102 protein-coding genes and 1 tRNA gene (2 of these 103 cut by a window edge) are annotated in these 115,343 nt (G+C 63.4%); 64 read left to right on the top strand and 39 right to left on the bottom strand.

Annotated elements, in window-relative coordinates; all coding sequences use genetic code 11:
• A protein-coding gene (gene ileS, locus CJEIK_RS04030; RefSeq protein ID WP_034965173.1) for an isoleucine--tRNA ligase crosses the window boundary here: on the top strand, nt 1-1,661 show its 3' portion. 1,600 nt of this gene lie to the left of the window's left edge; only the last 1,661 of its 3,261 coding nucleotides appear in the window; its start codon lies beyond the left edge, outside the window; the stop codon is at nt 1,659-1,661.
• Nucleotides 1,662-1,682: 21 nt separating this feature from the next.
• A complete protein-coding gene (locus CJEIK_RS04035) occupies nt 1,683-3,029 on the top strand; it encodes a DNA polymerase IV (RefSeq protein ID WP_005295919.1) in 1,347 nt (448 codons plus the stop codon).
• A gap of 14 nt (nt 3,030-3,043) precedes the next feature.
• Here the strand turns inward: CJEIK_RS04035 and CJEIK_RS04040 are convergent, their stop codons facing one another.
• Nucleotides 3,044-4,033 carry an asparaginase gene (locus CJEIK_RS04040; RefSeq protein WP_034965171.1) on the bottom strand — a complete coding sequence of 330 codons (990 nt, stop codon included), beginning with the start codon at nt 4,031-4,033 and terminating at the stop codon, nt 3,044-3,046.
• A gap of 132 nt (nt 4,034-4,165) precedes the next feature.
• On the opposite strand from CJEIK_RS04040, the gene CJEIK_RS11350 reads away from it, so the two are divergent.
• The 3 genes from CJEIK_RS11350 to CJEIK_RS04055 all read left to right on the top strand — a co-directional run bounded on the left by CJEIK_RS11350 (nt 4,166) and on the right by CJEIK_RS04055 (nt 6,438).
• The gene (locus CJEIK_RS11350; protein WP_005295914.1) at nt 4,166-4,492 is read left to right on the top strand and encodes an ArsR/SmtB family transcription factor; all 327 of its coding nucleotides are present in this window, start codon (nt 4,166-4,168) and stop codon (nt 4,490-4,492) included.
• Nucleotides 4,492-5,625: an MFS transporter gene (locus CJEIK_RS04050; protein ID WP_231913433.1), complete on the top strand. Its 1,134-nt coding sequence runs from the start codon at nt 4,492-4,494 to the stop codon at nt 5,623-5,625. Before CJEIK_RS11350 ends, CJEIK_RS04050 begins: the two co-directional genes overlap by 1 nt.
• Before the next feature lie 264 nt (nt 5,626-5,889).
• Entirely contained in the window at nt 5,890-6,438 is a 549-nt protein-coding gene (locus tag CJEIK_RS04055; protein WP_005295909.1) for a WKL family lipoprotein, read from the top strand.
• A 66-nt stretch (nt 6,439-6,504) separates the two neighbouring features.
• Here CJEIK_RS04055 and CJEIK_RS04060 read toward each other — a convergent pair whose 3' ends face one another.
• Nucleotides 6,505-7,482, bottom strand: coding sequence for a DUF6263 family protein (locus tag CJEIK_RS04060; protein WP_231913293.1), 978 nt, complete (start codon nt 7,480-7,482; stop codon nt 6,505-6,507).
• A gap of 40 nt (nt 7,483-7,522) precedes the next feature.
• Here CJEIK_RS04060 and lspA point away from each other — a divergent pair, with 40 nt between their 5' ends.
• Genes lspA through rarD form a run of 4 tightly spaced genes read left to right on the top strand, consistent with a single transcriptional unit; the run spans nt 7,523 to nt 10,565 of the window.
• Nucleotides 7,523-8,080 (top strand): signal peptidase II, encoded by a 558-nt coding sequence (gene lspA / locus CJEIK_RS04065; protein ID WP_005295903.1) that lies wholly within the window; start codon nt 7,523-7,525, stop codon nt 8,078-8,080.
• The gene (locus CJEIK_RS04070; protein WP_005295900.1) at nt 8,077-9,048 is read left to right on the top strand and encodes an RluA family pseudouridine synthase; all 972 of its coding nucleotides are present in this window, start codon (nt 8,077-8,079) and stop codon (nt 9,046-9,048) included. The genes lspA and CJEIK_RS04070 overlap by 4 nt, the downstream gene beginning before the upstream one ends.
• A complete protein-coding gene (locus CJEIK_RS04075; RefSeq protein WP_034965168.1) occupies nt 9,045-9,689 on the top strand; it encodes a hypothetical protein in 645 nt (214 codons plus the stop codon). The genes CJEIK_RS04070 and CJEIK_RS04075 overlap by 4 nt, the downstream gene beginning before the upstream one ends.
• Nucleotides 9,690-10,565 carry an EamA family transporter RarD gene (gene rarD / locus CJEIK_RS04080; protein ID WP_005295896.1) on the top strand — a complete coding sequence of 292 codons (876 nt, stop codon included), beginning with the start codon at nt 9,690-9,692 and terminating at the stop codon, nt 10,563-10,565.
• Here rarD and CJEIK_RS04085 read toward each other — a convergent pair.
• Entirely contained in the window at nt 10,562-11,914 is a 1,353-nt protein-coding gene (locus CJEIK_RS04085; RefSeq protein WP_005295894.1) for a D-arabinono-1,4-lactone oxidase, read from the bottom strand. The two genes, rarD and CJEIK_RS04085, sit on opposite strands and share 4 nt — an antisense overlap.
• Nucleotides 11,914-13,092, bottom strand: a complete 1,179-nt coding sequence (locus CJEIK_RS04090; RefSeq protein ID WP_005295891.1) for an amino acid deaminase/aldolase — start codon at nt 13,090-13,092, stop codon at nt 11,914-11,916. The genes CJEIK_RS04085 and CJEIK_RS04090 overlap by 1 nt, the downstream gene beginning before the upstream one ends.
• 77 nt (nt 13,093-13,169) lie before the next feature.
• On the opposite strand from CJEIK_RS04090, the gene dnaE reads away from it, so the two are divergent.
• Both dnaE and CJEIK_RS04100 read left to right on the top strand, forming a co-directional pair.
• A complete protein-coding gene (dnaE, locus tag CJEIK_RS04095; protein ID WP_005295890.1) occupies nt 13,170-16,739 on the top strand; it encodes a DNA polymerase III subunit alpha in 3,570 nt (1,189 codons plus the stop codon).
• Nucleotides 16,740-16,872: 133 nt separating this feature from the next.
• Complete coding sequence (locus CJEIK_RS04100; RefSeq protein WP_005295888.1) at nt 16,873-18,723, top strand: pyruvate kinase; 1,851 nt, start codon at nt 16,873-16,875, stop codon at nt 18,721-18,723.
• A 30-nt stretch (nt 18,724-18,753) separates the two neighbouring features.
• Here CJEIK_RS04100 and treZ read toward each other — a convergent pair whose 3' ends face one another.
• The gene (treZ, locus tag CJEIK_RS04105; RefSeq protein ID WP_005295886.1) at nt 18,754-20,457 is read right to left on the bottom strand and encodes a malto-oligosyltrehalose trehalohydrolase; all 1,704 of its coding nucleotides are present in this window, start codon (nt 20,455-20,457) and stop codon (nt 18,754-18,756) included.
• Between the two features lie 30 nt (nt 20,458-20,487).
• Here treZ and CJEIK_RS04110 point away from each other — a divergent pair, with 30 nt between their 5' ends.
• Genes CJEIK_RS04110 through CJEIK_RS04120 form a run of 3 tightly spaced genes read left to right on the top strand, consistent with a single transcriptional unit; the run spans nt 20,488 to nt 21,866 of the window.
• The gene (locus tag CJEIK_RS04110) at nt 20,488-21,171 is read left to right on the top strand and encodes an IMPACT family protein (RefSeq protein WP_005295883.1); all 684 of its coding nucleotides are present in this window, start codon (nt 20,488-20,490) and stop codon (nt 21,169-21,171) included.
• 38 nt (nt 21,172-21,209) lie between these two features.
• A complete protein-coding gene (locus tag CJEIK_RS04115; protein WP_005295880.1) occupies nt 21,210-21,461 on the top strand; it encodes a hypothetical protein in 252 nt (83 codons plus the stop codon).
• Nucleotides 21,462-21,470: 9 nt separating this feature from the next.
• Nucleotides 21,471-21,866: an RNA-binding S4 domain-containing protein gene (locus CJEIK_RS04120; RefSeq protein ID WP_050760837.1), complete on the top strand. Its 396-nt coding sequence runs from the start codon at nt 21,471-21,473 to the stop codon at nt 21,864-21,866.
• Between the two features lie 18 nt (nt 21,867-21,884).
• Here the strand turns inward: CJEIK_RS04120 and CJEIK_RS04125 are convergent, their stop codons facing one another.
• The 5 genes from CJEIK_RS04125 to CJEIK_RS04145 are packed head-to-tail and all read right to left on the bottom strand — an operon-like array spanning nt 21,885 to nt 28,778.
• Nucleotides 21,885-22,868, bottom strand: coding sequence for a GTP pyrophosphokinase (locus CJEIK_RS04125; protein ID WP_005295877.1), 984 nt, complete (start codon nt 22,866-22,868; stop codon nt 21,885-21,887).
• 3 nt (nt 22,869-22,871) lie between these two features.
• Complete coding sequence (gene treY / locus CJEIK_RS04130; protein WP_005295875.1) at nt 22,872-25,220, bottom strand: malto-oligosyltrehalose synthase; 2,349 nt, start codon at nt 25,218-25,220, stop codon at nt 22,872-22,874.
• A gap of 18 nt (nt 25,221-25,238) precedes the next feature.
• A complete protein-coding gene (locus CJEIK_RS04135; protein WP_005295873.1) occupies nt 25,239-26,021 on the bottom strand; it encodes a BRCT domain-containing protein in 783 nt (260 codons plus the stop codon).
• 2 nt (nt 26,022-26,023) lie between these two features.
• On the bottom strand, nt 26,024-28,228 hold the full coding sequence (glgX, locus tag CJEIK_RS04140; RefSeq protein WP_050760836.1) for a glycogen debranching protein GlgX: 2,205 nt from the start codon (nt 28,226-28,228) through the stop codon (nt 26,024-26,026).
• 10 nt (nt 28,229-28,238) lie between these two features.
• Nucleotides 28,239-28,778, bottom strand: a complete 540-nt coding sequence (locus tag CJEIK_RS04145; RefSeq protein WP_231913292.1) for a TetR/AcrR family transcriptional regulator — start codon at nt 28,776-28,778, stop codon at nt 28,239-28,241.
• Nucleotides 28,779-28,845: 67 nt separating this feature from the next.
• Here CJEIK_RS04145 and CJEIK_RS04150 point away from each other — a divergent pair, with 67 nt between their 5' ends.
• From CJEIK_RS04150 to nadC, 4 genes are read left to right on the top strand one after another with little or no spacing between them, the layout of a single operon-like run.
• Nucleotides 28,846-29,394, top strand: coding sequence for a hypothetical protein (locus CJEIK_RS04150; RefSeq protein ID WP_005295866.1), 549 nt, complete (start codon nt 28,846-28,848; stop codon nt 29,392-29,394).
• A 10-nt stretch (nt 29,395-29,404) separates the two neighbouring features.
• Complete coding sequence (locus tag CJEIK_RS04155) at nt 29,405-29,914, top strand: hypothetical protein (protein ID WP_231913291.1); 510 nt, start codon at nt 29,405-29,407, stop codon at nt 29,912-29,914.
• A gap of 58 nt (nt 29,915-29,972) precedes the next feature.
• The gene (nadA, locus tag CJEIK_RS04160; RefSeq protein WP_005295862.1) at nt 29,973-31,001 is read left to right on the top strand and encodes a quinolinate synthase NadA; all 1,029 of its coding nucleotides are present in this window, start codon (nt 29,973-29,975) and stop codon (nt 30,999-31,001) included.
• 2 nt (nt 31,002-31,003) lie between these two features.
• Complete coding sequence (nadC, locus tag CJEIK_RS04165) at nt 31,004-31,924, top strand: carboxylating nicotinate-nucleotide diphosphorylase (RefSeq protein WP_005295859.1); 921 nt, start codon at nt 31,004-31,006, stop codon at nt 31,922-31,924.
• Between the two features lie 12 nt (nt 31,925-31,936).
• Here the strand turns inward: nadC and CJEIK_RS04170 are convergent, their stop codons facing one another.
• On the bottom strand, nt 31,937-33,184 hold the full coding sequence (locus tag CJEIK_RS04170; protein ID WP_248623868.1) for a hypothetical protein: 1,248 nt from the start codon (nt 33,182-33,184) through the stop codon (nt 31,937-31,939).
• A 73-nt stretch (nt 33,185-33,257) separates the two neighbouring features.
• Here CJEIK_RS04170 and hisD point away from each other — a divergent pair, with 73 nt between their 5' ends.
• From hisD to pyk, 16 genes are all read left to right on the top strand, one after another.
• Nucleotides 33,258-34,610, top strand: a complete 1,353-nt coding sequence (gene hisD, locus CJEIK_RS04175) for a histidinol dehydrogenase (protein WP_005295855.1) — start codon at nt 33,258-33,260, stop codon at nt 34,608-34,610.
• Nucleotides 34,611-34,613: 3 nt separating this feature from the next.
• Complete coding sequence (locus CJEIK_RS04180; RefSeq protein WP_005295852.1) at nt 34,614-35,735, top strand: histidinol-phosphate transaminase; 1,122 nt, start codon at nt 34,614-34,616, stop codon at nt 35,733-35,735.
• 65 nt (nt 35,736-35,800) lie between these two features.
• Nucleotides 35,801-36,415, top strand: a complete 615-nt coding sequence (gene hisB / locus CJEIK_RS04185) for an imidazoleglycerol-phosphate dehydratase HisB (RefSeq protein ID WP_005295849.1) — start codon at nt 35,801-35,803, stop codon at nt 36,413-36,415.
• Nucleotides 36,415-37,764 (top strand): MFS transporter, encoded by a 1,350-nt coding sequence (locus CJEIK_RS04190; protein WP_005295846.1) that lies wholly within the window; start codon nt 36,415-36,417, stop codon nt 37,762-37,764. The genes hisB and CJEIK_RS04190 overlap by 1 nt, the downstream gene beginning before the upstream one ends.
• Before the next feature lie 11 nt (nt 37,765-37,775).
• On the top strand, nt 37,776-38,504 hold the full coding sequence (hisH, locus tag CJEIK_RS04195; protein WP_011273395.1) for an imidazole glycerol phosphate synthase subunit HisH: 729 nt from the start codon (nt 37,776-37,778) through the stop codon (nt 38,502-38,504).
• Nucleotides 38,505-38,572: 68 nt separating this feature from the next.
• Nucleotides 38,573-39,349, top strand: coding sequence for a bifunctional 1-(5-phosphoribosyl)-5-((5-phosphoribosylamino)methylideneamino)imidazole-4-carboxamide isomerase/phosphoribosylanthranilate isomerase PriA (gene priA, locus CJEIK_RS04200; protein ID WP_005295838.1), 777 nt, complete (start codon nt 38,573-38,575; stop codon nt 39,347-39,349).
• Nucleotides 39,349-40,326 (top strand): inositol monophosphatase family protein, encoded by a 978-nt coding sequence (locus CJEIK_RS04205; protein ID WP_005295836.1) that lies wholly within the window; start codon nt 39,349-39,351, stop codon nt 40,324-40,326. The genes priA and CJEIK_RS04205 overlap by 1 nt, the downstream gene beginning before the upstream one ends.
• Nucleotides 40,323-41,105 carry an imidazole glycerol phosphate synthase subunit HisF gene (gene hisF, locus CJEIK_RS04210; protein ID WP_005295834.1) on the top strand — a complete coding sequence of 261 codons (783 nt, stop codon included), beginning with the start codon at nt 40,323-40,325 and terminating at the stop codon, nt 41,103-41,105. Before CJEIK_RS04205 ends, hisF begins: the two co-directional genes overlap by 4 nt.
• On the top strand, nt 41,102-41,461 hold the full coding sequence (gene hisI, locus CJEIK_RS04215; RefSeq protein ID WP_005295832.1) for a phosphoribosyl-AMP cyclohydrolase: 360 nt from the start codon (nt 41,102-41,104) through the stop codon (nt 41,459-41,461). Before hisF ends, hisI begins: the two co-directional genes overlap by 4 nt.
• 1 nt (nt 41,462) lies before the next feature.
• On the top strand, nt 41,463-43,034 hold the full coding sequence (locus CJEIK_RS04220) for an anthranilate synthase component I (protein WP_005295828.1): 1,572 nt from the start codon (nt 41,463-41,465) through the stop codon (nt 43,032-43,034).
• Nucleotides 43,031-43,720 (top strand): TIGR02234 family membrane protein, encoded by a 690-nt coding sequence (locus CJEIK_RS04225; RefSeq protein ID WP_005295826.1) that lies wholly within the window; start codon nt 43,031-43,033, stop codon nt 43,718-43,720. The genes CJEIK_RS04220 and CJEIK_RS04225 overlap by 4 nt, the downstream gene beginning before the upstream one ends.
• A 19-nt stretch (nt 43,721-43,739) precedes the next feature.
• The gene (gene trpC / locus CJEIK_RS04230) at nt 43,740-44,549 is read left to right on the top strand and encodes an indole-3-glycerol phosphate synthase TrpC (protein WP_005295824.1); all 810 of its coding nucleotides are present in this window, start codon (nt 43,740-43,742) and stop codon (nt 44,547-44,549) included.
• Between the two features lie 18 nt (nt 44,550-44,567).
• Entirely contained in the window at nt 44,568-45,857 is a 1,290-nt protein-coding gene (gene trpB / locus CJEIK_RS04235) for a tryptophan synthase subunit beta (protein WP_005295821.1), read from the top strand.
• 3 nt (nt 45,858-45,860) lie between these two features.
• Nucleotides 45,861-46,631: a tryptophan synthase subunit alpha gene (trpA, locus tag CJEIK_RS04240; protein WP_005295819.1), complete on the top strand. Its 771-nt coding sequence runs from the start codon at nt 45,861-45,863 to the stop codon at nt 46,629-46,631.
• Nucleotides 46,628-47,491: a prolipoprotein diacylglyceryl transferase gene (gene lgt, locus CJEIK_RS04245; protein ID WP_005295817.1), complete on the top strand. Its 864-nt coding sequence runs from the start codon at nt 46,628-46,630 to the stop codon at nt 47,489-47,491. Before trpA ends, lgt begins: the two co-directional genes overlap by 4 nt.
• Nucleotides 47,492-47,524: 33 nt before the next feature.
• Nucleotides 47,525-48,943, top strand: coding sequence for a pyruvate kinase (pyk, locus tag CJEIK_RS04250; RefSeq protein WP_050760835.1), 1,419 nt, complete (start codon nt 47,525-47,527; stop codon nt 48,941-48,943).
• Here the strand turns inward: pyk and CJEIK_RS04255 are convergent.
• Both CJEIK_RS04255 and CJEIK_RS04260 read right to left on the bottom strand, forming a co-directional pair.
• Complete coding sequence (locus CJEIK_RS04255) at nt 48,925-50,157, bottom strand: amidohydrolase (protein ID WP_005295812.1); 1,233 nt, start codon at nt 50,155-50,157, stop codon at nt 48,925-48,927. The genes pyk and CJEIK_RS04255 overlap by 19 nt on opposite strands.
• A 25-nt stretch (nt 50,158-50,182) precedes the next feature.
• Nucleotides 50,183-51,550 (bottom strand): DUF4921 family protein, encoded by a 1,368-nt coding sequence (locus tag CJEIK_RS04260; protein WP_005295810.1) that lies wholly within the window; start codon nt 51,548-51,550, stop codon nt 50,183-50,185.
• 98 nt (nt 51,551-51,648) lie between these two features.
• Here CJEIK_RS04260 and CJEIK_RS04265 point away from each other — a divergent pair, with 98 nt between their 5' ends.
• Nucleotides 51,649-52,038, top strand: a complete 390-nt coding sequence (locus tag CJEIK_RS04265) for a hypothetical protein (protein ID WP_005295808.1) — start codon at nt 51,649-51,651, stop codon at nt 52,036-52,038.
• On the opposite strand, the gene CJEIK_RS04270 is transcribed toward CJEIK_RS04265, so the two are convergent.
• From CJEIK_RS04270 to CJEIK_RS04300, 7 genes are all read right to left on the bottom strand, one after another.
• Nucleotides 52,019-53,140, bottom strand: coding sequence for an HNH endonuclease signature motif containing protein (locus CJEIK_RS04270; RefSeq protein ID WP_005295805.1), 1,122 nt, complete (start codon nt 53,138-53,140; stop codon nt 52,019-52,021). The genes CJEIK_RS04265 and CJEIK_RS04270 overlap by 20 nt on opposite strands.
• A 92-nt stretch (nt 53,141-53,232) precedes the next feature.
• Nucleotides 53,233-54,006 carry an amino acid ABC transporter ATP-binding protein gene (locus CJEIK_RS04275; RefSeq protein ID WP_034965153.1) on the bottom strand — a complete coding sequence of 258 codons (774 nt, stop codon included), beginning with the start codon at nt 54,004-54,006 and terminating at the stop codon, nt 53,233-53,235.
• A gap of 8 nt (nt 54,007-54,014) precedes the next feature.
• Entirely contained in the window at nt 54,015-54,962 is a 948-nt protein-coding gene (locus CJEIK_RS04280) for an amino acid ABC transporter permease (RefSeq protein ID WP_005295800.1), read from the bottom strand.
• On the bottom strand, nt 54,959-55,915 hold the full coding sequence (locus tag CJEIK_RS04285; RefSeq protein WP_005295798.1) for an ABC transporter substrate-binding protein: 957 nt from the start codon (nt 55,913-55,915) through the stop codon (nt 54,959-54,961). Before CJEIK_RS04285 ends, CJEIK_RS04280 begins: the two co-directional genes overlap by 4 nt.
• 33 nt (nt 55,916-55,948) lie before the next feature.
• Nucleotides 55,949-57,373 carry a PepSY-associated TM helix domain-containing protein gene (locus tag CJEIK_RS04290; protein WP_005295795.1) on the bottom strand — a complete coding sequence of 475 codons (1,425 nt, stop codon included), beginning with the start codon at nt 57,371-57,373 and terminating at the stop codon, nt 55,949-55,951.
• Between the two features lie 68 nt (nt 57,374-57,441).
• Entirely contained in the window at nt 57,442-58,053 is a 612-nt protein-coding gene (locus CJEIK_RS04295; RefSeq protein ID WP_005295792.1) for a TetR/AcrR family transcriptional regulator, read from the bottom strand.
• A gap of 128 nt (nt 58,054-58,181) precedes the next feature.
• A complete protein-coding gene (locus tag CJEIK_RS04300) occupies nt 58,182-59,057 on the bottom strand; it encodes an ECF transporter S component (RefSeq protein ID WP_005295790.1) in 876 nt (291 codons plus the stop codon).
• A gap of 231 nt (nt 59,058-59,288) precedes the next feature.
• Here CJEIK_RS04300 and CJEIK_RS04305 point away from each other — a divergent pair, with 231 nt between their 5' ends.
• The gene (locus CJEIK_RS04305; protein ID WP_005295787.1) at nt 59,289-60,314 is read left to right on the top strand and encodes a DUF349 domain-containing protein; all 1,026 of its coding nucleotides are present in this window, start codon (nt 59,289-59,291) and stop codon (nt 60,312-60,314) included.
• A 749-nt stretch (nt 60,315-61,063) separates the two neighbouring features.
• Here CJEIK_RS04305 and CJEIK_RS04310 read toward each other — a convergent pair.
• The 3 genes from CJEIK_RS04310 to CJEIK_RS04320 form a co-directional block, all read right to left on the bottom strand.
• Entirely contained in the window at nt 61,064-61,546 is a 483-nt protein-coding gene (locus CJEIK_RS04310; protein ID WP_034965149.1) for a hypothetical protein, read from the bottom strand.
• A 31-nt stretch (nt 61,547-61,577) separates the two neighbouring features.
• Nucleotides 61,578-61,847 (bottom strand): hypothetical protein, encoded by a 270-nt coding sequence (locus CJEIK_RS04315; RefSeq protein WP_005295780.1) that lies wholly within the window; start codon nt 61,845-61,847, stop codon nt 61,578-61,580.
• 343 nt (nt 61,848-62,190) lie between these two features.
• A tRNA-Leu gene (locus CJEIK_RS04320) sits at nt 62,191-62,264 on the bottom strand.
• A 75-nt stretch (nt 62,265-62,339) separates the two neighbouring features.
• Here CJEIK_RS04320 and polA point away from each other — a divergent pair.
• Nucleotides 62,340-64,919, top strand: coding sequence for a DNA polymerase I (gene polA / locus CJEIK_RS04325; protein ID WP_005295776.1), 2,580 nt, complete (start codon nt 62,340-62,342; stop codon nt 64,917-64,919).
• A gap of 18 nt (nt 64,920-64,937) precedes the next feature.
• On the opposite strand, the gene CJEIK_RS04330 is transcribed toward polA, so the two are convergent.
• On the bottom strand, nt 64,938-65,834 hold the full coding sequence (locus CJEIK_RS04330; RefSeq protein WP_005295774.1) for a DUF368 domain-containing protein: 897 nt from the start codon (nt 65,832-65,834) through the stop codon (nt 64,938-64,940).
• Nucleotides 65,835-66,096: 262 nt separating this feature from the next.
• Here CJEIK_RS04330 and rpsA point away from each other — a divergent pair, with 262 nt between their 5' ends.
• Nucleotides 66,097-67,563: a 30S ribosomal protein S1 gene (gene rpsA, locus CJEIK_RS04335; protein ID WP_005295768.1), complete on the top strand. Its 1,467-nt coding sequence runs from the start codon at nt 66,097-66,099 to the stop codon at nt 67,561-67,563.
• A gap of 172 nt (nt 67,564-67,735) precedes the next feature.
• On the opposite strand, the gene CJEIK_RS04340 is transcribed toward rpsA, so the two are convergent.
• Complete coding sequence (locus tag CJEIK_RS04340; protein WP_005295766.1) at nt 67,736-68,665, bottom strand: MaoC family dehydratase; 930 nt, start codon at nt 68,663-68,665, stop codon at nt 67,736-67,738.
• Between the two features lie 43 nt (nt 68,666-68,708).
• Entirely contained in the window at nt 68,709-70,055 is a 1,347-nt protein-coding gene (locus tag CJEIK_RS04345) for a 3-oxoacyl-ACP reductase (RefSeq protein ID WP_005295764.1), read from the bottom strand.
• A gap of 200 nt (nt 70,056-70,255) precedes the next feature.
• Here CJEIK_RS04345 and CJEIK_RS04350 point away from each other — a divergent pair, with 200 nt between their 5' ends.
• Nucleotides 70,256-71,572 (top strand): acetyl-CoA C-acetyltransferase, encoded by a 1,317-nt coding sequence (locus tag CJEIK_RS04350; protein WP_005295762.1) that lies wholly within the window; start codon nt 70,256-70,258, stop codon nt 71,570-71,572.
• Nucleotides 71,573-71,642: 70 nt separating this feature from the next.
• Here the strand turns inward: CJEIK_RS04350 and CJEIK_RS04355 are convergent, their stop codons facing one another.
• The gene (locus CJEIK_RS04355) at nt 71,643-72,899 is read right to left on the bottom strand and encodes a DUF4185 domain-containing protein (RefSeq protein WP_005295760.1); all 1,257 of its coding nucleotides are present in this window, start codon (nt 72,897-72,899) and stop codon (nt 71,643-71,645) included.
• A 61-nt stretch (nt 72,900-72,960) separates the two neighbouring features.
• Between CJEIK_RS04355 and CJEIK_RS04360 the strand changes: the two genes are divergently transcribed.
• Both CJEIK_RS04360 and coaE read left to right on the top strand, forming a co-directional pair.
• A complete protein-coding gene (locus tag CJEIK_RS04360; protein ID WP_034965145.1) occupies nt 72,961-73,317 on the top strand; it encodes a hypothetical protein in 357 nt (118 codons plus the stop codon).
• Nucleotides 73,318-73,333: 16 nt separating this feature from the next.
• Entirely contained in the window at nt 73,334-73,918 is a 585-nt protein-coding gene (gene coaE / locus CJEIK_RS04365; RefSeq protein WP_005295758.1) for a dephospho-CoA kinase, read from the top strand.
• Nucleotides 73,919-73,922: 4 nt separating this feature from the next.
• Here the strand turns inward: coaE and CJEIK_RS04370 are convergent, their stop codons facing one another.
• Nucleotides 73,923-74,867 (bottom strand): YdcF family protein, encoded by a 945-nt coding sequence (locus CJEIK_RS04370; protein ID WP_005295756.1) that lies wholly within the window; start codon nt 74,865-74,867, stop codon nt 73,923-73,925.
• A gap of 85 nt (nt 74,868-74,952) precedes the next feature.
• Here CJEIK_RS04370 and uvrB point away from each other — a divergent pair, with 85 nt between their 5' ends.
• Both uvrB and CJEIK_RS04380 read left to right on the top strand, forming a co-directional pair.
• Nucleotides 74,953-77,100, top strand: coding sequence for an excinuclease ABC subunit UvrB (uvrB, locus tag CJEIK_RS04375; protein ID WP_035009035.1), 2,148 nt, complete (start codon nt 74,953-74,955; stop codon nt 77,098-77,100).
• A 10-nt stretch (nt 77,101-77,110) separates the two neighbouring features.
• Complete coding sequence (locus CJEIK_RS04380) at nt 77,111-77,545, top strand: universal stress protein (RefSeq protein ID WP_005295751.1); 435 nt, start codon at nt 77,111-77,113, stop codon at nt 77,543-77,545.
• A gap of 26 nt (nt 77,546-77,571) precedes the next feature.
• Here CJEIK_RS04380 and CJEIK_RS04385 read toward each other — a convergent pair whose 3' ends face one another.
• The 3 genes from CJEIK_RS04385 to CJEIK_RS04395 form a co-directional block, all read right to left on the bottom strand.
• Nucleotides 77,572-79,887 (bottom strand): HelD family protein, encoded by a 2,316-nt coding sequence (locus tag CJEIK_RS04385; protein WP_005295750.1) that lies wholly within the window; start codon nt 79,885-79,887, stop codon nt 77,572-77,574.
• A gap of 163 nt (nt 79,888-80,050) precedes the next feature.
• Nucleotides 80,051-80,902 carry a DoxX family protein gene (locus CJEIK_RS04390; RefSeq protein WP_005295748.1) on the bottom strand — a complete coding sequence of 284 codons (852 nt, stop codon included), beginning with the start codon at nt 80,900-80,902 and terminating at the stop codon, nt 80,051-80,053.
• Between the two features lie 118 nt (nt 80,903-81,020).
• On the bottom strand, nt 81,021-81,707 hold the full coding sequence (locus tag CJEIK_RS04395) for an MBL fold metallo-hydrolase (RefSeq protein ID WP_005295746.1): 687 nt from the start codon (nt 81,705-81,707) through the stop codon (nt 81,021-81,023).
• Nucleotides 81,708-81,781: 74 nt separating this feature from the next.
• Here CJEIK_RS04395 and uvrA point away from each other — a divergent pair, with 74 nt between their 5' ends.
• Complete coding sequence (uvrA, locus tag CJEIK_RS04400) at nt 81,782-84,628, top strand: excinuclease ABC subunit UvrA (protein ID WP_005295743.1); 2,847 nt, start codon at nt 81,782-81,784, stop codon at nt 84,626-84,628.
• Here uvrA and CJEIK_RS04405 read toward each other — a convergent pair.
• Entirely contained in the window at nt 84,607-86,910 is a 2,304-nt protein-coding gene (locus CJEIK_RS04405) for a membrane protein (RefSeq protein ID WP_034965140.1), read from the bottom strand. The genes uvrA and CJEIK_RS04405 overlap by 22 nt on opposite strands.
• A 377-nt stretch (nt 86,911-87,287) precedes the next feature.
• Between CJEIK_RS04405 and infC the strand changes: the two genes are divergently transcribed.
• From infC to argH, 15 genes are all read left to right on the top strand, one after another.
• The gene (gene infC / locus CJEIK_RS04410; RefSeq protein WP_077536299.1) at nt 87,288-87,809 is read left to right on the top strand and encodes a translation initiation factor IF-3; all 522 of its coding nucleotides are present in this window, start codon (nt 87,288-87,290) and stop codon (nt 87,807-87,809) included.
• Between the two features lie 32 nt (nt 87,810-87,841).
• Nucleotides 87,842-88,036 (top strand): 50S ribosomal protein L35, encoded by a 195-nt coding sequence (gene rpmI / locus CJEIK_RS04415; RefSeq protein WP_005295736.1) that lies wholly within the window; start codon nt 87,842-87,844, stop codon nt 88,034-88,036.
• A 112-nt stretch (nt 88,037-88,148) separates the two neighbouring features.
• Nucleotides 88,149-88,532, top strand: a complete 384-nt coding sequence (rplT, locus tag CJEIK_RS04420; RefSeq protein WP_011273437.1) for a 50S ribosomal protein L20 — start codon at nt 88,149-88,151, stop codon at nt 88,530-88,532.
• Between the two features lie 232 nt (nt 88,533-88,764).
• The gene (locus CJEIK_RS04425; RefSeq protein ID WP_005295731.1) at nt 88,765-89,466 is read left to right on the top strand and encodes a hypothetical protein; all 702 of its coding nucleotides are present in this window, start codon (nt 88,765-88,767) and stop codon (nt 89,464-89,466) included.
• A gap of 7 nt (nt 89,467-89,473) precedes the next feature.
• Complete coding sequence (locus CJEIK_RS04430; protein WP_005295729.1) at nt 89,474-90,331, top strand: TrmH family RNA methyltransferase; 858 nt, start codon at nt 89,474-89,476, stop codon at nt 90,329-90,331.
• Between the two features lie 84 nt (nt 90,332-90,415).
• A complete protein-coding gene (gene pheS, locus CJEIK_RS04435) occupies nt 90,416-91,471 on the top strand; it encodes a phenylalanine--tRNA ligase subunit alpha (protein ID WP_005295726.1) in 1,056 nt (351 codons plus the stop codon).
• Nucleotides 91,472-91,549: 78 nt separating this feature from the next.
• Nucleotides 91,550-94,108: a phenylalanine--tRNA ligase subunit beta gene (pheT, locus tag CJEIK_RS04440; RefSeq protein WP_005295724.1), complete on the top strand. Its 2,559-nt coding sequence runs from the start codon at nt 91,550-91,552 to the stop codon at nt 94,106-94,108.
• A gap of 63 nt (nt 94,109-94,171) precedes the next feature.
• Nucleotides 94,172-95,197: an N-acetyl-gamma-glutamyl-phosphate reductase gene (gene argC, locus CJEIK_RS04445; protein WP_005295721.1), complete on the top strand. Its 1,026-nt coding sequence runs from the start codon at nt 94,172-94,174 to the stop codon at nt 95,195-95,197.
• A 9-nt stretch (nt 95,198-95,206) separates the two neighbouring features.
• A complete protein-coding gene (argJ, locus tag CJEIK_RS04450) occupies nt 95,207-96,424 on the top strand; it encodes a bifunctional glutamate N-acetyltransferase/amino-acid acetyltransferase ArgJ (protein WP_005295719.1) in 1,218 nt (405 codons plus the stop codon).
• A 64-nt stretch (nt 96,425-96,488) separates the two neighbouring features.
• Nucleotides 96,489-97,442, top strand: coding sequence for an acetylglutamate kinase (gene argB / locus CJEIK_RS04455; RefSeq protein ID WP_005295718.1), 954 nt, complete (start codon nt 96,489-96,491; stop codon nt 97,440-97,442).
• The gene (locus CJEIK_RS04460; protein ID WP_005295715.1) at nt 97,439-98,653 is read left to right on the top strand and encodes an acetylornithine transaminase; all 1,215 of its coding nucleotides are present in this window, start codon (nt 97,439-97,441) and stop codon (nt 98,651-98,653) included. Before argB ends, CJEIK_RS04460 begins: the two co-directional genes overlap by 4 nt.
• Nucleotides 98,654-98,678: 25 nt before the next feature.
• Nucleotides 98,679-99,620 (top strand): ornithine carbamoyltransferase, encoded by a 942-nt coding sequence (gene argF / locus CJEIK_RS04465; protein ID WP_005295714.1) that lies wholly within the window; start codon nt 98,679-98,681, stop codon nt 99,618-99,620.
• Entirely contained in the window at nt 99,605-100,069 is a 465-nt protein-coding gene (gene argR / locus CJEIK_RS04470; protein ID WP_034965132.1) for an arginine repressor, read from the top strand. Before argF ends, argR begins: the two co-directional genes overlap by 16 nt.
• A gap of 61 nt (nt 100,070-100,130) precedes the next feature.
• Nucleotides 100,131-101,327, top strand: coding sequence for an argininosuccinate synthase (locus CJEIK_RS04475; protein WP_005295710.1), 1,197 nt, complete (start codon nt 100,131-100,133; stop codon nt 101,325-101,327).
• 156 nt (nt 101,328-101,483) lie between these two features.
• Entirely contained in the window at nt 101,484-102,917 is a 1,434-nt protein-coding gene (gene argH, locus CJEIK_RS04480) for an argininosuccinate lyase (RefSeq protein WP_211205008.1), read from the top strand.
• An 18-nt stretch (nt 102,918-102,935) separates the two neighbouring features.
• Here argH and CJEIK_RS04485 read toward each other — a convergent pair whose 3' ends face one another.
• The 7 genes from CJEIK_RS04485 to thiC all read right to left on the bottom strand — a co-directional run bounded on the left by CJEIK_RS04485 (nt 102,936) and on the right by thiC (nt 110,502).
• The gene (locus CJEIK_RS04485; protein WP_005295706.1) at nt 102,936-104,213 is read right to left on the bottom strand and encodes a ThiF family adenylyltransferase; all 1,278 of its coding nucleotides are present in this window, start codon (nt 104,211-104,213) and stop codon (nt 102,936-102,938) included.
• 2 nt (nt 104,214-104,215) lie between these two features.
• Entirely contained in the window at nt 104,216-105,052 is an 837-nt protein-coding gene (locus tag CJEIK_RS04490; protein ID WP_011273448.1) for a thiazole synthase, read from the bottom strand.
• A gap of 89 nt (nt 105,053-105,141) precedes the next feature.
• Nucleotides 105,142-105,348 (bottom strand): sulfur carrier protein ThiS, encoded by a 207-nt coding sequence (thiS, locus tag CJEIK_RS04495; RefSeq protein ID WP_011273449.1) that lies wholly within the window; start codon nt 105,346-105,348, stop codon nt 105,142-105,144.
• Nucleotides 105,349-105,421: 73 nt separating this feature from the next.
• Complete coding sequence (thiO, locus tag CJEIK_RS04500; RefSeq protein WP_005295700.1) at nt 105,422-106,642, bottom strand: glycine oxidase ThiO; 1,221 nt, start codon at nt 106,640-106,642, stop codon at nt 105,422-105,424.
• 112 nt (nt 106,643-106,754) lie between these two features.
• Nucleotides 106,755-107,921: an MFS transporter gene (locus tag CJEIK_RS04505; RefSeq protein ID WP_005295696.1), complete on the bottom strand. Its 1,167-nt coding sequence runs from the start codon at nt 107,919-107,921 to the stop codon at nt 106,755-106,757.
• A 9-nt stretch (nt 107,922-107,930) separates the two neighbouring features.
• Nucleotides 107,931-108,587, bottom strand: coding sequence for a thiamine phosphate synthase (locus CJEIK_RS04510; RefSeq protein ID WP_005295694.1), 657 nt, complete (start codon nt 108,585-108,587; stop codon nt 107,931-107,933).
• A complete protein-coding gene (gene thiC, locus CJEIK_RS04515; protein WP_005295691.1) occupies nt 108,577-110,502 on the bottom strand; it encodes a phosphomethylpyrimidine synthase ThiC in 1,926 nt (641 codons plus the stop codon). The genes CJEIK_RS04510 and thiC overlap by 11 nt, the downstream gene beginning before the upstream one ends.
• A 214-nt stretch (nt 110,503-110,716) precedes the next feature.
• Here thiC and CJEIK_RS04520 point away from each other — a divergent pair, with 214 nt between their 5' ends.
• The 5 genes in view from CJEIK_RS04520 to tyrS are tightly spaced (at most 60 nt apart) and all read left to right on the top strand, a layout consistent with a single transcriptional unit that may run on beyond the window.
• Complete coding sequence (locus CJEIK_RS04520) at nt 110,717-112,372, top strand: vWA domain-containing protein (RefSeq protein WP_005295688.1); 1,656 nt, start codon at nt 110,717-110,719, stop codon at nt 112,370-112,372.
• Nucleotides 112,373-112,420: 48 nt separating this feature from the next.
• Nucleotides 112,421-113,086: a hypothetical protein gene (locus CJEIK_RS04525; RefSeq protein ID WP_005295687.1), complete on the top strand. Its 666-nt coding sequence runs from the start codon at nt 112,421-112,423 to the stop codon at nt 113,084-113,086.
• 60 nt (nt 113,087-113,146) lie between these two features.
• Nucleotides 113,147-114,724: a VWA domain-containing protein gene (locus CJEIK_RS04530; RefSeq protein ID WP_005295684.1), complete on the top strand. Its 1,578-nt coding sequence runs from the start codon at nt 113,147-113,149 to the stop codon at nt 114,722-114,724.
• A gap of 48 nt (nt 114,725-114,772) precedes the next feature.
• The gene (locus tag CJEIK_RS04535; protein WP_005295682.1) at nt 114,773-114,940 is read left to right on the top strand and encodes a Trm112 family protein; all 168 of its coding nucleotides are present in this window, start codon (nt 114,773-114,775) and stop codon (nt 114,938-114,940) included.
• A gap of 46 nt (nt 114,941-114,986) precedes the next feature.
• Nucleotides 114,987-115,343: the beginning of a tyrosine--tRNA ligase gene (gene tyrS / locus CJEIK_RS04540; RefSeq protein ID WP_005295680.1), read on the top strand. It continues 930 nt past the right edge of the window; the window shows 357 of its 1,287 coding nt (coding positions 1-357); it begins with the start codon at nt 114,987-114,989; its stop codon lies off the right edge, out of view.

The following is a 115,343-nucleotide window of genomic DNA, read 5'->3' on the forward strand; positions in this document are numbered from 1 at the left end:
ACGGCTCCCTGGAGGAGCTGGAGCGCGACTTCGGCCGCAAGCCGGCTTCCCTGCACCGTCCGGACATTGATGAGCTGACCCGCCCGAACCCGGATGACCCGACGGGCAAGTCCACCATGCGCCGTGTGCCGGAGGTGCTGGACTGCTGGTTCGAGTCTGGCTCTATGCCTTTTGCGCAGAAGCACTACCCGTTCGAGAACAAGGAGTGGTTCGATACCCACTCTCCGGCGGACTTCATCGTGGAGTACTCGGGACAGACCCGTGGCTGGTTCTACACCATGCACGTTCTGTCCACCGCGCTGTTCGACCGCCCAGCCTTTAAGAAGGTCGTGGCTCACGGCATCGTGCTGGGCGATGACGGGCTGAAGATGAGTAAGTCCAAGGGCAACTACCCGAACGTCAACGAGGTCTTCGACCGCGACGGTTCCGACGCCATGCGGTGGTTCCTGATGAGCTCGCCGATCCTGCGCGGCGGCAACCTGATCGTCACCGAGCAGGGCATCCGCGAGGGCGTGCGTCAGGCGATGTTGCCCATGTGGAATGCGTACTCCTTCCTGCGCCTCTACGCTTCCCAGCCGGCGCAGTACGATACGTCCTCCACTAACGTGCTGGACCGCTACATCCTGGCCAAGCTGCGCGACACTGTGCAGGGTGTCTCCGACGCGCTGGACAACACAGACATCGCCACCGCCTGCGACGAGGTTCGCTGGTTCTGCGACGCGCTGACCAACTGGTACGTCCGCCGGTCCCGCGACCGCTTCTGGGCGGGCGACGCCGTCCACCCCGAGGCCTTCAACACCCTGTACACCGTGCTGGAGACCCTATGCCGTGCGGCAGCTCCGCTGCTGCCGATGACCACCGAGGTGATCTGGCGCGGTCTGACCGGCGAACGCTCCGTGCACCTGGCGGACTTCCCGAAGTCCGAGAACCTGCCCGCCGACGCGGAGCTGGTCACCGCCATGGACGCCGTACGCGCAGTCAGCTCCGCGACGAGCTCCCTGCGTAAGGCCCACAAGCTGCGCAACCGCCTGCCTCTGCCAAAGCTGACGGTCGCGCTGCCGAACGCCAGCGCGCTGGAGGACTTCACGAAGATCATCGCCGATGAGGTGAACGTCAAGCAGGTCGAGCTGACCGAGGACGTCGCCCAGGTCGGTGGCTTCGAGGTCGTGGTGAACGCTCGCGTGGCCGGGCCGCGCCTGGGCAAGGACGTCCAGCGCGTCATCAAGGCTGTGAAGTCCGGCAACTACACCGTCGACGACGCCGGTGTTGTCTCCGCCGACGGCATCGAGCTGCAGGACGGCGAGTTCACTCGGAAGCTCGTGGCTGCCGAGCCGGAGCACACCGCAGAAGTCTCCGGCCAGGACGGCCTGGTGGTGCTGGACACCCAGACCACCCCGGAGCTGGAGGCCGAAGGCTGGGCCGCGGACCGCGTGCGTGGCCTGCAGGAGGCCCGCAAGGCCGCCGACCTGCAGATCAGCGACCGGATCCACCTGACCCTTTCCGTACCTGCGGAGAAGGAAGAGTGGGCGCGCACCCACTCGGATTCAATCGCCAAGGAAGTGCTGGCCACGGACGTGAAGATTGTCGTCGGCGAGCAGCTCAGCCACGACGTCGCCGACGGCTGCTCGGCTGACATTGTGGTGGCGTCGGTAGCGTCCTAAAAAGACCCGCAGGGTACTCACATGCGCTGGGTGGCTCACATCGACATGGATGCGTTCTTCGCCTCCGTCGAGCAGCTCACCCGGCCGACCCTGCGCGATAGGCCGGTGCTGGTCGGTGGCTTGGGAGGCCGCGGGGTGGTCGCCGGTGCCTCCTACGAGGCCCGCGCTTTCGGCGCCCGTTCGGCGATGCCGATGGGACAGGCCGTGCGCCTGTGCAACAACCGCGCCGTGGTGGTTAAACCACGCAAGGAGGTGTACGCGGCCGCCTCCCGTCGCATCTTCCAGGTCATCCGCGCCCACGCAGGAGTGGTAGAGCAGCTGTCCGTGGACGAGGGCTTCGCCGAACCGCAGGGGTTGGACAGCGCCGAGGAAGCCCGTGCCTGGGCCGAAAACCTGCAGGCCAGGGTAGAGGAGGAGACCGGCCTGCCCGCTTCCGTCGGCATGGCCGCCAGCAAGCTGGACGCAAAGATGGCCAGCGATCTGGCTAAACCTCACGGGGTTTTCGTTGTGCCGCCCGAGGCGCGCATGGAGGTTTTCGCCGACCGGCCCGTAGGTGACGTGTGGGGGATAGGCAAGGTCGCTCAGGGCAAGCTGCACACCATGGGGATAGACACGATCGGCCAGTTCGTCGCCGCCGACACCACGGACGTGCGAGGCGCGCTGGGCTCGGTCGGAGTGGAGGTGCAGCGCATGGCTGCCGGCGACGACCCGCGCCCCGTTGCTCCCCGCGCGCCCGCCAAGCAAGTCAGCGCGGAAAAGACCCTGCAGGTGGACGCGCGCACTACCGCCGAGGCCATGCGCGTGCTGCACGAGACCGCGCTAGCTATGCACCGCCGCCTGCTGAAGGACGGCCGCGCTGCCCGCACCGTGACGGTCAAGACGCGCACCACCGACTTTCAGCTGCACACGAAGTCCGCCGGGTTGCCCGCGCCGACGGAGGACTTTGACAAGATCTTCGCCCTCGCCCAGCGTCTGATGCCACGCCCTGAGCAGGCCGGCGCCTTTCGCCTGGTCGGGGTGAGCGTGTCCGGGCTGGTGGCCGACCGCCAGGAACTGCTGTTCCCGGAACTCGACGGCCCGCCGGTGCCCATCGCCGCCCCCACCGATAGCGATGCCGGGTTTAGCTCTTTCATTGATGACGCCACCACGGTCCGTCCCGTATGGCATGCCACCCAGGATGTATCGCACGTGGAGTTCGGGCACGGGTGGGTGCAGGGAGCCGGCAACGGGGTGGTCAGCGTGCGTTTCGAAACCGCAGCGACTGGGCCAGGCAAGACCCGCACCTTCCGCATTGACGACGAAGACCTAAGCCCCGCCGACCCGTTGGACAGTCTTGCCTGGGATCTGGATGGGCTGGTGGAGGACTAGAACGTGAAAGGGGACTAGCGAGCGCGGGCGAGTTCGTAGAGCAACTCGATGCGCGCCTGGCTGGGGCGCATCGCCCCGCCGCTACGGAAGCCGGCGCGGGCCAGTTGAGCACCGCCGCCCGTACCGCCGTAGACGAAGGAAACCCCGCCGGTTGGTACCCGGCTGCAGACCACCACCGGCAGCTCGGTAGTACGTTCCGCGCGCCAAGCCTCCAACTCCTCGGCTACAGCGGTGGGAATGTTGCCGGATCCCATGGCGGCCAGCACCAGGCCGTCCACGGCGCCTACCTCGGTACCCACTTGTGTGTCCGGCTGCCGCTTGTTTTGCTCTCGCAGCGCCCGAATAAGCTGCCCGTCATCGCCCGCAAAGGTGCTGACGATGGGCACGTATAGCCCCGCTACCTGTAGTGGAGGAAGAACCGTGCCATCCGGGCTGGGGGACCCGTCATCGTGTTTCCCGGAGTCAATCAGCGCATTGCGGAAGGCTGTTTCGGCGGTGGTGTGGGCCTTGTAAGCTCCGCGGGCGGGCAGGATGGCATCCCCGAAAACTAGGTGAACCCCCGTAGAAAGCTCCCCTGATGCAAGTGCGGCGAACGCGCGGGAAAGGTTGGCCGGGCCGTCCGGTGCGGCGTCATCACCCGGGCGCTGGGCGCCCGTAAACACAACAGGGCAGGGCAAATCCAGGGCGCACACGGCGGCGAGTGCAGATTCCTCCATCGTGTCCGTTCCGTGGAGCACCACGATGCCCGCCGGGGCGGGGGAGCAGAAGCGTGCGATGTGGGCGATGAGCTCGTCGATTTGGGGCAGGGTGATGGAGCTGGAATCGATGCTCATGATGTCGTGCGGAAGGGCTTCGAACCCCTGTGGAATACGAGCCCGATTGACAATGTCCGCGCAGGTCAAGGTCGGTACAAGGTCGCCTTCGGGGGAGTGGGTGCAACTGATGGTGCCGCCGGTGCCGAGGACGGGGATCTGCATGCTATTCCGCGAGGGAGTGGAAGTCATGTGACCAATGTACGCGACGCCTAGGCGCGTTGATCGAAGACGTTGATCGAGTCTCGGCGAATGGGATGAAGTTGTGCAGGAATACTTGCATGATTATCATGCAAGTATTGTTGCACGATTGAAGGAGATTGCATGTCCCCTCGCAAGTATCACCACCCAGAAACCGATGAAATCACCTTGGCCAGGGTGTTGGCCGCCCTGAGCGACCCCACGCGTCTCGAGATGATTCGACGTCTGGCTGACGGGCTCGAGCACGACAGTCTCGAGCTCGCGGACGACTTGCCCCGATCGACGCTGACCTACCACACCCGTATGTTGCGGGAGTCTGGAGTGACTTGGACCCGGAGCGAGGGGCGCGCATGTCTGATCCGGTTGAGGAGTGAAGACCTCGATCGCTTGTTCCCAGGAGTGCTTTCCGCTGTGGTGGCCAATACTGTTTCTACGGAGGTACAGGAATGATGGGCCGACTCTGGCCCTTCGTGGTAGGCAGTGTTGCGCTCGGGCTGGACGCATATGTTGTCGCCGGTCTCCTTCCCACTATCGCCTCATCTCTAGACGCGCGCGAAGCCACCGTCGGCCTGGGAGTAGCGGCCTTCACTGGCTCATATGCGATAGCAGGGCCCTTGTTGGCCGGCCGTGCGGGAAGGCGGTCTCGACAGAGCCTGATCGTGTCCCTGCTTATCTTTACGGTGGCAAACCTTGCGACGGCGCTTTCGCCGACTGTGGGGTTCTTCTTAGTCTCCCGAGCAGTGGCTGGCGCAGCAGCGGGTGTGTACTCACCGCTGTCGTCCGCGGTCGCGGCAGAGATTGCAGGGGAAGCACGTCGTGGGCGTGCGTTGGCACTGGTCCTTGCGGGTTTGGCAGTCGGGACCGTATTTGGCGTCCCGACCGGTCTGGCATTAGCGCACCAATGGGGATGGCGAGCCGCCATGCTGCTGATCGCAGCTATCGGAGGCGCCGCGCTAGCGGGAATTGCCCTGCGCGGAGGCGAGCTGCCAGAGATCCCTGCTTCTAATGCCCGGGAACGATTGCTCTCGATCGCGCGACCTAAAAATCTAGTTACGGTGACCGTAACTCTGCTGACTGGTGTTGCTTCTCTTGGGCTTTACACCTACATGAGCGTGATTTTGTCCGCAGGAAGCTTGGCGTCTCACCAGACGCTTGCGATGTGGGTCTGGGGCATTGGGGGCGCGGTGGGAGCACTAGGTGTAGGCAGATTGTTAGACCGGCGTGCCCCGTTTCAACTGAGCATGGTCATACTCGGGGGTCTCACTCTTGCGCTGCTCGGCATGACACAAGACCAAACCGCGTGGATCATGGTTGTTAGCTTGTTCGTCTGGGGAATGTGTGGGTGGGCCTCGCTCGCACCTCAGCAACACATCCTGCTTCAGGCGAACCCGGCCGACGGGGCTACAGCCGTGGCTGCGAATGCTTCCGCCAATTACTTGGGATCCGCACTAGGGGCAATCTTCGGGGCTTTACTGGTTTCCGTAAATGCGACGCCAACCGTTCTCTGTGTTTCCGCGGCGGGGATAGCAGTGCTGGCGTTGCTCAGTCAGTTTGCCCGGCAGCGCATGAGCCCCACGGAATAGTCGTGTATGCCAACGCATAGGTGAGACTGCTTCTGTCATGTCCATCCCTGGTCGGCGGTTTGTGTCTTTTGGCGCAAATCACACGAATAACATCTGCAACAGTATGGCTTGTATAGTCGGAAACTGGTTCCCCAAATTTTTTGGGATGTGTACTCCATGTGCACATCTGTCTACGGCAGTGTGCCACCGAGCACTATTTTCCTACTCGGTTAATTGCACACGATCATTAGCATTACACCGTCCAACCATCGAAGGAGCATTCTCGTGCGTTCTACCCAGCGCCACTCTCGCAGCACCAAGATCTTTACTCGCGCAACGGCAGTCTCCGCCGTCCTGGCTGCTGGCCTGACTTTGTCGGCCTGCGGCAACGACGACGATTCCTCCGACAAGTCCTCCTCTTCTTCTGCCACCACCGCCGCTGAATCCTCCGAGGCATCCGAGGACCAGACCCCGACGGCGAAGGAGCTGTCGGACGTGTTGAACCGCGCCGTTGACCCGAATATTCCGACTGAAGAGAAGGTAGACACCGTTGTGAACGGCGACCAGGCGCCGGAGCTTTTTGACGCCCTGACGAAGTCCCGTACCGAGTCCGGCGCGACCCTCGATGTTGTCGACCCGGTCTTGCCCAGCTTGACCCCCGGCAACGTCAACGCAACCGTGAACCTGACCGTGCCCAACCAGGAGCCACATGTGGTCAGCGACGTGGAGTTCGTCAACGAGGAAGGTAAGTGGAAGCTGGACCAGGGCTGGGCCTGCACCCTGGTGGAAAACGTCCTGCCGGATCAGGTACCGCCGATGTGCAAGGACCTCTAGATCACTTAGGTACCTAGGGCCACTGGGGCCATTTGGGCCGCTAGGGCCACCGTTCTTTGGGGGGAGTTACTTTTCAGGGCTCCACTTAGACTTCGACGTGGAGGTCTGCACCACGCGGACCGGGGAATCATCCTGCCCGTAAGTAACCTTCGTCTCGACGTTGATATGCCCCCGGGTAGGCAGCACCTTGTTTAGATCCAACGCGATCTGCCCACTGGATTCGGTTTTGACGTCCAGCACCTTCAAATCAGTCTGCGCCAACGTCGCTACCGCTGGCTTGCGGGAGACCTCTACCTTGAGCGAGACCGTCTGGCCCTCGCGCTCCAGCAGGGAGTAGGTGATCTTCTGAGTCATCGAAATGTCACCGTCCACGCGATTGGAAACAGTCCACTTCGCACCCACGCCGACGGGATCAGTGGGGAAGATCAGGGGATAATCGTTCATCTGGTTCAGCGCGGACTCCACGCTGGCGCGGGCGGTGGCGCTAGCTTCGTCGGGGGCGGTGTAGTTGCGGGAGGTCGCGCGCCCGTCCACGTCCTGCTCAGTGGACATCTTAAAGCCTTTGGCCGTGGCGATATCTCGATTCCGCTCGTCATTGGTACCGCTAGGTTCCCCCACGGTCACGCTGGTCTGGCGCCCCTTGCCGTCGGTCGTAACCTCTGCGGTCAAAGGGAGGTTCATAGTGACTTCGTCATAGTCCAGCTCCGCAACATTCGGCTGCTCGTCTTCCTTCGCCGTCTCTGAAGCGGCTGCGGTCGACGTGGTGGCGTCGTCCTTATTTTTTGCGTCACCAGTTGCACCAACAGTGTGTTGCGCGAAACCCTGGGTGGCGTGGAAAGTGACTTCCTGGCTGCCCTCCTGCGAGAACCAGGCGATCGGCTCCTGAGGGGAAGCGCCGCGGCTCAGAAGCTCTACCTTGACGCCCGGCACGGCGACATCTGCCGGCTTGGCTTGTGGCTGCTCGGAATCAGAGCATGCGACGGCCGTGAAGGCCAGGCCTATGGCGCTGCATACAGCCAGCGCGGACTTGCTAGAAATACCCACAAGTTCACAGCGTAACAGGCGGACATTAGACTGAATAAGCGTGACTTCAAAACGTGCATCTTTCGCCGCCTTGACCCTGATGTTCGGGATCATCGCCGTCGACCAGATCACTAAATGGGCGGTCGTCGAAAACCTAGAAGAGCAACGGGCCTACCCCGTCATCGGTGAGTTCTTCCGGCTCTATCTGGTGCGCAACCCCGGCGCGGCTTTTTCCATGGGGACCAGCGCCACCATTGTCTTCTCCATCTTCCAGCTAATTGCCTTCGTGGCCTGCATCGTATTGGCCCTGCGCACGCGGTACATAGCTGGCGCACTGCCGATCGGTCTGATCGGCGGCGGCGCGGCGGGCAACCTGGTGGATCGCATCTTTCGGGAGCCGGGAGGCATGCACGGACACGTTGTGGACTTTCTTTCTTTCGGTAGCTTCGCGATCTTTAATGTTGCGGACGCCGCCATCACCGTCGGTGTTGTCTGCTACCTGATCTATGCGTTCTTCATCGAGCCGGCGGATCACGTGCGGGAGGAGCGGGAAGAACGAGAGCAACAGGAAGAGCCCGGTGAGGAACAGGAGGACGCCAGCGAGGAGGTGAGCCGATGACCCGCGAGAACCGAGTCATGCCCGTACCGGACGGACTAGCCGGCATGCGTGTGGATTCAGGCTTATCCAAGCTGCTGGGGCTGAGCCGTACCGCAGTGGCGGAGCTGGCTGCCGACGGCGACATCCTGCAAGACCAGGCGCCGGTGGGGAAGTCCGACCGCTTGGTGGCGGGCGCGTGGCTGGACGTGACGCTGCCCGCCCCGCCGCGGGATCTGGCCGCAGAACCCGCCCGGCACGTGGAGGGAATGGACATCCTCTACTCCGATGAGGATGTGATCGTGGTGGATAAGCCCGTCGGTGTGGCCGCGCACCCCACCGTCGGCTGGGAGGGCCCCACCGTGACCTCCGGCCTGGCTGCCGCGGGCTTCCGCATCTCCACTTCCGGCCCGCCGGAGCGCAAGGGCATCGTGCAGCGCCTGGACGTCGGCACCTCCGGGGTGATGATTGTCGCCGCCAGCGAGCGCGCCTACACCGTGCTGAAGAATGCCTTCCGCGACCGGGAGGTTTCCAAGACCTACCATGCACTGGTTCAAGGCCACCCGGACCCGACCTCCGGAACGATTGACGCGCCGATCGGCCGCCACCCGTCCGCGGGCTGGCGCTTTAGCGTGCGAGAAGACGGCAAACATGCCATCACCCACTACGACACGCTGGAGGCGCACCGCCAAGCCAGCTTGCTGGAGGTGAAGCTGGAGACGGGCCGCACCCACCAGATCCGCGTGCACTTCTCTGCGCTGCATCACCCGCTGTGCGGCGACCCGATGTACGGCAGCGATCCGAAGCTCGCGGAGAGGCTGGGGCTCATCCGCCAGTGGCTGCACGCCGTGGAACTGGGCTTCCCGCACCCGGACGGCTCCTGGAAGACCGTCCGCTCACCGTACCCGGAGGATCTGCAGTTGGCCCTCGACAGGCTGCGGGATGCCAACGGTATAGCCGCGCCGGGTTCCGGTGAAGGGGCACGCCCGTGAGCCAAGAACGGCAGTATCGGGAGCGCAGCCCCCAACAGTTGAAGGCGAACAAGAAGCGGCAGCGTCAGCTGGACTGGGAGGATACGCGCCGACCCGCTTGGGTAGCCTGGCTTTCCGGACTTTGCCTCATTGCGATGGGACTGGGCGTCATAGCCATGAGCACCTCAGACCTGACCTCGAAACCGCCGATCGTCAACGGCGACCAGCTCGGCCCCTTCGACGGCACCCCGGCGCAGTACCGGGAGCATGCGCGCAAACAGCTGGACCAGATGGCCGGCGACGAACCCCGCTGGGCGCTGGTTTCCCCCGCCCCAGAGCACCCCTGGGACTCCAAGGGGGTGATCGACCTGGTACAGGGCCTGGATGCACGCGTGAGTACCCTTTACTTCGGAGCCACTGCGCAGGCTGTTCTGCCTGAGCCGGCGGTGGGCCGCACCCGCGCCGATGTGATCAATCAGGCGGTAGGCCGGATGGCCCGTAGCGCGCAGACCGAACCGGACAGACTGCTTATCGACGGTGTGTTGGTCCACGCCACGCCCGAACAACTCCGGGAGCTCGCACAGCGCGCATACGCCGTGGAGCCCGCGGACCCCGAGGCGGTCTACGGGCGTATTGGAATTCGACCGATGGGAGCTAGATAAGTGATCTGGGGCCTGCTGTGCTACCTGATGTGGGGGCTCTTCCCCGCGTTCTTCCCCCTTTTGCAGCCGGCGACGCCGATGGAGATCCTGGCGCACCGTTTTGTGTGGACGTTGGTGTTCATGTTGTTGCTGCTCGCGGCGCTGCGCGGGTTCAAGCAGCTGCGGGTAATCACGGCTCGTCAGTGGTGGATCGTCGCGGCCGCTGCGCTGTTGATCAGCGTGAACTGGGGGCTGTACATCTACGCGGTGAACAACAACCACGTCGCCGACGCCGCCCTCGGATATTTTGTAAACCCACTGGTCAGCGTTCTATTGGGAGTGATCGTGCTGGGGGAGAAGCTGCGCCGGCTGCAGATGGTTTCCGTCGGCATCGCCACTATCGCCGTCGTGGTTCTGACGGTCGCACTTGGTTCGCCGCCGATCATTTCTTTGAGCCTGGCCTTTAGCTTCGGGTTCTACGGGTTGGTGAAAAAGCAGGTTCGTTTGACGCCCATTCAGTCCCTCACCGCCGAGACTCTTGTACTGGCGCCGATAGGGTTGATCTACCTGGGGTTCCTACAATCCCAGGGCACCAATACGTATGTGCAGCTGGGAGCTGGTCACGCAGCGCTGCTGATGCTGGCGGGCGTGGTGACCGCGCTGCCGCTGCTGTGCTTCGCCCGCGCCGCACAGGAAATGTCGCTGACTAGCCTGGGCATGGTGCAGTACATCACGCCCGTGATCCAGATGCTCTGGGCGGTATTTGTGAACAACGAGCACATCGAGCCCGCCCGCTGGGTTGGCTTCGTGTTGATCTGGATCGCGGTGATCGTCTTCATCGCTGGCCTGGTGCGCAACCGCCCGCCGCGCGTGCGGCGGGTGAAGAAGCTGCGCTAGGCCAGCCCGAAAACGCGGTCGATCATCGCGTTGCGCATCATGCCCTGCGGATCCACCTTCGCGCGGATCTCGCAAGCCCGCGCCAGATCCTCGTGCCGCTCCAGCAGATCCTCGTGGGTGAGGGTGTGCAGCTTGCCCCAGTGGGGGCGGCCACCGGAGGCGGCCTTGAAGATCGGCTCGATGTGGCGGAACAGCGCCTGGTGGCTGTCCTTGTTGTATCGGTGGATGGCGATGTAGCAGGACTCGCGGCCCTTTGCCGTGGATAGCGGCACATCATCCGCCGCGGTGGCGCGGACCTCGATGGGGAAGAGAACCTGCTCGCCGCAGGTGTTCATGGTGTGCTGGACGTCCCGCAGAATCTCGCGGGCATCGGCCAGTGGAACCGAATACTCCATCTCGTTGAAACGCACCCTGCGGGCGCTGACGAACACGTCGTGGGCCACGTTCGAGTACTCCCGCTGTGCCAGAGTCTTTGCGCTCAGCTTGGCGAAAGGCCGGCTGAGGGAAGGGAAGTGGTGCGCGAGGTCGCACATCGCGCGGTAGGCGCCGTTATTGAGCAGCTCGTCGTCCAGCACCTCTTTCCATCGCGGGATGGGGTTGGTGGGAGTGTTACCCGGCAAACGGGTGTTCGTCTTTACATGGGCCACGTCGGTTCCGGGGAACCAGTAGAACTCCAGGTGATCCTTGCCGCGCACCCGCTCGGCGAAGTTCTCCACCACCTCGTCGTTCGGCTCGGCACGCTCCACCGCGTGGAGGACGAAGGTATCAACTACGTCCAGCTCCACCTCGGTGATGATGCCGTAGGCACCCAGGGAAACACGTGCGATGTCGTACAGTTCACCGGCGATGCCCTCCGCGCCGGGGTAGCATTCGTGCGCTTGGCCGTCCGGGGTGATGATGCGGAAAGCGCGCAGCATGCCTGCAAAGCCGGTAAAGCCCAGGCCTGTCCCATGGGTACTAGTGCCGATCGCACCCGCCAGCGACTGCGGGTCCACGTCGCCCTGGTTGGCTAGGGCCACGCCCAGGGGAGCTAGGATGCCCGGCACGTCTCGCAGCCGGGTGCCGGCGCGCAGACGGGCGGTCATCTTCTCCGGGTCGAAGCGGATCAGCCCAGCCAGGTTGTCCAGGCTCACTTGGATGCCATCGGTCGCCGCTACGGACGTGAAGGAGTGGCCAGCGCCGATGGGCTTGACCCTCTCGCCGGAGACGGCTGCTCGCTGAATGATCTGAATCAGCTCAGCCTCGTCACGCGGTGCGACCTGCTTGCGTGGCTGGGCGGTGGAGACACCGGACCAGTTGACCCAGCGAGAGTAGTAGGCGGGCTTGCGGTTTTTAGTAGTGGTGCTCATTAGACAAAACTCTTTCCTTCGCCGCGGTAAGTGGGCCACTCCGCGATGATCTCTCCGGCCGAAACGACCAGCACAGTGTTGATGTATTCGGTTGCCTCTCCAGCCTTTGCGTGGCGCATCCAGACGTGGTCGCCAAGGCGGAGGTTGCGGGCGGCGGGGCCGGTCAAGGGCGTTTGCACCTCGCCGGGGCCTTCCAGCGGTGCCATCTTCAGGTCGCGGGGCCAGTCGACTACCGGCAGGCGATCCTTGCCTGCCGGGCCGGAGGCGATGCGTCCGCCACCGGCCACCGTCACCGTGTCCTCCGCGGGACGGCGCACGACCGACACTACGAACCACTCCGCCGGAGTGGGCTGGAACTGCCGGTAGTGGTCAAACAGAGCCGGGCCAATAATGCCGGAGCCCGCGCCGATCTCGGTGACTGCGGCCTCCGCACTGGTGGTTTCGATGGAACCGGTACCGCCGCCGTTCACGAACTCCAGCGGGGGCAGACCTGCTACCCGAAGTTCCTCTGCGACTGCGTCGACAATCTTGGCCCGGCGGCTGGCCAGCTCGCGGACGGACAGCGCCTTCATTGCAGCGATCGCCGGGGAGGTGTCGGTAGTGCCCGCCACCTGGCCCTCATATGCCATCAGGCCGACCAGGCGGAAACCCTCCCTCTGCCGGACCTCCCGGGCGATGTTGCGAACCTCCTCAGCTGTGTGCAGAGGGGAGCGCAGAGCTCCGATGTGAACGGGGCCGGCGCGCAGTGCGGCGTCAATATCAATACAAACCCGAATATCTCCGCGCTCGCGGGGCGGCACCACGGCGTCAATAAAATCCAGGTGAGCGACCGAATCCACCATGAGAGTCACGCATTCCATCGCGCGCGCATCGTGGATCAAGCGGTGCAGTCCCTCTCGGTGAGCGGAGGGGTAGGCGACGAGGATGTCATCGCTGACCTGCTCCTGGCACAGCCACAGGGCTTCGTTGAGGTTATAGGCCAAAATGCCGCGATAGCCGGGGAGGGTGAGGACCTCCGAGATCAGCGAGCGAATGCGGAGTGACTTACTGGCCACCCGAATCGGGGTGCCGCGTGAACGGTGCACCATGTCTCGAGCGTTGGCTCTGGCGGCATCCAGGTCCAGAACCGCAAAGGGTGCGTCCAGGTGCGCCACTGCGAGGCGGGTCTCTTTCTTCATGAAAAATAACTGTATAGGGATAAGGAATCACATGTGTCGAAAAATGCGATTTTTACGACGCGCTATGATGGCCAACCATGAGCGGTTCCTCCTTTGTCCACCTCCATAATCACACCGAGTACTCCATGCTCGACGGCATGGCTAAGGTTGATCTTCTAGCTAAAGAGGTGGTGCGGCAGGGGATGCCCGCCGTCGGGATGACCGACCACGGAAATATGTACGGCGCGGATGCCTTCTACCGAGCAATGACGGCCGCTGGAGTAAAACCCATCATCGGCATCGAGGCCTACATCGCCCCGGAATCCCGCTTTAACCAGCAGCGCGTGCGCTGGGGTAAGCCAGAACAGAAATCCGACGACGTGTCGGCCTCCGGTGCCTACCTGCACCAGACGATGATCGCGGAGAACGCGACCGGACTGCGGAACCTGTTTTACCTGTCTTCTATGGCCAGCTACGAAGGCCAGCTGGGCAAGTGGCCCCGCATGGATGCCGAGCTGATCGCCCAGCACTCTGAGGGCATCATCGCCACCACCGGCTGTCCCTCCGGCGACGTGCAAACGCGTCTGCGCCTGGGACAGTTCGACAAGGCCCTGGAAGCCGCCGGAATGTGGCAGGACATTTACGGCAAGGACAACTTCTTCCTGGAGCTGATGGACCACGGCCTGGAGATCGAAAAGCGGGTCCGCGATGATCTGCTGGAGATCGGCCGCAAGCTCGAGCTGCCGCCGCTGGTGACCAATGACTGCCACTACGTGCTGGAGCAGCAGGCCCCGGCGCATGAAGTGATGCTGTGTGTGCAGACTGGCTCCACGCTGGACGAGCCGACCCTGGACCAGGGCGGTAAGCGCTTCGCGTTCTCCGGCACCGGCTACTACGTGCGCAGCGCCGAAGACATCCGCGCGCAGTGGGATAAGGAAGTGCCGAAGGGCTGCGACAACACCCTATGGGTGGCCGAGCGTGTGCAGGACTACTCCGAAGTATGGGAGGAGCACCCGCACGACCGCATGCCCATCGCCGACGTGCCGGAAGGCCACACGCCGACGACCTGGCTGACCCACGAAGTGATGAAGGGCCTGGAGGAGCGCTTCCCGGGCAAGGAGGTGCCCGCCGAGTACATCGACCGGGCGAAGTACGAGATCAGCGTGATCGACATGAAGGGCTACCCGTCCTACTTCCTGATCGTCGCCGAGCTCATTAAGCACGCCCGCTCCGTCGGCATCCGCGTGGGACCCGGCCGTGGTTCGGCCGCCGGCGCGCTGGTCGCCTACGCCCTGACGATCACGAACATCGACCCGATGGAACACGGCCTGCTGTTCGAGCGCTTCCTCAACCCCGAGCGCCCGTCCGCCCCCGATATCGATATCGACTTCGACGATCGCCGCCGCGGCGAGATGATCCGCTACGCCGCCGACCGCTGGGGCGAGGACAAGATCGCCCAGGTGATCACCTTCGGCACAGTGAAGACGAAGCAAGCCATTAAGGACTCCGCACGCGCCCACTACGGCCAGGCGGGCTTCCAGATGGCCGACCGGATCACCAAGGCCCTACCGCCGGCGATCATGGCCAAGGACATCCCGCTGCACGGCATTACCGACCCCGAGCACGAGCGTTACCCCGAGGCCGCCGAGGTCCGCCAGCTGATCGAAACCGACCCGGACGTGGCGAAGATCTACAAGGACGCCCTGGGCCTGGAGGGCGTGATTCGCCAAGCCGGTGTGCACGCCTGTGCGGTGATTATGTCCAGCGTGCCGCTGCTGGACTGCATCCCCATGTGGAAGCGCAAGCAGGACGGCGCACTGATCACCGGCTGGCCGTACCCCGCCTGTGAGGCCATCGGGTTGCTGAAGATGGACTTCCTGGGCTTGCGAAACCTTACGGTTATTGGTGACGCCCTCGAAAACATCAAGGCCAACCGCGACTTCGATTTGGACTTGGAAAACCTCGACACGGTGGATGACCCCACCTACGAGCTATTGGCACGCGGCGAGACGCTGGGCGTGTTCCAGCTGGATTCCGCGGGCATGCAGAAGCTGCTGAAGCGCATGAAGCCCACGGGCTTCAACGACATCGTGGCCGCGCTGGCGCTGTACCGTCCGGGTCCGATGGGTGTGGACGCGCACTGGGAGTACGCCGACCGCAAGAACGGCCGCAAGCCGATCGTGCCGATCCACCCGGAGTTGGAAGAGGCGCTGCACGAGATCCTCGAGGAGACCTACGGCCTGATCGTGTACCAGGAGCAGATCATGAAGATCTCCCAGAAGGTCGCGAACTATACAGCCGGCCAGGCCGATGGCTTCCGCAAGGCGATGGGTAAGAAGAAGCCGGAGGTGCTGGAGAAGGAGTTCGTCACCTTCGAATCGGGCATGAAGTCCAACGGCTACTCCGCCGATGCCATTAAGACGCTGTGGGATACGATCCTGCCGTTCGCCGGCTACGCCTTTAACAAGTCCCACGCCGCGGGCTACGGCCTGGTTTCTTTCTGGACCGCGTACCTGAAGGCCAACTACGCACCGGAGTATATGGCCGCGCTGCTGACCTCCGTGGCGGATAAGAAGGACAAGTCCGCGATTTACCTGGCCGACTGCCGACACCTGGGCATTCGCGTGTTGTCGCCGGATGTGAACGATTCGCGCTACACCTTCCAATCCGTCGGCAAGGACATCCGCTTTGGTTTAGGCGCGGTGCGCAACGTGGGCGAGGACGTGGTGAATTCCATTATCGCCTCCCGCGAGGAAAAGGGTGCGTTCACCGACTTCTCCGACTACCTGGACAAGATCGACCTGGTAGCGGCGAATAAGCGCGTCACCGAGTCCCTTATTAAGGCCGGCGCCTTCGACTCGCTGGGGCACCCACGCAAGGGCATGGTGCTGGTTCACGAGGACGCGGTGGATGCCGTCACCGCCACCAAGAAGGCCGCCGCGAAGGGCCAGTTCGACCTGTTTGCCGGCCTGGGCGGCGACGATGACGCGGGTGATGTCTTCCGCGTGGAGGTGCCCGACCAGGAGTGGGAGCGCAAGCACCAGCTGGCACTCGAGCGAGACATGCTGGGCTTGTACGTTTCCGGTCACCCGTTGGACGGCTTCGAGGACGCGCTGGATGCGCAGGTCGACACGCCTCTGACTACCGTGTTGTCCGGCGAACTGCCGAACAACAAGGATCTGAAGATCGGTGGCATCATCTCGGCCGTCGAGCGCCGCATCGACCGCAACGGAAACCCCTGGGCGATCGCCACGTTGGAGGATCAGCACGGCGCGCAGGTAGAACTGCTGGTATTTCCGAAGACGTACCAGATGGTTGCCCCGCAGATCGTCGAGGACAACATCGTGCTGGCCAAGGCGAAGATCAACTACCGGGAAGACGATATGCGCCTGTTCTGCCAGGACATCAAGTCCGCAGAGCTCACCGTCGGCGCGGGATCAGGCGTGCCGCTGCGCCTGAACATCCGCGTGGATCAGGCCACTCCCGGCAACATGGCCAACCTGCGCCGGGTGCTCAGCCAGAACAAGGGTGACTCGGATGTGTACCTCACCCTCATCGACGGCGAGGAGGAGGTCCAGTTCCTGCTGGCCCCGGAGATGCGGGTGAACAAGTCTCCGTCCTTGATGGGGGCGCTGAAGGCTTCCACGTGGGAGGGCATTTTCTCTTAGAGCTGCTGCCGAGCTATTGCCGAGCTATAGCCCCGCATCATCTTTGCCGAGCGCAACCCCCGCCGACCTGTCACGATAGAAGGGACACAACGCTCGCGCAGCCGCGCACTTCCTTAGGAGATGTCCCTTCACCATGCAGGTCAACAAGCAAACCGTCCTAGAAGCGATCGAGGAGCTCCTCGACGAACTCGATAGCCAAACCCTGCACTGGTATCCGGAGATCCGCGCTACTGCGCCGACCCACTTCGTCGGCGCCCGCAACCTGGTGCACTACACCACGCTGCGCACCAGCGACCGCCGCGGCCTGCAGGGGAACCTGGAGAGCCTGGGTGCCACGCGCCTGTCTACCGCGGAGCCGGCGGTTAAGGCGCGCTTACAAGCCGCGCACAACGTGGTCTCGGCTCTGGATGGTCGCTCGCCGCAGTTCGCTGAGGAGGACGTTGCGGACGCCATCGTGGGGGCCGATGAGCTGCTTGAACAGCACACGGAGGCTCTCTTCGGGACGGAGGCTTTGCCAGGGGACTCCTCGTACATCATGGTCACCCTGCCGATCGAGGCCGCCTACGATCAAGAACTGGTCGCCCGGCTGGTAGATTCCGGCATGGAGCTGGCGCGCATCAACTGCGCCCACGACGGGCCGGAGGTGTGGAAGCGGATGATCGACAACGTCCGCGCGGCAGGCAAAGCTGCGGGGCGTTACATTCCCATCAGCATGGATCTGGCCGGGCCGAAGATCCGCACCGGCCGCATCGCGCCGGGCCCGGCGGTGGTGCGTGTGCGCGTGCAACGGGACGACGCGGGCACGGTGATCCAGCCCTGCCGCCTGTGGATGATCCCGGAGGACCAAGAGCTGGCCGAGGCCCCCATGGCGGAGAACACGCTGGGCCGCCCAATCGTGAGCGTGCACGTGTCCCGGGAGTTCTTTGATGCCCTGGAGGTTGGAGAGACTGTCCGTGTCGTGGATGCACGCGGCAAGAAGCGGAAACTGGGCGTCATTAAGAAAGACAGCGAGGGCGCCCTGGCGGAGGGGCAGCAGAACATCTACCTGCAGCTCGGCGCGGAGCTGAAAACGGAGAAGGCGAAGACGGCGGTGGGAGCGGTGCCACAGGTGCTGCAGAAGCTGCGGCCGCAGACTGGGGACAGGATTGTGTTGACCAGCGCCGACGTGGTGTGCGACCCGCAGGCCGGTGGCATACCGAAGATCAGCTGTACGCTGCCGGAGGCGGTGCGGGCGCTCGAGGTGGGCCAGCAGGTGCTGTTCGACGATGGGGCGATCGCGGCGAAGGTAGTGGAGATTCGGGAAGCAGAGGACACAGAGAGCCCAGAGGCCCCAGAGGACACAGTCGAGGCGGAGTTGCTGGTCACCCGCGGCGGGGCGAAGCTGGCGGAGTACAAGGGCATTAACCTGCCTGACACGGAGTTGCCGCTGCCGAGCCTGACCGAGGAGGACGAGGCCGCGCTGGCGTTCGTAGCCGAGCACGCGGACATGGCCGCGGTGAGCTTTATCCGTACCCGCGAGGATGTGGCCTACGTCTTGGAGAAGTTCCGCGAGCTGGGTGCTGACGACCTCGGCCTGGTGCTGAAGATTGAGACGATCCCCGCATTCGAGAACCTGACCACCATCCTGCTGGAGGGCATGCAACACGCGAAGCTTGGCGTGATGCTTGCCCGCGGCGACCTGGCCGTGGAGATGGGCTTCGCCCGGATGGCGGAGGTGCCCGGACAGGTGATGGCGATGGTGGAGGCCGCGCACGTGCCGTTGATCATCGGCACGCAGGTGCTGGAATCGATGGCGAAGTCCGGGCTGCCGACCCGCGCGGAGATTACCGACGTGGCGTGGGCACTACGCGCCGAGTGCATCATGCTGAACAAGGGGCCGCACATTCCGGAGGCTATCGCGATCCTGCGGGAGATCGGCGTGAAGATGGACCGCTCGCAGCGTAAGAACCGTATGCTGCTGCACCACGTGCGCAGCTGGCAATAACCGGTCAACTAACCGGCCAGCTGCGGCTAGCTACTGGGCGCTGTAGCGCGCCTCCCACGGGCCGAGCCCCAGGCGATCGTGGGGCGCGTCGGCCAGGTTCACGGTTACCTTCACCAGCGATTCCGGTGCCTGGTAGGTCAGCTCGATCCAGCGGCCGTGCGCCAGCTCGTCGGCTGCGTCGACCGGAGGCACCGTCGGGTTCACTCCCGCCAGATCCTCGCTGACCGGCTCCTCGCCGTCGGCCCACCAGCGGATGTCCAGCAGCTCCGCCTCGGCCAGGCGGTGGGTGCGGCGGAACTCTAGCAGCTCCGTGTACGCGCGCAGCACCTCCGCATGTGGGTGCTCCGTGCGCTCCGCCCACTTCAGCACGCTGTTTCGGAAGGTTTCCTCCGCCGCCGGGTTCGGAACTTCCTTCGGATCCCACCCGGCGCGGGCGAACTCGCGCATGCGGCCTTCGCGGGTGGCCTGATTGAGCTCCTCGTTTTCGTGGTCGACGAAGAACGCAAACGGGGTGGAGGCACCCCATTCCTCGCCCATAAACAGCATCGGGGTAAACGGGCTGGTCAGCACCAGTGTGGCCTTCGCCAGCTGCTGGTTCACCGACAGGTTCATGCTCGGCCGATCGCCCGCGGCACGGTTGCCGGTCTGGTCGTGGGTGGTCGTGTACGTCACGAAGCGCCACAGCTCCGGGTCCGTCACCGGCTTGCCGTGTGTGCGCCCGCGGAAGGAGCTATAGCGCCCGTCGTGCCAGAACACCCGCTGGAATGTGGTGGCCAGTACCTCCACCGTGCCGAAGTCGGAGTAGTAGGCGTGACCCTCGCCGGAGATCACGGTGTGGATCGCGTGGTGGATGTCGTCGTTCCACTGCGCGACCTTGTAGCCCTCGGTGTACACGGGATCGTTCTGATCCGATTCGGCCATGATCCAAGCGGGCTCGGCTGCATCGCGGATCTGCTCGATCAGGCTCACCGCGCCCGTATCGTCTAGCGCGTGCACCGCGTCCAGGCGTAGGCCGTCCACTCCGAACTCCTGGGTCCACTGGTGCACTGCCTCCAGAATGTAGGTGCGCACCTCGTCGGAATCCCGGCCCTGCAGATTAACCACGTCACCCCAGCCGGTCGAGCCGCCGGCGGTATAGGGGCCGAACACCCCGGTGTAGTTACCGTCGGGGCCGAAGTGGTTGTACACCACGTCCAACACCACGGCCAGGTCGCGGTCGTGGGCGGCGTCAATAAGCCTCAACAATCCGTCCGGACCACCGTAAACGTCCGTGACCGCGTGCCACATCACGCCGTCGTAGCCCCAGTTACGCTCGCCGCCGAAGGGCTGCACGGGCATGAGCTCGATGGCGGTGACGCCCACAGCTTTGAGCTCGTCAAGCTTTTCAATCGCCGCGTCGAAGGTGCCTTCCGGGGTGAATGTGCCGATGTGCAGCTCGTAGAGAACCTCGCCACGCAGCGGACGGCCCAGCTGCTTGCGAGGCTTGTCGATTCTCCACACCTCCGACAGGCCGTGGATGCCGTCGGGCTGGCGCTTGGAGCGCGGGTCGGGGAAGACGGGGGAGCCGTCGACGGAGAAGCCGTAGCGGTCGCCGGGGTTGGCAGGTACCTCGGCGAGGAACCAGTTATCCGCCTCGCGGGTCATGGGGATGCGCTGTTCGGCACCGGTGCTTGTTTGCGCAGGTTGCAGGACCAGTTCTACGTTCTCGGCCAGGGGAGCCCACACGGAATACATGTGTTCAACCCTAGCTGCGATAATGGGAACATGCCTGACGATACAGCGCCGCAGAGCGCCTCCCACCCCGAACCCTCGTACGTCCGCCCGCAACCGGGTAGGTATACCGCGGAGGTGGAGATCAAGCGCTCCCGCTTTATCGCCCTGGCCGCACGCTGCGCCACCGAGGAAGAGGCCCGCGACTTTATTGGCGGCATCCGCCGCGAGTACCCGGACGCACGCCACCACTGCAGCGCTTTCGTGGTGCAGGTGGACGCCGCGCAGCCGATCGAGCGTTCCAGCGACGACGGAGAACCCGCGGGCACCGCAGGCCAGCCCATGCTGGAGGTGCTGAAAGGTTGGCACGAGCCGGAACCGCTGCAGGACGTGGCGGTCGTGGTGGTGCGCTACTTCGGCGGGGTGAAGCTAGGCACCGGCGGGCTGGTACGCGCCTACCAGGAAGCCACTCGCGAGGTACTGCAGCAGGTGCCGTTGGCACTGCGCCGCCAACTGGACCTGTACACCTGCGAGGTACCCCACGCAGACGCCGGGCGCGTGGAAGCCGAAGTCCGCGCCGCCGGATACACCGTGGTGGGAGTGGAATACAAGGCCGCAGCGGAGCTGGCGATCGCCTGCGAACCCGGCGCGCCACTGCCTGACTTCCTGGCCAGCATCACCAGCGGAGCAGTGGAGGCTCACCTGGAGGGGCAGCGCTGGATCGAGGACGCGCAGTAGCTGATTAACCACAAGCTGACTAACTACACTGGAGAACCATGAGCTATTACGGAAACCTGCCCGCCAGCCGCCCGGGCAACGATCCCATCTCCCAGCGCAAGGCGGAGGTTCGCAAGCACACCCGGAACATTCAGATCGCGGGTGGCATCGGCGCGGTAAGCCTGATCGGTGGACTGACGATTCTGCCCACCACTTTCTTCGCCATTATCGTGCCGATCCTGGCGGTGGCGTTCATTGCCTACAGCGGCTTTAAGATCAAGGGCATCGTCGAGCACGAAGATCAGTGGTGACGCACCCCGTTGGCCAGCCCTGCAACTTCTAGCCCATCCAACACTCCCAGTAAAGTCCGCATCGATGCCTGGGTGTGGGCCGTTCGCCTATGCAAGACTCGCGCCCAGGCCGCGGAGGCCTGCCGCGCCGGGCACGTGAAGATCAACGACGTTTCGGTTAAGCCCGCCCAGCCGGTCGTGGTGGGCGATACGGTGCGCGTGTGGATCCACCACCGCGAGCACATCGTGGAGGTCACGCAGCTGCTTTCCAAGCGCGTGGGCGCGGAGCTTGCCCGCAAGGCCTACATCGACCATTCGCCGCCCCCGCCGGTGATCCCCGCCATGCCGCGCCGGGATCGGGGAGCCGGCCGCCCGACGAAGCGGGAGCGCCGCCAGCTGGAGCGCTTCAAGCGCGGCGAGCTCTAGCCCCAGCTTTAGCTGGGGCTAACCAGTCTTCTGCCCCAGCTGCTGCCACCTGTTACCCAGCCTGCCGGGGCGCGACTGCGCATTGTCGCCAATGTGTACCGTCTTGCGGATGTGCTCGCGCCCGTAGGCGAACAGCAGCATGTCGTCCACCAGACGCACCTGGCCGGGGAAGTAGGGGTAGTCCATCGCCTTGCGCAGTGCCTTCAGCCGCTTCGGCGCCAGCAGCTTGCGGAGTTGCGCGACAGTCGTGATCTCGTGGGCGGCCAGCATCTCGATGGCGTAGTGGTAGTAGTCCACGCGCGAGGTCGGGTACTCCGAACCCACGATGCGGCTCAGCACGCGCGGTAGCGACTCCTCGTCGAGCGTCCCCTCGACCTCTTCACCGGCGGTGTCGATGATGCCCGCGATTTTGTCGAACTGCTCATCCGCCAACTCGATGAGCCCCGCGGCCAGGGTAAATGCGCGCTGTACTTCGGGGGAGCTGCTTTCTGGTCGCTGCTGGTTTTTGTAGCGCACATCGTGTTCGAACTCGGCCCATGCGTGCTGCAGCACCGTGCGCAGTTGTATCTCTATGTACTTTGGTGACGCCCCTTTCTCAGCTGCCCACGGCTCATCCTTAGCGGAGACAATCAGGTGTTGGCTGGCGTACCCGAAGCGACCCTCGCGTGCGGTTTCGGCGGCCTTGTCGATCACTCGTACCACTGTGAACAGGCCGGATAGTGCGTCCTTGAGCTGTGGGATCTCCGAGGAGTGGAAAGTGATCACGCGGACGCCGATCACGTCGTGGGCGTCCGTAAACGAGTCGTATTCCGGGTACTTCTCGTTGGAGAGTTTGCGGGCGAAGCTCGTCCGGTCCTTAATGCGAACGCTCACGCGGTCAAACGTCAGGCCGGCGTCATCAAGAACATCAATAATATGTGCCTCCAGGTCGGCGGCGACGGTGGGGTGCGCGTGGATCCAGGCGTCGTAGTCCTGCAGAGCTTTGCGGGCTTTCTTGGTCAATGTTTAAGCCCCCATGCGTGTGAGGATTGCTTGGCCGCGCTCGCTAAACAGGCTGTCCAGCGGTACCTCGCCCTCCCACATGCTGCCGGAGAGGCGATCCTCCCACACGCCCTCGGGCAGGGCGACCGTCGTTTCGGCCCAGCCGTCGCGCAGGATGTCCAGCGGACGGCGGGTGACGAGTGTGATGACGTCCTCGCCGCGCAAGGTGCCCAGAACGTGGCGCTCCATGGCGCCGGTGGCCATGACGGGCAGGTAGCTGGCCTCGTCCAGCTCGAACTGGTTGCGGACCTGTAGAGCGGTGGCGATGACGTACAGGCGCTCGTCGTCGGTGCTGCGCACGTCCCCGCGGGAAACACGATCCAGGGCCTCCATGCGCTCGGTGAAGTCCACCTTGCGGCGGTTGTCCGGGTCCACCAGCGAGTCGGTGAAGAACTCCGTTCCCTGGTAGATGTCCGGAATACCGGGCCCCATGATCTGCAGCAGCTTCTTGGAGATGGAGACCACCTCCGCCGCCGGGGCGATGTCCGCGACGAACGCGGTGATTTCTTCGCCTTGAGTATCGATGGTGGAATCGATCCACTGGTGGATGGAGGTTTCGAACTCCTCGTTCACGTCGAACCAGGTGGTGTGCACGCCAGCCTCGCGCATTGCCTTCTCTGCGTAGGCGTGAATGCGCTCCCGGAGCTCGTCGGTCACGTTGCCGTCCACCGGCCACACGCCGATCATGTTCTGCAGCAGGAAGTGGCAGGTGCCGCCGTCGACGTACTCGATGCCGTCGCAGAGCTCGGCGAAACGCTCGGCGGACTCGGTGATGCAGCTGATGCGGCTGCGCACGTCCTCGCCACGCTTCGTGTCGTGGGTCGTGAGGGTGGTCATCGCCTTCGGCCACAGGCGGGCGCGTTCGGCCTGCAGCAGGTGGAACTCGGCGGGGGAAACGCCGAATCGGCCGGGGGCGCCGCCGACCTCCTGCAGGCTCACCAGGCGGGAGCCGCGGTAGAAGGCGGTATCCTCCACGCCCTTGGCCATCACCGCGCCGCAGACCTGGGCGAAGCGGACGTTCGCCTCGCCGCGGGAGATCAGGGCGGTAGAGATCAGGTCCAAAGCATCGGCGCGCTCTGGGTAGCGGATGATCATCTGGGCGATCACGCTGCTGGTCACACGCGACAGAGACTCGTAGTCCGCGCGGTACACCGGCATGGAGGCGATCAACTCGATCAGGGTTTCGCGCAACTCCTCGTCGGATACGGCCTCGCCGGAGGTGGACCAGTTATCGCTGCGCACGGCGCGGGCCAGGCGGCGGACCTCGGCTGCGAGCTCCTTATTGGCCACTTCGGACTTCAATTCGTATTCGGCTTTCTCGAAGGCCTCTGCGTCCCACTTGGAGCCGGTCATGTCCAGCGCGAGGTTGGCCATGGTTCCCACGGCCGGGCGGTGGACGAACACGCCGTCCAGTTCACGCAGCGCGTCGTAGCCGGTGGTGCCGTCAACCGTCAGGCGGGGATCCAGCGGCTCGGTGACCCCAAGGATCTTCTCCACCAGCAGCCAACGTTCGTCGCCGATCAGCTTGCGCAGCTGCTTCAAGTAGTTGAAGGGGTCCGCCAGACCATCCGGGTGGTCGACGCGCACGCCGTCGATAATGTTCGCCGCGATCAGCTGGTTCAGGATGCGGTGGGAGTGCTCGAACACCACCGGGTCTTCCTGCCGCAAGCCCGCCAGCCCATTGATGCTGAAGAAGCGGCGGTAGTTGATCACCCCGTCGCGCCAGTACATCAGGCGGTAGTGCTGGCGATCGTGCACTTCCTGTGGGGTGCCGCCGAGTGTGCCCTCGGCGATGGGGAAGCGGTTGTCGTAGTAGCACAGCGTCGGCTCAGTGTTCTCTGTGCCCTCTTCAATCCGCAGTTCTGCGACGTCGTCCTCGCTGCCCAGCACCGGCAGACCTAGTCGCCCGCCTGCGCCGTTGTCCTCGGACCAGTCGACGTCGAAGTACTCCGCGTACTCGGACTCCTTGCCGTTCTTCAGCAGGTCCCACCACCAGGGGTTCAGCTGCGGATCGTCCACGCCAACGTGGTTCGGCACGATGTCCAGCAGCAGCTTGATGCCTGCCTCGTGGGCCTTTTCGGCCAGGGACCGCAAACCGTCGATGCCTCCGAGTTCGGGGTTAATGACAGACGGGTCAGTGACATCGTAGCCGTGGGTGGATTCCTGCGGCGCTTGCATCACCGGGGAGAGGTAGAGGTGCGAAACCCCGAGGCGGGAAAAGTAGGGCAGGTGCTCTTCTGCATCTGCGAAAGTGAAGGCTTGGGCGGGGTCGGATCCAGGTCCGCGGAGCTGAAGGCGATAGGTCGCTGACATGCCCTCTAGGCTACTTGCCTACTTGATCAGCTGCAGGAACTCCTGGAACCCAATGATCTGCAGCTCCTGGCCCTTATCTTGCAGCTCGCGGGCGCGCTTTTCCTTCGAGGTCATGGAATGCCATTCGCCTACGATAAGCATTGTCGTCTTCTTCGTTACGTTCTTGGCCACCACGCCGCCGCGGGAGGCGATCATGTCCCACACCTCGCCCTTGTCATAGGGCTCCACGTCGCCGGTCACGCACACCGTCTGCCCGTAGATGGGCCCGTCGATGTCCGCCTCCTCGTTTGTCTCGGGGACTTCGTCCGGGGTGGCTACTTTCGCCCACGGCGCCGGCGAGCGCTTCTGTTGCTTCTTTGGTGACGCCCCCTCGTCCCCGCCGCTGGCGGATCCAGCGGAGCTGACCCATTCCGCGGCGGAGATCTCTGTGCTCGCGGTGCTCTCGGCGGACTCAGTGCCGCCCGCCTTGGCAGCCCCGGTGCCCGCAGCGCCGGCTTCTAGGGGGTAGCCCGCCTGCAGGTTGGTGAGCTGAAGATCCAGCGCGGCGAACTCCTCGGCTTGTGAGGGAGAGAAGTTCACGCGGGGACGTTCGGCGTCAAAAAGCAATTGGATGTACCCCGGCGAACAGCCTTCGGGTGCCTGCTTGTACCAGCCGATGAGCTCGTCGGCGGGGCGGGCGACATCCGGGTGCAGTGAGGAAGCCAGCGGCGAGCGGGTCACCCGGATCTCCTCGGTGGAGACGGTGACCTCCGCGCCACGGGCGGGGAAGGTTGCGGGGGAGGGGGACGAAGCGGCGGCCATGCCTAGAGCTTGACCTCCGTGGTGATCGGGCGCTGCAGAACCACGGTGCTGCGCGCGGCGATCTCCAGAGTGTCGCCACCGGCGAAGCGGCGGGTTTCCTCCGGCACGCCAGTCGGCTCCGCGGTATCCACGACGACGGTCCAGCTTTCCTCTTCGCTCGGCTCCACGTGCATCACCTTGTGGCGGCGCGGCAGCGTGAACGTGATCGGCTCGTGGTGGGCGTTGAAGCAGAAGATGAAGGAATCGTCCTCCACCGGGCGGCCCTGCGGATCCGGCTCCTCGATGGCCATGCCGTTGAGGTGAACCATCAGGGACTTACCGAAGTCCGCGTTCCAATCGGAATCAGACATCACATCGCCATCCGGGGTGAGCCACGCGATGTCGCGCTTGGCCACGTCCTGGCCCAGCGGGCCGCCCGCCAGGAAGCGACGGCGGCGGAACACCGGGTGCGCCTGGCGCAGGTGGATGAGGTAGCGCGTGAAGGCGTGCAGATCCTTATCCATGTTCTCCCAGTTCATCCAGGCGATCTCGTTGTCCTGGCAGTAGACGTTGTTGTTTCCGCCCTGGGTGCGGCCAATCTCGTCGCCGTGGGAGAGCATCGGTGTGCCCTGGGAGAGCATGAGGGTGGTCAGGAAGTTGCGGCGCTGCTTGTCGCGCAGCTGCACAACCTCTGCGTCATCCGTGGGGCCTTCCACGCCACAGTTCCAGGAGCGGTTGTGGCTCTCACCATCGCGGTTGTCCTCGCCGTTGGCCTCGTTGTGCTTGTCGTTGTAGCTGACCAAGTCGTTGAGGGTGAAGCCGTCGTGGGCGGTGATGAAGTTGATGGAGGCCGTGGGCCGCCGGCCGGTGTACAGGTCCGAGGAGCCGGTGAGGCGGGAAGCGAACTCGCCCAGGGTGGAGGGTTCGCCACGCCAGAAGTCGCGCACCGTATCGCGGTACTTTCCGTTCCACTCGTTCCACAGGGCCGGGAAGTTACCCACCTGGTAGCCGCCCTCGCCGACGTCCCAGGGCTCGGCGATGAGCTTGACCTGGCTGACCACCGGATCTTGCTGGACCAGGTCGAAGAATGCGGAAAGGCGGTCCACGTCGTGGAATTCTCGGGCCAGGGTGGAGGCCAGGTCGAAGCGGAAGCCGTCGATATGCATCTCCGTTACCCAGTAGCGCAGGGAATCCATGATCAGCTGCAGAGTGTGCGGGTGGCGGACGTTCAGGGAGTTACCCGTGCCCGTGTAGTCCATGTAGTGCGCCTCGTCGCCGTCGACCAGGCGGTAGTAGGCGGCGTTGTCGATACCGCGGAAGTTCTGGGTAGGGCCCATGTGGTTGCCCTCGCTGGTGTGGTTGTAGACCACATCCAGGATCACCTCGATGCCCGCTTCGTGGTAGCTGCGGACCATTTGCTTGAACTCCGCGATTGCGCCCTCCGCGCTAGGAGAAGCAGCGTAATCCCGGTGCGGGGCGAAAAAGCCCAGGGTGTTGTAGCCCCAGTAGTTGCGCAAGCCGAGGTCACGCAGGCGGTCGTCGTGGACGAACTGATGCACCGGCATTAGCTCCACGGCCGTGACACCCAGGTCCTTGAAGTACTCCACGATGGAGTGGTGGCCCAGTCCGGCGTAGGTGCCGCGCAGGTGCTCCGGGACGTCCGGGTGAGTCATCGTCAGGCCCTTGACGTGGGTCTCGTAGATGACGGTCTTGTGCATCTCAATGTTCGGACGGCGGTCGTGGTGCCAGTCGAAGTAGGGGTTGATCACCACCGAGCGCATCGCGTGCGGGGCGGAATCCTCCTGGTTACGCCCCTCCGGGTTTTCCGGGTCGTTGATGTCATAGCTAAACAGGGAGGCATCGCCGTCGAAGGCGCCGTCGAAGGACTTGCCGTAGGGGTCCATCAGCAGCTTGGAAGGATCGCAGCGCAGTCCTCGTGCGGGGTCCCACGGACCGTCAACGCGGAAGCCATAGCGCTGGCCAGGGACGATGCCAGGGAGGTAGCAGTGCCAGATGTCCGCGTCGACCTCCTCCATCTTCACCCGGGTCTCAGCGCCTTGACTGTCGAAGAGGCAGAGTTCAACGGATTCCGCGACCTCTGTGAACAGAGCAAAATTGGTGCCGTTGCCGTCGAAAGTGGCGCCGAGAGGGTAGGGCTTACCGGGCCATCCGACCAAAGGCTCGCCGGGCGCACGCAATCCACTTTTATCTGACAGTCCGAAAGTCATGGGCACCATTCTAACGGCTAAGGCCGCGCAGTATTGCTTCTACTCCCAGCACTACTTCCTGGCGTGCGCGAGCTTCGGAAGGCACGTCTTGTTCCTGCTCGCCTGCTGGTCCTCCCAGATTCATGGCGACGCTCTGACGTGCCTGGAGTTCCAGGACAGAACCGAAAACAAAGCGCAGGAGAAGCTTCGCGCCGTCAAGCGCGCTGGGGTTCGTATCCGGTTCGGCGCTGAGCTCTGTGCTGAGTTCTACGCTGAGTTCTTCCGCCATGTCCCGATCAAGCGTCCCGCTGGCTACCGCCGCCAGCGTGATGTCGGCACCGTCGCGCAGGGAGGTAAGGGCGTCAAAAAGAAAAGAACAATAATCTGCCGCACTGCCGGGGCGGGCGGGCACCGCGGTGAGGATCGACTCGGCAATGCCTCCCAGAAGCGCCTGCTTGTTGGGGAAATGCCAGTACAGGGCGCCGGGTGCAACGTCGAGGGCGCGGGCGAGCCGCCGCATCGTGAGGTCGGCCAGGCCGTACTGCTGCAGAATGTCGACTGCGGTACTCACGATTTTCTTGCGGTTTAACTGCACGGTATTCAAGGGTAGTGGACTACATTGCCGTAGGGTGAGCGACATGAAGATTCGTAAGACATGCGTTGTTGCGCTGTGCGCGTTACCCCTCGCGCTCACGGCGTGCGGGTCGAACGACGGAGACAACAGCGATAACAGCGGCGAGTCGAGTCAAACAGAACAGGCCCAAGAGTCTCTGCCCGAAGGGCCGGTCTACACAAACCCGGCCAGTGACGAAGACAAGCAGCAGATCACCGACCTGCTGCACGGGCTGAGCAATGGTGCCCGTCCCATGGACGAATATCTGCATTGGACTATCGACAACACCTGCAAAGCCGACATCGAGCAGCAGGGCGGTGAGGAGGTCGCGCGTCAACAGGCCGACGCTTCGGCAGGGCAGGGCAACTTCGACGAGCAGCCGGGCCGAACACCGAATATCACCGACATTCAGGAGGTGATGGCTGAGGGGGATAATGCGCACGCCACGGTCACGATCTCTGAGGCCGAGCGCACAGACTCCAACCGCATGTATTTCAAGCGCGAGGACGAGAAGTGGAAGTTCTGCCACGCCGTGGGCGTTCCAGACACCGCGGAAACCCAGGATGGCGAGTAGGACTAGCGCGTTGAGCAGAACTTTTAGAATCCCCCGCCCGATCGGGGAAGCAGCGCAGGTCCTCTTCATTACGCTCGTAAGCTTCCTGCTGCTAGGCGTGCTCTGGGGCGTGATTCACCCGACCTCCGAACTAGTGGTGGCCACTGATGGCGGGGCAGACATGGCTCCGGGAACCGAGGATGCCTCTTTCCGTGGATTTGCCTACTTCGTGGTGCTGACGGCGTTGGCGAGTATCGCGGTGGCGCTGTGGGCCTTTCGCACGCGCATGCGGGGGCTGCTGATGATGCTGTGGACAGCCCTGTCCGTACTGTGGGGCACCGTTGCGGCCTGGACGGTGGGGGTCAGCGTGGCCGAAAAACTACACGCCGACCCGATCCCGGAGGACCCGCAGGCCGGCGATGTCTTTCACATCCTGGAGACCGTAAACCCCTCGGTGGGGCTGGTAGTAGCTCCGGCGCTGGCGCTGATTGCTTACTGGATTTCGGCGACCTTCGCGGACCCGGAGGACTTTGAAGACTAGCCGGGGACTTTAGGCAGAAACGCGCTGCTATGGACTTGTCAGGGACTAAAGTGGGGGAATGCTTAACAAAACCATAGAGAGTATCAGTCGCGTGGATGGCCTCTGGACCTTGCCGGATGGCATCTCCACCGACGAGTGGGCCGCGGAAGTTCGCCGGCTGAAGGAAGAGAAGAATGCGCTGATCCTGGCGCATAACTACCAGCTACCGGAGATCCAGGACATCGCCGACCATACCGGCGATTCCCTCGCGCTGTCGCGCATCGCGGCGGAGACGGACGCCGACGTGATCGTTTTCTGCGGCGTGCACTTTATGGCCGAGACGGCGAAGATCCTGTCGCCGGAAAAGACTGTTCTTATTCCTGACGCCAACGCGGGGTGCTCCCTGGCCGATTCCCTTACAGCCGACGAGCTGCGTGAGTGGAAGGCCGAGCACCCGGGGGCCGTGGTGGTCAGCTACGTGAACACCACCGCCGATGTGAAGGCCCTGACGGACATCTGCTGCACCAGCTCCAACGCGGTGGACGTGGTGGCCAGCCTGCCGGAGGATCAGGAGGTGCTGTTTGGCCCCGACCAGTTCCTCGGCGCTCACGTGCGCCGCGAGACCGGGCGGGACAACATCCACGTCTGGGCAGGCGAGTGCCACGTGCACGCCGGCATCTCTGGCCAGGAGCTGAGCCAGCAGGCGCACGATAACCCGACGGCGGATCTGTTTATCCACCCGGAGTGCGGCTGCGCCAACTCCGCCATCTACCTGGCGGGCGAGGGCATTGTGGAGCCGGAGCGGGTGAAGATGCTCTCCACCGGCGACATGATCTCGCAGGCCAAGTCCACCAACCAGTCCACCGTGCTGGTCGCCACCGAGGTCGGCATGCTGCACCAGCTGCGCCAGGCCAACCCGGAGGTGGACTTCCGCGCCGTGAACGACCGGGCGGCCTGCACGTACATGAAGATGATCACCCCGGCGGCCCTGCTGCGCTGCCTGGCGCTGGGCGAGGACGAGGTGACGGTGGACGAGGAGACCGCCGCAGCGGCCCGTCGTTCCGTGGAGCGCATGATCGCCATCGGCAACCCGGGAAGCGGGGAGTAGGCGTGGAAGAGCAAGCAGTGGAACTTCCCTACCCGGCACAGCTGACCGATCCCACCCGCATCCGCGCAGCGTATCTGCGCATGGCGAAGGTCGCGTTGGAGGAGGACTTCGGCGACGGCGCGGACGTCAGCACCCTGGCGACCGTACCCGCCGACGCTACCGGCACGAAGGTCATGCGCGCCCGCCAGGCCGGTGTGATCAGCGGGCTGGATGCGCTGGCCATCGTCGCGGAGGTCGCCGACGAGCGGCACGTGGAGCTCGTCCCGCTGGTCGCTGACGGTGACCGCGTGGAGGCCGGGGACGAGGTTGCCCGGGTGGAGGGAAAGATCCAGCACATCCTCATGCTCGAACGCACATTGCTGAACATCTTGAGCCACGCCTCCGGCATCGCCACGCAGACCCGCGCGTGGGTCGATGCGGTCGAGGCCGCGGCCACCAGCCCGCAAGGCTGCAAGGTTCGCGATTCCCGCAAGACTCTGCCCGGCATGCGCATGCTGGAAAAGCGTGCGATCGTCCACGGTGGTGGCTACCCGCACCGCTACAATCTGGGCGACCAGGTGATGGTCAAGGACAACCACGTGGAGCTCTCGAATGCAGCCGAGGCGTATGCCCGGGTGCGGGAGTTCTTGGGGGAGGACGCCACCACGTGGGTAGAGGTCGAGGTGGATACCCTGGATCAGCTCTCCGACCTGCTGGCGGAGGGCAAGGCTCGCCCGCCGCAGGTGCTGCTGGATAACTTCACGGTGGAGGACACGCGCAAGGCCGTGGAGCTGCGCGACCAGCTGGCTCCGCAGGTGCTGTTGGAATCCTCCGGCGGGCTCACTCTGGACGTCGCCGGGGACTACGCCGCCGCGGGCGTGGAGTCCGTGGCCGTGGGCGGGTTGACCCACAGCGTGCGGGCACTGGACATCGGCCTGGACTAGGGTCCTGGCCTTTTAGGCTTCCCAGCGTTCCAGCGCCGCCCGTCGGCGCTCGTCGAGTTCTGCGGCTATTTCCGCGTAGCCCAGCTCCGCGGCGGCGACCAGCGCCATGGAATAGCCGCCGATGGTGCGCTCGTCGTCGGCGCTGAACTCCGACCACTCCGCCACCAGGCGCGCGTTCGCCAGGGCTTCCTCAAAAAGTCCGCAGTTCAGGGCCGCCTCTGCCAGGGTGTAGCGCAGGTTCAGGATGGCGGGAGATAGGGGGCAGCCCTCCGTGGCGGCCAGCTCCGCGCTGGCGAGCTCCCAGGCCTCGCCCTCGCGCCCCTCGCCGAGTAGAGCCATCGCCGCCAGACCCGCGCACTGCAGGGCGATCACTTCCGCGCCCAGCTTCCCAGCTAGGCGCACGCATTCCTTCCAGTGGTCCGCCACGGCGGCCAGGGAGGAATCATCGCCGACGCTTTCGGTGGCGCGGAACATCTCGAAGTGCGCCAGCATGTCGTGCGCCTCGTAAAGGGAAACGGTCTGTGCGTCCGTGCTGCCGCCGCCGAGCAGGGAGTCTTCCTCCAACCGGCCGATCAGCGCCGTCACCCGGTCGTAGGCCTCCTCGCGCCGCCCGCGGAACCAGGCCTCCTGGGCGAACCACAGCTGCCGGTCGGCCGTGCTCGGGGGCTTCGAGCCGAACCTCCGCACGAGTTGGGCAAAGGTGTCGGCGAAGTCGAAGGCTGTGGCGTCATCAGCAGAACCAGAAAGATTCGTGGCCACAGCAAAGCCCGTCGTGGCGGCCGAGGTCAACCGCGCGGCGATCGACCTGGGCAGGTCGCGGTGGGTGATGTGCGGCGCCTCGGCGAGGGTGGGGGAATCCGGGTCCGGGCGAAAGTCGGCGAAGCCCTGGGCCAGCTGTGCCAGCATTTCCCGCGGCGAATGCAGCTCAGCCAACGTGGCGGGGCGCTCCTCCAGAGTCAGCGACTGGTGCGCCAACAGCGCCAAAGCTTCCAAAGCCAGCGCGTGATCGTCGTTACTGCGTGCCCAGGCCCGCAGGTCCCGCAAGGCGGCGATGGCTTCGTCGGCGAAACCCAGATGATCCGCGACGCTGGCGCGCATGCTGTAGAACTCGCCCACCAGCTCATCCGGCACCTCGTCGGGAGTAGCCAGCCAGTACTGCCTCGCGAAGTCGCTGGCCAAACGCCAACTTATCGCGGCAGAAGCACCCGATTGTGCGGCGGTGCGGCTGTCCCGGAGCAGTGAAAGGAGTGTCTGGGCCATGGCGTAAACTTTAGCCCAGTACATAACCGTAAATAATTATTCAGAATTAATCAGTAAGGAAGCTGCGTACACGATGACTAGCGCCCAGCTGGACTTTAGCCGGATCGATCTGCGGGGGCAGGCCCCGACTACCGCCGAGCTGCGCCATCGGCTGCCGCGCGGGGGCACGGACGTGGACTCGGTGATCCCCACCGTCGCACCGATCGTCGACCAGGTGCGCGAGGGCGGGGCACGCGCGGCGCTGGAGATCGGACAGCGTTTCGATGGCGTGACCCCGGATTCGGTGCGGGTCCCTGCCGAGGTTATTGACGCCGCCGTGGGGACTTTGGCCGACGACGTCATCGCAGCACTCGAGGAGGCCATCAAGCGGGTGCGTGCATTCCACTCCGCCATCCGGCCTGAAGACAAGCAGGTGGAGGTCGCGCCGGGCGGCATTGTGACCGAGCGTTTCATCCCCGTCCAGCGCGTAGGCCTGTACGCGCCGGGCGGAAACGCGGTGTACCCGTCGAGCGTGATCATGAACGTCGTGCCAGCTCAGGAGGCCGGAGTGGAGTCCCTCGTAGTGGCCTCCCCACCGCAGGAGGGCGGCTGGCCGCACCCGACCGTGCTGGCAGCCTGCAAGCTGCTCGGCGTGGACGAGGTCTGGGCTGTCGGCGGTGCGCAGGCCGTGGCACTGCTGGCGCACGGCTCCACCGCGGAAGGCGGCGAGGAGCTGGAGCCGGTGGACATGGTGACCGGACCGGGCAACATCTTCGTCACCGCCGCCAAGCGGCTGTGTCGCTCCGTAGTGGGCATCGACTCCGAAGCGGGGCCGACCGAGATCGCCGTGCTGGCCGATGAGAGCGCCAACGCGGTGGAGATCGCCTACGACCTGATTAGTCAGGCGGAGCACGACACGATGGCGGCCTCCGTGCTGATCACGGACAGTGAGAAGCTGGCCGACGAGGTCGTGGCTGAGATGAACGAGCGCTACCACATCACCCAGAACTCCGAGCGCGTCGCCGAAGCACTCAACGGGCAGCAGTCCGGCGTGGTGCTCGTGGACGACATCGCTGCGGGCATCCGCGCGGCGAATGCTTACGGCGCCGAGCACCTGGAGATCCACACCGAGGATGCCCACGCGGTAGCAGCGCAGATCACAAACGCCGGTGCGATCTTCATCGGCCGCTTCAGCCCGGTACCGCTGGGCGACTATGCCGCGGGCTCCAACCACGTGCTGCCGACCTCCGGCACGGCGCGGCACTCCTCGGGGCTTTCCACGCTGACTTTCCTGAAGTCCGTGCACGTCATCGACTACAACGAGGAAGGCCTGCGGGGCGTGGCCGACACGGTAATCACCCTGTCGAAGTCCGAGGGGCTGCCCGCCCACGGTGAAGCCATCAGTGCGCGCACCAGCACCGCAAACACCAACGGAACGGAGGGCTAGACCATGGCCGAGCAGAATAACCAGATCTCCCTGGCCGACCTGCCGCTGCGCGAGGAGCTGCGCGGCAAGTCCGCCTATGGAGCCCCGCAGCTTTCCGTAGCTAACCAGCTGAACACCAACGAAAACCCCTATCCGCCGTCGCCGGAGATTGTTGAGGACATCGCCCGTCGCGTGGCGGAGCTGGGCAAGCAGCTGAACCGCTATCCAGACCGCGACGCAGTGGGGCTGCGCGAGGCCCTAGCGGCGTACGTTAGCCAGCAGACGGGTGTGGGCGTCACTAAAGAACAGGTATGGGCAGCCAACGGTTCCAACGAGGTATTGCAGCAGCTCCTGCAGGCTTTCGGTGGACCCGGGCGTAGCGCGATGGGCTTCGTACCGAGCTACTCCATGCACCCGATCCTGGCCGCAGGCACGCAGACGGAGTTCGTTACGGTCGAGCGCCGCGCCGAGAACCGCTTCGACATCGACGTGGACGAGGCACTCGCCGCCATCGACGAGCGCCAGCCGAACGTCATCTTTATTACGACGCCCAACAACCCCACGGGCAACAGCACACCGTTGGCCGACATCGAGCGGATCCTGCAGGCAGCCCCCGGCATCGTGATCGTCGACGAGGCCTACGCGGAGTTCTCCGACGAGCCCAGTGCGGTGGGGCTGCTGGAGCAGTACCCGACGAAGCTGGTGGTTTCCCGCACCATGTCCAAGGCCTTCGACTTCGCCGGCGGGCGGCTGGGCTACTTCGTGGCCCACCCGGCGTTCATCGAGGCCGTGATGCTTGTGCGCCTGCCGTATCACCTGGCGACCCTGTCGCAGGCGGCGGCGGAGGTGGCGCTGGAGCACTCCGCGGCCACGCTGCAGACGGTGGCGAAGCTGCGCCAGGAACGCGACCGAGTGGTTGCCCGCCTGCGCGAACTGGGCTACGACGTGATCGATTCGCACTCGAACTTCGTGTTCTTCGGCGGATTCACCCACATCGGCGATTCGCCCACTGTGTGGCAGCGCTTTCTGGACCAAGAGGTGCTGATCCGCGACGTCGGTGTGCCCGGCTGGCTGCGCGCAACCATCGGGCTGCCGGAGGAAAACGATGCGTTTCTTGCCGCCGCCGCCAAGATGATGGACGATTAGACACACCAGACAGACGTTTTAAGAGTTTCAGACAGCAAGAACAGAGAGGTAGGTGCAAAGCCACCGTGGCCACGAACCCCACCCCGCGCATCGGGAAGGCCCAGCGCGCCACCAAAGAATCAGACATTCAGGTCGAGTGGAACCTGGACGGAACCGGCAAGACCGACATCGATACGGGAGTGCCGTTCTTCGACCACATGCTGACCGCCCTCGGCGCGCACGGTTCCTTCGACCTGAAGGTGCACGCCCGCGGCGACGTGGAGATCGACGCACACCACACCGTCGAGGACACTGCCATCGTCATGGGCCAGGCCCTGGCGCAGGCGTTGGGCGACAAGGCGGGGATCCGCCGCTTCGGCGATGCTTTCATCCCGATGGACGAGACGCTGGCGCACGCTGCTGTGGACGTGTCTGGCCGCCCGTACTACGTGGGCGTGGGGGAGCCTGAGCAGATGCTCAGCGCGGTGATCGGTGGGCACTACGCCACCGTCATCAACCAGCACTTCTTTGAGACCCTGGCGCTGAACTCGCGCATTGCCCTGCACGTGCGCTGCCTGTACGGCCGCGACCCGCACCACATCACCGAGGCGGAATTCAAGGCCGTGGCCCGCGCGCTGCGCGCCGCCGTGGAGGACGACCCGCGCGTGGGCGGGGTTCCGTCGACCAAGGGAACTCTGTAATGGCGCGCCCGAAGGCGCTGACCATTGAAGAACTAGAAAAGATCGATTCCGTGTGGAAGGCCCCCGGCCTGATCGCCACACTGGTGTCGGTCTTCTGTGCGTTCGGTGGCTGGGCGCTACTCCTGCCGGTCATCCCCCTGGCCGTGATCGATGGGGGCGGAACCGATAGCGTGGCGGGCCTGTCCACGGGCGTGTTCATGGCCGCCACTGTGCTGACGCAGGCCTTCACCCCGCGCCTCCTGCGCGCCGTGGGCTATGCGCCCGTGATGCTGGGTGCCGCGCTGCTGCTGGGCTTCCCGGCACTGGCGTATGTGGCCGATATGTCCGCCGTAACTGTGCTGGCCATCGCCGCTGTGCGTGGCGTGGGCTTCGGCGCGGTGACGGTGACGGAGGCCGCGCTGATCGCGGAGCTGGTGCCGCCACGCCTGGTGGGCCGGTCCTCCGGTGTGTTCGGCGCGACGGTGGGTGTAACGCAGCTGATTAGCTTCCCGCTGGGCATGTGGCTTTACGGCAGTTTCGGCCTGGCCGGAGTGTGCTCGGCCGCGGCGTTGTACTCGGCCGTGGGCGCCCTGGCTGCGCTGCAGCTGCCGAAGGTTGAGCGCGAGAACTCGCCCGGTGTGGCCGCCGACATTCCCGATAACGCAACCTCGCAGACGGACTACACGCCGGAGGCACCGCGCGTGGCCACGTGGAAGTTGGCCACCGTGCCGGGGCTTTCCATCGGTGCGGCTGCCGTGGGCTTCGCCGGATTCAGCACGTTCCTGGCCCCCGCCGCCGGCGAGATCGACGCTACGGTTGCCGCCACCATCTCTGGCCTGGCGCTGAGCGTGGTGGGCCTGATGCAGATCGGTTCCCGCTTGTTTAGCGGTTGGTATGCCGACCGGGTAGGTGAGCCGGGCCGCCTGAACGCGCTGGGCTTGGTGCTGTGCGTGGTGGGCTTGGCCTCCGCGGCCATCATGCTGGCCGTGCACCCCACGGGTGGGCTGTTGCTGCTCTGGTCGCTGCTGTCCGCAGCATTCTTTGGCGCGGGCTTTGGCATCAACCAGACCGAGGCGCTGTTGATGTTGTTCGACCGCCTGCCCAGGGCTGAGTCCGCCAAGGCCTCGGCGCTGTGGAACATGACCTTCGACGGCGGTACCGGTGTGGGCGCGATCCTGTTGGGCTTTGTGGCCGGTGCGCTGACCTACCAGGGGGCCTTCATCACCGCCGGGGTGGTCGCCGCGTTTGGTTTCGTGGTGGCTATCCTCGACCGGATTGTGGGGCGTCACCGCGTCGCCGAGTACGGCAATGTGCGCGAAACATTGCGTCGAGTGCGACGACGTGAACTGCGCCCGGGTAAGTCCGGCTAGGATTACCAGTTATGAATTCTTCTCTTTCTTCTCGACGCCCACATGTCGCCCTCCTGGACTACGGCAGCGGAAACGTACGCTCCGCCCAGCGAGCGGTTGAAAGGGCGGGTGCCGAGGTCGAGGTGACGCGCGACCCGGAGACGGTACAGCGGGCCGACGGGCTGCTAGTGCCGGGTGTGGGAGCCTACAGTGCGTGCATGAAGCAGCTGCACAGCGTGTATGGGGATCGTCTGATCGGCCAGCGACTGGCGGGCGGGCGCCCGGTGCTGGGCATCTGCGTGGGCATGCAGATCCTCTTCGACCGGGGAGTGGAGTTCGCGGAAGGCACGGGAGAAGCTGGCGCGGGGGAGGCAGCCTTTACGGAGGGCATGGGCGAGTGGCCCGGCACCGTGGAGAAGCTGGATGCTGACGTGCTGCCGCACATGGGGTGGAACACCGTAGAAGTCGGCGACGGCTCATCCGCCAGTGCGCTCGGCAAACCCGCGGCCGAGCCGACGAAGATGTTCGCCGGGATCGAGGAGACCGAGCGTTTCTACTTCGTCCACTCCTATGGCGTGCAGGAGTGGGAGCTGTTGACCGATGGACGCACCGAGCCGCCGCTGGTGCACTGGGCGAGCCACGGCCGCAGCCGCTTCGTCGCAGCCGTGGAAAATGGCCCGCTGTGGGCTACGCAGTTCCACCCGGAAAAGTCCGGTGACGCAGGACTAAAGCTGCTGCAGAACTGGGTGGACACGCTCTAGCTCTAGAAATAGCACTAGTTTCATGGATTTGATCTTCGCCGACCTCGATACACGTTAGGATTCTCCCTATGGCTTCTACTGATAACTCCCGTGCCCTGACCCTGCTTCCCGCCGTCGACGTAGCCGACGGCCAGGCCGTCCGACTCGTACAGGGCGCGGCGGGCACGGAGACCAGCTACGGAGCACCGATTGAGGCCGCTTTGGCCTGGCAGAACGCAGGCGCGGAGTGGATCCACCTGGTGGACCTTGACGCTGCCTTCGGTAGGGGCAGCAACTTCGAGTTGCTGAAGGAGGTAACCGGCCAGCTGGACGTGAACGTGGAGCTATCCGGTGGCATCCGCGATGACGAGTCGCTGGAGCGGGCCCTGTCCACCGGCTGCCGCCGGGTGAACATCGGCACCGCTGCGCTGGAGGATCCGGAGTGGTGCGAGTCCGTCATCTCCCGCTACGGCGACAAGGTGGCCATCGGCCTGGATACCCGCGAGGTCGACGGCGAATGGCGCCTGCGCGGCCGCGGCTGGACCTCCGACGGCGGCGAGCTGTGGGAGGTACTGGAGCGCCTGGATTCCCAGGGCGTTTCCCGCCTGGTGGTCACCGACGTCAGCCGTGACGGCATGCTGAACGGCCCGAACATCGACCTGCTGCGTGAGGTCGCTGCAGCTACCGACGCGCCGGTTGTGGCCTCCGGCGGAATTTCCAGCCTGGATGACATCCGCGCACTGGCGGCGGTGGTGCACGAGGGCGTGGACTCCGCGATCGTGGGCAAGGCCCTGTATGCGGGTAAGTTCACCCTGGAGGAGGCTCTGGAAGCGGCTCAGGAAGTGGCAAGGGGGAGCGACATCTAATGACGGCCTTCCACGGACTGCCCCCGGAGGAACTGGATACGCGCTCTCTGCTGGCCATCGCCGAGGCGGCGGTAGACGAGGCTGAGACGACATTTACCGCCGCCGTCGGCGCGGAACCGGAGGTCATCAAGTCTCCCGGCGACTTTGCCACCGAGGCGGACTTGAGCGTCGAGCGCCAGCTGCGCACGCTGCTGACGCAATACACCGGCTTGCCCGTGCACGGCGAGGAATTCGGTACGGTGCGCCCCGGCGAGATCCCGGGGGAGAACATCACCGAGCCGAACCCTAACGACGCGATGGCGGACGGCCTGGACGGCCCGCGCCGCAAGTCGCTCGAAGCCGGAGACCAGGAACTGCCGGAGACCTTCTGGGTGGTAGACCCCATCGACGGCACAGCCAACTACGCGGTGGGCAATCCTTTTGCCTGCATCCTCGTTTCCTTGGTACACCAGGGGCAGACCATGGTGTCCGTCACCGAGATGCCCCTTCTGGGCAAGCGCATCACCGCCCGCCGTGGCGAGGGGTTGCTGGTGGATGGGCACCCGGCCCGCGCTATGCCACCATCGGACCCGGGCGTGACGCAGATCAGCTTCGGTTCCATCCTGTCGCAGCGCCGTGGTAACCTGCCAATTTCTTATCGTCAGGACATGCTCAATGAGATCGGAAAGTCCTACCCGCGCATGCGCGTCACCGGCTCGGTGGGCATCGACCTGGCATTCACCGCTGCCGGAGTGTTCGGCGGCACTGTCACCTTCAGCCCCAACCTGTGGGACAATGCGGCGGGCATCCTCGCCGTGGAGGAAAACGGTGGCGTTGCCACCGACTTCGCTGGCAACCCGTGGCGTCCGGGCGTTTCCGGCCTGGTCGCGGGCGAGCCGGAGGTGCACGCCACGCTCCTGCAGCACATTCAGGCCGTGCCGATTGGTACTGCCGCCCGCAACGCCCAAGAGATTCGCGACCGGGGAGGCATTCGATGAGTGTTACCGTGCGCGTTATCCCGTGCCTGGATGTGGACAACGGCCGCGTTGTCAAGGGCGTGAACTTCGAGGGCCTGCGAGATGCAGGCGACCCCGTCGAGCTGGCCAAGCGCTACGACGCGCTGGGCGCCGACGAGCTGACCTTCCTGGACGTCTCAGCCTCCAAGGACGGCCGCGGCACCATGCTGGACGTCGTGCGCCACACCGCCGACCAGGTGTTTATCCCGTTAACCGTTGGCGGGGGAGTGCGTAGCGAAGAGGACGTGGACGCCCTGCTGCGCGCCGGTGCCGACAAGGTCAGCGTCAATTCCTCGGCTGTCGCCCGCCCCGAGCTGCTGCGCGAGCTTTCCCAGCGCTTCGGCGCGCAGTGCATCGTCCTATCCGTGGACGCCCGCCGCGTGAAGGACCCCGCGGAGACGGACAAGTACCCCTCCGGCTTTGAGGTCACCACTCACGGCGGCACAAAATCCGCCGGCCTGGATGCCATCGAGTGGGCCCGTAGGGGCGAGGAGCTGGGTGTGGGGGAGATCTTGCTGAACTCCATGGACGGCGATGGCACCAAGGCCGGCTTCGATATCGGGATGCTGCAGGCCGTGCGTGAGGCCGTCTCCATCCCCGTTATCGCCTCCGGTGGCGCGGGCGCCCCGGAGCACTTCCCTCCCGCCGTGGAGGCCGGCGCGGATGCCGTGCTGGCGGCCTCTATCTTCCACTTCGGCGAGGTCGAGATCCGCGAGGTCAAGCAGGCCCTGGCCGATGCGGGCTACGAGGTCCGGCTGTGAGCAAGACAGACCCGGCAACCTACGAGCTAGACCCCGCTATCGCCGAGCGCGTCCGCTTCAACGCTGACGGCTTAGTACCCGCCATCGTCCAGGACGTCACCAACGGCGACGTGCTGATGATGGCGTGGATGAACGACCACGCCCTGGCTCACACCCTGGCCACCAAGAAGGGCACCTACTGGTCCCGGTCGCGCCAGTCCTATTGGATCAAAGGCGAGACAAGCGGCCACACTCAGCGTGTCGAGGAAGTGCGTCTGGACTGCGACGGCGACACGGTGCTGCTGAAAATTGAGCAGACCGGCGCGGCCTGCCACACCGGTGACCGCACTTGTTTTGACGCCGACCGCTTGGCCTAACATGTCAGACATGGGTGACAACACTTCCAGTAAGTCCATCGGCGACCTGACAAGCCTTGAGACCTTCCGCGAGCTCGCGGCAAACCACCGCGTGGTGCCCGTGGTTCGCAAGGTCCTCGCCGACGGAGAGACCGCCCTGTCCGCCTACCGGAAGCTCGCCGACGGCCGCCCCGGCACGTTCCTGCTGGAATCGGCAGCGCACGGACAGTCGTGGGATCGCTACTCCTTCATCGGTACCGGTGCCCGCTGTGCGCTGACCGCCAAGAGCAGCGTGGACGGCGGCGCGGCGCGTTGGATCGGCCAGCCGCCGGTGGACATCCCGGCAGGCACCGACCCGCTAGATGCGATCCGCAACACACTGGAACACCTGCAGACCGCCCCGATGCCCGGACTGCCACCGCTGACCAGCGGCCTGGTGGGCTACATGGGCTACGACATGATCCGCTACATCGAAAATGTGCCGGACACCTGCACCGACGACCTGAACATTCCCGACATGGTGCAGCTGCTGGTGGAGGACATGGCCGTCGTCGACCACTACGAAGGCACCATTTGGCTGATCGCCAGCGTGATCAACTGGGATAACTCCGACGAGCGTGTGGACGAGGCATACGCCGAGGCAGTCACACGTCTAGACACCATGGTGGAACGGCTGGCCACGGGTACGGCAGGGGGCGTCACTACCTTCGAAACCCCCGCGCCCGAGTACCGCAGGCAGCGCACCTACGACGACCACTGCGAGCGCATCGGCAAGGTCAAGGAGCACATCAAGGCCGGCGATGCGTTCCAGGTGGTGCTTTCGCAGCGCTTCGAAATGGAGACCGACGTCGACCCGATAGACATCTATCGCATGCTGCGGGTATCGAACCCTTCGCCCTACATGTTCCTGGTTAACGTACCTACCGAGGGTTTTGACGCCACCGCGTTCCACATCATTGGTTCCTCCCCGGAATCGCTGGTGCAGGTCCGTGACGGTAATGTCACGACGTTCCCCATCGCCGGATCCAGGCCGCGCGGCGAGACGGTGGAGCAGGACTTTGCCTTCGAACGCGAGCTGGTCAACGACGAGAAGGAAAACTCCGAACACCTGATGCTGGTGGACCTGGGGCGCAACGACCTCGGAAGGATCAGCGAACCCGGCACAGTGGAAGTGCACGACTTCCGCCACGTGGAGCGCTACTCGGCGGTGATGCACCTGGTATCTGGTGTTAGCGGCAAACTGGCAGCGGGCAAGACGGCGGTGGATGCGTTCAATGCGACGTTCCCGGCCGGAACCCTGTCGGGCGCGCCAAAGCCCTCGGCGCTGAAGATCATCGACACGCTGGAGGACACGCGCCGCGGAGTCTACGGCGGCACAGTCGGCTACTTCGACTTTTCCGGCAACACCGACCAATCCATCGCTATCCGCACCGGTTTGTACAAGGACGGCACCGTGTACGTCCAGGCCGGTGGCGGAATCGTCGCGGACTCCGACCCGGAGGCGGAGGACCTGGAGACCCGCAACAAGGCCGCGGCGGTGCTGCGGGCGGTGGCTGCGGCGGAGACCATGAAGAACGCAGGGGAGAAGCAGTGAGCAAGGCAGAAAACGCAACGCAAAAGGCCAAGCGCATCCGGCAGATCGCGCTGCTGTGCGTGGTTCTGAGCGCGGCGGGCCTGTGGGGCGCGAGCCGCCTGAAGTTCGTAACTGTGGCCGTCGACGATGACAAGGCCGGGGCCTCCACCAAGGAGCTAGTGGGATCCGTTTGGGATCCCGCGCTGGTACCGCTGGCGCTTGCCATGGTGGCCGCGCTGATCCTGTCAATGGCCGTCCAACCCATGGTCCGCAGGGTACTGGGCGTGGTAATCGGGGCCTTGGCGGCCACGGCCAGCTTCCGCGCGGTGCAGTTGCTGAGCAGCGACGTGGACCTGGCCCGCGCGCAGAGCCTACTGCGAAGTGGCGCGGCCACGCAGAAGGAATCCGACCCAGTGCAGATTTCCGAGTGGGCGCGAGTTGTCAGCGGTGAGGTGCACTCGTTGGGCATCGTGTTGGTTCTTTTAGCGGCGGCAATCGGTGTGGTCGGCGGCGCGATCCTGATTCTGCGCCCCGGCCAGCAGTCCAAGGGACACAGCCGCTACGAGACCCCGGAGGTGCGCCGCGCGGACGCGGAAGAGGACCTCGCGGAGAATCCAGATTCAACCCGCGTGCTGTGGGATGCCCTGGATGCGGGGGTGGATCCAACCGAAGAATCCGATTTCTCCCGCACCAAGCAGGGGCGATAAGGTCAAGGGTGTGACACACATGACAGTTCTCGACCAGATCATCGCCGGGGTGCTAGAAGACCAGGCCGAGCGGGAAGCCAAGATCCCATACAAGGAGATCAAGGCCATGTCCCTGGACGCACCGCCGGCGCTCGACGCCCACGCCGCGCTGGCCGCCCCCGGGGTCAGCCTCATTGCTGAAGTGAAGCGCGCCAGCCCTTCCAAAGGGGACCTAGCCGAGATCGCCGAGCCCGAAGTGCTGGCGAAGGCCTACGAGGACAACGGGGCCACTGCTATCAGCTGCCTCACGGAGCAGCGCCGCTTCAAGGGCTCCCTGGAAGACTTCGACGCGGTGCGCCGCGCAGTGAACATCCCGCTGCTGCGCAAGGACTTCACTGTGAACCCGTACCAGATCCACGAGGCCCGGGCGCACGGCGCGGACATTGTTTTGCTCATCGTCGCCGCACTCGAACAACAGCGCCTGGAATCCCTGCTGGATCGAACCGAGTCCCTGGGCATGACCGCCCTGGTGGAAGTGCACACTGCCGAAGAGGCCGAGCGCGCTGTTGCCGCCGGTGCCAAGGTCATTGGCGTCAACGCCCGAAATCTCAAGACGTTGGACGTAGACCCGCAGGTGTTCGGCAAAATCGCCCCGTTGCTTCCGGACGACGTAGTCAAGATCGCAGAGTCGGGCGTCAAGAACAAAAACGACTTGAGCGCCTATGCCGCAGCGGGCGCGGACGCAGTGCTCGTCGGCGAAGGCCTGGTCACCGCAGGTAACCCCGCCCAGGCGTGCCGGGACCTCGCCGCAGCGGGGAAACACCCCGCCTTCCCCCAAAAAGAATCCTAAGCGATAGCATATAAACCTGTGACTACCGAGAAGACCTTCAAGAACACCGACGCGCAGGGCAAGCGCCTGCCGACGGTAGGCGAGATCCTGGCGACCGCCACCCACCACGAGCCCGACGAGCGTGGACACTGGGGTGAATTCGGCGGCCGTTACGTCCCCGAGGCCCTCATGGCCGTGATCGAGGAGATCACCGATGCCTGGGCGAAGGCTCGCTCGGACCAGGGGTACCTGGACCAGCTCGACGAGCTGCACCGCACCTACACCGGCCGCCCATCACCGCTGTACTATGCGGCCCGCTTCTCCGAGGCCGTCGGCGCAGAAGTGTGGCTGAAGCGCGAGGACCTGAACCACACCGGCTCCCACAAGATCAACAACGTGCTGGGGCAGGTGCTGCTGGCCAAGCGTATGGACAAGACGCGCGTGATTGCGGAGACCGGCGCCGGCCAGCACGGTGTGGCCACGGCGACGGCATGCGCGCTGCTCGGCCTTGAATGCCGGATCTACATGGGGGCTGTGGACGCCGAACGGCAGGCCCTCAACATTGCCCGCATGCGCCTGCTCGGCGCCCACGTGGAGGTAGTGGAGATTGGCTCCCGCACCCTAAAGGACGCCATCAACGAGGCGATGCGCTTCTGGGTTTCCAACGCCGACGACACCTACTACTGCTTCGGCACCGCCGCCGGCCCGCACCCATTTCCGCAGATGGTGCGTGACCTGCAGCGCGTCATCGGCGTGGAGGCGCGCCAGCAGTTGCTGGCCGAGACCGGCAAGCTACCCGACGCCGTGGTGGCCTGTGTGGGCGGCGGCTCCAACGCGATCGGCCTGTTCCACCCGTTCATCGAGGACGAAGGCGTGGACATCGTCGGCGCTGAGGCCGCGGGCGACGGTGTGGAGACTGGGCGCCACGCCGCGCCGATCAACCTGGGGCTGCAGGGCGTGTTCCAGGGTTCCTTCGCCGACCTGATGCAGGACGAGGATGGGCAGATCATCGAATCTCACTCCATCTCCGCCGGGTTGGACTACCCGGGAGTGGGGCCGGAGCACTCTAAGCTGCACGCGGAGGGGCGCGCTCGCTACCTGCCGATTACCGACTCCGAGGCCATGGACGCCTTCAAGCAGCTGACCCGCCTGGAGGGCATCATCCCCGCTATCGAGTCCTCTCACGCCGTGGCCGCCGCCATCAAGGTGGCCGCGGAGAAGCCGGGCGCCACGCTGATTGTGAACATTTCCGGCCGCGGCGACAAGGACGTCAACACCGCCGCGAAGTGGTTCGACATGCTGGACCAGAAGAGCGAGAAGGACGGCTAACCCATGACCTCCCGACTTTCTAAGGTTTTCACTGACGCGCGCGCCGAGGGGCGGGGCGCACTCGTGGCCTACTTCCCGGCCGGTTACCCCACGGTGGCGAAGTCCAAGGAGTTCGTCGCCGAGCTGGCCCAGCATGCCGACTTGATCGAGGTGGGCATCCCGTTTACCGACCCGATGATGGACGGCCCCACCATCCAGGACGCCGCCAACGAAGCACTGGCCAATGGCTTCCGGGTGAAGGACACGCTCGACGTGGTCCGCGCAGTCACAGAAGCGGGCGGCCAGGCCGTCATCATGTCCTATTGGAACCCCGTGCTGCAGTACGGCCCGGAGAAGTTCGCCGCCGACCTGGCAGCCGCCGGGGGACTGGGCTCCATCATCCCGGACTTGCTGCCGGAGGAAGCTGAGCGTTGGGCGGAGGCTTGCAAGGCCAATGACCTATCGCCGGTCCATCTCGTCGCGCCCTCTACTACGCCGGAGCGCATGGCCCTTACTGTTGACGCCGGCGACGGCTTCATTTACGCCGCATCCCACATGGGTGTGACGGGCGCGCAGGACGAGGTCTCCAGTTCCGCCGAGGAGCTAGTCGCTCGCGTTCGCGAGGCCACGGACCTACCGGTGGCAGTGGGACTGGGCGTGAAAACCGGTAAGCACGCGGCGGACATCGCCTCCTACGCCGACGGTGTGATCGTCGGCTCCGCGCTGATCCAGGCCGCATCCGACGGCAACCTGGGCGAGCTGGCCGCAGAGCTGGCGCGAGGCGTTCGCGCATGATCGCGGCGGCCATTCCTTCGCCACCACAGGGGGTCTGGGAGCTAGGCCCCATTCCCATCCGCGCTTACGCGCTGTGCATCCTCACAGGCGTGATCGTGGCCTACTTCTGGACCCGCCGCCGCTACGCGAAGCTTGGCGGAAACCCGGAGGTCACTGTCGACGCGCTGCTCGTAGCCGTGCCCGCGGGCATCATCGGCGCCCGGATCTACCACGTGATCACCGATCACGATAAGTATTTCGGCGAGGGCAAAGACCCTACCCAGGTATTCAACATCACCAACGGCGGTTTGGGGATCTGGGGCGGAGTCGTCCTGGGCTCCCTCGCTGTGTGGCTGCTATTCAAGGCCAAAGGGCTGCCACTGGGGACCTTCGCCGCCGCCGTGGCGCCGACAGTGCCGCTGGCGCAAGCCATCGGCCGGCTGGGCAACTGGTTCAATCAGGAACTCTACGGCGGACCCAGCGACTCTCCCTGGGCGCTGGAAATCTACCGCCGTGTGGACGAAAGCGGCTACTCCGCACCCATCACCGGACACTCCACCGGGGAAGTGCTGGCCACAGTCCAGCCGACGTTCCTCTACGAGCTGATCTGGAACCTGCTCGTGGTCGTACTGCTGCTAGTCGCGGAACGCTACTGGCGCGTTGGCGGGGGCAGGCTGTTCACCCTCTACGTCATGGGCTACACGTTCGGACGCTTCTTCATCGAAAACATCCGCACAGACGCTGCCACCACAGTGTTCGGCGACGTGCGCATCAACGTTGTCGTTTCCGCAGTGGTGTTCCTCGCTGCGACAGCACTGTTCATCTGGTGGACGGTGCAGCAGCGCAAGGCTGAGGGCATCACAAAAGAAGAAGCGAAGTAGCGGGGACAACGGCGCGGGACTATCCTCGAGTCCGTGAATAGAAGAACCAAGATTGTTTGCACCCTGGGCCCTGCGGTCGCTTCGAAGGAGCAGATTCGCGGGCTCGTAGACGCAGGAATGAACGTTGCGCGCCTCAACTTTTCCCACGGCGAGCACGCAGACCACGAGCAGAATTACAACTGGGTTCGACAGGCCACCGATGAATCCGGCAAGGCCGTCGGTGTCCTCGCCGACCTGCAAGGCCCGAAGATCCGCCTGGGACGCTTCGCAGAGGGCGCAACCGTCTGGGCGACCGGCGAGACGGTACGCATTACCGTCGACGACGTGCAGGGCACGCACGATCGCGTGTCCACCACATACAAGGGCCTGGCTCGCGACGCCCGCCCCGGCGACCGCCTGCTGGTCGACGACGGCAAGATCGCGCTGGTGTGCAAGGAAGTCGACGGCAATGACGTCGTGTGTGAAGTCACCGAGGGCGGCCCGGTTTCCAACAACAAGGGTGTCTCCCTTCCAGGCATGAACATCTCCGTGCCGGCGCTGAGCGAGAAGGACACCGAAGACCTGCGCTTCGCCCTGCAGCTGGGCGTGGACTTCATCGCTCTGTCCTTCGTGCGCAGCCCCTCCGATGTGGAGCTGGTGCGCGACATCATGGACGAAGTTGGCCGCCGCGTGCCGGTGATCGCCAAGCTGGAGAAGCCGGAGGCAGTCGACGCGCTGGAGCCGGTTATTCTGGCCTTCGATGCAATTATGGTCGCCCGCGGTGACCTGGGCGTGGAGGTGCCGCTGGAAGACGTACCGCTGGTGCAGAAGCGCGCCATCCAGATTGCCCGCGAGAACGCCAAGCCGGTGATCGTGGCAACGCAGATGCTGGACTCCATGATCGAGAACTCCCGCCCGACGCGCGCCGAGGCCTCCGACGTGGCCAACGCCGTGCTCGACGGTGCGGATGCCGTGATGCTCTCCGGCGAGACCTCCATCGGCAAGCACCCGATCACCACCGTGGAGACGATGGCCCGCATCGTACGCGCCGCGGAGATCGACGGAGAAGTGCCGCCGCTGACGCACCGCCCGCGCACCCGCCGCGGCGTGATTTCCTACGCAGCCAAGGACATCGGCGAGCGCCTGAACGCGAAGGCACTGGTGGCCTTCACCTCCTCCGGCGATACAGCCAAGCGCGTGGCGCGCCTACGCTCCCACCTGCCGCTGCTGGTGTTCACGCCTTCCCAGGCCGTGCGCTCCCAGCTGGCCCTGACGTGGGGCGTGGAGACGTTCCTCATCGAAGACGTGAAATCCACCGACGAGATGATGGATACTGTCGACCACCACCTGCTGGCCATGCCGGAGTACAAGTACGACGACATGATGGTCGTCGTCGCCGGCTCCCCACCCGGGATTTCCGGCAACACCAACATGATCCAGGTGCACCTGCTGGGTCAGGAGCGGAAGAGGTAGCTCAGCGTCGCGGCCAACGCCGCGTCGGTGGAGGTGCCCAGCGCCTCAATGCGCGGGGCAAAGGCACCGTGGTGGTTGCCCGGCACCGGATCCCCGGAGGCCCACAGCTCCGGATCCGTGGTGCCGATCGTCCAGAAAAGGTAGGGCACGTCGAAGTGACGGGGGATCTCCGAGAAGTCCTCGGAGGCTGTCCAGGGTTCGGCGTCAATAGAATCCTCCCCGAAGACCGCATCAAACACCGGGCGTACGTGCTCGAACGTGCTGGGGGTATTGTCGGTGAGCTCGCCGTGGGCGGAGTAGTCGAACTCGGGTGGAAGCTCGCAGCCGGAGGCATCGCACTCGGCGCGGACGACCCGCTCGATGGCGGCGTAAGTCTTGTCGCGCACGTCCGTGTCGTAGAAACGGCAGTTCAGCACTAGCGTGGCATCTTCCGGGATGGTGTTGTTCGTGTGCCCGGAGGACAGAGTGCCGACCGTAATGACGGCGAAGTCCGACGGGGCGACCTCGCGGCCGACGATACCCTGCAGGCGGACAACGATCATTGCAGCTAGGAAAGTCGGGTCGATCGATTCCTGCGGGCGCGAGCCGTGGGAGGACTTACCGTAGAGCTTGATGGTGATCGTGTCGCAGGCCGCCAACACCGGCCCGGGCGCGGACATCACAGTGCCGAGGCGGCCGGGTAGGACGTGCTGGCCCAGGCACACATCGGGGGTGGGGATCTTCTCCGCCAGGCCGTCGTTGATCATGTTGCTGGCACCGGCGGTGACCTCCTCCGCGGGCTGGAACAGCGCAATGAAGGTGCCGTGCCAGGAATCGCGACGTTCGTCAAGAACCGCGCACAGGCCCATCAGCGCCGCGGCGTGCATGTCGTGGCCGCACGCATGCATCACCCCGTCGTTCTTGGAGGCATAGGGCAGCCCCGTTGTTTCCTGCACGGGAAGGGCATCGAAGTCGGCGCGCATGAGGACGGTCGGCTCGTCTGCACTGGTTGCCTCGCTGCTCGGGTTACGGAACACGGCGGTGACGCCATAACCCCCGATACCCGTGGTCACCTCACAATCCATCTGCGCCAACCGCGCGGTAATGTGCTTGGCGGTTTGCTCCTCCTGCAGCGACAACTCGGGGTTCTCGTGCATCCACTGGTAGAAGCTATCCTGCCAGCTCAGATCCACACCGTGGTTTGCGATGAACTCTGCAATATTCGCGTTGCGCATTGCGAGACTTGTCCTTTCTAGCGGATTAGCGGATTGCCGGGTTGTACTTCAGCATGTTGGGGCGGGTGGCGCAGTCGTCGCCGAGGCGGATACCCGGGGCCAGCTGGCCTTCCTCCTGAGCCTTAACCAGGGCATTGAGCACGCGCTCCCGGAGGTCAGCCGGGGAGATGGTGTTGATGAAAATCTTCGTGCCGCCTTCGAACCCGGCCATGGTGGATACGCGCCACTTAATGACGATGCGCCAAGGCATCGGGACGTCAACGTCGAGGGGACGGTGCAGCCACTCCTCATTGCAGGAGATGTGTGGCCCGGCGGCGACGTGGCAGGCGTGAACTAGATCCGAGACGGCATCGCGTTCGGCGTCAGACATCAGCCAAGGTTCGGTCGTGGCGGACTTGGAGAAAACCTCGAGGGTCGGCCAGCGGTGCCCAAAACCAGCAAACGCAATGGCGTGGTCGTTCTCGGCGATGACGAGGTTGTGGCGGGCAGCGTAATCGACGGCCCACTCGTTGTACATGTTCGGGTTCGCGCGGACCTGGGCGATCTCGAGTTCGTTTTGCAGGCCGTGCTCGTCGATGGCGACGAGCTGCTTGTGGAGGTGCTCGAAGCTGGCGCCCGCCGGGGCGAGCCAGTTCTGGAACGCGGCGACGTAGCGGACGTAGCGGTTCGCGCGGTAGAGGCGATCCATGCCGTCGACGGTGAAGGCGATGAAGTGGCGGTGGTTCTTCCAACCGAGAGTGCCGCTGGAGGCCAACTGGTCGGTGGTGTCTGCGCCGGGAATGTAGTGGTCACGGGCGATGATCACGTCGTGACCGCCGGCGAAGAGCCCGGCGCTCTTTTCGTAGAGAGTCTGCATGCGATTCTCGGGAGAGAAAAGCTCGTCGAGTTCTTCTTGCGTGGTGCCGCCGGCGGACCACTTGGCGCGGAGAATCTGCTCGACGTGGTCCTGGCCGGCCTCCTCGGCCAGATAGTCGGTCATGTGCTTGGCGGCGGCGGGGTTCATCCGGTAGCCGTAGTTCAGGAGCCAGTAGTCGTAGGTGAGGATCTCGAAGAGGTTCGCCACGCGGCGGAACAGCGGTTCGGTTTCCTCCAGCTGGCTGACGGGCAGTCCGCGCAGGATGTGTGCCTGGCCGTCCTCGTCGAGTACCAGGCGAGATTTCTCCGGCGGAGTGTCGAGCTTGCGGTTCAGGCCGAATGCGGTGGCGGAGTCCCGGTCGCCTACGGTGCGCACCTCTGGTCGGTGCTCTGCGATGGGGCGGTTGCCGCGGCCGGGTACGGTCCACACCTCGGTGCCGGAAAACGGGTTGACCTGTTTGATCGTTCCGTCCGGCAGGGTGGTCAGGGGAGGTACGGGCGCGGGGTGCGAAGCATGGGAACCAATCACGGCAAACATTCTAGTAGGTTTCCTGTTTTGTCGATCACACCGCCGTGTACTCTGCTGATGTGCCGCCGTGCTTGCTGTTCGCTGCTGCGTGCTGCCACACTAGGGGAATGCCAAAGATTATTTTCAGGCTGCTGGCTAACCAGGAGCAGCTGGCCGCCATCGAGCAGGATTTCCGCTCCATGATCTCCGCCCTTGGTGAAGCATTCGAGGGCACGCTGAATCTCCAGTCCGGGCAAGCTGCAGACCCCGAACTGGTCACTACCTGGGTGGAGCTCTTCGGCGAGAGCCCCGACGAGGGCAACGACCCCGCCACCGGCGCCGAACTCACCGTCGAGGTTGTCCGCTACGACATCGGCTCCGTCTCCGGCCTAGCCATGCACTTCGCCGAGCTCCTCACCGTTCGCGAGAAGGAACCCGCCGAACCGCTTCTGCGCCAGGTCCAGGACGACCCTGGCGCGCCCCGCGTGCCTTGGCACGTCACTGTGGCTTCGGTATAACTCCTCTCGCGTGGGTGGTGAACTGCTCTCCGTGGTGGTTCACCCACTTGATCGTCCAGCCGCCGTCGCTAGTGCTGGCTCTCCACTGCCCGTTAGTTTTCAGGTTGTGGTGGGCGCGACATAAGCACTGCATATTTCGCACATCCGTAGCTCCGCCCGTCGACGGGTCCGAGTGGTTGTACGGCACGATGTGGTCTTTGTCGCACATCGGCGCGGGGTGTTCGCACCCGGGGAAGCGGCAGGTTCCGTCCCTACCCACGAGGAATTCTTTCATTTCTCGGCTTGGCGTGTACTGCTCCACGGCCGGCGGCACAGTCACGCTGTCCACGCGCTTGGCGAAGCTTTCGTAAATGTCGGCCTGTTCGGTGCTGATCGCCCCGACTCCCGGGATGAATCCTGGGCCGCCTTCCCACCGAAAGACGTGCACGTGCACTACCGTGTTGGTTTCTTCGCCGCTGATCAGCCCCGCGATCACGTCCATCCGTGCTTGTGCGAGGTCGCAGTCTAGCTCCCCGGCCAGCACCTTCGCCTTCTTCGTTACTGCTTCCCACATGCGCTGCGATTGGTCTTTCGGCATGTTCAGCGTCCACCGGGAAAGCTCGGCGGTCCCGCCCAGCGTCGTCACGGACCCCTTAGTTGCGGACCGTTCCTTCGCCGCAGCCTTCTCGCCTTCCGCGAATGGGGTGGGGAAGTCCCGCGCGATCACTTCGCACAGGTATTCGCCCAGTTCTTTCGCCGTGGGCCCTTCCTCGCGTGCGCTGATGCAGTCCACAGCGTGTTTCTCCAGGTAGCGGTTGAACTGTTCCATGTCCATGATCGCCTGCCCTGCCTCGTCGGGCTCCGTCAGCTGTGTCGCGTAGGCGTTGCGCACCCGCCACACTTGCTCGAGGTGCCGCACGCCGATCACCCCGGCTTTCAGCGCCGCCAGCCCGAGCATGTTCATCACGGCGAGTATCTGCGCCGCGTGCGAGAACACTATCGCATCCGCCATCCCCGCCTTCCGCAGCGCTTGTATCCGCGCCACGGTCGGGTCGTCGATCACGCTGTATGCATACGCCGCGTCGACCCTGTTGCACATCCGCCGCATCTCGTCGGCATCCATTTTTGCCCCCTTCTTGTCCGAGCGCCGCTTACCTTACACACGGCCCCGGACAACCCCTTACCCTTCTTAGTGACGCCCCCTCATTTTCACCCCTAGAGCAGGCTCGATAGGAACTCTTGGGTGCGTTCGTGCTGCGGATTTCCAATGACTTCCGCGGACGGGCCGTGCTCCACGATCACCCCGCCATCCATGAAGGCAACCTCGTCGGCGACTTCGCGGGCGAATCCCATCTCGTGGGTCACGACCAGCATCGTCATGCCGTCGTCAGCCAGGTGGCGCATCACGTTCAGCACTTCGCCGACCAGCTCGGGGTCCAGCGCGGAGGTCGGCTCGTCGAAGAGCATCAGCTTGGGCCTCATCGCCAGTGCGCGGGCGATGGCCACGCGCTGCTGCTGTCCGCCGGAGAGCTGCACCGGGTAGGCGTCGGCCTTGTGGGCGAGCCCCACCTGGTCCAGTAGCTTGTGTGCGTGCTCGATGGCGTCGTTCTTGTTTTCGCCGCGCACCTGCACGGGCGCCTCGATGATGTTCTCCAGCACGGTGCGGTGGGTGAACAGGTTGAAGTGCTGGAACACCATTCCAATGTCCACGCGCTGCGCCGCTGCTTGCTTCGGCGTCAGCTCGTAGAGGTTTCCGTTCTTCTCGCGGTAGCCGATCAGCTCGCCGTCCACTTCGATCCGCCCGGAGGTCACCTTCTCCAGGTGGTTCACGCAGCGCAGCAGGGTGGACTTACCGGAGCCGGAGGGGCCGATCAGGCAGGTCACGCCGCCGCGGGGCACTTCCAGGTCGATGCCTTTCAGAACGTCGAGTCGGCCGTAGCGCTTCCACACGTTCTTGATGGCAATCATCGGTGCGTTGGTTTCAGACATGGTGGTTACTAGTCCTTCTTTTCGTTCGGCCCGACGGTGATATTGCGCGGGGGCACGCCTTCGGCGTCAGCAAGGGCGGCGAGTTGGCGCTGCGTGAGCTGGCGCGACGATCCGCGAGAGTAGTAACGCTCAACGTAGAACTGCACAACCATCAGAATGCTGGTGATCACCAGGTACCAGGTGGCGGCAACGAGTAGCAGCGGGACGGGCTGGAACAGTGAGTTAGAGATGTCGGTGGCGCGGCCGTAAAGCTCGGCGGTGTAGGGCACGGCAATGACCAGCGAGGTGGTCTTCAGCAGCGAGATGAACTCGTTGCCCGTCGGCGGGATGATGATGCGCATGGCCTGCGGCATCACGGTGCGGCGCATGTTTTGCCCCCAGGTCATGCCCAGTGCCTTCGAAGCTTCGGACTGTCCTTCGGGCACGGCCTGGATGCCGGCGCGGACGATTTCGGCCATGTAGGCGGCCTCGTTCAGGCCGAGGCCCAGCACGGCCAGGATGAAGGCATTCTGCAGTACTTGCTCCAGGTCGATTTCGGCGAAGCCCACGCTCACGGACTGGTACAGGGAGCTCAGCAGACCCCAGAACACCAGCTGCACGTACACGGGCGTGCCGCGGAAGACCCACAGGAACAGCCACGCCACACCCTGCAGCACGGGGTTCGGCGACATGCGCAGAACCGCGACGATCGCACCGATCACCACGCCGATGATCATCGCCAGAATCGTCAGCGCGATGGTGTGCATCGCCGCCTTTACGATGCGCGTATCCAGCAGGTACTGGAAGTAGGTGTCCCAGTGGTAAGCGTCGTTTCGGGCCGCGGAAATAATGAACCACACCACGAGTGCTGCGAGGATTACCGCCGCGATCCAGCGGCCGGGGTGGCGAAGCGGGATCGCTTTGTTCTCGGTGGGGCGCCTACGCTGCGTTGCGGAGGAGGCGTTTTGGTTGCTCACTTGGTGCCTTCTTTCGGTTCGAGCGTGTGCGGCAGTTGGTAGGGCTTGAGGTTAAACGTCACTGCGTCTAGCCCTCCGTCTTCGAGTTCCCATTGTTTGAGGATGGCCTCGTAGGTGCCGTCGTTCATCATGGTCTGCATCGTTGCGGCCAGGGCTTTTCCAAGCGGGTTGTTCTTTTTGACGCCCATACCGAACGGGGCGGTATCGAAAGGTTCGCCAACCCGCACCAATTTGCCGTCAGAGCGTGCGATAGCGAAGTCGATCACTGGCGAGTCGGAGCTGTAGGCGTCTGCCTTCTTCAGAATGGTTGCGGTGGCAGCGGCGTCGGCCTTTTCGTAGACCAGCTTCTCAATCGGCTCCTTGCCCTGGGCTTCGCATTCATCGGAGCGTCCCTGCACCTCGTCCGTGTCGGAGTAGGTGCCCTTCTGCACGGCGACCTTCAGGCCACAGGCGTTGTCGGGGTTGATGCTTTCCTCGTTGCCTGGCTGGGTGGCCCAGGAGATGCCGGCGCTGTAGAAGTCGACGAAGTCGTAGCTCGTCTGCCGGTCTTCAGTGTCGGTGAAGGCGCTGGCTCCGACGTCGACGGATCCGGCGCTGATGGCCGGCAGGATTAGGTTGAAGTCCATTTGGTTGACTTCGACGTCAAGGCCCATCATGGCACCGGCGGCGCGGATGAGGTCCATTTCGAAGCCGATGATGTTTCCGTCGGAGTCTTTAAACTCGTTGGGTGCGTAGGGCGGGTTGGTGCCGACGGTGATTTTTCCCTTGGCCTGGACGTCCGGGGGCACTAGGGCGGCGAGCTGCGGGTTCTTCGCCGGGAGGATTTCCTCCCAGCCTTCCGGATTGCCGAGTTCTTCGTTGGTCACACACCCCGCCAGCGATGCTGAAAGCAGGATCGCAAGGGTGCCCTTGGCCACGGTACGGGCCAGAGAGCGCGGGTGGCTATGTTTCATACCGTGGATTATATCGGAGTATGTGAATATTCTTTAATGGCTCTCGATAGTCACGGGAACCTTCTTTTCGCCGTCTAGTCCGTTGTCTTGCGTGCATTGAGCCTCTGCGTTGGGCCTGTCGGTCTTGTTTTTGCCGAGGAAGTCGAGGGCTAGGGCAATGACGAACAGGACGGCACCACTAACAGCAAAGAGGGGAGCGATCACGCTGTATCCGCCGAGCAGGATCACCAGCGCTGTCCAGTGCTTCCAGTTGAGTTCCCGGAGGTCCAAGCGGGCGCCGTTGTTCTTGCCGCCGCGCCTGCGCCACCACATGATGTATCCGTAGACCACGAGAGCGCCGATGCCCAGAGCTAGCAGGGCCAGTGCAATCTGGCTGACCAGCCCGAACAGGGTTCCCATGTGTAGCTGGATGATCCAGCTGGTTAGTTGGGCTGCGATGGGCCAGGAGCCAAACGGCAGACGGTCGATAACCTCGCCGTTTTCACCGTTTACGGTGATCGCATCGTTGTGCATCTTGTACGCCTGGCGGGGTTCGCTGACGGTCCAGGCCTGGCCGGCTTCGCTCGGGGGAGCCAGCTGCAGCGTGCCGGTGAGTCCCTCGTTACGGCCAACCTGGAGGGCCGTATCGGCCTGTGTCTGATCGATTTCTGCATTTCCGCTGTGGCTTGCGTGCCCCGCGTGACCTGCGTGCTCGCCGTGGCTCGCGTGACCAGAGCCGCCGTCTTGCGCAGACTGTTCGCCGCTGATGTTCGTATTCGGTTCGGGCGCCATCCAGTTCAGTTCTTCGCGGACAGCTGCGATATTGTCACCGGCGAAGTGGGACCAGGTCAGGCCGGAGATGCACAGGAAGATCAGTCCTGGTGCGGCTACCAGTCCGATGAGGGTGTGGCGCTGCATAGCCTGGCGGCGGGACTTTTTCTTGGGCTTGCGCTGGTTTTTCTGTTTGCGCATGAACCACCACATGGCCACGCCGGTGACGGCCATTGGGCCTAGCCACGTCGCGGCGGTTTCGGAGTAGATGCGGCCGGGCTCATCCAGCCACAGGTTGCGGTGGCCTTCGGATAGCCAGGCGCGGAATGGAAGCGAGGCGGCGCTACCGTACTGGGTTAGTTCTCCAGTGATGTGCAGATCACCCGGATCGACGAAAACTGCTCGAGTGTAGCTTTCCGAGGGCAGGGTTGGGTCGGCGAAGAGCACACGGGTGGTCTTGCCCTCTTCGTCTGGGATCTGCACCTTAGCGACGTCAAGGTCGGGGTGGATCCGCTTTGCTGCTTCGATTTGTTTGGCTACTGGCTGCGCGGGGCTGCTGGAAGTGGCAGTCAGCTCAGACTTGTAGACCCACGTTTCGATGGTGGGGGCGAGGGCGTAGAAGAAGCCGGAGAAGGCGGCTACGAGGATGAGGGGTGCGATAAAGAGTCCAGCGAGAGTGTGGACTCTGCGAATAATTCTGCGAGACATGCTCCATTAGTCGCATGCTTGGCGGAATCGGTTCCCAATAGCGACGAGCGGGGTAGCGCTCGGGGGGTCTAGTAGGAGGGCCGGTTCGTCTCCAGTGCTTGGATCACGAAATCCAGCTTCTGGTCAAGGATCCGCAGCGTGATCTCCTCGTCGTCCTCCCGGTCTGCAGGCAGTGAATCCGTCATCGCGAAGAGCTCAAAGGAGTGCCTGAAAGGCCCGGAGCTGAACACGAAGTTCGTGATGACGTCGATGGCGAACAGCGCCTGTCCGCGGTTGAAGCCGGCGTCATTAAGTCTTCCAAGAACGTTTGTGACGCTATCCCGGAAGGCGAAAAGGCTGTTGGGGTAGCTCAGTAGAGCTTGTGCGAGCCCCGGGTAGGTGGCGCACATCCGCGCTAGGTAATAGGCGTAGTCCCGGAGTAGTTCCTTCCAATCGCCTTCAGTGGCAAGTGATGTGGCTTCGGTGATGTGCTCGATGCAGGCAATCAGAAGTGTGTCGCGGCTGTAGATTCGGTACAGCGCAGACGTGGCCACTCCTAGTCCCTTGGCGACCTCAGACATGGTGAACTTATCAAGACCGATCGCGAGAGCCTGGTTGATGACGTCTTCGCGGTCAAAGGTTGGCTTCGGGCCGGTCTTGCGGTGAGGGCGTTTTCCCTCCGAGGGAAGCGGGGTGGACATGCAGTGAACATTAGTTCATTTTTAATTTTTGTTGCTAACAGGTGCCCCCGAAAAGATTAAAGCAAAAGCCCCTGCTCTTTAACAGTTAAAGAACAGGGGCGACGATGGTGCCACTCTAGCCGTTTAGACTACTGCGGGTTCTGGGGGTTCTGCGGGTCCTGCGGGGCGTTGCCCTGCCAGCCCTGGTTCGGCTGCTGGCCGAAGTTGTTCTGACCGTAGTTGTTCTGGCCAAAGTTGTTCTGCGGCTGCTGGCCGTAGCCCTGCTGACCAAAGTTCTGCTGGCCGTAACCCTGCTGGGCGAAGGCCTGCTTCGGAGCTTGCGGGTTGTTCTTGCGGTCGTTCAGCAGTGCGAGCACGCCGAAGGCGATGATGGCGAGGGAAGCCAGCAGGATCAGGATCAGGCCTGCGCCGACGCTTACGTTTACAACGTCCTTGTCAAAATCACCGGCCTTAGAGCCGATGCTAGCCCAGTCGATGATGGAGATAAGCAGCATGATGGCGCCGATGGCGATCACCGGAATGGCGCGCCACCACTTCTGGGTCAGCTGCTCTACGAACAGGTAGGCTGCGATTCCGCCGATGATGATCAGGGACAGGAACATGGTGAGAATGCCGTCACCGTCGGTGCCGGAGACTGTGATGGTGCCGTAGAAGGGAACTGAGACCTTGCCCCATGGCATGAAGCTGCCGATGAAGCTGATCAGAGCAGCACCTGCGGCGCAGACCAGCCACAGAACGGACTTGTTGGAGAAGTCCAGGTACTTCTTGATGTCGAACTGCGCGCCCTGGCCGTTCTGCTGATTCTGGTTCTGGAAGTTGTTCTGGCCGTAGCCGTTCTGTGCACCCTGCTGCGGAGCACCATAGGCGTTCTGGCCTTGCTGCTGCGGTGCCGGGTTCTGCTGGCCGTAGGGGTTCTGGTTCCAGTCCTGGCCCTGCGGCTGCTGCGGTGCACCGTTGTTGCCGTTGGCGGCCGGGTTGTTGGAACCGAAGTTCTCGTCCGTCATGGTTCTCCTCGCGTCACGAAATTGTCTTAGCACCCCCTTAAGAAAGGGCTGCGTGATTTCTTCGCGACTTATATTAACGGACAACCCTTTTGCCCGACGGGTTTGGTGATGGTCGCGGCATGTCGGGGGTGCTGTTCTTTTCTTATTGACGCCTACATTTCAACGAGTTGCATGGCGATCTGACCTAGCAGGGCGAGCTGTAGTGGCTCTTGGTTCGCTAGTCTTTAAGCTATGAGCTGGAAGAATGACGACTGGCAGGCGAAACAGGAGCAGTTTCGAAAATCAGCGGGTCTAAAGGAGCGCTTGGTTAGAGAGGCTCAACAACTGGCTCATAGTGACGACTTTCGATCGGCCGGAGCCCGTATGAAGCAGCTGGGATCGGAATTTAAAAATGCAGGTTTCGCGGGTAAAGACCAGAACCAGCGTTTATGGGATGAGTTCTCCCAGGCGCGCAGTACTTTCTATGACCGACGGAACCAGTACTATGAGCGCCTTAACATTGAAGCACGGGATAATGCCGCGCAGAAAAGGCGCATGATTTCTGAACTGCAGCCGCTCCTCGGGGTTGAGGACTTCCGGGAAGCTGGGCAGAGGGTTAAAACGCTGCATTCGGAATGGAAGTCAGTTGGATTTGCTGGGCGGGAGGAAAACCAACTGCTGAATGACCAGTATTACGCCGCTCGTAACGAGTTCTATGAGAATTCGAAACGTCACTGGGAGCAACTAGCTACCCAGATGGAGCTGAACAAAAATGACAGGCTGCGCTTGGTGCAACAAGCAGAATTCATAGCGGATCATCCCGATCCGCGAAGCATGAGCAACGATATGCGATCGTTATTGCAGATATGGAGAGATCAGCGTGGACCACTTAAGAAAGAAGACCGTGAAGAGTTAAATCGCCGCTTCTGGTCTGCTAAAGATCGCTTCTACTCACGACGTGATGCGCAATTCGCACAAGGCCAAGAGCAATGGGCGAGTGGAAAAGGCACTCGATCGGCCATTCAAGATGACCCAGCATGGAGGCCGAAAGACAATGTGGATGCGATCAGGCACCTTGAGCAGGCCATCAGGGACAAAGAGCAGGCGGTACGGGACGCAGATGCGCACTATGAAAAAGTGCGCTCTCAGGGGCGCAGCTGGTTATTGCCGTCGAAGCAGAACGAGCGCATCGCGAAGGCGGAACAGTGGCAGCGGATCCAACGTGAGGAGCTGGACAAGCTATATAGACGCTTATCCAGCATGCGCAACCGCAGGTAGCGCCTTAAGTAAAACGCCCGCCTGAACAACAGTTACGCTGGTCGCGGCACGTCGGGGGTGGTGCTCTGTTTTATTGACGCCTACATTTCAACGAGTTTCGTGAGGATCTGACCTAGCAGAGCGCAGTGGGTTACTAGTATCCGGTTGCCGCGCACTGTTGAGGATCGATGTAGCCCTCACGGCAGCCGTACTCGAACTGGATTTCGCCGCTGCTCCGGTTTGGGGTTCCGTCGGGTGCGGTTCCGTATCCACATTTGTAAGCAGGGCAGGTTCCACCGTTTGCATAGGGGATTTCGGAAGGGTCGAGCCCTGCGTTGCGTTCCGCTTCAAGAATTTCGGCAGCTCCGGGTTGGTTGCCGCAATACTCTGTGTTCCGGACCGTGCCGTCCGACATGCGGGAAGGCCCAGGGGTGCCGGGTAGGCACTCAATGACGTAGGGTTCTACCGCGGTTGGTTGAGGTGTGGGCGTACTGGCTGCGACTGGCGGAGCCGATGCTGGAGTAGATTCCTTCGCCGGGATAGTCGTAGTTTCTTTCGCAGTCTCAGACGATGAACTGCCCGTGGGGGAAGAGCTGCTTGAACTGGGGGCGGCTTCGTTGCTGGAGCAGGCGGCTAGGCTGAGTAGAGGAATTGCGAGGGTAGCTACAAGCGATTTCCGAAGGTTCAAATTTCCGGGTCTTTCAAAAGGTAGTGCCCCCGCTCGCGTGGTTCTCCAACCGAATAGCTTGGGGCGGGACGATAGAAATAGATCAGGATTGCGCTGGTTTACGAAGTTCTCGCGCAATTGAGAGAACCGAGTCTGCAGAGAGAACTGCTTCAATGCGGTGGATTGGGGTAGTTGCTTGGACGAGCTCATCGCGGGCAATTACAAGTCTGCGATGAATGTCTTCAATGTCGCTATCCTGACCTTCCATTCCCGTGCCGATGCCCTTAGTGTATTTCAGCTTGTCCCAGGTAATAAGTTCTTCAGAGATGTCAAACGAAGCATCATTGCTCATCAGCTCAATTTCGCTTGATATCGCTTGAAACGTTTTATCTCCGGTCGTATAGGAACGGAGTATGAAGAAGACTCCGACTGTGATCGACCCGAGAGTTACAACGCCAGCCAAAACTATAACGGTAGGTTTAAAACAAACTATTCCAAAAAAGAGAATCGTCAATCCGACCATGACGAAGAAGTCTTCAAGGCTGGAAGAGTTTCCGTCATTTTCTTCGGAAGAGTTGCGCGCCACTAGATAACCTCCACTTGCAAGGAAAACCTGGTTACAGCTGGTAAGCGCCGTAGAAGATAAGTGCACCAGCAATAATCCCAACAAAAATGATCATGATGCCTGCGATTCTCATCAGCTTGGTATCTCGCACTGGGGTAGAGCGAAGCTCGCCAGCTAGGTCCCGCATCTGAGCGCGTACGGCGCCGTACTCTTCTTCCGTCTTTGCAAGTCGGCGTTGACGACGGACTCGTTGGACATCTAAAGCAGAAATCGACGGCTGCGTTTGAGCCGACTTAATCTGCGAAAGGGGGTGCAGATCCATGCAGATAATAATATCATGACGTGAATCTTAAAAGCACCTTAGTTTCTATGTCTTGCGGCTAGCTCAATCTAGTGGGTTTGCTTCCATATGCTTGTTGGAAACATTCATCAATCTGTGCTGGAAATCTTCGAGGAACGCCAACCAGCAGAATGCGAACAAAAGGGGAGTGTCGCTGCGCCTCCCAATGCCGCGCACTGGCACCGACTATCCCCCATTCAGTCTGCATCCAAGAAAGCGGGTTTGAGCCCTGCCACGCGTCGAGCGGAAAACGCTCCCTCTTTTAACTAAAGCAAAACCCCGCCTGACCAGCATTTACGCCGGTCGGGGGGCGGGGGTGAAATCGTGCCCCAGGTGAGACTCGAACTCACACTGGACGGGTTTTGAATCCGTTGCCTCTGCCAATTGGGCTACTGGGGCGTTAAGTGCTTACCGGAGCATAATACGTCACGGCCATTCAGCCAACCAAAACCGCACTCCGTTAAAGTTGATCGCATGGCTAAACTCCTTCTCCTCGACGGGCATTCGTTGGCGTTCCGCGCCTTCTACGCCCTGCCCGCAGCCAATTTCTCCACCGTCGGTGGCCAGCACACCAACGCGGTGTATGGCTTTCTTGGCATGTTCCTCACCCTTATGGATAAGGAACAGCCCACCCACGTGGCCGCCGCGTTTGACCTGTCCGGCCCCACGTTCCGCGAGGAATCCTTCCCGGAGTACAAGGCGCAGCGCCCGAGCACGCCCGAGGAGTTCAAGGGCCAGATCGAGCTGATTCGTCGCACACTCGAAGCGTTGGGCGTCACGACCCTAGACAAAGAGTCCTACGAGGCCGACGACATCATCGCGACCCTAGCCACCGCGGGTGCGAAGGACGGCATGGACGTGTTGATCTGCACCGGCGACCGGGATTCGCTGCAGCTGGTCACCGAGGATGTGACGGTGCTGTACACGCTCAAGGGTGTTTCTGAACTGCATCGTTTCACCCCACAGGCCGTCGAAGAGAAGTACGGCGTGACCCCCACCCAGTACCCGGACCTCGCGGCGCTGCGCGGCGATACCTCCGACAACATGCCCGGCGTGCCCGGGGTGGGCCCGAAGACCGCGCAGAAGTGGATCGCCAAGTACGGCAGCCTGCAGGGCGTGATCGACAACATGGATGACATCGGCGGGAAGGTCGGCGCCAACCTGCGCGAAAACATCGACAATGTGGTGCTCGCGCGCGACATTACGGAAATGGTGCGGGATCTTAAGCTCGTTGATGATTTGGACGCCCTCAGCCCCCGCGACATCGACCCCAACGAGGCGCTCGGCATGTTCGAGGAGCTGCAGTTTGGCACGGGGCTGCGCAATAGGGCATTCAAGATCATGGGCGTGGAGTTCGCCGATAGTGCAGCTATCCCCGTCACGGTGGAGGAGCTGAAGCCGGGGAAGCTAGGTGCGTGGCTGAAGAAGCGCACCCGCGGCACGGTGGTAGACGTGAATGGCGAGCAGCTGACCCTGCTGGACCGCGACAACGTCGCCATCGTTCAGGACCTCGCCGACGTGGACCCGAAGGACGAGAAGGTGCTGGCGGAGTGGCTGGCCAACCCTCAGGCCACGAAGTGGCTGCACGACTCCAAGCAGACGTATCACACACTGCAGGATCAAGGTCTAAAGCTTGACGGCGTGGAGCACGACACGTCCCTGGCGGCGTATCTGCTGCGCCCCGACGTGCGCACCCTCGGCCTGGCGGACGTAGTGCAGCGCCACGTGGGCCACGAACTGTCGGAAAACGCCACCGGCCCCGAGCGCGCCCAGGCCGTCGCCGAACTGGTGAGGGCCCTCACCCCAGAGATCGAGGCTGCCGGCCAGGCTGAGCTGTACTTCGACCTGGAAGTCCCGCTGGCCCTGATCCTGGCGGCCATGGAGCACGCGGGCATTGCTGTGGACGACGCAGCGCTCCAGGAGCTCTCCGATGACTATGGCGCGCGCCTTAACGAGGAGATCGCCGCCGCCCGCGAACTGGCGGGGGAGCCGGAGCTCAACCTTTCCTCCCCGAAGCAGCTGCAGAAGGTCCTGTTCGAGACCTTCGACCTGCCGAAGACGAAGAAGACCAAGACCGGGTATTCCACCGCTGCCGCAGAACTGGAGAAGCTGGCCGCCCAGTCCAACCACCCGTTCCTGGGCCACCTCATGGCCCACCGCGAGTACCAGAAGATGAAGTCCACCATTGACGGACTTATCGAGGCCGTGGGCGACGACGGGCGCATCCACACCACCTTCAACCAGAAGGGCGCGGCGACAGGCCGCCTGTCTTCCTCCGACCCGAACCTGCAGAACATCCCCGTGCGCACCGACGCCGGCCGCAAGATCCGCGCCGCATTCACGGTCGGGGAGGGCTACGAAACGCTGCTGACCGCCGACTACTCCCAGATCGAGATGCGCGTGATGGCGCACCTGTCGGAGGATGCGGGCCTGATCGAGGCCTACGCCAGCGGCGAGGACCTACACAACTACGTCGGCTCGCGCGTGTTCGATGTGCCGGTCGATGAGGTCACCCCGGAACTGCGCCGCCGGGTGAAGGCGCTGAGCTATGGCCTGGTCTACGGCCTGTCCGCCTTCGGGCTTTCACAGCAGCTGAAGATCAGCGCGGGGGAGGCGAAGAGGATCATGGATAACTACTTTGAGCGCTTCGGTGGAGTGAAGCGCTACCTCGACCACGTGGTGGAGGTCGCCAAGGAGACTGGCTACACGGAGACTCTCTACGGCCGCCGCCGTTACCTGCCGGAGCTGAACTCCTCTAACCGTGTGGCCAGGGAGAATGCCGAACGCGCCGCCCTGAATGCCCCGATCCAGGGCACGGCTGCGGACATCATCAAGTTGGCCATGCTGCGCGTGGATCGGGAGATCACGCGCCAGCAGCTGGCTTCCCGCGTGCTGCTGCAGGTCCACGATGAACTCGTGGTGGAGGTCGCGCCCGGCGAGCTGGAGCAGATCACCGAGCTAGTCGAGCGGGAAATGGATGCCGCCGCCCAGCTGCGCGTACCGCTGGATGTCTCCGCCGGCACGGGCGATAGCTGGGACCTGGCAGCGCATTAGTCGCGCGCGCCAGCCGGGTTAGCTAGCGTTGGCCTTCGCGTTCGAGGCCTTCTCGGCCGCCAGCATCGCCACGACGATCACCGCGCCCAGCAGGAACAGGCCGATGGCGGCGCCCAGGTGCTCGCCCGGCGCCTGCAGGTTCGCATCCCCGTCCTGCCACGGCCACAGCGCACGCAGGGAGCCCAGCATCAGGCCCGTCATCACGAACAGCGTGATGGTGCGGTGGTTGTTCAGCAGGTACTCCAGCAGGCGTACGAAGCACACGATGCCGGTGATAGCGCCCAGGAAGAACACGCCCAGGTAGACCAGGTTCCTATCGTCCACCGCCGCCATCGTCGCGGAGTACAGGCCCACGGCCAGCAGGAAGAAGGAACCCGAAACACCCGGCAGCACCAGCGCACACACTGCAATCGCCGCGGCCACGAAAACCCACAGCAGGTTCGGGTCGGATTGTGGGGCACTGGTAACGCCCGTCAGGAAGAACGTGGCCACTGCCGCCACAACCAAGCCGAGGATCGCCATCGGCAGCCGCCGGCGCGCGTCCTCCTTATCCGTCATGCCAATCGGCACGGCCAGGGAGAGCAGCACCATGCCGAAGAACAGTGCGCGCGAGTGCACCGGCTTGTCCGTCACGAAGCTTTCCATCACACCTGCCAGCGAGAGCACCACGGCCGCCATACCAACTACCATCGGCAGCAACAGCAACCAGTCCAGTGTCTTGTACTGGGCAAACGCGGCCTTGCGATCTTTCGGCAGTTTTTTCGTGGCATCCAGGAACAGGTTCGCCTGGTGCAGGACGCGCTCGTACACGCCGGTAACCAACGCGATCGTGCCGCCGGAAACGCCCGGGACGAGCTCGGCCATGCCAATCAACCCGCCACGGACCATATTTACTAGTATTTGCAGTATCTTCATCGCGCCCAATCGTACTGCACGTCTTGGACAACCCAGCTTCAACTCGCGGCCGAAAGTCCATGTTTGCGCTGTTCACTGTGGTCGTGTAGCGTTATGCGCGTTGTGCGCTCTCTTTTTGATTCTTTGGGACGCCCCCACGTGGAGCTCCTAGAGGCTAACCGCCAGGTAATTGACGCTGGTGGTGGCGTCAAAAAGAAGGGTTTGCAGAACTAGAGTAACTGTCCATCTTCTATTTCTATTCGTTTCGAAAGACATTCAACATATGCCCACCAACAACGTCCCTCAGGTAGCCATTAACGACATTGGCTCTGCTGAGGATTTCCTCGCTGCCGTCGACTCCACCATCAAGTACTTCAACGATGGTGACATTGTCGAGGGCACCGTCGTCAAGGTCGATCACGACGAGGTCCTGCTGGACATCGGATACAAGACGGAGGGTGTCATCCCTTCCCGCGAGCTGTCGATCAAGCACGACGTTGACCCGGGTGAGGTTGTTGAGGTCGGCGACGAGATCGACGCTCTGGTTCTCACCAAGGAAGACAAGGAAGGCCGCCTGATCCTGTCCAAGAAGCGTGCACAGTACGAGCGCGCTTGGGGCACGATCGAGGAGCTCAAGAAGAACGAGGAGCCGGTCACCGGTACCGTCATCGAGGTCGTCAAGGGCGGCCTGATCCTGGACATCGGCCTGCGCGGCTTCCTGCCCGCCTCCCTGGTGGAGATGCGTCGCGTCCGCGACCTGCAGCCCTACATCGGCCAGGAGATCGAGGCCAAGATCATCGAGCTGGACAAGCACCGCAACAACGTTGTGCTGTCCCGCCGCGCATGGCTCGAGCAGACCCAGTCCGAGGTTCGCTCCGAGTTCCTGCACCAGCTGCAGAAGGGCCAGGTCCGCAAGGGCGTTGTCTCCTCCATCGTCAACTTCGGCGCATTCGTCGATCTCGGCGGTGTCGACGGCCTGGTTCACGTCTCCCAGCTGTCCTGGAAGCACATCGACCACCCGTCCGAGGTTGTCGCCGTCGGCGACGAGGTCACCGTCGAGGTTCTGGATGTGGATCTGGACCGCGAGCGCGTGTCCCTGTCCCTGAAGGCAACCCAGGAGGACCCGTGGCGCGTATTCGCACGCACCCACGCCATCGGCCAGATCGTGCCGGGCAAGGTCACCAAGCTGGTTCCGTTCGGCGCATTCGTCCGCGTCGAGGAGGGCATCGAGGGCCTGGTTCACATCTCCGAGCTGGCCGAGCGCCACGTCGAGGTTCCGGATCAGGTTGTTGGCGTTGGCCAGGACGCAATGGTCAAGGTCATCGACATCGACCTGGAGCGTCGCCGCATCTCCCTGTCCCTGAAGCAGGCTGATGAGGACTACACCGAGGAGTTCGACCCGTCCAAGTACGGCATGGCTGACTCCTACGACGAGCAGGGCAACTACATCTTCCCGGAGGGCTTCGACCCGGAGACGAACGAGTGGCTCGAGGGCTACGACGAGCAGCGTCAGGCATGGGAGGAGCGCTACGCAGAGTCCGAGCGTCGCCACCGCCTGCACACCGCCCAGATCGAGCGCAACCGCGCCGCAGCTGCCGAGGCCGCTGCAAACGGCGAGGGTGGCTACTCCTCCGAGACTCAGACCGAGTCCGCACCGGCTTCCTCCGAGGCACCGGCTCAGGACGCTGGCACCCTGGCTTCCGACGAGCAGCTGGCTGCTCTGCGCGAGAAGCTGGCCGGCGGCGAGTAAATCACTCGACACCGCTAGTTCGGTAGAGCTTTAAGCGACTAACCCCCGACTTCCCTTTGCTGGGAGGCCGGGGGTTGATTCTGTTTTTTGGAGCGGACACAAAGAAAGGGCGCGCTCCCGGTTGCTCTCCGGTTGCGCGCCCTTGATCTAGGCGTGTAGCGCTAGGCGTGCTTTACAGCGCCTCGACCTTGCCCACAGCGTGCAGGGTCTTTAGCTTAGAAGCCTTGCGCAGCTGCAAGTCCCACTCGCTGGGGCGCGGGTAGGCTTTGTCGCCCGCAGCCTCGGCGAAGAATGCCACGGTGGTCGGCAGCGTAACGGGCTTGGCGAACTCCACGCTGAAACGTGCAGCGGAAGGCAGCAAGCCCTCCAGGCCGCGCAGCATCGTGGCAGCGGACCACATGCCGTGCGCAATGACGGCCGGGAAGCCGAATGCCTTCGCGCCAACGCTGGAGACGTGGATCGGGTTCTTATCACCCGAAGCCTGCGCGTACTCCTGGATGTCCGCCGGGGTGACGCGGAACTTCGCGGACGGGGTCGCGTCGTACTCATCGAACTCAACCGGCTCCAGAATGCGGCCGTCGGTCGGCTGCTTGTCCTTGTAAGGCGAGGAGCTGGAAAGCTTCGCACCCTTAGACAGGAAGCCACTGGTCTGCTTCCACACGTCCTCGCCGTCGACGGAGACGACGGTGACGACATCCAGCAGCACACCCTTGGTGTGCGGACGCAGGTTCTCCGCGTGCACGCGGATGTCCAGCACATCGTCCACGGTCAGGTCGCGGGTCTGTTCGATGCGGTTGGTCAGGTGCACCAGGCCCACGGCATTAACGGGGGAGTCCGATGCAGTCAGGATCTTCATGACGATCGGGAAGCTCAGCACGTACGGGTACGTGATCGGCAGCTCGTTGCGCAGCCGCAGGCCCGTTGCCGCGTTGTAGGCAGCCAGCTCCGGCACCTTGATCTTGACGCCCTCAACCTTGAACGCAGTCTTCGGATTGTCCTTGGCACTGCGGGGGCTACCCACGCCCGGAACAACATCCTTGACGGCGTTGCGGTACTCGTCCATCAGCACTGGGATGGAATCCAGCTTCTTGTAGTCAACCACTGGTCGTGGCTCCTTTCTCTACAGTTCGCTTGACGGGTTCGTCTTAGGCGCCCAGCATTGCCTGGCCACACACGCGAACAACGTTGCCGGTGACAGCCTGGGAAGCCGGAGCGGCGAAGTAGGCGATGGTCTCGGCGACGTCCACGGTCTCGCCACCCTGCTGCAGGGAGGACAGCAGACGGCCACCGACGCGGGTGCCGAACGGGATGGCGGCGGTCATCTGGGTCTCGATGAAGCCCGGAGCCACAGCGTTGACGGTGATGCCACGGTCAGCCAGCTTCTCGGAGAAGGAATCCACGAAGCCGATCACACCGGCCTTGGTAGCGCCGTAGTTGGTCTGGCCACGGTTACCGGCGATACCGGCGATGGAAGCCACGCCGATAACGCGACCGTTGTCGGCCAGGCCGCCGTTATCCAGCAGCTTCTCGGTGATGCGCACCGGTGCAGCCAGGTTGACGGCGATGACGGAATCCCAACGGCCCTCGTCCATGTTGGCCAGCAGCTTATCGCGGGTAATACCAGCGTTGTGGACGATGATGTCGATCGGGCCGCCGTGGCGAGCCTCTGCGTGCTCCTTCAGCTTCTCCGCGGCGTCGGCAGCGGTGACGTCCAGCGGCAGGGCAGTGCCGCCAACCTTGTTGGCGGTCTCTGCCAGGCCCTCGCCAGCCTGCGGAACATCCACGCAGATGACCTTCGCACCGTCGCGAGCCAGCACCTCTGCGATGGTGGCGCCAATGCCGCGGGCAGCGCCGGTGACCACGGCGATCTTGCCCTCGGAAGGCTTGTCCCAGTTGGCCGGGGCGGTCGCGGACTGGGCGTCAACACGAATAACCTGAGCGTCCACGAAGGCCGACTTGGCGGACAGGACGAAGCGCAGGGTGGACTCCAGGCCAGCGAGGTCGGCGGAAGCGTCCGGGGCGGTGTACACCAGCTGGACGGTGGCGCCGCGCAGCAGCTCCTTACCGACGGAGCGGGTGAAGCCCTCCAGGGCACGCTGGGCGATGCGCTCGTCAGCGTTGTCGATCAGCTCCGGGGTGGTGCCGATGACCAGCAGGCGGGCGCAGGGCTGCAGCTGGCGCATGACCGGGTGGAAGAAGTCATACAGCTGACGGAGGTCTTCCGGCTTGGTGATGCCGGTGGCGTCAAAAACCAGACCGGCGTACTTGTTATCGCCAGCGGAAGTAGAGACCTTGTAGTCGTCGGCGAGCAGCTCCTCGATGCGGCCGACCAGGCGACCGGAACCGCCCAGCAGAACACGGCCGTCCAGTGCGGGCTCGCCCTCCTTGTAACGACGCAGCTTCGTCGGTACCGGCAGGCCAGCCTGCTTGGAGATCTTCTTGCCGAGGTCCGAGTTGATGAACTTCAGGTATGCATCCTGGTTTTCAGGCACTAGCTTTAACTCCTCATATCTATAAATTGGCCACAGTGGGTGGCAAGTCGGCGCGAAATATACAAGTCTTGTTGGCGATACGCACACGCGCGTTGCCGAGACAATGTATGTTCTCATGTATAACCATACGGTGTGATCGAGCACACCGTGTAGGAAAACGTTCTTTCAATTCACATTCTTCGATGGAGTGACACAAAAATATGACTAACGGAGCACCCCGCAAGGTCGCCATCCTCGGCGGCAACCGCATCCCGTTCGCCCGTTCCAACAAGGAGTACGCGAACGCGTCTAACCAAGACATGCTGACCGCCGCCATCGATGGCCTGGTCGCACGCTACGGCCTGCAGGGCGAGGAGCTGGGCCAGGTCGTCGCCGGCGCCGTGCTGAAGCACTCCCGCGACTTCAACCTGACCCGCGAGACCGTCCTCGGCTCCGCACTGTCCTCCACCACCCCGGCCTTCGACCTGCAGATGGCCTGCGGCACCGGCCTGGCTGCCCTGGTACAGGTTGCGGACGCAATCGCCCTGGGCCGCATCGAGTCCGGCATCGGCGGCGGCGTGGACACCACCTCCGACGCACCGCTGGCCGTCAACGATCAGCTGCGCAAGACTCTGATCAAGCTGAACAACGCGAAGACCACTACCGACCGCCTGAAGCTGGTCGGCCAGATCCGCCCCTCCCAGCTGGCCCCGGAGCAGCCGAACAACGGTGAGCCCCGCACCGGGCTTTCCATGGGTGACCACGCGGCCATCACCGCCCGTGAGTTCGGCCTGACCCGCGAGGAGCAGGACCAGCTGGCAGCCGAGTCCCACCAGAAGCTGGCCAAGGCATACGACGAGGGCTTCTTCGAGGACCTCATCACCCCGTACCTGGGCGTGCAGCGCGATACCAACCTGCGCCCGGACTCCAACGTGGAGAAGCTGGCCAAGCTGAAGCCGGTCTTCGGCAAGAAGGATGCCGAGCAGCACGGCACCAAGGCCACCATGACCGCCGGTAACTCCACCCCGCTGACCGACGGTGCTTCCGCAGTCCTGATCTCCTCCGAGGAGTGGGCGGCAGAGCACAACATCCCGGTCAAGGCATACCTGGTGGATTCCGAGGTTGCCTCTGTGGACTTCATCAACGGCCGCGATGGCATGACCCCGGACGGACTGCTGATGTCCCCGACCTACGCGGTTGCTCGCCTGCTGAAGCGCAACAACCTCACCCTGCAGGACTTCGACTTCTACGAGATCCACGAGGCCTTCGCCTCCCAGACCTGCGCTACCCTCAAGGCTTGGGAGTCCGACGAGTACTGCCGCGAGCGCCTAGGCCTGGATGGCGCCCTGGGTGCCATCGACCGCGCGAAGCTGAACGTCAAGGGTTCCTCCCTGGCAGCCGGCCACCCGTTCGCCGCTACCGGCGGCCGCATCATCGCCACCGCAGCGAAGGTGCTGGAGGAAAACGGTGGCGGTCGCACCCTGGTTTCCATCTGCGCTGCAGGTGGTCAGGGCATCGTCGCCATCGTCGAGCGCTAAAGCGCCGCTAGCCGCTAGCTACTAGTTAGCCGCTAGCTTCTAGCGGCCAGCGGCTGCGCGCCGCCGGTTGCTAGAACACCTTCGCCAGATCGGTCTTGTACACCACCGCGTTGTAGCTGTGCCACGAGGTGGCCACCCAGTACAAGTTCCCATCGGTCTGATGCGGGTACATATAACCGCCGTAAATATCCGGCACCTGGGCCCTGGAGATCAGCGTTTTCGCGCTGCTCCAGGGTCCTTCTGGGCTATCGGCCTGGCGCAGCACCATTCCTTGAGTGGATTCGTAGAGTGCCAACCACTTGCCGAGGTGCTCGTTGTACTGCACTGATAGCTCGGAAACTCGCCCGTCGAGCACCGGCTTTGCAGCGTCCATGCGGGAGGTCCAGCCACTGCCGTCCCAGTACTCCGCGGAGCTGAAGTTAGGGAATTCCGCCTCGCTAATGCGTGCCAAGCGCGCCTGGCCGGAGCGCCCCGACGGGGTGCCGTAGACGTACACGTAGTCGTCGTCGCCTGCAGCTGCGCCCTCTGGTGCCTTGGCGAAGGCGGTCATCTGGAAGTAGTCGTTGCCACGGCTGTGTGCTGGCAAGTCAGGCAGGCGGCTGTCCTTAGAAGCCACCGAGCTGGTGCGGTAGGAGTCCGGCACCACGGAGAACGTCTTTCCGCCGTCGGTGGACTTCGCCGTCGCGGCGTAGTTCGTGCGCCACTGTCCAGGCTTGCCCCAGTCGCGCACAGACATGAAGTCCACGTACTGCGCACCATTTACCTCGATGCCTGCGGTCGGGATGATTGTCTTCTCCACACCGTCGATCTTTAGAGATTCAGGTAGGAATTCTGCGGAGTTCGCCCCCGTGGCAGGGCCACCCATGTGGATGCCATTGGAGGGATCCATATCGTCGGTCTCGTACAGAGCATTGGAGTGCCAGCCGTTGTTGCCGGCACCGCAACGGAAGGAATCACCGAACGCCGCCAGCACGCGCCCATCGCCGGAATCCCACATAATGCCCAAGTCGGTGGAGCTCAGGCCCGTCTTGTCGGTGCGGTCGGGGCCGAAGCGGCCGGTGAGCATGTGCATCGCCTCGGTATTACCGGTGACTTTCGGCATGCCCTCCGGCTTGCCGGTCAGCCACTGTGGCTGTCCGAGGCTGCCTGCAAGCGAGCCGCTGCTGCTGGCGGCCAGCCCATCGCTGGTGGTGGGAGCGTACGTCCAGCATGGATCCGCCGCGGCGTGACCCGTGGACAGTGCGGTCACGGCAGTGGCGGTAGCCAGGATCGAACCTGCGGTCAGGGTAGCGGCGAGGGTGCGACGAGAGGCGGAAATCTTATGCATGCAAGTTATATTTGCATACGCTGTCCTGCGGCGCTTGTCGAGCTCCGCTATATTCTCGGCTATGGCTAATTCCTCTCGCATTGCTTCCATCGCCGTCGCTGCCGTTCTTACCCTGTCCAGCGCCGCGGGCATCGCTGGCGCCGCGGACGCTGATTCCGCCTCTGAAACCCTCCAGCCGCTGCCGACCGTCGAGACCCCCAAGGCGCCTGCGTCGGGCAGCTTGGGCAGTTCCTCGCGCGTGCCGAAAGCCTGCCAGAAGCTGGACCAGCAAATCGAAGAGGTCCGTAAGCAGTGGGACGACGCAGTCGCCGAGCAGGACATCTACAAGGCCAATGGCCTGCGCATGGAGTTCGGCAACCTCGCCGCCAGCTACTACCAGTGCCGCCTGGCGGGAAACACTCTGGCCGGCTCGCTCTAGGCGCTAGCATGGCCTCATGATCACAATTGGGCTGACTGGTGGAATCGGATCGGGCAAGTCAACCGTCTCTTCGCGGTTGGCGGAGCTCGGTGCTTTTATTGTTGACGCCGACCTGGTGGCGCGCGAGATCGTCGAACCAGGTCAGCCAGCATTGGCCGAGCTGGCGGAGGCCTTTGACGGGGTGCTGAACCCCGACGGCACGTTAAACCGGGCGGAGCTGGCCCGGCAGGCCTTTGCCACGCCGGAGGCTACCGAGAAGCTGAACGCGATCACCCACCCGCGCATCCGCGCCCGTACCGAAGAGCTGTTTAAGGAGGGCAGGGAGTCCGGCGCGCAGGTGCTCGTCTACGACATGCCGCTGCTCATCGAAAACGGTGAGGTCGACAAAGTCGACCACGTGCTGGTGGTGGATGCTCCCGACGAGCTGCGCATCGACCGGCTAGTGCAACACCGGGGTTTGGATGAGGACGACGCCCGCCGCCGAATTGCCGCCCAGATCGACCGCGCGACCCGCCTCAATGCGGCGGACACGGTTCTGGATAACTCCGGAACCGTGGAACAGCTACTCGAGCAGGTCGACGGCTTCTGGGACGGGCTCTAGAGGCTTACCAGAAACGCGGGATGCCGGCGCCGAAGATCGGCGGCAGGCCATCGGCCACAATCGTCTCCGGGAAGATGAATAGCCCCACCGCGTCGCGGTAGCGGGAGGTGCGCTCCTTGGCCAGGTTCCGCTGCTGCACGGGATCGGACTTGGAGGCCAGGCCGTAGACGGTGGTGCGCGGCCCGAAGGCAATGCGATAGTCGCTCACTCCACGGTGCAGGTGGCTATCAGTCGTGGCAATCACCAGCTCGCGCGGCAGTGGCTTGCCATGGGGAGCGTTTTTGGCCTGCTCGTTCATCTTTCCGAACACTTTCGCGCTGTGCCACGCATTGCTGATGGTGGACCAGGAATTACCCTCCACGTGAATGCGCTGCGGGGAGATTCCGGCGCGAACCAGCCACCTCTTCATCGACTCGGCCTCCACGTGCCCGTGCTCGGTCTTGCCACCGGAAGTGATGATCGGGCTCGCCGGGTGCCGCAGCGCATAATCGCGGGCAACCTCCAAGCGGCGCTGCAGGTTCGGGTGCACGGAGCCATCCGGGTTCAGTCCATTGCCCAGCACCACCACGGTTGCGCGTGGATTGGTGGCCTTGCCAGGAGCCTTCACAGGAGCCTCCAGCACTTTGAGAATGTGGCTAACCTCGGTGCGCCGAGCGGGGGAGAGCCGGTCCAACGCCGGGCGCGGATCCTGGTTCAGATACTGGGCAGCGATGGCGGCCGCGGAGTAGGCGTCATCAACAGTGCGAGCAGTACGCGCACCGGTGGGACCAACCGGCAACAGCTCGCCAGGAATAACGACGGTGTTGGGGCCGATCGGCGCAGAACCGGCAATGATCGGCGGGACGGCGGGCGCAGCCGGCGCTGGCGCGGCAACGGCAGAAGGAGTGAGCCACAGTGAAAGAGCGATGACAGGGGCGATAGCGGCACGACCGCGGGAGAAGAGCTTCATGTGATTAACCTTAGAACGGCCACAGCAAAAGCGCTGGGTGACAGCACGGCAGGTGGTGTCCGGTGCGGTAAGTAGACTGGTGCGCATGGCCTTTGCAGCAGAACGTCCCGAATTGTCGTACTCCGAGTTCCGCCCCGTGGGGGAGGTCGAACGCTCGAATGCGAAGTTCGAGGTTATCAGCGACTACAAACCCGCCGGTGACCAGCCGAAGGCGATCGAAGAGCTGCACCAGCGCCTTGACCGCGGCGAACGTGACGTGGTGCTAATGGGCGCCACCGGTACGGGTAAGTCCGCGACGGCCGCCTGGCTGATCGAAAAGGAGCAGCGCCCCACCCTGGTGATGGCGCCGAATAAGACGCTGGCCGCCCAGCTGGCCAACGAGCTGCGCAGCCTGCTGCCGAACAACGCGGTGGAGTACTTCGTCTCCTACTACGACTACTACCAACCAGAGGCGTATATCGCGCAGACGGATACGTACATCGAGAAAGACTCGTCCATCAACGAGGACGTGGAGCGCCTGCGCCACTCCGCGACCTCCGCGCTACTGTCGCGCCGGGACGTGGTGGTTGTGTCCTCGGTCTCCTGCATTTACGGCCTCGGCACCCCGCAGTCTTACCTGGACCGCTCTGTGGTCTTGAAGGTCGACGAAGAGGTCGAACGCGATCGGTTCCTGCGCCTGCTGGTGGATATCCAATACTCCCGCAATGACGTCGCCTTTACCCGCGGCACGTTCCGCGTGAAGGGCGACACGGTGGACATCATTCCGGCCTACGAGGAGCTTGCGGTGCGCGTGGAGTTCTTCGGCGATGACATCGATGCGCTGTACTACATCCATCCGCTGACCGGCGACGTGATTCGCCAGGTCGACGAGCTGCGCATCTTCCCGGCGACCCACTACGTCGCCGGCCCGGAACGCATGGAAAAGGCCATGCAGGCCATCAAGGAGGAGCTGGCGCAACGTCTGGAGGAGCTGGAGAACCGCGGCAAGCTGCTGGAGGCCCAGCGCCTGCGCATGCGCACCGAATATGACCTGGAGATGATCCAGCAGGTGGGCTTCACCAGCGGTATCGAGAACTATTCCCGCCACATCGACGGCCGCGCTGCCGGTTCCGCGCCCGCCACACTGATCGATTACTTCCCCGAGGACTTCCTCACCATCATCGACGAGTCCCACGTGACTGTCCCGCAGATCGGCGGCATGTTTGAAGGCGACATGTCCCGCAAGCGCAACCTGGTGGAACACGGCTTCCGCCTGCCCAGCGCGCTGGATAACCGCCCGCTGACGTGGGAGGAGTTCGACGACCGCAAGGGCCAGTGCGTCTACATGTCCGCCACCCCCGGCGATTACGAGATCGCCGCCGCCCAGGGCGAGTACGTCGAGCAGGTCATTCGACCCACCGGCCTGGTGGACCCGAAGGTGGAAGTGCGCCCGACCGAAGGCCAGATCGACGACCTGATCGAGCAGATCCGCCAGCGCACCGAGAAGAACGAGCGCGTGCTGGTGACCACACTGACCAAGCGCATGGCCGAGGACCTCACCGACTACCTGCTGGAGCACGGCGTAAAGGTCCGCTACATGCACTCTGACATCGATACCCTCAAGCGCGTGGAGCTGCTCCGCCAGCTGCGCCTGGGCGAGTTCGACGTGCTCGTGGGCATCAACCTGCTGCGCGAGGGCCTGGACCTGCCGGAGGTCTCGCTGGTCGCTATCCTGGATGCAGACAAGGAGGGCTTCCTGCGCTCCGAACGCTCGCTGATCCAGACCATCGGCCGCGCTGCCCGTAACGTCTCCGGCGAGGTCATCATGTACGCCGACAAAGTCACTGACTCGATGCAGTACGCCATCGACGAGACCGAGCGCCGCCGCGCCAAGCAGATCGCCTACAACGAAGAGCACGGCATTGACCCGCAGCCTTTGCGCAAGAAGATCGCCGATATCTTGGACCAGGTCGCTGAGCTCGAAGCGGAGTCTGGTGTGGACGCCGCAGGCGGCTCCGGCGCCGAGTCCAGTGCCGGCGGGCGGGGCGAATCGCCCGAGGCCGACTGGGCGTTGGTGCGCGGTTCCAGCGACGAACCCATGGCACGCCCGCAGCTGGAGAAGCTGATCCAGGAGATGACAGAGCAGATGAAGTCCGCGGCGAAGGAGCTGAAGTTCGAGCTTGCCGGCCGCCTCCGCGATGAAATCGCGGACCTAAAAAAGGAACTGCGGGGCATGATCGAAGCTGGGTTGTAATATTAGAGTTATGTACAACACAGTCGTGGTCGGAACCGATGGGTCAGAATCTTCTTTTCTAGCAGTGCGACGCGCCGCGGGCGTAGCCGCCGCCATGGACGCGGAACTCGTCCTGGCCAGCGCGTATGTGGGGGAGCACGCGGATACCGCGACCAAGCAGACTACTGCGGTGGACGGGGAGATGTCTGCGGCTGAGGTGTTGGCGTCCGCACGAAAAGAAGCCGAAGGGGAAGGCGCGAAGAAGGTTCGCGCGGTTCTGAAGGAAGGCGACCCGGTGGAGGCGCTGATGAGCATTGTCAAGAGCGAGGAGGCGGACCTGCTGGTGGTCGGCAACCGTGGCATTAACTCGCTGACCGGGCGCCTGCTGGGCAGTGTGCCAGCCGATGCGGCACGTCAGGCGGAGTGCGACGTAATGATCGTCCACACCGTCGGCACCAGGGACTAGCCCTTCCTGATCCGCGCTAGGCCCGCTTAATCCCAAGGCAATGGGCGGGCATTCACAACCGTCAGTCCCTGGGTGGCACGAGTCATTGCCACGTAGAGGTCGTTGAGCCCCTGGGGGGAGCTCTCAACAATGTCCGCCGGCTCGACCAAGATCACCTCGTCGAACTCCAGGCCCTTCGCAGCGGCGGTATCCACAAGCACAACCTCCGCGCCAGTTGTTTCCGTCTCGGACTGCTCCGCTGCCTGCTCCGTTACAACGTCCTCTAGGCGCGAAGGGTTCGCGGTAATCACGCCGATCAGGCCAGCGTCACCCGTGAGCTCTCGAGCCTGCTCAACTGCGGCCTGAACCTGTGAACCGAGCTTGGCGCCCTCAGCCGGCATGTACCGCACCCCGGTGCCCGATTCGCGCAGGGCCAGGGGAGAAGGCTGGGAGGGGTCGATCTCGTGCAACAGCGGCGCGGCAAGGTCCGCAATATCCTTCGGGGTGCGGTAGTTCACCGTCAGCTGGTGCAGCTGCCAGCGGTCGGCCACGAAGGGAGAGAGCGCCTCCTCCCAGCTATCCACCCCGCCTGGATTGCCGGTCTGAGCCGGGTCGCCCACCAAGGTCATCCACTTGTTCGGCGAGCGGCGGAACACCATCCGCCAGGCCATCTCGCTGAGCTCCTGCGCCTCGTCCACAATCACGTGCCCGAACGCCCACCGGCTATCGGCTGCCGCGCGCTCAGCGGTGGTGCGGTGGTCGCGGACTCGCTGGCGGGCGGCCAGCGTTTCGGCGTCGATAACGTCGTAGGCCATCAGCACTTCGGGCGCGAAGCCGTCGTCCAGGTCCTGGCTGGCCGAGCCGGTCAGGATGTCCAGCGCTTCCTGCGCCTCGGTGATTTTCTCCAGCCACTGCTCGCGTTCTTCGGCGGCGGTTTCCTCGTCGGAGACGTAGCCCAGCATGTCGATCAGTTCGTCGATGAGGGGCGCGTCGGCGTCGGTCCATTCGCCGCTGGGGTGGGCGGCCAGGCCGCGGCAGGTGTCCTCGTCGTAGTCGACGGCGATGCTAGCCGGGTCCGCGTATAGCCGCTCCAGCACCTGGGTGGGGCGCAGCTCGGGCCAGAATTGCCCGAGTGCGTCCACGACTGCCGGATCCGCACCGAGTTCCTCGCGCAGGGTGGCGATGTCGCCCTTGCCCAGCAGGTTCTCGCCTCCCAGCGGGTCGGCGCCGATGCTCTCGCCCAGAGCCTCCGCCAGCGAATTCAGCCCGTGGTCCAGGAAGGCCGCCCTCGCATGGTTGTGCGGCTTGCGGGAGCGGCGCGCGCGAGTCCTGGCCGCCCTCACCATCTTCGGCGTGAGCTGCACGTTGAGCCCGTCGATGCTGATGTCGATGCTGTCTTCCGGCACGGTCTGGTACGTCTTGATCGCATCGCCCAGGATCGTCAGCATCTCCGCCGATCCCTTGACCTCGCGCGCCAGCAGGTTCGTCTCCGGCACGGTGTGCAGGTTCGGTAGCAGGGTGCCGGGGGTTGCCAGCACCACGCCGGTTTCGCCCAGCGAGGGCAGCACCTGCGAAATGTAGGAAAGGAAGCGGTCGTTAGGGCCGATGATCAGCACGCCCGTGTTATCGAGCTGCTCGCGCCACGTATACAGCAGATACGCCGCCCGGTGCAGTGCCACGGCTGTCTTGCCGGTTCCGGGTGCGCCTTGGACTACGGTCACGCCACGGTGTGCTGCGCGAATGATTGCGTCCTGCTCCGCCGCGATCGTCTCTACGATGTCCTGCATATAGGCCGTGCGCGCCCTATTGACGGCATCGAGTAGCGCTTCTTCTTTGGCGACGCCACCTCGCGGCCCAGTACCTACCGCATCGGTCGGTCCTGCCGTGATGGATAGCTGTTCGTCTGCCACGCTGCGCACCGTCCGACCACGGGTGGTGATGTGCCGCCGCGTGTGCACCCCGTCGGGGTGCAGGGTGGTGGCCAGGTAGAAGGGGCGGGCCAGGGGAGCACGCCAGTCCATCAGCAGGGTGCGCATCTGCTCGTCGTCATCGTGCAGGCCGATGCGCCCGATGTATCGGCGATCCAGGTGTTCGTTTCCGGGGACGGGGTTTTCCGCCTCCGCATCCTCCACGTCGATGCGCCCGAACATCAGGCCAACCTCTGCCGCGGAGTAGGAATCAAGGCGCTGAGCAATGTCGCGTGCCTCGCGGTCGCGCACCATCAAACCCTGTGGGTCGTCGATATCGGCCTCCAGGCGGACAGCCTTGAGCCGCTGTTCCAGTTTCTCGCGGGCCTGGTCTACCCGTTCTAGGAGGTCATCGAGGTAGTGCTGCTCGGCAGCGATGTCGTCGGTGGGCGACAAGGTGGGTGGGAGTTCCCTTCTGCGTAGTCGGTGGGGTCGGCGTGGTTGGCTAATCGTGAGTTTTTAAGGATAGAGCACGCTAGTTTACTCCCTCCGCGATGCTTTCGATAGCAAAGAACCCCTGGTAGCTGAACTAACCAGGGGCTCTAAGTGTATTTAGCTCTTACTTGAAGCGCTTTTGCGCCTGCTTCTGAGCCTTCTTTGCTCGCTTCTGGGCCTGCTTCTGTGCCTTCTGGGCGCGCTTGCGGGACTTCTTGGTGGCCTTCTGAACGTCCTTCTTCAGGCCTTCGGTGTCGAAGTCGTCCCATGCGTCCTGCGCCTTGGCAGCAGCGGACTGTGCGTAGTCGGAAGCCTGATCGCCGAACTCAGCCGCGCGCTCGCGCAGGTTGTCGGCTGCTTCCTTCCACTCATCCTGGTGCTCGTCAACGTAGTCGGCAACCTTATCCTGTACCTGGCCGGCAACTTCCTTCGTCTTGGCGAAGAAGCCCTGGGCCTGGTCGGAAGCGCTGGCGGCGAAAGCCTTGGACTGGGTCTGAGCGTTCTCCAGCATCTTCTGCTGCTCAGTCTTGCCCGGCATTGCCTGCTGCGCACGCCACTTCAGCCCCGGCTTGCCGGCGGTATCTGCGGAGGTGATAACCAGACCACCCAGCAGCGCCAGGTCGGTGACCAGGCCGCGGATCTCCTCCTTACGCTCCGCGCCATTGGAAGCATTCCAGAATGCGTGGCGGGACAGCGCGGTCGGGATCTGTACGGCGGCCAGGGTAGCGGCGGCCAGGCGCGGAGCCTTGCCGGTGGCCAGCAGGGCAGAGGCGACGACCTTGGTGGTGCCGACCACGCGCACGGTGGTCTCAGCATCGTCAGGAATCAGGCCGGCCTTATCCTGCGGCAGCACGGAGCGCAGAGTGCCGTTGATAGCCTTTGCGTCTTCTGCATACTCGTTGCTGTTCAGCAGCATCTGGGCGCCGTCAACGGCGAAAGCGGAAGCCAGCAGCGGGCGGGCAAGGGTACGGAACATTTGGGTCTACACACTCCTCTTTAGTTGGTGGCACGACCCTTGACTGCGTTTAGTCGTGCTCGAACAATCTCCCAGGTTACCTGAATCAATCTCACCCCGAGCGGAAACCTGCAGTCATCTACCAGCCTCGCGCTGCCCATTCATCGACCTTGCCCTTTTCCTCCCCAACGGACGTGGAATCCCCGTGACCAGGGTGGATTCGGGTTTCGTCGGGGAGGGTGAAGATCCTGTCGCGCACGTCGCCCAGGAGCTGTTGGAATTGCTCGGAGCTATTTGTTTTTCCAACGCCACCGGGGAAAACACTGTCACCCACCCACGCTCGTGGCACGCGCCCGTCGGCCAGATCCAGCACCGCCAAGCCGCCCGGGGTGTGGCCGCGCAGCTCGACTACCTGCAAGCCCAGCCCTGGCAGCTGTGCGCCAGCCAGGTCCAGCGATTCCAGCGATCCCTCGTCGTTTCCGTACACCCGATCCGGCGCCACGGGCAGTGCCTCGGCATCCAAGCGCGGCCCGTGGTGGCGGGCGCCTGTCGCCTTGAGGACGTCCGCCAGCGCGCGAGTGTGGTCTGCGTGCTGGTGGGTCGTGAGCACGTCGGTGATGCGCACACCCAGCTGTTCGGCCAGGTCCAGCAGGTGTTCTGAATCGTCGGCGGCATCCACCAGCAGCGCCTCACCGCCCCGGCATAGCAACCAACAATTGTTGTCCATAGAACCTACGGTCGTGACTGCGTACGTATGGGCGTCAGAACTAAGAACCTGCACGTCGCGCGGTGCGGAAAGATGGCTAAATTCGGTAACTTGCTGCATGGCACCACACTAGCGATGTCTCGGCGATGGCGTAGACTAGCAGGGTTGATGCTTCAACAATTAAGGAGTAGATAGTGGCCGATCAGCTGATTGTCCGTGGAGCCAGCGAACACAACCTCAAGGGCGTGGATATCGACCTGCCGCGCGACAAGATGATCGTGTTTACGGGGCTGTCCGGCTCGGGTAAATCCTCCCTGGCCTTCGACACGATCTTCGCGGAAGGCCAGCGCCGGTACGTCGAATCTTTGAGCTCCTATGCGCGCATGTTCCTCGGGCGCATGGATAAGCCGGACGTGGAGCTGATCGAGGGGCTGTCCCCGGCAGTTTCCATCGACCAGAAGTCCACGAACCGCAACCCGCGCTCGACCGTCGGCACGGTTACCGAGATCTTCGACTACCTGCGCCTGCTGTACGCCCGCACTGGCATCCCGCACTGCCCGGAGTGCGGCGGCGTGATCCAGCGGCAGACCCCGCAGGAGATCGTGGACCAGATTCTGGCGATGGAGCATGGGCTGAAGTTCCAGGTGCTCGCGCCGGTAGTGCGCACCCGAAAGGGCGAGTTCGTGGACCTCTTCGAGGACCTGGCCGCGCAGGGCTACTCCCGCGTGCAGGTCGACGGTGCGGTGTATCAGCTGTCTGACCCGCCGACGCTAGAGAAGCAAGTCAAGCATGACATCGACGTGGTGGTGGACCGCCTGCAGGTGAAGGAATCGCAGAAGCAGCGCCTGACCGACTCGATCGAGACCGCTCTGCAGCTGGCCGACGGGATCGTGATCCTGGACTTCGTGGGCTTGCCGGATGACGATCCGCACCGCACGCGCCGATTCTCCGAGAAAATGGCCTGCCCGAACGGTCACGCGATCCAGCTGGACGAGCTGGAGCCGCGCACGTTCTCCTTCAACTCGCCCTACGGTGCCTGCCCTGCTTGTGACGGCCTGGGCACGCGCCTGGAGGTCGACGAGAAGCTGGTGATCCCGGACGAGGACGCAGCCGTGGTCGACGCGATCGCGCCGTGGTCGTCCAGCCCGAACAGCAAGTACTTCACCAAGCTGGTGAACGCACTGGGCGAGGCGATGGGCTTCGACCCGAAGTCCCCGTGGAAGGACCTGAAGGCCACCCACCGCAAGGCCATCCTGAACGGCCACAAGACGCAGATTAAGGTCAGCTACCGCAACCGCTACGGCCGTTCGCGCACCTACAACGCACCCTTCGAGGGCGTGATGCCCTTCCTGAAGCGCAAGCTCGACCAAACCGATTCCGACTGGTCCAAGGAGCGCTACCGCAGCTACATGCGTGAGGTCGCCTGCCCGACGTGCGACGGCACGCGCCTGAAGCCCGAGGTTCTGGCCGTAACTATTGCCTCGGGCGAGCAGGAGTTGTCCATCGCCGAGGTCTCTGATCTTTCTATTGCGGACGCCAGCAGCTTCCTCGATAACCTTTCTCTAAGCAAGCGCGAGGAGATGATTGCCGGGGCGGTTCTGCGGGAGATCCAGGCGCGCCTGAAGTTCCTGCTGGACGTTGGCCTGAACTACCTGTCGATGTCCCGCTCCGCGGGCACGCTCTCCGGCGGTGAGGCCCAGCGCATCCGTCTGGCTACGCAAATTGGTTCCGGTCTGGCGGGCGTGCTGTACGTGCTGGATGAGCCGTCGATCGGCCTGCACCAACGCGATAACGAGCGGCTGATCCGCACCCTGGAGCACCTGCGCGATCTGGGCAACACCCTGATCGTGGTGGAGCACGACGAAGACACGATCCGCACGGCCGACTGGCTGGTGGATATCGGTCCGCGAGCTGGCGAGTACGGCGGCGAGATCGTGTACCAGGGCGAGCCCAAGGGCATCCTCGAGGCGAAGGATTCCTTGACCGGCCAGTACCTGTCCGGTGAAAGGGTGCTGGCTGTCCCGGAGAAGCGCCGCCCGATTGATACGGACCGGGTGCTGACGGTACACGGCGCCCAGGAAAACAACCTGAAGAACGTGGACGTCACCCTGCCGTTGGGCGTGCTGACACTCATCACTGGCGTATCGGGCTCCGGTAAGTCGTCCCTGATCAACGGCATTGTGGCGAAGTCTTTGAGCAACACCCTGAACAAGGCGCGCCAGGTGCCGGGGCACCACAAGAAGATCACGGGCACGGAGCACTTGGACAAGCTGGTGCAGGTGGATCAGAGCCCGATTGGCCGTACCCCGCGATCCAACCCGGCCACGTACACGGGCGTGTTCGACAAGATTCGCAAGCTATTCGCCGAGACGACGGAGGCCAAGGTACGCGGCTACACCGCGGGCCGGTTCTCGTTCAACGTTAAGGGCGGGCGTTGCGAGGCCTGCCACGGCGACGGCACTCTGAAGATCGAGATGAGCTTCCTGCCCGACGTGTACGTGCCCTGCGAGGTCTGCGAGGGCGCTCGCTACAACCGCGAGACGCTGGAGGTCCACTACAAGGGCAAGTCCATCGCCGAGGTGCTGGACATGCCGATTTCCGAGGCAGCGGAGTTCTTTGAGCCCGTTACTTCGATTTCCCGCTACCTGAACACCCTGGTGGATGTGGGCCTGGGGTACGTCCGCCTGGGGCAGGCGGCCACCACCTTGTCCGGTGGTGAGGCACAGCGCGTGAAGCTAGCCGCCGAGCTGCAGAAGCGTTCCAACGGCCGGACGGTGTACATCCTCGACGAGCCGACCACCGGCCTGCACTTCGAGGACATCCGCAAGCTGATGCTGGTGATCCAGGGGCTCGTGGACAAGGGCAATAGCGTGTTCATCATCGAGCACAACCTGGACGTCATTAAGGCTGCCGACTGGATTGTGGACATGGGGCCGGAGGGCGGCTCCGGCGGTGGCACCGTTGTTGCCGAGGGAACCCCGGAGCAGGTTGCGGAAGTGGAGGCCTCCCACACCGGCCGCTACCTGCGGTCCATGCTCTGATCCTGCATCCGGGGCTGCTGGGGTTGCTGAGCCTGTTGCTGCATCGGCGGCTGTGGCTGTTGAGATTGTTGTGGCATCGGCGGCTGAGGCTGCGGCACTCGCGACTGCGGGGGAGTCTTGTTTGGCTTCTCGCGGGTGATGGCGGCAACCAGTAGCACCATGCCGCAGATGAGGAACGCCAGGGCCTGCACAAGGCCACCGAGGACGGACAGGTCGTAGAAGACAAGCTTGGCGGTGGCGATGATCGCCAGCATCAGGCCGGGCTTCGAGTTGTTGCGGTACAGCAGGTACACGGCGCCCAACATCCAGCTGACGGAGATCAGCACGTGCGCCACCATGAATGACAGCTTCGTGGTGGAGATAGCCATAGCGACGGCGGGGATTGCGGAGGAGGCGAGCACAAGGGTGACTACGCCGATAACCAACATCGTCACTTCCGAGTTGGACTGCTTACCCGGAATCTCGCGTCCAGCAATTCCGCGCAGGCCGGTCTCGAGGAGGTATTGGTGGCGGTACAGAAGCGCCACCGCTAGCGCGAGGCTGACTACCAGGACGATCGCCGAGTCCGGAACACGCATGTTACCTGCCCCGACCCAGCTGCGCGGTGCGTAGGTGAACACCGCTAGGAAAGAGCACATTAGTGAGATCCATGCGACATTCTTAGGCATGCGCGGCAATCCCCATACAACGGCTGCGGTGTATAGCAGCAGCCCCACAGCGACGATGATGCTCCCATATCCAAACACCGAGGCCTCAGCGGGGGAATGCCGTAGTTCAGAATCCAATGCGTACCACTGGAAGAAGCGGATGATGAAGACAATGGGGAGAGTACCGGCGGAGATTATGAAAGCGAACGCGTTGGCCAGCTGTGGTGGAAGCGGTTCTGTTCCTGGAATCTGGAAGTCCGCTTGGAAGATGCCGCCGTTGACGCGAGCGATGATGTATGCGCACGCAGTTACTAGGGAGATAAAGGCGACGGCCGCCCAGGAATTGCTGGACAACAGGCACACCGACGGAATGATTACCACGGCTACTACGCCGCTGAGGTGAAGCTGGCGGGATGCAAACGGTGGGACGAAGCTGATAATCGTCACGAGCGCGAAGCCCACCACGCCGAGCAGGAACGTCGTAAGTATGAAGGGTGCACTCAGCAGCATCGCGCAGATGTAAGTAATGGTCGCGGTGGTCTGAAGCTTGAACCACGGGCGGCCCCAACGGGCTGCGAAGCCGCAGATAGCGGCGGCGATCAAGCTGCCAGCGAAGTAACCATTGTGAATTTCGCGTTGCACTTCCTGGTCGGCGGGGAACATAGAGAGGAAGCTCGCTGCCGCCGGCAGGATGAATAGAGGCGCAAAGGCGGTGACAACCACCGCGAGGACTTCCTTCTTCCAGGCATAAGCCAGTGCCAAAGAGCCGGCACATATGACCACCGTCAGCACGCTACCGAGCGCCTCACCGAACCATCCCAGGTTGAACACCGCGACCCAGAGGTCCGCCAAACCGCCCAGAGTGGCAACTATCAATAGCGCCGAGGAGCTCACTCCGTCTGGTTGCTTCTTGTGCACGATTGTCGACGTCACGGCCAAACCGCCACAGATCACCGCAGCGAGAATGACCGCTCCCTCCGGAGTAAGGATTCCGGAAGCGTAGGCCAATAGAGCCAGGAAGGTGAGGCCGACAACCGTGATGGAGCCGCCGATGATCGCCAGCAGGCGAGTGACCAGGTCCTCCTTTTCCCACCACTGTTGCAGCTTGTTCGGCTCCTTTGGCTCCTGCTGCTTCGCAGCTGGTTGGGGCTGTGGCTGAGGGGTAGCTTGTCGCGACGCCTGCGGACGGGGAGCCTGCGGACGCGTTGGCGCTTGCTGCTGCGGCGGTGTGGGCTCCTGGCGCGGCGGTTGTGCAGGGCGCGCCGGGTGGTGCTGCGCCTGTTGTGGCTGCTGCTGACGCTGAGTCGGCGTGGGTTGAGGTTGTGCGAACCGAGGCTTGGGAGCTTGAGGTCGCTCCATCTTGCGTTCAGCTGGCGCAGGGGAGTGCTTCTGTGGAGGGTGAGCCGGTGGAGCCTGTAAGCCCGGTTTGGGGCGCGGAGGAGGTGAGGCTGGGGGCGTCACTAAGGAAGAAGAAGCAGCTCGTTGCGCCTGCGAGAGCCTTTGCTGATTCATGGCGACCTCCCGCAGAATGCGGATCATCTGCGTTTGCGCCTGCACCTGCGAGCGGGCAAGGTCATCGATACGCCTCATGAGGTCGTTGGTGGGTTGTGCGGATCTATTAGAAGAGTTGTTCATGGCTCAAAAGTTTATTCTCTCTTGGCGCACCAGGGCGCAGTAATGGTTTTGGTAATTGCCCGGACGATTGTTATACTTCCAAGCACTACCGTCTCGTTCCGTCGGTTTGAGTCGCTTTTATCTCAAATCTGGCTTAAACAAACGGAAACGGGCTGCAAGTGGAGATTCCTTCTCCCACCTGGAGACCTCCTTTAAGGAAGGGCTCGGGTCGTAGCCACAGGCACGGATGGGTTCAAGAGAATCCAGAAGTGTAATGCGTGATGCAGGGCAGTTGTTCCCGCCGGCGCAAAGTGGCTGTGATTGTGGGGGAACATAGGGGATCTTCAGTACTGCAGGGGTCGGTAAGACATTAACCAAACTGCTACTGAGGAGTTCACATTAGCGCAGAAGCTCGCATCAACGACCGTATTCGAGTCCCTGAGGTCCGACTCGTCGGTCCAGGCGGCGAACAGGTCGGTATCGTCAAAACAGACGATGCGCGAAAGCTGGCCTATGAAGCTGACCTCGACCTTGTAGAGGTTGCACCGAACGCCAAGCCGCCCGTGGCAAAGATCATGGACTACGGCAAGTTCAAGTACGAGCAGGCCCAGAAGGCCCGCGAAGCTCGTAAGAACCAGCAGCAGACCGTGGTGAAGGAACAGAAGTTCCGTCCGAAGATCGACGACCACGACTACGAGACCAAGAAGGGCAACGTCATCCGTTTCCTGGAAAAGGGCTCCAAGGTCAAGGTCACGATCATGTTCCGCGGGCGTGAGCAGTCTCGCCCGGAGCTCGGGTTCCGGTTGCTGGAGCGACTGGCAAACGACGTCGAGGAATACGGCGTAGTTGAGACCCGTGCCAAGCAAGACGGTCGCAACATGACCATGGTGCTGGGCCCGGTCCGCAAGGGCAAGAAGTAGTAACAGAACTAGTTGTTAGAGGTTTTTCACCAATGAAGCAGAAGACTCACAAGGGTGCCGCAAAGCGCATCAAGATCTCCGGTTCCGGCAAGCTGCGTCGCGAGCAGGCTAACCGCCGCCACCTGCTGGAGGGCAAGCCCTCCAAGCGCACCCGTCGCCTGAAGGGCACCGAGGACGTCGCTCCGGCCGATGTCAAGCGCATGAAGCGTCTGCTGGGCAAGGCATAACTTAAAGCCCGCTTTTCCACCCCTATACACCCAACCGCGCCATCGAGTGGATTCAGCGCTTGAGAAAGTGCTGGTTCGAGGCGCGCACTCTTAAAGAAAAGGAAGTATCACCGTGGCACGTGTCAAGCGCTCAGTGAACGCCAAGAAGAAGCGTCGCGAAGTACTGAAGTCCGCCAAGGGCTACCGTGGTCAGCGCTCCCGCCTGTACCGCAAGGCAAAGGAGCAGATGCTCCACTCCAAGACTTACGAGTTCCGCGATCGCAAGGCTCGTAAGAACGAGTTCCGCAAGCTGTGGATCCAGCGCATCAACGCTGGTGCTCGCCAGAACGGTATGACCTACAACCGTCTGATCCAGGGCCTGCGCCTGGCCGAGATCGAGGTCGACCGCAAGAACCTGGCTGAGCTGGCCGTCAACGACTTCGACGCATTCACCGCTCTGTGCGAGGCTGCAAAGGCTGCCCTGCCGGAGGACGTTAACGCACCGGCTGCTTCCTAAAGCCAGCCCTAAACGCGTAACGCGCACCCCATCCTGGACATCCAGGGTGGGGTTTTGTCGTATAGGGTCATATGCAAGCTGCGATTCCCGATAGATTGGAGGGGCAGCCCCGGATATAGCCGGGCAGAAGTCCGTTAAAAGCTAAGGAGAATCCGCATTGAAGACCTACACACGCGCCGCACTGGCAGCAGTCCTGGCTTTGTCTCTCAGCGGTTCCCTAGCATCCTGCAACATGAGCACTAACGAAGACGCCGAACGGGCCATGCAGGAAGCCTCGGAAAGCTCAGGAGGCTCGGAAAGGGCCGGTGATGAGGATCTTTCCTATGCCGATATGCCAGAGGAGGACTTTGCAGCGAAGGCCGCAAAAACTGTCGAGGAGTTCATTCAAACCAACTTTGATTCCGCTTTGGTCAAGACAATCGAAAGGCTCCCCGACGAGGATAAGGAGCTGCTCAAGCGGGCTAACACGGTGGCCAACGTCGAGAAGCTCTCCAACGAAGAGAAGGATGAACTCTTCGAAGTAGCCGACAAGGTGTACAACGTGCGTCACTTCATCGCGGGGGTTGATGACATGAGCGATGAAGACCGCGGTGCGGTAGTTGTTGGTCTGAATTACAGCCTCGACGGTGTCTGGCGGTTTTTTGGTGGCCACGGCGCGATGGAGGTGAAGGCACATCCGGAGAAGGCGAAAGTCGATAGTGCTCGTACGAAGGTGGAGTTCCCGATGGGTTCCCTCGAAATGCACATGCATGGCATCGAGGCGAGTCAGCAGGAGCCCCTTGCCGTTGTCGTGGACGGCGGCCAGCTTCGCATTCATGGCCAGTACCTCATCGACATTGCACACGAGGCCAAGGATGGGACGATGACTCGTACTCATTCCAAGAACGGCGTTACCACGACGGAGAAGGAGCAGATGACCCTGTTCGAAAACTAGGTCAATTATGCTGTGGGGTATGAACCCGCAGGATGCCCAAGAGCTTTTCACCGAAAGAACCCCTCGCATTGTCAACGCAGCCAAGCTTCACCGGTCGGCTGCACGCAAGAAGGCGGGGGTTTTCCTTGTGGAGGGGGAGAACAGCGTAGAGGCCGCCATTGCCACCGGAAGTGCCACGGACGTGTACGTCACGCTGGCCGCCGCGGAGCGCTTCGAGCCGATTATCCGCACCGCCGGCTACCTCAATATCTACGTGCACTACATCACGGACAAGGCCGCCAAGCACCTTTCTGATACCGCCACGACTACAGGTTTGTTTGCCGTGTGCAAGCCGGTGCTGTGGTCTGTCGGTAAGGTTTTGACGCCCCAGCCTCAACTGGTAAGCGTCCCAGTGGAAACCAACGACCCCGGCAATGCCGGCACCCTGATCCGAGTGGCCGATGCCATGGGCGCGGATGCCGTGGTGTTCGCCGGAGAGACTGCTGATCCGCAGTCGTGCAAAGCCGCTCGCGCCTCGGCCGGCTCCCTGTTCCACGTGCCGGTGGCCCGCTCCACCAACGTGAAGGACGTGTTGGGTCAGCTGCGTGCCCAAGGGTTGCAGATTCTCGCCACCGCGGCAGACGGTGAGGTCAGCCTGGATGACGCCGGGGAGATCCTCACCAAGCCGACCGCGTGGCTGTTCGGTAATGAGGCGCACGGGCTGGGCGAGGAGCTGCTGGCCGAGGCGGACCTGCGGGTTTCCATTCCTATTCGTGGGCGCGCGGAATCCCTCAACCTTGCCACCGCGGCCTCCATCTGCATGTATGAATCGTCCCGCATCCAGGCAGCGGCCCGTGAGACTGCCGGGGGAGCAGTCGAAGACTGATAGCCCCAACTCGGTGCGGCAGTGGGTCAGCCGGGTATTATTAACGAGGTTAAGCCGTGCACGTAGAAAGAGGAGCGCACTGAAGTGACGGATTCCGCGGACACTCCCCAGGTAGAGCTTTCGGAGCAGGGGCTCAACGCCGCAGCAGACGCAGCCGAGAAGGCCTTTTCCGAGGCTGCAAATCTGGAGGAACTGGCGGCCGCTCGCCGCGAGCACCTGGGCGACGATGCCCCCATTCCGGCCGCCCGCCGTAGCCTGGGCAGCCTGCCGAAGGATCAGCGCAAGGACGCTGGCCGCCTGGTGAACATGGCGCGGGGTCGCGTTGAAAAGCGCTTCGCCCAGGTCAAGGCCGAGCTCGAGCGCAAGCGCAACGAGGAAGTCCTGCGCGCCGAGCGCATCGACGTCACCGAGCCGACCACCCGCGGCCAGCGCGGCGCCCAGCACCCGATCACCATCCTGTCCGAGCAGATCGCAGACATCTTCGTCGGCATGGGCTGGGAGATCGCCGACGGGCCGGAGGTCGAGGCCGAGTACTTCAATTTCGACTCCCTGAACTTCATCCCGGACCACCCCGCGCGAACGCTGCAGGACACCTTCCACATCGCTCCGGAGGGCTCCGGCCAGGTGCTGCGCACCCACACTTCTCCGGTGCAGATGCGCACGATGCTCTCCCGCGACCTGCCGATCTACATCGCCTGCCCGGGCCGTGTGTTCCGCACCGATGAGCTGGACGCCACCCACACCCCCGTGTTCCACCAGGTGGAAGGCCTTGCAGTGGATAAGGGGCTGACGATGGCGCACCTGAAGGGCACGCTGGATCACTTGGCCAAGACGCTGTTTGGCGAGGAGGCCAAGACCCGCATCCGCCCGAACTACTTCCCGTTCACCGAGCCCTCCGCAGAGGTGGATGTCTGGTTCGCCGACAAGAAGGGCGGCGCCGGCTGGATCGAGTGGGGCGGCTGCGGCATGGTCAACCCGAACGTCCTGATCGCCGCGGGCGTAGATCCGGAGGAGTACTCCGGCTTCGCCTTCGGCATGGGCATCGAGCGCACCTTGCAGTTCCGCAACGGCCTGCCCGACATGCGCGACATGGTTGAGGGCGATGTGCGCTTCACCCTGCCGTTCGGCGTGCGCCGCTAGAGAAACTTAAAACCCCAGAGCAACAGAGCATCCCAGAGCACCCCATCTAAAGCCCCAATCAAGGATCTTTCGAAAATCATGCTTATTTCCCAGTCGTGGCTGACCCGAATCCTGCAGACCTCCAACCCACAGTGGAGCGTGAGCGCCGAGGAGTTCGACGCCGGCTTCGTCCGCGTTGGCTTCGAGACTGAGGGGTACGAGGCGATCCCCGAAACCACCGGCCCGCTGGTGATCGGTCGCGTCGAGAAGATCGAGGAACTCACCGAGTTCAAGAAGCCGATCCGTTACTGCGACGTCAACGTCGGTGAGGCTAACGGCACCGGCGAGCTGCAGCACATCATCTGTGGCGCGCGGAATTTCGCCGAGGGCGACAACGTCGTCATCGCCCTGCCCGGCACGGTGCTGCCCGGCCCCTTCGAGATCTCGGCACGTAAGACCTACGGCAAGATCTCCGAGGGCATGATCTGTTCTGCGATGGAGGTGGGCCTGGCCAGCCAGCAGAACGCGGGAATCATGACTATTTCTGACGCCGATCTCGCCAGTGCCAACCTCAAGGTAGGCGACGATGCGCGTGAGCTGCTGGGTTTGCAGGACACCATCTTCGACGTGAACATCACCCCGGACCGCGGCTACGCGCTGTCGGCCAGGGGACTCGCCCGCGAGTTGGCGTCCAGCTTCGACCTGCAGTTCCGTGACCCGGCGCAGGATCCGGCAGCAGCGGCGATGCGCAACGACCTTTTCGCCGGCCTGCCCGGCACCGACGGCGAGGTGCAAGCGCTGAAGGTCGACGAGGACACGAAGTGCTCTAAGTTCGGCATGCGCAAGGTCACCGGCATCGACCCGCAGGCGGAGTCCCCGCTGTGGCTGCAGCGCGAGCTGATGCTGTGCGGCCAGCGCCCAGTGAACCCGGCGACGGACGTGACGAACTACGTGATGTTCCTGCTGGGCCAGCCGATGCACGCCTTCGACGCAGACAAGGTCAGCGGAGAGCTGCACGTTCGCCTGGCACAGAAGGGGGAGAAGCTGACCACGCTGGACGACGTGGAGCGCACCCTCGACCCCGAGGACGTGGTGATCTCCGACGACTCCGGTGTGCAGTCGCTGGCTGGCGTGATGGGTGGCTCGACTTCCGAGATTTCCGAGACGACCACCAACGTGCTGTTCGAGGCTGCGCACTGGGATCAGATCACCGTGGCCCGCACCTGCCGCCGCCACAAGCTTTCCTCCGAGGCCTCCCGCCGCTTCGAGCGCGGCACGGATGCCGCCATCATCGAGGATGCCCTAGACTTCGCCGTCGCCCTGCTGGTGAACATCGCGGGCGGCGAAGTAGAGGAGGGGCGCACCCTGGTCGGCGTGGTTCCGGAGATGCCGATGATCACCATCCACACCTCCCGGCCGGGTAAGACCGCAGGCAAGATCTACCCGGACGGCACCACCATTTCTCGCCTGCGGGAGGTCGGCTGCGAGGTGCGTGAGACCGGCTCCCGCGACGATAACGGTGCCCGCGAGATCGAAGTCACCCCGCCGACCTGGCGCCCGGATCTGACGATGCCTGCCGACCTGGTGGAGGAGGTCCTGCGCCTCGAGGGGCTGGAGGACATCCCCTCTATCGTCCCGACCGCCCCGGCTGGCCGCGGCTACACCCCGCGCCAGCGGATGCGTCGCAACGTGGGCCAGGCTCTAGCCTGGGCGGGCTATGCAGAGATCCTGCCGACCCCGTTTATCGCCAACGACGTGTTCGACGTGTGGAACCTGCCCGCAGATGACCCGCGCCGCCTGACGGTGAAGGTGCAGAACCCGCTGGAAAGCGACTACGCCTGCATCGGCACCACTCTGCTGCCGTCCATGATCGAATCCCTGCGCCGCAACGTCACCCGTGGCCAGCGCGACGTCGCCCTTTACGGCGTGGAGCAGGTGTCCCTGCCGAAGTCGACTAAGCCGTTCTCGCCGATGCCTTCTGTGAAGCAGCGCCCGGGGACTGAGGAGCTGCAGGAGCTACTGGATTCCCTGCCCGCCCAGCCGCTGCACGTGGCCGTTGTGGCCACGGGTAACCGCCAGCTGCAGGGTATCTGGGGCGAGCCGGAATCCTTCACGGCGGCCGACGCCATCGAGTCCGCCCGTGTGGTCGCCCGTGCCGCAGGTGTGGAGATCACCGTGCGCAATGCAGAGTACTTGCCGTGGCACCCGGGCCGCTGCGCTGAGATCCTGGTGGGCGACAAGGTCGTTGGTCACGCTGGCGAGCTGCACCCGCAGGTCTTGGAGCGCGCAGAGCTGCCGCCGCGCACCGTGGCCATGGAGATGAATCTCGACGCGCTGCCGCTGGAGGAGACTTTCCCGCGCCCGGTGCTGTCGGCTTTCCCGGCGGTCCTGCAGGACATCGCGGTCGTCGTTGACGAGGCCACCCCGGCTCAGGATGTTGAGGATGCTCTGCGCGCTGGCGCTGGCGAGCTGTTGGAGGAGATCCGACTGTTCGACGTTTACCACTCCGAGGCTCTGGGTGAGGGCAAGCGCTCGCTGACCTTCAGCCTGCGTTTCCGTGCGCCCGACCGCACCCTGACGGAGGAAGAGGCCAGCAAGTCCCGCGAGGCGGCTCTGCAGTCCGCCACTGAAAAGGTCGGTGCGCAGCTTCGCGCCTAGCTGCATAATTCCCACAAACCTGAATAATTTGCATTTTGGGTTCGAGTAGGGCAGAATCGCCCTATGTTGAAAATTGCAGTAGCAGGCGCCAGCGGGTACGCGGGTGGTGAGGCCCTTCGCCTCCTATTAAATCACCCCGGCTACGGCGTGGACTTCGAAATCGGTTCGCTGACCGGCGGTTCCAACGCGGGCACGCGATTCGGCGATCTTAACCCGGGGCTACCCGCCCTGGCGGATCGCGTGCTCGAAGAGACGACCGAGGAAGTTCTCCGCGGACACGACGCTGCAATCCTGGCCCTCCCTCACGGAGTCTCAGCCTCCCTGGACCTGCCGGAATCCATGAAGATCGTGGACTGTGGCGCGGACTACCGCCTGAAGAATGCCAACCACTGGGCGCGCTTCTACGGCACCCCGCACGCCGGCACCCGCACCTACGGCATCCCGGAGATGCCCGGTCGCAGGGAGGAAATCGCGGCCACTAATTACGTCGCCGCCCCCGGTTGCTTCCCGACTGGCGCCACGATGGCCCTCATGCCCGCCATCGCTAGCGGCCTGATGGCACCGCAGATCAGCGTGGTTTCCGTCACCGGCACTACCGGCGCTGGTAAGAAGGCCGCCGTGAACCTACTGGGTTCGGAAACCATAGGTAACCTGCGCGCCTACGGCGTGGGCACCCACCGCCACGCGCCGGAGATCAAGCAGAGCGTGGAAGAGCTGCTGGCCCCCGGCTACTCCTCGGACGACGTGCACGTTACCTTCACCCCGGTGCTGGCTCCTCTGACCCGCGGCATCCTCACCACCGTCACCGCCCCCGCGCGTGGCCAGGCTCGCGATATCCGCCGTGCTTACGAGGAGTTCTGTGCCGACGAGCCCTTCCTCCACCTGCTGCCGGAGGGCCAGCAGCCGGAGGTGAAGAGCGTCGTCGGCTCCAACATGGTGCACATCCAAGTAGAAGTCGCCGATGGCATGGTCATCGCCACCAGCGCCATCGATAACCTCACCAAGGGCACCGCAGGTGCCGCCATCCAATGCCTCAACCTGATGTTCGGTTGGGAAGAAACCGCGGGACTCCCGCAGACGGGGCTCTGATTCAAAACTATGACCAGCGCAGACAAGAACAATCCGGATACCAGCACTGCCCAGGGATCCTCTGCAGACCTCGGTGTGACCGTTCCCAAGGGCTTTAGCGCCGCTGCCGTGACCGCGGGGATCAAGCCCTCCGGCAAGTCGGATATGGCTCTGATCCGCAACGATGGGCCGGATGACATCGCCGCCGCCATGTTCACCCGCAATCAGGTCACCGCCGCTCCGGTTCGTTATACCAAGGCAAATAACGACGGCACTTTCCGCGCCGTTGTTGTGAACTCTGGCAACGCCAACGCCTGCAACGGAGCCCAGGGCGACAAGGATGCGCGCGCTACCGCAGAGAAGGCCGCCGAGTTGCTGGGGTGCCAACCCGGAGATGTTGCCGTGTGTTCCACCGGCCTGATCGGCGACGTGCTGCCGATGGATAAGGTGCTTTCCGGCGTCGACGAGCTCGCCGGCAAGCTCGACCAGTCCATCGCCGCCGGCAACGATGCTGCCCGCGCCATCATGACCACCGACCTCGTTGCTAAGGAAGCCGTCTACCACGGCGAAGGCTGGTCCATCGGCGCCATGGGCAAGGGCGTCGGGATGATGGCCCCGTCGCTGGCTACGATGCTCGTGTTTATTACTACGGACGCCCACCTTCCCAGCGCCGACATGGCCCACGAGGCCCTGGCGGGCGCCACCCCGACCACCTTCGACTGCATCGACATCGACGGTGCGACCTCCACCAACGACACTGTGCTGCTAATGGCCTCCGGCGCTTCCGGCATTACCCCGGACGCGGAAGAATTCAACGCTGCGATCCACCAAGTGTGCCTCGATATTGCGATGCAACTGCAGGCGGACGCTGAGGGCGTCACAAAGAGAGTGTCCATTACCGTCGGCGGCGCAGAAACGGACGCAGACGCACAAACCGCAGCGCGCGTCATCGGCCGCGACAACCTGTTTAAGTGCGCGATGTTCGGCTCCGACCCGAACTGGGGCCGCGTGCTGGCTGCCGTGGGCATGGCGCCGGTGAAGATGAACCCGGAGGCCATCAGTGTGTCCTTCAATGGCCATCCGGTGTGCATCAACTCCACGGGCGCCCCCGGTGCTCGCACCGTGGATCTCTCGGGCGCAGACATTGCCGTCGAGGTGGACCTCGGAGTGGGCGAGGGGCGTGCGACGGTGTGGACGACCGACCTGTCGTACTCCTACGTGGAGATCAACTCGGAGTACTCCACCTAAGACTCTTGAGCCACCAGAGCCGCCTGAACCACCCCGCACAACGGACCAACCAGGAAAACCCCAGATGAACCCCAAACACACCCCCATCGATACCACCGGGCTGACCCCCGAGCTGCGCAGCCATGTGCTGGCCGAAGCCCTGCCGTGGCTTCTGCACTACCGCGACAAGATCGTGGTGGTGAAGTACGGCGGCAACGCGATGATCGACGAAGAGCTGAAGCGCGCTTTCGCCGCCGACATGGTCTTCCTGCGTGCCATCGGTGCTCGCCCGGTCGTGGTGCACGGCGGCGGACCCCAGATCAACGAGATGCTGAAGACCGTCGGACTGGAAGGCGAGTTCAAGGGCGGCTTCCGTGTGACCACACCGGAGGTGATGGAGTACGTCCGCATGGTGCTATTCGGCAAGGTCGGCCGCGAGCTGGTCGGGCTGATCAACGAGCACGGCCCCTATGCCGTCGGTGCCTCGGGCGAGGATGCCGGCCTGTTTACCGCCTCCAAGCGCATGATCACCGTCGATGGGGAAGAGGTCGACTTGGGTCGGGTGGGGCAGATCGAGCACGTTGACGCCGAAAGCCTGATCGACCTCATCGACGCCGGCCGCATCCCCGTCGTCTCCACGGTCGCACCGGATGACCAGGGGCGGATCTACAACATCAACGCAGACACCGCCGCCGGTGCGCTGGCAGGTGCCCTGGGCGCCGAGAGGCTCGTGATGCTCACCAATGTCAAGGGCTTGTACACCGACTGGCCAAACAAGGAATCGCTGGTATCCAGCCTGACCCCGGAGCAGCTTTCCGATCTGCTGCCCAACCTCGATTCCGGCATGGTGCCCAAGATGGAGGCCTGCCTGGACGCGCTGCGCAGTGGCGTGCAGGCCGCGCACGTTATCGACGGCCGTATTCCGCACTCCGTAATCTTGGAGCTGATGACCACCGGCGGTATCGGCACCATGATCTGCCCCGCGGGCTGGGAAGACATTGCCAGCCCCGACATCAACTATCGGGAGGACCTCCCATGACCCAGAACCTAGAGAACGCAACCAACGACTGGCAGGGCCACTGGAACGCCGCGCTGTTCGAAACCTACGGCACCCCGCCGCGCGAGCTGGTTTCTGGCCGTGGCACCATCGTCACCGACGCAGAAGGCAACGAGTACCTCGACCTGCTGTCCGGCATCGCCGTGAATGCTCTGGGGCACGCTCACCCTGCCATTGTTGACGCCGTGACGAATCAGATCGCCACGCTCAGCCACACGTCTAACCTCTTCGCCCACCCGCAGGTGATCAAACTCGCCGAGCGGCTGAAAGGCCTGCTGGGGGTGCAGAGTGGGGAGGCAGCCGAGGCGATGGCCGGTGCCCGCGTGTTCTTCTCCAACTCCGGCGCCGAGGCCAACGAGGCCGCCTTCAAGATCGCCCGTGCCACCGGTAAGACCAAGATCCTGGCCGCCGAGCGTGGCTTCCACGGCCGCACCATGGGTGCCCTCGCTCTGACCGGCCAGCCGGATAAGCAGGAGGCCTTCAAGCCCCTGCCCGGCGGCGTGGAGTACTACCCCTACGGCGACATCAAAGCCCTGCGGGAGATGGCAGACGACGACACTGCCGCGATCTTCCTGGAGTCCATCCAGGGCGAAACCGGCGTGATCCCCGCCCCGGACGGCTTCCTCGCCGCCGTGCGGGAGTTGTGTGATGCCCACGACATCCTCATGGTCGTTGACGAGGTACAGGCCGGCATGGGGCGCACCGGCCAGTGGTTCGGATTCCAGCACGAGGCCGGGGTGCTGCCGGACGTCATCACTATGGCCAAGGGACTGGGCGGTGGCCTGCCGATCGGCGCCACCCTCGCCCTGCCGAAGGCACAGCTGCTGGCCAAGGGGATGCACGGAACCACCTTCGGCGGAAACCCCGTCGTCTGCGCGGCCGCGAACGCCGTCATCGACACGATCGAAGCCGAGGACCTTCTGGCAAACGTCGCCACCCAGTCGCAGGCAATCCGCGATGGCCTGGCCGATCACCCCAGCGTGCAGACCATCCGTGGCCGCGGGCTCATGCTGGGCATCGTTCTGGATGCGCCCCTTAACCTGGATCCACTGGACTACGGGCTGATCATCAACAAGCCCCAGCCCGATGTGATCCGCCTGGTTCCGCCGCTGAATATCTCGGCGGATGAGGTGCAGCGGGGCGTCACAAAGATTAGGCAGATGCTGGACGACAACCGCGCGCAGAACCAGTAACCACAGAAAGAACGGAAGACACCACATGACAAACCTGCACCTGCAGAAAAAGGGGCCGCTGCGCCACATGCTGGCCGACGACGACCTCACCCCGGAAGAGCAAGCCGAAGTGCTGGCGCTGGCCGAGGAACTGAAGGACAACCGCTACGGCAACGGCTACCGCAACCTGCTAGAGCGCCGCTCCGTCGCCGTGCTGTTCGACAAGACCTCTACGCGCACGCGCTTTTCTTTTGACGCCGGCATCACCGAGTTGGGTGGCAACGCCATCGTCGTGGACAGTGGAAGTTCGCAGATGGGGAAGGGAGAGACCTTCCAGGACACCGGCGCGGTCCTGTCCCGCTACGTCACTGCGATCGTCTGGCGCACCGGCGCGCACGACAACCTCCACCAGATGGCAGAGACCGCGGGCGTACCGATCGTCAACTCCCTATCCGATGATTTCCACCCCTGCCAGATCCTCGCGGACCTGGTGACCATCAAGGAGCACAAGGGCGAGCTCAAGGGGTTGAACGCTGTGTACTTCGGCGACGGCGCGAACAACATGGCCAACAGCTACATGTTGGGCTTCGCCACGGCGGGAGTGAACATCACTATCGCCGCGCCAGAGGGTTTCCAACCGGAGGCGAAGTTCGTGGAGCGCGCCCAGCAGCGCGCCGAGCTGACCGGTGCGACTGTGACCGTCACCGACAAGGTGGACGCCACGGGGGCGGACGTGGTGATTACCGACACCTGGCTGTCCATGGGGCAGGATGCCTCCGAAGACCGCAGCGCGCTGCGGGCCTACCAGGTGGACGAGAAGCTGATGGGCACCGCCAAAGACGATGCAATCTTCCTGCACTGTCTGCCGGCCTATCGCGGAAATGAGGTGACGCCGGAGGTCATCGACGGCCCGCAGTCGGTGGTTTTCGATGAGGCTGAAAACCGCCTGCACGCACAGAAGGCACTGTTGGTATGGCTTCTTCGCTGACTCGCACAGCCCGGCAGGACATGATCGGGCGGATCATTGGTGCCGAGAAAGTTGGCAGCCAGCGAGAGCTGCTGGAAATCCTGGTGAACCGCGGCATCGACGTCACCCAGGCCACCTTGTCCCGCGACCTGGTGGACCTCGGCGCGAAGAAGGTGCGCGTGGGCGGGGAGGTTTATTACTCCCTGTCCGACGACGTGCGCGTGGACGGCCCGGATAAGCTGCGGCGCGTCCTGGCCGAGTTGCTGGTCGACCACGACCACTCCGGGAACATCGCTGTCCTGCGCACCCCACCCGGTGCCGCGCAGTACCTGGCCAGCATCCTGGACCGCTCGGACGTAAACCGAGTGGTAGCCACCATCGCCGGTGATGACACGGTTTTCGTCCTGGCGCGAGAGCCGCTCAACGGCAAGGAGCTGGGGGAGTACTTCTTCCAGCTGGCACATAGCTAAAATCAAATAACGGATACAACAACTAGAACGCAAGAAGAGTTTCGAAGGGAAGCTTAGAAGAATGAAGGATCGCGTAGTACTCGCATACTCCGGCGGGCTGGATACCACCGTGGCCATCAGCTGGATCGCCAAGGAGCGCAACGCAGAGGTCGTCTGCGTCTCCATCGACCTGGGTCAGGGCGGCGAGGACATGGAGACCGTCCGCCAGCGCGCCCTCGGCGCCGGTGCCGTGGAGTCCATCGTTGTGGACGCCCGCGACGAGTTCGCCAACGACTACTGCCTGCCGACCATCAAGGCCAACGGCATGTACATGAAGGAGTACCCGCTGGTCTCCGCGATCTCCCGCCCGCTGATCGTCAAGCACATGGCGGATGCAGCCAAGGAGCACGGCGGAACCGCCGTCGCCCACGGCTGCACCGGCAAGGGCAATGACCAGGTGCGTTTCGAGGTTGGTTTTGCCAATACTGCCCCGGACCTGGAGATCATCGCCCCGGTCCGCGACTACGCCTGGACCCGTGAAAAGGCCATCGCCTTCGCCGAGGAAAACGGCATCCCGATCGAGCAGTCCAAGTCCTCCCCGTTCTCCATCGACCAAAACGTGTGGGGCCGCGCCGTGGAGACCGGCTTCCTGGAGGATCTGTGGAACGCCCCGACCAAGGACGTCTACGCATACACCGAGGACCCGGGCCTGGGCCAGGCTCCGGACGAGGTCATCATCTCCTTCGAGTCCGGCGTGCCAGTGGCCATCGACGGTAAGAAGGTCACTGTCCTGGAGGCCATTGAGGAGCTGAACCGCCGCGCAGGTGCGCAGGGCGTCGGCCGCCTGGACATGGTTGAGGACCGCCTGGTGGGCATCAAGTCCCGCGAGATCTACGAGGCTCCGGGCGCTATCACCCTGATCCGTGCCCACGAGGCCCTTGAGGCCGTCACCGTCGAGCGCGAGCTGGCCCGCTACAAGCGCGGCATCGACGCAGAGTGGTCTAACCAGGTCTACGACGGCCTGTGGTTCAGCCCGCTGAAGCGCTCCCTGGATGCGTTCATCGATTCCACCCAGGCGCACGTCACCGGCGACATCCGCCTGGTGCTGCACGCGGGCTCCATCACCGTCAACGGCCGCCGCTCCGGCAAGTCCCTGTACGACTTCAACCTGGCTACCTACGACGAGGGCGACTCCTTCGACCAGTCCATGGCCCGCGGCTTCGTGGAGCTGCACGGCCTGTCCTCCAAGATCGCCGCTAAGCGCGACCTGGCTAACTAGGCACTGGCACCCCGTAATACACCCCTTCCCGGTGGGGAGTCCCGTTCGCTGGGGCTGCCCGCCGTTGGTTTCTTTAAGACCGACATTCTTTTACGACGTCACTCACGGAGAGGAATCCTTTCAATGGCAGATCACGGTGCGTCCAACCCCGGCTCGCTGGACAAGCACGGCACGAACGAGGGCGCGCTCTGGGGCGGTCGCTTTTCCGGTGGCCCCTCGGAGGCTATGTTTGCGCTGTCCGTATCCACCCATTTCGACTGGGTCCTCGCCCCCTATGACGTGCTCGCATCGAAGGCACACGCCAAGGTGCTGAACAAGGCCGGTCTGCTCTCGGACGCCGACCTGGAGACCATGTTGGGTGGGCTGGACCAGCTGGGTCGGGATGTCGCGGACGGTTCCTTAGTCCCAGCATCCTCCGACGAGGACGTCCACGGTGCGATGGAGCGCGGCCTGATCGACCGCGTCGGCCCGGAGGTCGGCGGTCGCCTACGTGCGGGGCGTTCCCGCAACGACCAGGTGGCTGCGATGTTCCGCATGTGGATCCGTGACGCGATCCGCGACATTGCCGTCCAGGTCACGCAGCTAATCGACGCGCTGTCTGAACAAGCGAAGGCGCACCCGGATGCGATTATGCCGGGTAAGACGCACTCCCAGGCTGCCCAGCCGATCCTGTTGGCTCACTCGCTGCTAGCTCACGCTCAGCCGCTACTGCGTGATATCCAGCGTCTGCAGGACTTGGATAAGCGCCTGGCTGTCTCGCCATATGGTTCGGGCGCGCTGGCTGGTTCCTCCCTGAAGTTGGATCCAGAGGCCATTGCGGAAGAACTCGGTTTCGACTCCGCGGCGGATAATTCCCTGGACGGAACCTCCTCCCGCGACTTCGCCTCCGAGACAGCCTTCGTCCTCGCCCAGATCGCGGTGGACATGTCCCGCCTGGCTGAGGAGATCATTTACTGGTGCACCCCGGAGTACGGCTACGTCACGCTCTCGGATTCCTGGTCCACCGGTTCCTCGATCATGCCGCAGAAGAAGAACCCGGACGTGCCTGAGCTCGTACGCGGCAAGACGGGCCGCCTGATCGGTAACCTCTCTGGACTGATGGCCACCCTGAAGGGTCTGCCGCTGGCTTATAACCGCGACCTGCAGGAGGACAAGGAGCCGATTGTCGACTCGGTGGCTCAACTCAACTTGCTGCTGCCGGCAATGACGGGTCTGGTGTCTACTCTGACTTTCCACGAGAACCGCATGCGCGAACTGGCCCCGGCGGGCTTTACACTTGCGACGGATTTGGCGGAATGGATGGTGCGCCAAGGAGTGCCGTTCCGTGAGGCCCACGAGGCCTCGGGCTCCTGCGTGCGTATCGCGGAGTCCCGCGGTGTGGACCTTATCGACCTCACCGACGAGGAGCTGGCCTCTGTGGACTCCCGCCTCACCCCGGAGGTTCGCGAGGTGCTCACTATCGACGGCGCGGTGGCGTCCCGGTCGACGCGCGGCGGCACCGCCGGTGTGCGGGTAGCCGAGCAGCGGGAGCGCGTTGAAAAGCTCTCCGGCGAATTGCGCGGGTGGGCGGAAACGCCGGTCCGCGGCTAAGGAAAGAGCTTGCGGGGGTTAGCCCCGCACCCCTCCGGGCAGGTTGTGCAGCGTGATTCCATACTCGCTAGCAACCTGCCTATATTTTTCAACGAAGTGTTGGCTGCGCACCCCCGAGGCGCAGTAGACCACCGCTTCGGTGCCCTCGTGGCGGGCGAAGGCCTCGGCCACTGCGGGGGAGGCCACGTCCAGGGTGCCTGCGGGATCCGCGAGCGCGGACATCGCGAGGTGCTCGTCGGCGCCTTGCTCGCCGATGAAGCTCGGCTGGGCGAGGAGCGTTTCGTGGTACTCGCGGACGTCCACCGTGAAGGCCTTGCCGGTGCGGACGAGCTCGTGCAGAGCGGCGTTACCCGGTGCCTTCGCCGGGTGGGAGCCTGGGTCCTGGTCTGGCGTGGTGTGCGAGGCCTCCGGGGGCTGGACTGCGCAGGCGGTAATGGAGGCTGCGGCGTTGTCGTTGGGGGACAGGGCCACGACTGGCTGGCGGCTCGGGTCGGGGGCGATGCGGAAGCTCTGGGTGCGCGCGGTCAGCGCGTCGTAGCTCACAACCGTGCCGAGCAGCGGCTGGCCGACCCCGGTGACCCACTTGATGGCCTCGGTGGCCGCCAGCGCGCCCATCACCGCGGTGGTCGCGCCCAACACCCCGGCGCTCGCGCAGTCGGGGATCGAATCCCCGCTTGGCTTCTCTGGGAACAGATCCCGCAGACCGATGCCGCGCTCACCGCTGGCGGTGGAGTTGAACACCGAGATCTGCCCGGCGAAGCGCAGCACTGTGGTCCAGACCAGGGGAGTGCCGGAGATTTCGGCGGCGTCGGCCACCAGAAACTTCGTGTCGAAGTTATCGGAGCCGTCGATGACCAGATCGACCTGCTGGAAAGCCTCGACGATATTATTCGCGTCCAGGCGGTAGCGGTGTGCTTCGACCCGGATATCCGGCTGGATGCGCTTCAGCGCATCGGTGGCCGCATCAACCTTTGCCCGGCCGACGTCCTCGGCCGAGAACAGGATCTGGCGGTGCAGGTTCGTCACATCCACCGTGTCGTCGTCGTAGAGCACGATCGTGCCCACCCCGGCCGAAGCCAGGGATTGCATCGCGGGGCAACCTAGCCCGCCTGCTCCGACGACGAGCACGCGGGCGTCGTGCAGCCGCTGCTGCTCGGTGGGTCCGAAGCCAGGCAGGTTCAGGTGGCGGGCGGTGCGCCGCTGCTCCCGGTAAGGAAGGGAGACGAAGTCCCCGGCGGGGAAGGCCTGATCGGTTCCCGCTGTGCGCGGGGAAGAAGTGTGTGAGCTTCCAGCCACGCTTAGAGCACCTCCTCAGCCCAGTCCTCGTCCCAGGAGGCCAGGCCCTCGAAGCTGGAGCTGGCCAGCGCGCCCTGCGCGTGGGTGCGCTTCGGGATGCGACCCGCCGCAGCGGCCAGGCGCCCGGCCTCGACCGCGTGCCTCATGGCGGTGGCCATGGCGACCGGGTCCTGGCAGCGGTTGACAGCGCTAGCGAGCAGCACACCGCTGCAGCCGAGCTCCATGGCGAGCGCCGCGTCCGATGTGGTGCCCACCCCGGCGTCCAGCAGCACCGGGACGGAGGCGCGGGCGCAGATCAGCTCGATATTGTGCGGGTTGAGGATCCCTAGCCCCGTGCCGATCGGGGAGCCCAGCGGCATCACGGCTGCCGCACCGGCGTCCTCCAGTCGCTTGGCGACCACGGGGTCGTCGCTGGTGTAGGCCAGCACCTCGAAGCCGTTGGCGACCAGCATTTCGCAGGTGTCTACCAGCTCCACCACGTCGGGCAGCAGGGTGCGGTCGTCGGCGATGAGCTCCAGCTTCACCCAGTTGGTGCCCAGCGCCTCGCGGGCGAGCTGGGCGGTGAGGATCGCGTCCTTGGCGGTCCGGCAGCCCGCGGTATTCGGCAGGACGTCGATGCCCAGGCGGTTCAACAGCCCGAAGACGCTCTCGCCTCCCGCAGCGCCGTTCGAGGCTCCAGCGGTGCTAGGGGTGTTGCCTGCCCGGAAGCGGCGCATTGCCACGGTGGTCAGCTGGGTGCCGCTGGCCACCAGCGCCTTCTCGAGCAGCGTCTGGCTGGTTGCCCCGCCGGTACCCATGATCAGGTGCGAGTCGAACTTCTTACCTGCGATTTCAAGCATCTATGCCTTCTTCTCCTTCTGCGTCTACTAGTGCCGTCGTTCCGGGTCATCGTGGCTCGTTAAAGCCGATGAAGCCGGAAGCGGTAGCCCTAACCGCCCTGGACCGCGACGAGGATGTCGATCTCGTCGCCGTCGGACACCTCGCGGGTGTCCCACTGGCTGCGTGGCACGACCGCCTGGTTCAGCGCGATCGCGATGCCCGTGGCATCCTTTTCGCCGGTCTCGTTGGCAACGACCTTGGCGATCGTGAGTCCCGCCTTGCCCTGGCGCTCTTCCTGGTTCACCGTGTAGTTCATTCTCAGCGTCCTCTCGCTCGTCTTGTTACGGGCGTTCTCTTGGCCCATTATCTCCCAGTCGCGTGCCACTGGCTCAGTGCGTCTCGGTCGCGAAGCGCTCCCAGCGGCAAGCGTCGAGGCTCACCCCGGCCGCCTCTGCGGCCTCACCCAACGCCACATCACCATCGCCAGCGCTGAGCCCCAGGTGTGCCGTCACCTTAGCGCCGAGTGCAGACAACAGAATGCCGTGCCGGAAGTATCCCGCCGAGATCACCACATTCCCGCTGGTCTTGCCGATCAGGGGTAGGTCGTCGGGAGTGCCTGGGCGCTCCCCGGCAAGCGCCTCGATGAATTCGCAGTCCTCGATGCCCGGCACCACGCGGATGGCGTCGCGCAGCAGGGTGTAGACCCCGTCGGCAGCGGGTGCCCGCCGTTCGTCCTCCCGTGTCGTTGCGCCCACGGCGATCGTGCCGTCGGTGCGGGGGATGACGTAGATCGGTCGGTACTCGAAGAAACCCCGGATCACGCGCTCCACCGGGGCGGGCCGGCCTTCAGCCACCCCGAGGCGAATCAGGTCCCCGCGCACGGGCCGCACCGGCAGGGCAGGGGCGCCGTCGAGTTTTGCTGCTCCGACGCCGTTGCAGACGTAGACGCTCCCGCTCACGTCCACTGCCGTGCCGTCGGCGAGGTGTACCGCGGTGCACCCGCTGTCCGGTCCTGCGTTACGGTGGTCGGCCTCAGAACCCGCCGCTTCGCTGCCGTGCACCAGCCCGGTCGCTTCTTGCTCCACGAAGGTTACGCCCTTCTTTTTCAGGACGTCGACGGCCGCCGCGCAGTACAACCGGGGGTTGACTTGATGGTCGCCGGGGATCTCCACGGATCCGGCGAGCTGCGGGTGCAGCCCAGGCTCAAGCTTGCGGGCTTGACGCACGGGCAGCCGGGTGGCCGTCATCCCGTGGGCGTGCTGGTGCTCCAGCAATTCGGCGAGGTGGGTGGCGTCGGCGCGGTCAGCAGCGACCACGAGCGTGGACTCCTCCCGATAACCGGTGGGAAGGTCCGTGTCTGACTCCACGGCTTCGCGCAGCGCCGGCCACAGCTCGGCGGCGCGGATCATCAGGGGGTAGAGCTCCTCCTGCCCGTACTGCACCTCGGCGACGGGGGCGAGCATGCCACCCGCCACCCAGGAGGCACCGCTGATCGGGGCTGGGTCGATGATCGCGATATCGGTCGCGGGTACCCCGGCACGGGTCAGCTCCACGGCGGTGCTGAGACCGATGATCCCGGCGCCGATGATCACATGCTCGTAGCTGCTCAAGGTCTTGTTCTTTCTAGTGGCGCGCTTGCGTCACGAATTGGATGGGCTGCGGAACTGCAGCCCATGGTCTGCGGTATTGATTCTCGGATAACGGGCAAGGTGTGCGACCGCCTCATGTGCGGTTGAGGTAGCCGGTTCGGATCTGCCAGCTGCGCAGCAGCGCGGCGGCAACTGCGATGCCGGTCAGGACGGCGAAGGGCAGCGACGGGCCAACCCGCGGCTCCAGCACTTGCATCAGGGGCGGTAGGGCGAAGCCCACGTAGGTTGCGACGTAGTAGGCCCCGAGGATGCGGCCGCGGTGGGAGGCCGGGGAGTAGGCGTTGACGTCCAGCAGCCCGTCGCGCAGGCACAGGCCATAGCCGAGCCCGAGCAGAACGGTGGCCAGGAAGAAGAGCGGCAGCGAGGGGGCCTCGCCACCGAGGGTGGCGACGAGGAAGCCGGCTCCTGCGCACAGGATCCCGACGACCCCGGAGCGCGGACCCCAGGCCCAGCGGCGCCCCGCCGTCTGGATCGCCAGACCCGCGCCAAAACCAACCGCGGCCGCGACCCCCGGCAGGAACACCCCGGTCTCGAAGTACTCGGCCACCCGCGCGGCGAGCCCCACGAAGGCGGTGGTGATCGCCGCGAAAACCCACATCGCCACCGGCACCGAGGTCGCCAGCGCCTTGCGGGGCGAGGCGCTCGGATCAACCTGCGGATCCTTCGCCACAGCTAGGATCCGGCGGGGCATGTCACCAGTGCGCAGCGAGAACACCACGGCCACGAGCGAGGCGATGATGCTCAGCATGAAGGGCAGCCAGAGCGGGGAGAACGCGAACTCTGCGAGCCCGGAGATCGCCGGCCCCAGCGCGAAGCCAGAGGTGAGGACGATGCCGGCGAGCGTCGAACCTGCGGCCCCATTCAGCCGCGCCGCCCACGCGGTACCCGCACTGACCACCAGCCCCACGCCCAGCCCCACGACGAAGCGGCCGCTGAGCAGCCCAGGAGCCCCGTGGAAGAGCATCAGGATGGTGTTGCCAACCACCGCGATCAGCGAGCCCGCCAACGCCACCAGCCGTCCGCCAAAGCGGTCGGCCAGCGCACCCCCGATGAGGAGGCTCGGCACCAAACCCAGCGCATAGATCCCGTACGCGCCGTTGACCAGCAGTGGCGATAAGTTGAGCTGCTCCCGCAGCGCCACGAGTACGGACGCGAAGTGATTCGCCGACCATCCCGCGGTGAGCAGGAGGGCGGCGACGCTGATAAAAACTCTCCGTGTGCTTGTTCCGGGTGTGCTCATAGACCCTATCTAACGCTCGTTGGCTTCCGAAAACTGGGAAACCACGCTCTCGGCATAGGCCTTCGGGTTCTCTGCTTGCATGATTCCGCGGACGATCGCCAGCCCGGCCACACCCGTGGCAGCCAGGTCGGCTGCATCCTCCGCATGAACGTCGCCGATGGCAACCACCGGAACCCGCGAGGCCTCTACCAGTGCGGGATAGCCCTCCAGCCCCAGCGGCTCGCGGCCGGAATCCTTGGTTGGAGTAGGGCGGAAAGGGCCGGCGCCGATGTAGTCGATTACATCCGCATACTCGTTGGCCTGCTGCACCAGGGGCAGGGTGCCGGTGGTCAGCCCGATAATGGCATCCTTGCCCAGCAACTGGCGAGCCAAGCGCGGGTCCAGGTCGTCCTGGCCGATGTGCACGCCGTGGATGTTGTGCTCCGGCATGAGGGCGGCGGCAACGTCCACGCGGTCGTCAATCAACACTCGGGTAGCCGGGTTGGCCTTCTGCACTGCGGCGGCGACCTCAACGGCCAGTGCCGTCAGGTCGCGTACGCTGATCGGTTTGCTGCGCACCTGCACCACGCCCGCGCCACCGGCGGCAGCGGCGGCGGCCACGTCCACCACCTTCTCGTGCGGAGCGCCTGTAACCAAGTAACAGCGCAGATCCAAGCTAGCGCTCACCGTGCGCTGCCGCCTCCTTCTGCAGATCCTCGGCGACTTCCTTCGCCTCGTCGCGGTTCAAGTACAGCTGGGAGCCCGCGCGGCGGAACTCCTCCGCCATCTCCTCCTCGCCCGCGGCGCTTAGGCTGTCGATGCCGTCTACGCTCTGGCGGCCGAAGCCCGGCAGGCCCAGGTCCTTGACCAGCGACTGCTTCTGGTCGGTGGCCAGCGCCTCGTCGATCTCGTCGCCGAAGGCATCACGGATGTCCTGACTGATGCGCATGGAGCAGAACTTCGGGCCGCACATGGAACAGAAGTGCGCTGTCTTCGCCGGCTCCGCGGGCAGTGTTTCGTCGTGGTACGCCTGCGCCGTGTCCGGGTCCAGGGAGAGGGCGAACTGGTCGTGCCAGCGGAACTCGAAGCGAGCCTTACTCATGGCGTCGTCCCACTCGTGGGCACCCGGGTGGCCCTTGGCAACATCGGCGGCGTGGGCGGAGACCTTGTAGGTGATCACGCCGGTCTTCACGTCGTCCTTGTTCGGCAGGCCAAGGTGCTCCTTTGGGGTGACGTAGCACAGCATTGCGGTGCCTCCCATGGCGATGTTCGCCGCACCAATGGCGGAGGTGATGTGGTCGTAGCCCGGAGCGATGTCCGTGACCAGCGGCCCCAGCGTGTAGAACGGCGCGCCGCCGCACCATTCCTGCTCCTTTTCGTTGTTGACCTGAACCATGTTCAGCGGCACGTGGCCGGGGCCTTCCACCATGACCTGCACGTCGTACTCCCAGGCGCGGTGGGTCAGCTCGCCGATGGTCTTCAGCTCTGCGAACTGGGCTGCGTCGTTGGCGTCCGCGATGGAGCCAGGGCGCAGGCCGTCGCCCAGGGAGAACGCGACGTCGTACTTGGCGAAGATCTCGCACAGCTCGTCGAAGTTCTCGTAGAGGAAGGATTCCTTGTGGTGCGCCAGGCACCAGCCGGCCATGATGGAGCCACCGCGGGAGACGATGCCGGTGACGCGCTTGGTGGTCAGCGGCACGAAAGGCAGGCGCACGCCTGCGTGGATGGTCATGTAATCCACACCCTGCTCGCACTGCTCGATGACGGTATCGCGGAAGATCTCCCAGGTGAGGTCCTCGGCCACGCCATCGACCTTTTCTAGGGCCTGGTAGATCGGCACAGTGCCGATTGGCACCGGAGAGTTGCGCAGGATCCACTCGCGGGTGGTGTGAATGTCGTTACCGGTGGACAGATCCATCACGGTGTCCGCACCCCAGCGGGTGGCCCAACGCAGCTTGTCGACCTCTTCGCGGATGGAGGAAGTGACGGCGGAGTTACCGATGTTGGCGTTGATCTTCGTAGTGAAGGCGTTGCCGATGATCATCGGCTCGGACTCCGGGTGGTTGACGTTGTTCGGGATGATGGCCTTGCCGGAGGCTACCTGCTCGCGAACCTTCTCCACGTCGCAGTGCTCGCGCAGTGCTACGTACTCCATCTCCGGGGTGATGACGCCCTGGCGGGCGTAGTGCATTTGGGTGACGCGCTTGCCCTCCTTGGCCCGCAAAGTCGGGCGGGTGGAACCCTTCCACTCCTCGCTGGCCTCGCCGCGCTTGACCGCGCGGTTGCCGTCGTCCAGCAGGTTACGGCGGCGGCCTTCATAGGCTTCTACGTCGCCGCGGACTTCGATCCACTCGCTGCGCAGGCCCTCCAACCCTTCGGTCGGCTCGGCCCATGGGCCGCGAGTGCGGTAGATACGGACTGGCTCGTTCGGACCGGTCGGGGAGTCGTCTAGCTGGATCTCCGTCTCCGGTACCTGCAGCGTGAAGGTCTTGCCGAAGGATTCCACGGTCTTTTCGATGGGGGAAAAGCTGTGCTTCGGGTGGATCTCCGCGCCGTACTCGTCGGTGGGGGTGGCAGTGTTTTGGGTAGACGTATCTGTCATTAAGACTCTCCTGACTCTTCCTTCGCTGGTTCTAACCAGACAGGTTCTAGCGGTACTCGCGCGGGATACAGCGCGATCTCAGCCCGATACCTCGGGCGCCCGTGTTCGGTTGTGCTTCCCACTGTAACGCACCTCTCACAAGCGTGTAGTTTCGCCCTGTCAGCTTGTTCGGTTTGGCCTGAAAAGTAGCTGCGCGTGAAATAGGATCAGGCCTATGACGAGCCCATACCCCAGCAGCTTGAACGCCAATAACGACAAAAAGAGCAGTTCAAAGTTCTTCCTTGTAGTTGTGTTGCTGCTGATAGCAGCGGTTGCTTATGTGGTTGGCTCGGGGAATTTCCCCGGCAGTCTTACCGGATCTGGCGGGAAGTCTTATGACACCAGCAAGCCTTTGAAGATTGTCGCTGCTACAGAGCTGTCGGATATGGAACCGTTTATCCAACAGGCTTCCTCGGACTTGGGGTTCGAGATTGAAATGGAATACGACAGCGGCACTCTCGTCAACACTCGTAACCTGGTGGATGGTGATTATGGGGATAAGTATGACGCCACCTGGTTTGCAACCAACGCTTTTGCCAGAGCGGAGGGCTCAACCCAGCAGTCCGAAGATCACAGCATTGCCCGTTCGCCGGTAGCTCTGGGGCTCAAACAGGACGCGGTCAATCGCCTGGGGTGGCGCAATAAGGACGTCAAGTGGGCGGACATCGCTGAGGCCGTAAAGCACGGTGATCTTACGTTCGGCATGACAGATCCGCAGGAATCCAACTCCGGTTTCCTTACTCTTCTTTCGGTCGCGGCGGCACTGAGCAACTCTCCGCAGGGGCAGAAGTTCGATCTTTCGACGGCGTTTCTCGACAAGCCACGTATGAAGGACTTCTTCTCCGGCCAGACGATCACTTCCGGATCCTCCGGTTGGCTACGCGATACCTTCGTAAAGAACCCTGGCAAGGCGGATGGCATCTTCAACTATCAATCCGTTCTGCAATCGATGAAGGAAAACGACGGGGTAGATATTGAAGTAATCGTCCCCGGGGATGCCGCGGGCGCTGCCGATTACCCCCTCTCGGCGCTCACGAAGCCCGGAGAAACGGGGCCTGAGGCGGACACCGTAGCGAAGGTTGAAGCCCTAGCCGATTGGTTTAAAGTGCACAGCGAAGAGGTAGGGGAGCGAACCCACCTGATCGTTTCGGGCAAGGACGCGGAAAACAAGGGCACCCAGAACTACTACGAGTATCCGAGGTCGAAGGATCACATTCGATCTCTTGTCAGCCTGTATCGGGATGACCTTCGCCGCCCCGCTGACAGCAACTTCCTGCTCGACACGTCCGGCTCGATGCGGGGCAACCGACTGGCAGATCTGAAGGGCATCCTGAACAGGCTTATCGACGGCACCGCAGGCGAAGCCGGTAATCCGAAGGGATTCGGCCGTCGCGAAACGATCACCCTTATGCCTTTCAGTAGCAAGGTTGCCGATGGATACACCCAGGAGCACTACGACCCAGACAGTGCGGAGCAGAGTCGAGGCCTGCGGGATTACGTCAATGGTCTGCAGCCCCGTGGTGAAACCGCGATTTATGACGCCGTGTTGCGTGCCTACGACCGTGTGGGCGAAGGCGGCGGTTCCCTGAATTCGATTGTGCTGATGACCGACGGTGAGTCGAACTCCGGCACGAATCGCCAGGAGTTCATCACCAAGATGAAGCGCAAGATGGCCGAGACTGACCGCAAGATCCCGGTGTTCGTCATCCTCTATGGGGAGGCCAGCGAGGATGAGATGAATTTCCTGGCGGACTTCACCGGTGGCAAGGTTTTCAACGCTCGTAGCGGTGATCTGTCTAAGGCGTTCGAAGAGATCCGCAGTTACCAGTAGGCCGCAATCAGTGGGCTGCAATCAGTAGGACAGGGTAGGAAAGAAACCATGAACTCCAAGTACTTTCCGAAAATCGTTGCTGGGCTTGTCGTTTTCGTTGCGATCGTGGGCTTGCATGCTGCGGTGGATCTAGGATCTTTGTGGATCGTCGTGGCGGGAGCCCTCGCCGGTGCTGCTGGGATGCTCATGCCGGAAGGACAGGAACAAAAGTCGCTAGAGGGGAAGCCAGTCCAGGATGGGAAGCACTCTCTGGAAAAGAAACGGCACGAACCTTTTAGTAAACCAGCTCCCGCGTTCTATGAGGTTCCTACCGAGTCCCTACAGGGCATCCGCACCCACTCTAAGCATCTCAAAGAATCTGTGCGCGTCTCCGGCCAGCAGCGCCAAGAGTTCTACGCGGATCTCGATCATTTCTACAGCACGTGCAAGGACGTTGTGCACGAGTGGGATCACTTGGCTGCGGATCCACCGCAAGAGAACAAGGTTCGCCGCATTTTGGACGTCTATTTCCCAGAGACCTGCCGAATTCTTGATGACATGCCGACTGCAACGCATAACCAGGCCGTTGAGGATTTCCGTGCTTCGCTGGCAGTTTTGCAATCGGAAATGGACAAAGTCCACCAAGCGATCATGCAGGACAACCTCCAAGAGCTGAAGGACAATCGCACATTCCTAGAACTAGAATTCGGCGTGCTACGGAAACCCGAGGAATGAGTATAAATCAATTAGGTTTCAAGATAATGCATCGGTTAGCGCACAAATAGAGTTGAAGAAATGACTCATGCTTTCTCCAAAAAGACCGCCGGTATTCTCTTCGTATTGATCCTTGCCGTGTTTCTTGTGGCTGTGGGGACTGTAGCCAAAAAGCGTGGTGGAGGAGAAGATGAGCGCCCGCTGCGGATAGTGATGGCGAATGACATTCCATTCAGTTCGTTCCTGTGGGTAGAAGCGAAGCGTGACTACGGAATGCAAGTCGAAATTGACCGCGGGGGAGACACAGTTGAGCTTTCCCGGAAGATTGCTAATGGGGAGCTAGGGGATGAGTACGATGCAGTCTGGTTGGCGACTAACTCGTATGTGAACCTGCAAAACAATGAGGCGCTCGGAGAGAGCTACGGGTTGGCTTCGGATACGTTGGGGCTCGCATTAAGGAGCAAAGACCTGGATCGTTTGGGATGGCGGAAGAAACAAGTTACGTGGAACGATGTCCGGGAAGTGGTCACAAGGGGAGACCTAACTTTTGGTATGGCAGATCCGAGCCAATCCAACCTGGGGATGCAGTCTCTGATCGGCTTGCTATACAAGATCGGGGGCTTGCAATCAGGTGACTTAGCAGAAGAGGTTGCAGGTAAAGTTCATCCTCAATTGAAGAAGTTTTTCGGCGCTCAGGCGTTTTTAAGCGATACTTCTGATGAATTGTATGACAAATTCTCTGCTACAGATAATGTTGCTCAAGCAATTTTCGCGTTTTCTTCTGATGACAAACTTTTAAAGGGTAACGGAGAAATTACCTTTGTTATCCCCGCTGACAGGATCGGGTTTAACGACTTTCCGGTCTCGGTGATCAAGAATCCAGATGACGAAGAAGCTGAGGCTTCTGCTCATGCTAAGACGAAAGCCTTCGCTGATTGGATCACTCAACATGGCAACGAACTCCGGAATAAAACACGAGTTGAATTGGGCGACTCACCTGGGCAACGCCGTGCTGATACAACCACTTATAAACTCCCTAGCTCCAAGCAGGAGTTCGATAACACATTGCGCTTCTATCGGGAGGAGCTGCTTCGCCCCAGAGACATCAACCTGCTAGTCGACGTTTCCGCTTCCATGCAAGGGGAAAAATTCAGGGAAGCAAAGAAAGACATACTCGATTTGCTTGGTGAACAAGCGGGGGTCGATGGCAGAGCGGTAAATATCACAGCATCCAGTACATCCTCGAGCAAAGCGTTCACCCAAAAGGACTATTCCTCAGATAATCCAAAGCATGCACGCGCTCTAAAGGATTACGTAGACCGTATGGCGCCCCGGCAAGAGGCCAATATCTATTACCAGCTGTACAGGGAATACCTGCGAATTCCGCGAAGAGGAAACTTGATTCAAGGACAGTCAATAGTCTTGCTGACCAGTGGAACACCTGCCAAAGGTGTGGACTATGCGGAATGGTCGAACGAACTGAGGGACAGGGAGCGCAAGGAGGGGGTAATTTTCCCCGTATACATCGTCCATTACGGCAATGAAAACGCAGAGGACATGCAGCGTCTTGCTGAAGAGACCGGCGGTGAAGTCTTTAAGGCCAAAGAGGGCGGCCTGGCCACTGCCCTGGACAGGGCCAGTAAGTATTGGGCTACGTAGGGGGCGTCACTAAGAAAGAAGCCCAAGCCACCGGTTAGAGTAGACAGCATGATTGACCAGAAGCTCCTAGAGATCCTCGCGTGCCCCATCGACAAGCAGCCGCTGGAGGATCACGGTGACTATTTGGTGAACCCCCGCCTGAACAAGGCCTATCCGGTGCAGGACGGCATCCCGGTACTGCTGGTCGAAGAAGCTAAAGACTGGCCGGTCAAGTAACCCCATCAAGTAACAACGCATAAAAGAGGAACGAGAACGAATACGCATGAGCGACAACAAGAACATCATCGACGAGCTGCAGTGGCGCGGCCTGATTAACCAGTCGACCGACCTGGAGGCGCTGAAGGAGGCCACGCAGAACCCCATCACGCTGTACTGCGGTTTCGACCCGACGGGCAGCTCCCTGCACGCGGGCCACCTGGTGCCGCTGATTATGCTGAAGCGCTTCCAGCAGTTCGGCCACCGTCCGATCACCCTGGCCGGCGGCGCGACGGGCATGATCGGCGACCCGCGCGACGTGGGCGAGCGCTCCATGCTCACCGAGGAGCAGATCGGCGAGAACATGGTGGCCATCAAGAAGCAGCTGGAGGCATTCGTCGATTTCGCCGAGGACAGCGACGTG

The sequence above is a fragment of the Corynebacterium jeikeium genome (assembly GCF_028609885.1).
In the GTDB taxonomy this organism is placed as follows: Bacteria; Actinomycetota; Actinomycetes; order Mycobacteriales; family Mycobacteriaceae; genus Corynebacterium; species Corynebacterium jeikeium.

What these genes read in the sequence shown, in the direction of transcription:
- CJEIK_RS04035 (WP_005295919.1), top strand. Translation starts at nt 1,683, where the DNA reads ATGCGCTGGGTGGCTCACATCGACATGGATGCGTTCTTCGCCTCCGTC.
- CJEIK_RS04040 (WP_034965171.1), bottom strand. Translation starts at nt 4,033, where the DNA reads ATGACTTCCACTCCCTCGCGGAATAGCATGCAGATCCCCGTCCTCGGC.
- CJEIK_RS11350 (WP_005295914.1), top strand. Translation starts at nt 4,166, where the DNA reads ATGTCCCCTCGCAAGTATCACCACCCAGAAACCGATGAAATCACCTTG.
- CJEIK_RS04050 (WP_231913433.1), top strand. Translation starts at nt 4,492, where the DNA reads ATGGGCCGACTCTGGCCCTTCGTGGTAGGCAGTGTTGCGCTCGGGCTG.
- CJEIK_RS04070 (WP_005295900.1), top strand. Translation starts at nt 8,077, where the DNA reads ATGACCCGCGAGAACCGAGTCATGCCCGTACCGGACGGACTAGCCGGC.
- CJEIK_RS04085 (WP_005295894.1), bottom strand. Translation starts at nt 11,914, where the DNA reads ATGAGCACCACTACTAAAAACCGCAAGCCCGCCTACTACTCTCGCTGG.
- CJEIK_RS04090 (WP_005295891.1), bottom strand. Translation starts at nt 13,092, where the DNA reads ATGAAGAAAGAGACCCGCCTCGCAGTGGCGCACCTGGACGCACCCTTT.
- dnaE (WP_005295890.1), top strand. Translation starts at nt 13,170, where the DNA reads ATGAGCGGTTCCTCCTTTGTCCACCTCCATAATCACACCGAGTACTCC.
- CJEIK_RS04100 (WP_005295888.1), top strand. Translation starts at nt 16,873, where the DNA reads ATGCAGGTCAACAAGCAAACCGTCCTAGAAGCGATCGAGGAGCTCCTC.
- treZ (WP_005295886.1), bottom strand. Translation starts at nt 20,457, where the DNA reads ATGTATTCCGTGTGGGCTCCCCTGGCCGAGAACGTAGAACTGGTCCTG.
- CJEIK_RS04110 (WP_005295883.1), top strand. Translation starts at nt 20,488, where the DNA reads ATGCCTGACGATACAGCGCCGCAGAGCGCCTCCCACCCCGAACCCTCG.
- CJEIK_RS04115 (WP_005295880.1), top strand. Translation starts at nt 21,210, where the DNA reads ATGAGCTATTACGGAAACCTGCCCGCCAGCCGCCCGGGCAACGATCCC.
- treY (WP_005295875.1), bottom strand. Translation starts at nt 25,220, where the DNA reads ATGTCAGCGACCTATCGCCTTCAGCTCCGCGGACCTGGATCCGACCCC.
- CJEIK_RS04135 (WP_005295873.1), bottom strand. Translation starts at nt 26,021, where the DNA reads ATGGCCGCCGCTTCGTCCCCCTCCCCCGCAACCTTCCCCGCCCGTGGC.
- glgX (WP_050760836.1), bottom strand. Translation starts at nt 28,228, where the DNA reads ATGACTTTCGGACTGTCAGATAAAAGTGGATTGCGTGCGCCCGGCGAG.
- CJEIK_RS04150 (WP_005295866.1), top strand. Translation starts at nt 28,846, where the DNA reads ATGAAGATTCGTAAGACATGCGTTGTTGCGCTGTGCGCGTTACCCCTC.
- nadA (WP_005295862.1), top strand. Translation starts at nt 29,973, where the DNA reads ATGCTTAACAAAACCATAGAGAGTATCAGTCGCGTGGATGGCCTCTGG.
- CJEIK_RS04170 (WP_248623868.1), bottom strand. Translation starts at nt 33,184, where the DNA reads ATGGCCCAGACACTCCTTTCACTGCTCCGGGACAGCCGCACCGCCGCA.
- hisD (WP_005295855.1), top strand. Translation starts at nt 33,258, where the DNA reads ATGACTAGCGCCCAGCTGGACTTTAGCCGGATCGATCTGCGGGGGCAG.
- CJEIK_RS04180 (WP_005295852.1), top strand. Translation starts at nt 34,614, where the DNA reads ATGGCCGAGCAGAATAACCAGATCTCCCTGGCCGACCTGCCGCTGCGC.
- CJEIK_RS04190 (WP_005295846.1), top strand. Translation starts at nt 36,415, where the DNA reads ATGGCGCGCCCGAAGGCGCTGACCATTGAAGAACTAGAAAAGATCGAT.
- hisH (WP_011273395.1), top strand. Translation starts at nt 37,776, where the DNA reads ATGAATTCTTCTCTTTCTTCTCGACGCCCACATGTCGCCCTCCTGGAC.
- priA (WP_005295838.1), top strand. Translation starts at nt 38,573, where the DNA reads ATGGCTTCTACTGATAACTCCCGTGCCCTGACCCTGCTTCCCGCCGTC.
- CJEIK_RS04205 (WP_005295836.1), top strand. Translation starts at nt 39,349, where the DNA reads ATGACGGCCTTCCACGGACTGCCCCCGGAGGAACTGGATACGCGCTCT.
- hisF (WP_005295834.1), top strand. Translation starts at nt 40,323, where the DNA reads ATGAGTGTTACCGTGCGCGTTATCCCGTGCCTGGATGTGGACAACGGC.
- CJEIK_RS04220 (WP_005295828.1), top strand. Translation starts at nt 41,463, where the DNA reads ATGTCAGACATGGGTGACAACACTTCCAGTAAGTCCATCGGCGACCTG.
- trpC (WP_005295824.1), top strand. Translation starts at nt 43,740, where the DNA reads ATGACAGTTCTCGACCAGATCATCGCCGGGGTGCTAGAAGACCAGGCC.
- trpA (WP_005295819.1), top strand. Translation starts at nt 45,861, where the DNA reads ATGACCTCCCGACTTTCTAAGGTTTTCACTGACGCGCGCGCCGAGGGG.
- lgt (WP_005295817.1), top strand. Translation starts at nt 46,628, where the DNA reads ATGATCGCGGCGGCCATTCCTTCGCCACCACAGGGGGTCTGGGAGCTA.
- CJEIK_RS04255 (WP_005295812.1), bottom strand. Translation starts at nt 50,157, where the DNA reads ATGCGCAACGCGAATATTGCAGAGTTCATCGCAAACCACGGTGTGGAT.
- CJEIK_RS04260 (WP_005295810.1), bottom strand. Translation starts at nt 51,550, where the DNA reads ATGTTTGCCGTGATTGGTTCCCATGCTTCGCACCCCGCGCCCGTACCT.
- CJEIK_RS04265 (WP_005295808.1), top strand. Translation starts at nt 51,649, where the DNA reads ATGCCAAAGATTATTTTCAGGCTGCTGGCTAACCAGGAGCAGCTGGCC.
- CJEIK_RS04270 (WP_005295805.1), bottom strand. Translation starts at nt 53,140, where the DNA reads ATGGATGCCGACGAGATGCGGCGGATGTGCAACAGGGTCGACGCGGCG.
- CJEIK_RS04275 (WP_034965153.1), bottom strand. Translation starts at nt 54,006, where the DNA reads ATGTCTGAAACCAACGCACCGATGATTGCCATCAAGAACGTGTGGAAG.
- CJEIK_RS04285 (WP_005295798.1), bottom strand. Translation starts at nt 55,915, where the DNA reads ATGAAACATAGCCACCCGCGCTCTCTGGCCCGTACCGTGGCCAAGGGC.
- CJEIK_RS04290 (WP_005295795.1), bottom strand. Translation starts at nt 57,373, where the DNA reads ATGTCTCGCAGAATTATTCGCAGAGTCCACACTCTCGCTGGACTCTTT.
- CJEIK_RS04295 (WP_005295792.1), bottom strand. Translation starts at nt 58,053, where the DNA reads ATGTCCACCCCGCTTCCCTCGGAGGGAAAACGCCCTCACCGCAAGACC.
- CJEIK_RS04300 (WP_005295790.1), bottom strand. Translation starts at nt 59,057, where the DNA reads ATGACGGACGAGAACTTCGGTTCCAACAACCCGGCCGCCAACGGCAAC.
- CJEIK_RS04305 (WP_005295787.1), top strand. Translation starts at nt 59,289, where the DNA reads ATGAGCTGGAAGAATGACGACTGGCAGGCGAAACAGGAGCAGTTTCGA.
- CJEIK_RS04315 (WP_005295780.1), bottom strand. Translation starts at nt 61,847, where the DNA reads ATGGATCTGCACCCCCTTTCGCAGATTAAGTCGGCTCAAACGCAGCCG.
- polA (WP_005295776.1), top strand. Translation starts at nt 62,340, where the DNA reads ATGGCTAAACTCCTTCTCCTCGACGGGCATTCGTTGGCGTTCCGCGCC.
- CJEIK_RS04330 (WP_005295774.1), bottom strand. Translation starts at nt 65,834, where the DNA reads ATGAAGATACTGCAAATACTAGTAAATATGGTCCGTGGCGGGTTGATT.
- rpsA (WP_005295768.1), top strand. Translation starts at nt 66,097, where the DNA reads ATGCCCACCAACAACGTCCCTCAGGTAGCCATTAACGACATTGGCTCT.
- CJEIK_RS04350 (WP_005295762.1), top strand. Translation starts at nt 70,256, where the DNA reads ATGACTAACGGAGCACCCCGCAAGGTCGCCATCCTCGGCGGCAACCGC.
- CJEIK_RS04355 (WP_005295760.1), bottom strand. Translation starts at nt 72,899, where the DNA reads ATGCATAAGATTTCCGCCTCTCGTCGCACCCTCGCCGCTACCCTGACC.
- CJEIK_RS04360 (WP_034965145.1), top strand. Translation starts at nt 72,961, where the DNA reads ATGGCTAATTCCTCTCGCATTGCTTCCATCGCCGTCGCTGCCGTTCTT.
- coaE (WP_005295758.1), top strand. Translation starts at nt 73,334, where the DNA reads ATGATCACAATTGGGCTGACTGGTGGAATCGGATCGGGCAAGTCAACC.
- CJEIK_RS04370 (WP_005295756.1), bottom strand. Translation starts at nt 74,867, where the DNA reads ATGAAGCTCTTCTCCCGCGGTCGTGCCGCTATCGCCCCTGTCATCGCT.
- uvrB (WP_035009035.1), top strand. Translation starts at nt 74,953, where the DNA reads ATGGCCTTTGCAGCAGAACGTCCCGAATTGTCGTACTCCGAGTTCCGC.
- CJEIK_RS04380 (WP_005295751.1), top strand. Translation starts at nt 77,111, where the DNA reads ATGTACAACACAGTCGTGGTCGGAACCGATGGGTCAGAATCTTCTTTT.
- CJEIK_RS04390 (WP_005295748.1), bottom strand. Translation starts at nt 80,902, where the DNA reads ATGTTCCGTACCCTTGCCCGCCCGCTGCTGGCTTCCGCTTTCGCCGTT.
- CJEIK_RS04395 (WP_005295746.1), bottom strand. Translation starts at nt 81,707, where the DNA reads ATGCAGCAAGTTACCGAATTTAGCCATCTTTCCGCACCGCGCGACGTG.
- CJEIK_RS04405 (WP_034965140.1), bottom strand. Translation starts at nt 86,910, where the DNA reads ATGAACAACTCTTCTAATAGATCCGCACAACCCACCAACGACCTCATG.
- rpmI (WP_005295736.1), top strand. Translation starts at nt 87,842, where the DNA reads ATGAAGCAGAAGACTCACAAGGGTGCCGCAAAGCGCATCAAGATCTCC.
- CJEIK_RS04425 (WP_005295731.1), top strand. Translation starts at nt 88,765, where the DNA reads ATGAGCACTAACGAAGACGCCGAACGGGCCATGCAGGAAGCCTCGGAA.
- CJEIK_RS04430 (WP_005295729.1), top strand. Translation starts at nt 89,474, where the DNA reads ATGCTGTGGGGTATGAACCCGCAGGATGCCCAAGAGCTTTTCACCGAA.
- pheT (WP_005295724.1), top strand. Translation starts at nt 91,550, where the DNA reads ATGCTTATTTCCCAGTCGTGGCTGACCCGAATCCTGCAGACCTCCAAC.
- argC (WP_005295721.1), top strand. Translation starts at nt 94,172, where the DNA reads ATGTTGAAAATTGCAGTAGCAGGCGCCAGCGGGTACGCGGGTGGTGAG.
- argJ (WP_005295719.1), top strand. Translation starts at nt 95,207, where the DNA reads ATGACCAGCGCAGACAAGAACAATCCGGATACCAGCACTGCCCAGGGA.
- argB (WP_005295718.1), top strand. Translation starts at nt 96,489, where the DNA reads ATGAACCCCAAACACACCCCCATCGATACCACCGGGCTGACCCCCGAG.
- CJEIK_RS04460 (WP_005295715.1), top strand. Translation starts at nt 97,439, where the DNA reads ATGACCCAGAACCTAGAGAACGCAACCAACGACTGGCAGGGCCACTGG.
- argF (WP_005295714.1), top strand. Translation starts at nt 98,679, where the DNA reads ATGACAAACCTGCACCTGCAGAAAAAGGGGCCGCTGCGCCACATGCTG.
- argR (WP_034965132.1), top strand. Translation starts at nt 99,605, where the DNA reads ATGGCTTCTTCGCTGACTCGCACAGCCCGGCAGGACATGATCGGGCGG.
- CJEIK_RS04475 (WP_005295710.1), top strand. Translation starts at nt 100,131, where the DNA reads ATGAAGGATCGCGTAGTACTCGCATACTCCGGCGGGCTGGATACCACC.
- CJEIK_RS04490 (WP_011273448.1), bottom strand. Translation starts at nt 105,052, where the DNA reads ATGCTTGAAATCGCAGGTAAGAAGTTCGACTCGCACCTGATCATGGGT.
- thiS (WP_011273449.1), bottom strand. Translation starts at nt 105,348, where the DNA reads ATGAACTACACGGTGAACCAGGAAGAGCGCCAGGGCAAGGCGGGACTC.
- CJEIK_RS04505 (WP_005295696.1), bottom strand. Translation starts at nt 107,921, where the DNA reads ATGAGCACACCCGGAACAAGCACACGGAGAGTTTTTATCAGCGTCGCC.
- thiC (WP_005295691.1), bottom strand. Translation starts at nt 110,502, where the DNA reads ATGACAGATACGTCTACCCAAAACACTGCCACCCCCACCGACGAGTAC.
- CJEIK_RS04520 (WP_005295688.1), top strand. Translation starts at nt 110,717, where the DNA reads ATGACGAGCCCATACCCCAGCAGCTTGAACGCCAATAACGACAAAAAG.
- CJEIK_RS04525 (WP_005295687.1), top strand. Translation starts at nt 112,421, where the DNA reads ATGAACTCCAAGTACTTTCCGAAAATCGTTGCTGGGCTTGTCGTTTTC.
- CJEIK_RS04530 (WP_005295684.1), top strand. Translation starts at nt 113,147, where the DNA reads ATGACTCATGCTTTCTCCAAAAAGACCGCCGGTATTCTCTTCGTATTG.
- CJEIK_RS04535 (WP_005295682.1), top strand. Translation starts at nt 114,773, where the DNA reads ATGATTGACCAGAAGCTCCTAGAGATCCTCGCGTGCCCCATCGACAAG.